The 111,697-nt window shown below is 71.2% G+C and carries 110 protein-coding genes, 1 tRNA gene and 2 riboswitches (2 of these 113 only partly in view); of the genes, 44 read left to right on the top strand and 67 right to left on the bottom strand.

The genetic code is table 11. The features are described from left to right. Nucleotides 1-1,456: the 5' portion of a sensor histidine kinase gene (locus tag Pta02_RS01670; RefSeq protein ID WP_203872803.1), read on the bottom strand. 623 nt of this gene lie to the left of the window's left edge; 1,456 of the gene's 2,079 nt are visible here — the first part of the coding sequence; it begins with the start codon at nt 1,454-1,456; the stop codon falls past the left edge of the window. 157 nt (nt 1,457-1,613) lie between these two features. On the opposite strand from Pta02_RS01670, the gene Pta02_RS01665 reads away from it, so the two are divergent. After that, on the top strand, nt 1,614-2,219 hold the full coding sequence (locus Pta02_RS01665) for a DUF6220 domain-containing protein (protein WP_203872802.1): 606 nt from the start codon (nt 1,614-1,616) through the stop codon (nt 2,217-2,219). Continuing rightward, nucleotides 2,216-4,534, top strand: coding sequence for a multicopper oxidase family protein (locus Pta02_RS01660; RefSeq protein ID WP_203872801.1), 2,319 nt, complete (start codon nt 2,216-2,218; stop codon nt 4,532-4,534). Before Pta02_RS01665 ends, Pta02_RS01660 begins: the two co-directional genes overlap by 4 nt. A gap of 64 nt (nt 4,535-4,598) precedes the next feature. Here Pta02_RS01660 and Pta02_RS01655 read toward each other — a convergent pair whose 3' ends face one another. From Pta02_RS01655 to Pta02_RS01640, 4 genes are all read right to left on the bottom strand, one after another. Continuing rightward, nucleotides 4,599-5,438, bottom strand: coding sequence for an SDR family oxidoreductase (locus Pta02_RS01655; protein ID WP_239129249.1), 840 nt, complete (start codon nt 5,436-5,438; stop codon nt 4,599-4,601). Then, nucleotides 5,435-6,670, bottom strand: a complete 1,236-nt coding sequence (locus Pta02_RS01650) for an acyl-CoA dehydrogenase family protein (RefSeq protein ID WP_203872800.1) — start codon at nt 6,668-6,670, stop codon at nt 5,435-5,437. The genes Pta02_RS01655 and Pta02_RS01650 overlap by 4 nt, the downstream gene beginning before the upstream one ends. 122 nt (nt 6,671-6,792) lie before the next feature. Further along, entirely contained in the window at nt 6,793-7,494 is a 702-nt protein-coding gene (locus Pta02_RS01645) for an SIR2 family NAD-dependent protein deacylase (RefSeq protein ID WP_203872799.1), read from the bottom strand. 131 nt (nt 7,495-7,625) lie between these two features. Further along, nucleotides 7,626-8,708, bottom strand: a complete 1,083-nt coding sequence (locus Pta02_RS01640) for a phosphotransferase family protein (protein WP_203872798.1) — start codon at nt 8,706-8,708, stop codon at nt 7,626-7,628. 158 nt (nt 8,709-8,866) lie between these two features. Here Pta02_RS01640 and Pta02_RS01635 point away from each other — a divergent pair, with 158 nt between their 5' ends. The 6 genes from Pta02_RS01635 to Pta02_RS01610 all read left to right on the top strand — a co-directional run bounded on the left by Pta02_RS01635 (nt 8,867) and on the right by Pta02_RS01610 (nt 14,345). After that, entirely contained in the window at nt 8,867-9,859 is a 993-nt protein-coding gene (locus Pta02_RS01635) for a phosphotriesterase family protein (RefSeq protein ID WP_203872797.1), read from the top strand. A gap of 299 nt (nt 9,860-10,158) precedes the next feature. Then, nucleotides 10,159-10,644: an isoamylase early set domain-containing protein gene (locus Pta02_RS01630; RefSeq protein ID WP_203872796.1), complete on the top strand. Its 486-nt coding sequence runs from the start codon at nt 10,159-10,161 to the stop codon at nt 10,642-10,644. A gap of 125 nt (nt 10,645-10,769) precedes the next feature. Continuing rightward, nucleotides 10,770-11,834 carry a polysaccharide deacetylase family protein gene (locus Pta02_RS01625; protein ID WP_203872795.1) on the top strand — a complete coding sequence of 355 codons (1,065 nt, stop codon included), beginning with the start codon at nt 10,770-10,772 and terminating at the stop codon, nt 11,832-11,834. A 76-nt stretch (nt 11,835-11,910) separates the two neighbouring features. Then, nucleotides 11,911-12,810, top strand: a complete 900-nt coding sequence (locus Pta02_RS01620; RefSeq protein WP_203872794.1) for a 1,4-dihydroxy-2-naphthoyl-CoA synthase — start codon at nt 11,911-11,913, stop codon at nt 12,808-12,810. Between the two features lie 68 nt (nt 12,811-12,878). Beyond that, nucleotides 12,879-13,916, top strand: coding sequence for a DUF2293 domain-containing protein (locus Pta02_RS01615; RefSeq protein ID WP_203872793.1), 1,038 nt, complete (start codon nt 12,879-12,881; stop codon nt 13,914-13,916). A gap of 51 nt (nt 13,917-13,967) precedes the next feature. Further along, nucleotides 13,968-14,345 carry an MmcQ/YjbR family DNA-binding protein gene (locus tag Pta02_RS01610; RefSeq protein ID WP_203872792.1) on the top strand — a complete coding sequence of 126 codons (378 nt, stop codon included), beginning with the start codon at nt 13,968-13,970 and terminating at the stop codon, nt 14,343-14,345. A gap of 6 nt (nt 14,346-14,351) precedes the next feature. Here Pta02_RS01610 and Pta02_RS01605 read toward each other — a convergent pair whose 3' ends face one another. Further along, complete coding sequence (locus tag Pta02_RS01605; RefSeq protein ID WP_203872791.1) at nt 14,352-14,801, bottom strand: MarR family winged helix-turn-helix transcriptional regulator; 450 nt, start codon at nt 14,799-14,801, stop codon at nt 14,352-14,354. Between the two features lie 349 nt (nt 14,802-15,150). On the opposite strand from Pta02_RS01605, the gene Pta02_RS01600 reads away from it, so the two are divergent. The 3 genes from Pta02_RS01600 to Pta02_RS01590 all read left to right on the top strand — a co-directional run bounded on the left by Pta02_RS01600 (nt 15,151) and on the right by Pta02_RS01590 (nt 18,522). Then, nucleotides 15,151-16,320 (top strand): flavin-dependent oxidoreductase, encoded by a 1,170-nt coding sequence (locus Pta02_RS01600; protein ID WP_203872790.1) that lies wholly within the window; start codon nt 15,151-15,153, stop codon nt 16,318-16,320. Continuing rightward, a complete protein-coding gene (locus Pta02_RS01595; RefSeq protein ID WP_203872789.1) occupies nt 16,317-16,811 on the top strand; it encodes a DUF3237 domain-containing protein in 495 nt (164 codons plus the stop codon). The genes Pta02_RS01600 and Pta02_RS01595 overlap by 4 nt, the downstream gene beginning before the upstream one ends. Nucleotides 16,812-16,926: 115 nt before the next feature. Then, nucleotides 16,927-18,522: a CocE/NonD family hydrolase gene (locus Pta02_RS01590; RefSeq protein ID WP_203872788.1), complete on the top strand. Its 1,596-nt coding sequence runs from the start codon at nt 16,927-16,929 to the stop codon at nt 18,520-18,522. A 21-nt stretch (nt 18,523-18,543) separates the two neighbouring features. On the opposite strand, the gene Pta02_RS01585 is transcribed toward Pta02_RS01590, so the two are convergent. Then, nucleotides 18,544-19,167, bottom strand: a complete 624-nt coding sequence (locus Pta02_RS01585; RefSeq protein WP_203872787.1) for a LysE family translocator — start codon at nt 19,165-19,167, stop codon at nt 18,544-18,546. Between the two features lie 197 nt (nt 19,168-19,364). Between Pta02_RS01585 and Pta02_RS01580 the strand changes: the two genes are divergently transcribed. Then, nucleotides 19,365-20,090, top strand: coding sequence for a helix-turn-helix transcriptional regulator (locus tag Pta02_RS01580; RefSeq protein WP_239129245.1), 726 nt, complete (start codon nt 19,365-19,367; stop codon nt 20,088-20,090). Between the two features lie 124 nt (nt 20,091-20,214). Then, nucleotides 20,215-20,817, top strand: a complete 603-nt coding sequence (locus Pta02_RS01575) for a hypothetical protein (RefSeq protein ID WP_203872786.1) — start codon at nt 20,215-20,217, stop codon at nt 20,815-20,817. A gap of 46 nt (nt 20,818-20,863) precedes the next feature. On the opposite strand, the gene kynU is transcribed toward Pta02_RS01575, so the two are convergent. The 6 genes from kynU to Pta02_RS01545 form a co-directional block, all read right to left on the bottom strand. Further along, entirely contained in the window at nt 20,864-22,144 is a 1,281-nt protein-coding gene (gene kynU / locus Pta02_RS01570) for a kynureninase (protein WP_203872785.1), read from the bottom strand. 97 nt (nt 22,145-22,241) lie between these two features. Then, nucleotides 22,242-23,213: an amidohydrolase family protein gene (locus Pta02_RS01565; RefSeq protein ID WP_203872784.1), complete on the bottom strand. Its 972-nt coding sequence runs from the start codon at nt 23,211-23,213 to the stop codon at nt 22,242-22,244. A gap of 3 nt (nt 23,214-23,216) precedes the next feature. After that, nucleotides 23,217-23,732, bottom strand: coding sequence for a 3-hydroxyanthranilate 3,4-dioxygenase (locus Pta02_RS01560; protein WP_203872783.1), 516 nt, complete (start codon nt 23,730-23,732; stop codon nt 23,217-23,219). Further along, nucleotides 23,729-24,157 (bottom strand): RidA family protein, encoded by a 429-nt coding sequence (locus Pta02_RS01555; RefSeq protein ID WP_203872782.1) that lies wholly within the window; start codon nt 24,155-24,157, stop codon nt 23,729-23,731. Before Pta02_RS01555 ends, Pta02_RS01560 begins: the two co-directional genes overlap by 4 nt. Nucleotides 24,158-24,170: 13 nt before the next feature. Beyond that, nucleotides 24,171-24,968: a 2-keto-4-pentenoate hydratase gene (locus Pta02_RS01550; protein ID WP_203872781.1), complete on the bottom strand. Its 798-nt coding sequence runs from the start codon at nt 24,966-24,968 to the stop codon at nt 24,171-24,173. Further along, a complete protein-coding gene (locus Pta02_RS01545; protein WP_203872780.1) occupies nt 24,961-26,415 on the bottom strand; it encodes a 2-hydroxymuconic semialdehyde dehydrogenase in 1,455 nt (484 codons plus the stop codon). The genes Pta02_RS01550 and Pta02_RS01545 overlap by 8 nt, the downstream gene beginning before the upstream one ends. 351 nt (nt 26,416-26,766) lie before the next feature. Between Pta02_RS01545 and Pta02_RS01540 the strand changes: the two genes are divergently transcribed. The 3 genes from Pta02_RS01540 to Pta02_RS01530 all read left to right on the top strand — a co-directional run bounded on the left by Pta02_RS01540 (nt 26,767) and on the right by Pta02_RS01530 (nt 28,557). Then, complete coding sequence (locus Pta02_RS01540; protein WP_203872779.1) at nt 26,767-27,285, top strand: VanZ family protein; 519 nt, start codon at nt 26,767-26,769, stop codon at nt 27,283-27,285. A gap of 174 nt (nt 27,286-27,459) precedes the next feature. Continuing rightward, nucleotides 27,460-28,212: a GntR family transcriptional regulator gene (locus Pta02_RS01535; protein ID WP_203872778.1), complete on the top strand. Its 753-nt coding sequence runs from the start codon at nt 27,460-27,462 to the stop codon at nt 28,210-28,212. 126 nt (nt 28,213-28,338) lie between these two features. After that, the gene (locus Pta02_RS01530) at nt 28,339-28,557 is read left to right on the top strand and encodes a hypothetical protein (RefSeq protein WP_203872777.1); all 219 of its coding nucleotides are present in this window, start codon (nt 28,339-28,341) and stop codon (nt 28,555-28,557) included. Between the two features lie 202 nt (nt 28,558-28,759). Here the strand turns inward: Pta02_RS01530 and Pta02_RS01525 are convergent, their stop codons facing one another. Next, nucleotides 28,760-29,875: a DivIVA domain-containing protein gene (locus tag Pta02_RS01525; protein WP_239129241.1), complete on the bottom strand. Its 1,116-nt coding sequence runs from the start codon at nt 29,873-29,875 to the stop codon at nt 28,760-28,762. A gap of 173 nt (nt 29,876-30,048) precedes the next feature. On the opposite strand from Pta02_RS01525, the gene Pta02_RS01520 reads away from it, so the two are divergent. The 3 genes from Pta02_RS01520 (at nt 30,049) to Pta02_RS01510 (ending at nt 32,413) form a co-directional block, all read left to right on the top strand. Then, the gene (locus Pta02_RS01520; protein WP_203872775.1) at nt 30,049-30,588 is read left to right on the top strand and encodes a gamma carbonic anhydrase family protein; all 540 of its coding nucleotides are present in this window, start codon (nt 30,049-30,051) and stop codon (nt 30,586-30,588) included. Nucleotides 30,589-30,657: 69 nt separating this feature from the next. After that, on the top strand, nt 30,658-32,016 hold the full coding sequence (locus Pta02_RS01515) for a hypothetical protein (protein WP_203872774.1): 1,359 nt from the start codon (nt 30,658-30,660) through the stop codon (nt 32,014-32,016). Between the two features lie 235 nt (nt 32,017-32,251). After that, nucleotides 32,252-32,413, top strand: a complete 162-nt coding sequence (locus Pta02_RS01510) for a hypothetical protein (protein ID WP_203872773.1) — start codon at nt 32,252-32,254, stop codon at nt 32,411-32,413. 90 nt (nt 32,414-32,503) lie between these two features. On the opposite strand, the gene Pta02_RS01505 is transcribed toward Pta02_RS01510, so the two are convergent. The 6 genes from Pta02_RS01505 to Pta02_RS01480 form a co-directional block, all read right to left on the bottom strand. Next, nucleotides 32,504-32,785, bottom strand: coding sequence for a metal-sensitive transcriptional regulator (locus tag Pta02_RS01505; protein ID WP_089210077.1), 282 nt, complete (start codon nt 32,783-32,785; stop codon nt 32,504-32,506). Between the two features lie 19 nt (nt 32,786-32,804). Continuing rightward, on the bottom strand, nt 32,805-33,881 hold the full coding sequence (locus Pta02_RS01500; protein ID WP_203872772.1) for a glycosyltransferase: 1,077 nt from the start codon (nt 33,879-33,881) through the stop codon (nt 32,805-32,807). Further along, nucleotides 33,878-34,636, bottom strand: coding sequence for a hypothetical protein (locus Pta02_RS01495; protein ID WP_239129234.1), 759 nt, complete (start codon nt 34,634-34,636; stop codon nt 33,878-33,880). The genes Pta02_RS01500 and Pta02_RS01495 overlap by 4 nt, the downstream gene beginning before the upstream one ends. A 192-nt stretch (nt 34,637-34,828) precedes the next feature. Next, a complete protein-coding gene (locus Pta02_RS01490) occupies nt 34,829-36,946 on the bottom strand; it encodes a (Fe-S)-binding protein (RefSeq protein WP_203872770.1) in 2,118 nt (705 codons plus the stop codon). Nucleotides 36,947-37,204: 258 nt separating this feature from the next. Further along, nucleotides 37,205-37,795 (bottom strand): TetR/AcrR family transcriptional regulator, encoded by a 591-nt coding sequence (locus Pta02_RS01485; protein WP_203872769.1) that lies wholly within the window; start codon nt 37,793-37,795, stop codon nt 37,205-37,207. Further along, complete coding sequence (locus tag Pta02_RS01480; RefSeq protein ID WP_203872768.1) at nt 37,792-38,604, bottom strand: sugar phosphate isomerase/epimerase family protein; 813 nt, start codon at nt 38,602-38,604, stop codon at nt 37,792-37,794. The genes Pta02_RS01485 and Pta02_RS01480 overlap by 4 nt, the downstream gene beginning before the upstream one ends. A 170-nt stretch (nt 38,605-38,774) precedes the next feature. Between Pta02_RS01480 and Pta02_RS01475 the strand changes: the two genes are divergently transcribed. Beyond that, nucleotides 38,775-39,473 carry a class I SAM-dependent methyltransferase gene (locus Pta02_RS01475; RefSeq protein WP_203872767.1) on the top strand — a complete coding sequence of 233 codons (699 nt, stop codon included), beginning with the start codon at nt 38,775-38,777 and terminating at the stop codon, nt 39,471-39,473. Nucleotides 39,474-39,505: 32 nt separating this feature from the next. On the opposite strand, the gene Pta02_RS01470 is transcribed toward Pta02_RS01475, so the two are convergent. Beyond that, nucleotides 39,506-40,051 (bottom strand): phosphatase PAP2 family protein, encoded by a 546-nt coding sequence (locus tag Pta02_RS01470; RefSeq protein WP_203872766.1) that lies wholly within the window; start codon nt 40,049-40,051, stop codon nt 39,506-39,508. A gap of 201 nt (nt 40,052-40,252) precedes the next feature. On the opposite strand from Pta02_RS01470, the gene Pta02_RS01465 reads away from it, so the two are divergent. Both Pta02_RS01465 and trxA read left to right on the top strand, forming a co-directional pair. Next, complete coding sequence (locus tag Pta02_RS01465) at nt 40,253-40,672, top strand: MerR family transcriptional regulator (protein WP_203872765.1); 420 nt, start codon at nt 40,253-40,255, stop codon at nt 40,670-40,672. Continuing rightward, on the top strand, nt 40,669-40,983 hold the full coding sequence (gene trxA / locus Pta02_RS01460; protein WP_203872764.1) for a thioredoxin: 315 nt from the start codon (nt 40,669-40,671) through the stop codon (nt 40,981-40,983). Before Pta02_RS01465 ends, trxA begins: the two co-directional genes overlap by 4 nt. Here trxA and Pta02_RS01455 read toward each other — a convergent pair. Further along, nucleotides 40,928-41,464, bottom strand: a complete 537-nt coding sequence (locus tag Pta02_RS01455) for a tetratricopeptide repeat protein (RefSeq protein WP_203872763.1) — start codon at nt 41,462-41,464, stop codon at nt 40,928-40,930. The two genes, trxA and Pta02_RS01455, sit on opposite strands and share 56 nt — an antisense overlap. A 45-nt stretch (nt 41,465-41,509) precedes the next feature. Between Pta02_RS01455 and Pta02_RS01450 the strand changes: the two genes are divergently transcribed. The 3 genes from Pta02_RS01450 to disA all read left to right on the top strand — a co-directional run bounded on the left by Pta02_RS01450 (nt 41,510) and on the right by disA (nt 44,914). Further along, a complete protein-coding gene (locus Pta02_RS01450) occupies nt 41,510-42,205 on the top strand; it encodes a hypothetical protein (protein WP_203872762.1) in 696 nt (231 codons plus the stop codon). Nucleotides 42,206-42,281: 76 nt separating this feature from the next. Further along, nucleotides 42,282-43,691, top strand: a complete 1,410-nt coding sequence (gene radA, locus Pta02_RS01445; RefSeq protein WP_203872761.1) for a DNA repair protein RadA — start codon at nt 42,282-42,284, stop codon at nt 43,689-43,691. Nucleotides 43,692-43,828: 137 nt separating this feature from the next. Beyond that, on the top strand, nt 43,829-44,914 hold the full coding sequence (gene disA / locus Pta02_RS01440) for a DNA integrity scanning diadenylate cyclase DisA (RefSeq protein WP_203872760.1): 1,086 nt from the start codon (nt 43,829-43,831) through the stop codon (nt 44,912-44,914). 309 nt (nt 44,915-45,223) lie between these two features. Here disA and argG read toward each other — a convergent pair whose 3' ends face one another. Together argG and Pta02_RS01430 are read right to left on the bottom strand one after the other, a co-directional pair. Continuing rightward, nucleotides 45,224-46,672 carry an argininosuccinate synthase gene (gene argG, locus Pta02_RS01435; protein WP_203872759.1) on the bottom strand — a complete coding sequence of 483 codons (1,449 nt, stop codon included), beginning with the start codon at nt 46,670-46,672 and terminating at the stop codon, nt 45,224-45,226. A gap of 73 nt (nt 46,673-46,745) precedes the next feature. Further along, nucleotides 46,746-47,459 (bottom strand): hypothetical protein, encoded by a 714-nt coding sequence (locus tag Pta02_RS01430; RefSeq protein WP_203872758.1) that lies wholly within the window; start codon nt 47,457-47,459, stop codon nt 46,746-46,748. Nucleotides 47,460-47,561: 102 nt separating this feature from the next. Here Pta02_RS01430 and Pta02_RS01425 point away from each other — a divergent pair, with 102 nt between their 5' ends. Next, nucleotides 47,562-48,437, top strand: coding sequence for an iron-sulfur binding domain-containing protein (locus Pta02_RS01425; protein WP_239129231.1), 876 nt, complete (start codon nt 47,562-47,564; stop codon nt 48,435-48,437). A 31-nt stretch (nt 48,438-48,468) separates the two neighbouring features. On the opposite strand, the gene Pta02_RS01420 is transcribed toward Pta02_RS01425, so the two are convergent. From Pta02_RS01420 to Pta02_RS01395, 6 genes are all read right to left on the bottom strand, one after another. After that, nucleotides 48,469-49,419, bottom strand: coding sequence for a TIM barrel protein (locus Pta02_RS01420; RefSeq protein ID WP_203872756.1), 951 nt, complete (start codon nt 49,417-49,419; stop codon nt 48,469-48,471). A 386-nt stretch (nt 49,420-49,805) separates the two neighbouring features. Beyond that, complete coding sequence (locus tag Pta02_RS01415; protein ID WP_203872755.1) at nt 49,806-52,310, bottom strand: ATP-dependent Clp protease ATP-binding subunit; 2,505 nt, start codon at nt 52,308-52,310, stop codon at nt 49,806-49,808. A 289-nt stretch (nt 52,311-52,599) separates the two neighbouring features. Further along, entirely contained in the window at nt 52,600-52,935 is a 336-nt protein-coding gene (locus Pta02_RS01410; RefSeq protein ID WP_203872754.1) for a histone-like nucleoid-structuring protein Lsr2, read from the bottom strand. Between the two features lie 564 nt (nt 52,936-53,499). Further along, entirely contained in the window at nt 53,500-53,973 is a 474-nt protein-coding gene (locus Pta02_RS01405) for an RDD family protein (protein ID WP_203872753.1), read from the bottom strand. A gap of 321 nt (nt 53,974-54,294) precedes the next feature. Further along, the gene (locus tag Pta02_RS01400) at nt 54,295-55,434 is read right to left on the bottom strand and encodes an RDD family protein (protein WP_203872752.1); all 1,140 of its coding nucleotides are present in this window, start codon (nt 55,432-55,434) and stop codon (nt 54,295-54,297) included. A gap of 205 nt (nt 55,435-55,639) precedes the next feature. Beyond that, nucleotides 55,640-56,212, bottom strand: a complete 573-nt coding sequence (locus Pta02_RS01395; RefSeq protein WP_203872751.1) for an amino-acid N-acetyltransferase — start codon at nt 56,210-56,212, stop codon at nt 55,640-55,642. 336 nt (nt 56,213-56,548) lie between these two features. Beyond that, nucleotides 56,549-56,693: riboswitch (cyclic di-AMP (ydaO/yuaA leader) on the top strand. Nucleotides 56,694-56,698: 5 nt separating this feature from the next. Here Pta02_RS01395 and Pta02_RS01390 point away from each other — a divergent pair. Continuing rightward, a complete protein-coding gene (locus tag Pta02_RS01390; RefSeq protein ID WP_239129229.1) occupies nt 56,699-57,742 on the top strand; it encodes an NlpC/P60 family protein in 1,044 nt (347 codons plus the stop codon). Between the two features lie 122 nt (nt 57,743-57,864). Here Pta02_RS01390 and Pta02_RS01385 read toward each other — a convergent pair whose 3' ends face one another. The 7 genes from Pta02_RS01385 to Pta02_RS01355 all read right to left on the bottom strand — a co-directional run bounded on the left by Pta02_RS01385 (nt 57,865) and on the right by Pta02_RS01355 (nt 66,327). Then, nucleotides 57,865-58,098, bottom strand: coding sequence for a helix-turn-helix domain-containing protein (locus tag Pta02_RS01385; protein WP_203872750.1), 234 nt, complete (start codon nt 58,096-58,098; stop codon nt 57,865-57,867). 617 nt (nt 58,099-58,715) lie between these two features. Beyond that, a complete protein-coding gene (lysX, locus tag Pta02_RS01380; protein ID WP_203872749.1) occupies nt 58,716-60,221 on the bottom strand; it encodes a bifunctional lysylphosphatidylglycerol synthetase/lysine--tRNA ligase LysX in 1,506 nt (501 codons plus the stop codon). 135 nt (nt 60,222-60,356) lie between these two features. After that, nucleotides 60,357-61,139 carry a type III pantothenate kinase gene (locus Pta02_RS01375; protein ID WP_203872748.1) on the bottom strand — a complete coding sequence of 261 codons (783 nt, stop codon included), beginning with the start codon at nt 61,137-61,139 and terminating at the stop codon, nt 60,357-60,359. After that, nucleotides 61,139-63,676 carry an L-aspartate oxidase gene (locus Pta02_RS01370; RefSeq protein WP_203872747.1) on the bottom strand — a complete coding sequence of 846 codons (2,538 nt, stop codon included), beginning with the start codon at nt 63,674-63,676 and terminating at the stop codon, nt 61,139-61,141. Before Pta02_RS01370 ends, Pta02_RS01375 begins: the two co-directional genes overlap by 1 nt. Nucleotides 63,677-64,061: 385 nt before the next feature. Continuing rightward, the gene (gene panD / locus Pta02_RS01365) at nt 64,062-64,478 is read right to left on the bottom strand and encodes an aspartate 1-decarboxylase (protein ID WP_203872746.1); all 417 of its coding nucleotides are present in this window, start codon (nt 64,476-64,478) and stop codon (nt 64,062-64,064) included. A gap of 104 nt (nt 64,479-64,582) precedes the next feature. Next, nucleotides 64,583-65,446 carry a pantoate--beta-alanine ligase gene (gene panC / locus Pta02_RS01360; RefSeq protein WP_203872745.1) on the bottom strand — a complete coding sequence of 288 codons (864 nt, stop codon included), beginning with the start codon at nt 65,444-65,446 and terminating at the stop codon, nt 64,583-64,585. Then, the gene (locus Pta02_RS01355) at nt 65,437-66,327 is read right to left on the bottom strand and encodes a Rossmann-like and DUF2520 domain-containing protein (protein WP_203872744.1); all 891 of its coding nucleotides are present in this window, start codon (nt 66,325-66,327) and stop codon (nt 65,437-65,439) included. The genes panC and Pta02_RS01355 overlap by 10 nt, the downstream gene beginning before the upstream one ends. Nucleotides 66,328-66,658: 331 nt before the next feature. Here Pta02_RS01355 and Pta02_RS01350 point away from each other — a divergent pair, with 331 nt between their 5' ends. Then, complete coding sequence (locus Pta02_RS01350; protein ID WP_203872743.1) at nt 66,659-67,627, top strand: SAM-dependent methyltransferase; 969 nt, start codon at nt 66,659-66,661, stop codon at nt 67,625-67,627. 148 nt (nt 67,628-67,775) lie between these two features. On the opposite strand, the gene Pta02_RS01345 is transcribed toward Pta02_RS01350, so the two are convergent. Continuing rightward, complete coding sequence (locus Pta02_RS01345) at nt 67,776-68,975, bottom strand: cytochrome P450 (protein WP_203872742.1); 1,200 nt, start codon at nt 68,973-68,975, stop codon at nt 67,776-67,778. Between the two features lie 48 nt (nt 68,976-69,023). Further along, a complete protein-coding gene (locus Pta02_RS01340; RefSeq protein WP_203872741.1) occupies nt 69,024-69,788 on the bottom strand; it encodes a TerC family protein in 765 nt (254 codons plus the stop codon). A 172-nt stretch (nt 69,789-69,960) separates the two neighbouring features. Continuing rightward, a riboswitch (SAM riboswitch) is annotated at nt 69,961-70,076 on the top strand. 51 nt (nt 70,077-70,127) lie between these two features. On the opposite strand from Pta02_RS01340, the gene Pta02_RS01335 reads away from it, so the two are divergent. Both Pta02_RS01335 and Pta02_RS01330 read left to right on the top strand, forming a co-directional pair. Then, the gene (locus Pta02_RS01335) at nt 70,128-71,489 is read left to right on the top strand and encodes an aminotransferase class V-fold PLP-dependent enzyme (RefSeq protein WP_373872329.1); all 1,362 of its coding nucleotides are present in this window, start codon (nt 70,128-70,130) and stop codon (nt 71,487-71,489) included. A 55-nt stretch (nt 71,490-71,544) separates the two neighbouring features. Further along, a complete protein-coding gene (locus Pta02_RS01330; protein WP_239129226.1) occupies nt 71,545-72,705 on the top strand; it encodes an NADH-quinone oxidoreductase subunit D in 1,161 nt (386 codons plus the stop codon). Between the two features lie 13 nt (nt 72,706-72,718). Here Pta02_RS01330 and Pta02_RS01325 read toward each other — a convergent pair whose 3' ends face one another. The 11 genes from Pta02_RS01325 to dacB form a co-directional block, all read right to left on the bottom strand. Further along, nucleotides 72,719-73,174 (bottom strand): DUF3180 domain-containing protein, encoded by a 456-nt coding sequence (locus Pta02_RS01325; protein ID WP_203872739.1) that lies wholly within the window; start codon nt 73,172-73,174, stop codon nt 72,719-72,721. Beyond that, the gene (gene folK, locus Pta02_RS01320; protein ID WP_203872738.1) at nt 73,171-73,668 is read right to left on the bottom strand and encodes a 2-amino-4-hydroxy-6-hydroxymethyldihydropteridine diphosphokinase; all 498 of its coding nucleotides are present in this window, start codon (nt 73,666-73,668) and stop codon (nt 73,171-73,173) included. Before folK ends, Pta02_RS01325 begins: the two co-directional genes overlap by 4 nt. Further along, nucleotides 73,665-74,030, bottom strand: coding sequence for a dihydroneopterin aldolase (gene folB / locus Pta02_RS01315; protein ID WP_203872737.1), 366 nt, complete (start codon nt 74,028-74,030; stop codon nt 73,665-73,667). The genes folK and folB overlap by 4 nt, the downstream gene beginning before the upstream one ends. Beyond that, nucleotides 74,027-74,464, bottom strand: a complete 438-nt coding sequence (locus tag Pta02_RS01310) for a nuclear transport factor 2 family protein (protein ID WP_203872736.1) — start codon at nt 74,462-74,464, stop codon at nt 74,027-74,029. The genes folB and Pta02_RS01310 overlap by 4 nt, the downstream gene beginning before the upstream one ends. Next, a complete protein-coding gene (gene folP / locus Pta02_RS01305) occupies nt 74,461-75,312 on the bottom strand; it encodes a dihydropteroate synthase (protein ID WP_239129223.1) in 852 nt (283 codons plus the stop codon). Before folP ends, Pta02_RS01310 begins: the two co-directional genes overlap by 4 nt. Before the next feature lie 82 nt (nt 75,313-75,394). Then, nucleotides 75,395-76,003 carry a GTP cyclohydrolase I FolE gene (gene folE, locus Pta02_RS01300; RefSeq protein ID WP_239129221.1) on the bottom strand — a complete coding sequence of 203 codons (609 nt, stop codon included), beginning with the start codon at nt 76,001-76,003 and terminating at the stop codon, nt 75,395-75,397. A 1-nt stretch (nt 76,004) separates the two neighbouring features. Continuing rightward, entirely contained in the window at nt 76,005-77,975 is a 1,971-nt protein-coding gene (gene ftsH / locus Pta02_RS01295) for an ATP-dependent zinc metalloprotease FtsH (protein ID WP_203872735.1), read from the bottom strand. 288 nt (nt 77,976-78,263) lie between these two features. Further along, a complete protein-coding gene (gene hpt, locus Pta02_RS01290; protein WP_239129219.1) occupies nt 78,264-78,821 on the bottom strand; it encodes a hypoxanthine phosphoribosyltransferase in 558 nt (185 codons plus the stop codon). Nucleotides 78,822-78,900: 79 nt separating this feature from the next. Beyond that, nucleotides 78,901-79,893 (bottom strand): tRNA lysidine(34) synthetase TilS, encoded by a 993-nt coding sequence (gene tilS, locus Pta02_RS01285; RefSeq protein ID WP_203872734.1) that lies wholly within the window; start codon nt 79,891-79,893, stop codon nt 78,901-78,903. Between the two features lie 40 nt (nt 79,894-79,933). Continuing rightward, nucleotides 79,934-81,028: an Rv3626c family coenzyme F420 biosynthesis-associated protein gene (locus Pta02_RS01280; protein ID WP_203872834.1), complete on the bottom strand. Its 1,095-nt coding sequence runs from the start codon at nt 81,026-81,028 to the stop codon at nt 79,934-79,936. 157 nt (nt 81,029-81,185) lie between these two features. Further along, nucleotides 81,186-82,568, bottom strand: coding sequence for a D-alanyl-D-alanine carboxypeptidase/D-alanyl-D-alanine endopeptidase (dacB, locus tag Pta02_RS01275; protein WP_239129217.1), 1,383 nt, complete (start codon nt 82,566-82,568; stop codon nt 81,186-81,188). A gap of 92 nt (nt 82,569-82,660) precedes the next feature. Between dacB and Pta02_RS01270 the strand changes: the two genes are divergently transcribed. Further along, the gene (locus tag Pta02_RS01270) at nt 82,661-83,158 is read left to right on the top strand and encodes an inorganic diphosphatase (RefSeq protein WP_203872733.1); all 498 of its coding nucleotides are present in this window, start codon (nt 82,661-82,663) and stop codon (nt 83,156-83,158) included. 3 nt (nt 83,159-83,161) lie between these two features. On the opposite strand, the gene Pta02_RS40925 is transcribed toward Pta02_RS01270, so the two are convergent. The 4 genes from Pta02_RS40925 to Pta02_RS01250 form a co-directional block, all read right to left on the bottom strand. After that, nucleotides 83,162-84,433, bottom strand: coding sequence for a C40 family peptidase (locus tag Pta02_RS40925; RefSeq protein ID WP_239129204.1), 1,272 nt, complete (start codon nt 84,431-84,433; stop codon nt 83,162-83,164). 228 nt (nt 84,434-84,661) lie between these two features. Further along, a complete protein-coding gene (locus Pta02_RS01260; RefSeq protein ID WP_203872732.1) occupies nt 84,662-86,140 on the bottom strand; it encodes an RNA polymerase sigma factor in 1,479 nt (492 codons plus the stop codon). Between the two features lie 201 nt (nt 86,141-86,341). Beyond that, nucleotides 86,342-87,154 carry a hypothetical protein gene (locus Pta02_RS01255; protein ID WP_203872731.1) on the bottom strand — a complete coding sequence of 271 codons (813 nt, stop codon included), beginning with the start codon at nt 87,152-87,154 and terminating at the stop codon, nt 86,342-86,344. 113 nt (nt 87,155-87,267) lie between these two features. Continuing rightward, complete coding sequence (locus Pta02_RS01250) at nt 87,268-88,878, bottom strand: ABC-F family ATP-binding cassette domain-containing protein (RefSeq protein ID WP_203872730.1); 1,611 nt, start codon at nt 88,876-88,878, stop codon at nt 87,268-87,270. A gap of 195 nt (nt 88,879-89,073) precedes the next feature. On the opposite strand from Pta02_RS01250, the gene Pta02_RS01245 reads away from it, so the two are divergent. Next, the gene (locus Pta02_RS01245; RefSeq protein WP_203872729.1) at nt 89,074-89,346 is read left to right on the top strand and encodes a hypothetical protein; all 273 of its coding nucleotides are present in this window, start codon (nt 89,074-89,076) and stop codon (nt 89,344-89,346) included. A gap of 51 nt (nt 89,347-89,397) precedes the next feature. On the opposite strand, the gene Pta02_RS40920 is transcribed toward Pta02_RS01245, so the two are convergent. Continuing rightward, nucleotides 89,398-89,949 carry a CGNR zinc finger domain-containing protein gene (locus Pta02_RS40920; protein WP_239129201.1) on the bottom strand — a complete coding sequence of 184 codons (552 nt, stop codon included), beginning with the start codon at nt 89,947-89,949 and terminating at the stop codon, nt 89,398-89,400. Nucleotides 89,950-90,044: 95 nt separating this feature from the next. Between Pta02_RS40920 and Pta02_RS01235 the strand changes: the two genes are divergently transcribed. After that, complete coding sequence (locus Pta02_RS01235) at nt 90,045-91,292, top strand: MFS transporter (RefSeq protein ID WP_203872728.1); 1,248 nt, start codon at nt 90,045-90,047, stop codon at nt 91,290-91,292. 59 nt (nt 91,293-91,351) lie between these two features. Here Pta02_RS01235 and Pta02_RS01230 read toward each other — a convergent pair whose 3' ends face one another. From Pta02_RS01230 to Pta02_RS01220, 3 genes are all read right to left on the bottom strand, one after another. Then, complete coding sequence (locus tag Pta02_RS01230; protein WP_203872727.1) at nt 91,352-92,185, bottom strand: hypothetical protein; 834 nt, start codon at nt 92,183-92,185, stop codon at nt 91,352-91,354. A 45-nt stretch (nt 92,186-92,230) separates the two neighbouring features. Next, the gene (locus tag Pta02_RS01225; RefSeq protein WP_203872726.1) at nt 92,231-92,947 is read right to left on the bottom strand and encodes a DUF998 domain-containing protein; all 717 of its coding nucleotides are present in this window, start codon (nt 92,945-92,947) and stop codon (nt 92,231-92,233) included. Between the two features lie 281 nt (nt 92,948-93,228). Next, the gene (locus Pta02_RS01220; protein ID WP_203872725.1) at nt 93,229-93,624 is read right to left on the bottom strand and encodes a nuclear transport factor 2 family protein; all 396 of its coding nucleotides are present in this window, start codon (nt 93,622-93,624) and stop codon (nt 93,229-93,231) included. Between the two features lie 261 nt (nt 93,625-93,885). Here Pta02_RS01220 and Pta02_RS01215 point away from each other — a divergent pair, with 261 nt between their 5' ends. Then, entirely contained in the window at nt 93,886-94,866 is a 981-nt protein-coding gene (locus Pta02_RS01215; RefSeq protein ID WP_203872724.1) for a hypothetical protein, read from the top strand. A gap of 22 nt (nt 94,867-94,888) precedes the next feature. On the opposite strand, the gene Pta02_RS01210 is transcribed toward Pta02_RS01215, so the two are convergent. Beyond that, entirely contained in the window at nt 94,889-95,275 is a 387-nt protein-coding gene (locus Pta02_RS01210; RefSeq protein WP_203872723.1) for a VOC family protein, read from the bottom strand. A 99-nt stretch (nt 95,276-95,374) separates the two neighbouring features. On the opposite strand from Pta02_RS01210, the gene Pta02_RS01205 reads away from it, so the two are divergent. Together Pta02_RS01205 and Pta02_RS01200 are read left to right on the top strand one after the other, a co-directional pair. Continuing rightward, nucleotides 95,375-95,872, top strand: a complete 498-nt coding sequence (locus tag Pta02_RS01205; RefSeq protein ID WP_203872722.1) for a hypothetical protein — start codon at nt 95,375-95,377, stop codon at nt 95,870-95,872. A 144-nt stretch (nt 95,873-96,016) separates the two neighbouring features. Continuing rightward, nucleotides 96,017-96,472, top strand: coding sequence for a DoxX family protein (locus tag Pta02_RS01200; RefSeq protein WP_203872721.1), 456 nt, complete (start codon nt 96,017-96,019; stop codon nt 96,470-96,472). 87 nt (nt 96,473-96,559) lie between these two features. On the opposite strand, the gene Pta02_RS01195 is transcribed toward Pta02_RS01200, so the two are convergent. Further along, on the bottom strand, nt 96,560-96,709 hold the full coding sequence (locus Pta02_RS01195; protein ID WP_203872720.1) for a hypothetical protein: 150 nt from the start codon (nt 96,707-96,709) through the stop codon (nt 96,560-96,562). Nucleotides 96,710-96,788: 79 nt separating this feature from the next. Here Pta02_RS01195 and Pta02_RS41770 point away from each other — a divergent pair, with 79 nt between their 5' ends. From Pta02_RS41770 to Pta02_RS01185, 3 genes are all read left to right on the top strand, one after another. Continuing rightward, nucleotides 96,789-96,911: a hypothetical protein gene (locus Pta02_RS41770; protein WP_275423545.1), complete on the top strand. Its 123-nt coding sequence runs from the start codon at nt 96,789-96,791 to the stop codon at nt 96,909-96,911. A 52-nt stretch (nt 96,912-96,963) separates the two neighbouring features. Beyond that, nucleotides 96,964-97,332 carry a hypothetical protein gene (locus Pta02_RS01190; protein WP_203872719.1) on the top strand — a complete coding sequence of 123 codons (369 nt, stop codon included), beginning with the start codon at nt 96,964-96,966 and terminating at the stop codon, nt 97,330-97,332. Nucleotides 97,333-97,592: 260 nt separating this feature from the next. Then, on the top strand, nt 97,593-98,474 hold the full coding sequence (locus Pta02_RS01185) for a class I SAM-dependent methyltransferase (protein WP_203872718.1): 882 nt from the start codon (nt 97,593-97,595) through the stop codon (nt 98,472-98,474). Here Pta02_RS01185 and Pta02_RS01180 read toward each other — a convergent pair. Beyond that, on the bottom strand, nt 98,437-100,092 hold the full coding sequence (locus tag Pta02_RS01180) for a sensor domain-containing diguanylate cyclase (protein WP_203872717.1): 1,656 nt from the start codon (nt 100,090-100,092) through the stop codon (nt 98,437-98,439). The two genes, Pta02_RS01185 and Pta02_RS01180, sit on opposite strands and share 38 nt — an antisense overlap. Nucleotides 100,093-100,264: 172 nt before the next feature. Here Pta02_RS01180 and ppk2 point away from each other — a divergent pair, with 172 nt between their 5' ends. The 4 genes from ppk2 to Pta02_RS01160 all read left to right on the top strand — a co-directional run bounded on the left by ppk2 (nt 100,265) and on the right by Pta02_RS01160 (nt 105,839). Continuing rightward, nucleotides 100,265-101,101, top strand: a complete 837-nt coding sequence (gene ppk2 / locus Pta02_RS01175; RefSeq protein WP_239129198.1) for a polyphosphate kinase 2 — start codon at nt 100,265-100,267, stop codon at nt 101,099-101,101. A gap of 98 nt (nt 101,102-101,199) precedes the next feature. Next, nucleotides 101,200-103,965 carry a cation-translocating P-type ATPase gene (locus Pta02_RS01170; RefSeq protein ID WP_203872716.1) on the top strand — a complete coding sequence of 922 codons (2,766 nt, stop codon included), beginning with the start codon at nt 101,200-101,202 and terminating at the stop codon, nt 103,963-103,965. Nucleotides 103,966-104,102: 137 nt separating this feature from the next. Beyond that, nucleotides 104,103-104,510 (top strand): DUF4189 domain-containing protein, encoded by a 408-nt coding sequence (locus tag Pta02_RS01165; protein WP_203872715.1) that lies wholly within the window; start codon nt 104,103-104,105, stop codon nt 104,508-104,510. 321 nt (nt 104,511-104,831) lie between these two features. Beyond that, nucleotides 104,832-105,839, top strand: coding sequence for an RNA polymerase subunit sigma-70 (locus tag Pta02_RS01160; RefSeq protein WP_203872714.1), 1,008 nt, complete (start codon nt 104,832-104,834; stop codon nt 105,837-105,839). Nucleotides 105,840-106,015: 176 nt separating this feature from the next. Here the strand turns inward: Pta02_RS01160 and Pta02_RS01155 are convergent, their stop codons facing one another. After that, nucleotides 106,016-106,600, bottom strand: coding sequence for a dihydrofolate reductase family protein (locus Pta02_RS01155; RefSeq protein ID WP_203872713.1), 585 nt, complete (start codon nt 106,598-106,600; stop codon nt 106,016-106,018). A gap of 289 nt (nt 106,601-106,889) precedes the next feature. Further along, nucleotides 106,890-106,966: transfer RNA gene (locus Pta02_RS01150), tRNA-Thr, on the bottom strand. 209 nt (nt 106,967-107,175) lie between these two features. Between Pta02_RS01150 and lepB the strand changes: the two genes are divergently transcribed. After that, nucleotides 107,176-107,715, top strand: a complete 540-nt coding sequence (gene lepB, locus Pta02_RS01145; protein WP_203872712.1) for a signal peptidase I — start codon at nt 107,176-107,178, stop codon at nt 107,713-107,715. Between the two features lie 8 nt (nt 107,716-107,723). Here lepB and Pta02_RS01140 read toward each other — a convergent pair whose 3' ends face one another. From Pta02_RS01140 to Pta02_RS01125, 4 genes are all read right to left on the bottom strand, one after another. Then, on the bottom strand, nt 107,724-108,581 hold the full coding sequence (locus Pta02_RS01140) for a PSP1 domain-containing protein (protein WP_373872326.1): 858 nt from the start codon (nt 108,579-108,581) through the stop codon (nt 107,724-107,726). A gap of 251 nt (nt 108,582-108,832) precedes the next feature. Beyond that, entirely contained in the window at nt 108,833-109,987 is a 1,155-nt protein-coding gene (locus Pta02_RS01135; RefSeq protein ID WP_203872711.1) for a glycosyltransferase family 4 protein, read from the bottom strand. After that, the gene (locus Pta02_RS01130; RefSeq protein ID WP_203872710.1) at nt 109,984-110,733 is read right to left on the bottom strand and encodes a hypothetical protein; all 750 of its coding nucleotides are present in this window, start codon (nt 110,731-110,733) and stop codon (nt 109,984-109,986) included. The genes Pta02_RS01135 and Pta02_RS01130 overlap by 4 nt, the downstream gene beginning before the upstream one ends. Before the next feature lie 265 nt (nt 110,734-110,998). Beyond that, on the bottom strand, nt 110,999-111,697 hold the 3' portion of the coding sequence (locus tag Pta02_RS01125; RefSeq protein ID WP_203872709.1) for a DNA polymerase III subunit delta'. 477 nt of this gene lie beyond the right edge of the window; the window shows 699 of its 1,176 coding nt (coding positions 478-1,176); its start codon lies beyond the right edge, outside the window; its stop codon occupies nt 110,999-111,001.

The following is a 111,697-nucleotide window of genomic DNA, read 5'->3' as shown; positions in this document are numbered from 1 at the left end:
AGACCCGCTCACGGGAGGCGGCCAGCTCGGCCGCCTGCCGCCGGATCAGCCGCAGCTGCGCGGACAGCTCGGCGGTGAGGTGGATGGTGTGCAGGGCGGAGGCCGCCTGACCGGCGAGATAGCCCAGCAGGCGGCGGTCCTCCTCCAGCAGCGGGCCGTCCCGCCGGGGGCCGCACTCGATGCCGCCCAGCACCGTCTCGCCATGGGTGATGGGGACCACCAGCACCGGGTCCGCCCGCTCCCCGGCGCCGGGCTCCTGCGCGTCCCCGGCCTCGGCGACGTCCGGGTCGAGGCGTACCCGGGCCCAGGTCAGGTTCAGCCCCCGGCGCACGGTCTCGGCCAGTTCCCGCAGCAGCTCGGCCGGGCCCGGCGCCCTCTCCAGCGCCGTGCCGAACCGGCTGAGCAGCCGGTAGCCGTCGAGCCTGGCTCCGAAGACCCACCGGTCGGCCAGCCGTTCCAGCCGCCCGCGCACCGGCTGGAGCAGGAGGGTCACGCCGATCGCCAGCAGCACGGCGGCGCCGACCGGCAGATACAGGCCGACCAGGATGCCCATGCCGGCGGCGGCGCCGACGTAGCCCACGGTGATCAGCGACCACAGCAGGCGGTAGACGAGCGAGCGCCGGGCCGGCCGGTCGATGCCGAAGACCCCCTCGTGGAACAGCGCCACGAGCATCACACCGAGCATGATGATCATCGTCATCGGCCAGCTGACGGCGTCGACCACCGCGTACACGAACGAGTCCTCCCCGGTGAGCCAGACGATGAGGAGCTCAGGGATCCAGAAGACGGCCGCGGCGACGCTGCCGAACAGCAGCCATCTGATCTTGCGGCGCTGGTCGAACGGCGCCCGCCGATAGCGCATGGCCAGCAGCAGGAAGCTGAGCATGGTCCACAGAGGGAAGCCCTGGTACAGCACGACGATGGAGGGCCCCAGCGGGGCCAGCGACTCGACGAAGACGGGACTGCGGAAAACCGGCTGCGCACCGGGGTACATCCCCCGCACCAGGGTGAGGTCGGACAGCGCGTTGAGCAACGGGATCAGCACGACCAGGGCCGTCATGGTCCACATGACGAACCGCTCGAACGGGCGCTCCGCGCGGCCCACCGGGAAGAGCCCGATGAACCCGATCGCGGCCAGCACGCTGACCAGGCCCACCCACTGCCGGACCAGCGCCACGGCCCACGCGGCCGGCCAGTCGGCGATGAGGACCAGCACCAGGTCGCCCAGGAACACCTCGACGGCGAACGCGGCCCCGCTGACGAGCAGCCAGCGCACCACCAGGTTGTCGGGCCGGCGCAGGAAGGCCGCCAGGCTCACGGCGTACATGGGCAACGGCCCCACCAGGATCCAGCCGACCAGGGACCGCTGACTCTGGCCCGTGGCCAGGGCGAGTGCGACGGCCAGCACGATCGCGCACCCGCCGACTGCCGCGAGCACCGTGCAGAGAGCGCGCATGCGCCCATTGTGCGCGTGGCGGCCCGGCCCCGCCAGGAGGCCCGCCTGGGGTCCGCCCGGAGGAAAACCCCACCCCACTCGGAGGGTTCACCAGGTTAAACACCCGCCTCCCGCTTCCTAGCGTCGGTCGTAGGAAAGCGAGAAACCGGAGGCACTCATGACCGGCACTCCAACGGCACGGCCGGCCCGGCCCTCGTTCGCGCGCCAGGCGTACGTCGTCCTGTGCGTGCTCCTGCTGGGCGCGGTCGTGATCCAGTTCTATTTCGCCGCGTTCGGCGTCTTCACCACGCCGGAGAACGACTCGCAGTTCATCATGCACCGGATCAACGGCTCGGGCGCCATCCCCATCCTGGTCATCCTGGCGACGATCACGGCCGCGATCGCGAAGGCGCCCGGCCGCCTGATCGGGTTCACCCTCCTGCCCTTCGGCCTCATCGTCCTGCAGATCGTCTGGTTCCTCCTGGCGGCCGTCACCGGGTCCTCCGAGGAGCAGACGAACGTCGTCGGCCAGGCCATCCTCGGCCTGCACGCGGTCAACGGGCTCGTGATCCTGTGGGTCTGCATCCTGCTGGTACGGCGGGCGCGGGCCCACGCGGAGGCCGGCCTGGCCCCGGCGCCCGCCGAGGCCCCCGGGGTCTCCGGGGTCTCCGGGGTCCCCTTGGAGCCCTCCCCTGACGGATCCGGAGCCTCCCGGGCCGTCCCGCTCCCGGAGCGCGTCCAGGCAGCCGGTGACTCCCCGCAGACCTTCCCGGACCAGCGATGATCCGCACCCTTCTCGCCCTGGACCTGGCCCTGACCGTCCTGGTCGCGGGGCTCTGGCTGGGCGCGGGCATCACCGTGGCCGTCCGGCGGGAGGGGGCCGGACGGCGCGGTGCGCTCATCGGGGCGGCCCTGACCGGCCTCGCCGTCCTCGCGACCGCGGGGCGGATCGCGGTCGTGGCGGCCCTGGCCGCCGAGGGCTGGTGGTTCGCCCAGGAGAAGGCGGTGCTGGCGCTGCCGCTGGTGGTCCTCCCCGCCCTGGTGGCGGTGCCGCTCACTGTCCCCTTCCTGGTCGCGGCGGTACGGGGACACGCCGCGCAACCCGCGGGGGCGGTACGGGAGCACGCCGCGCAACCGGCGAGGGCGGCGCGGCCTGTCCCGGCATCGCCGTCGCCGGCCGTACGGACCGCGCTGCTCACCACCGGGTACGGCGCGGCGGCGGGCCTCGTCGTCTCCCTGGTCGTGGGCTACCCGGCGACCCCGGTCTCCGGGATCGTCCTGGTGACCCTCGTGGCGGCGGCCGCGGGGATCACCCGGCTGACGGCCGGCGGGCGCGGCCGGCCCGTCGCGGTGGGGGCGCTCGGGCTGGTCTGCGTACTCGCGGTGGCGGCCCCCGTGGGCGCCGCCTGGTCGCGCACCTCCGACCTCGAAAGCGGCCACGCGCACGGCGCCCACCCGGACAACGCACAACCGGGCAGCACCCACGGAGACGGCGCCCACCCGGACAGCGCACAGTCGGGCAGCGCCCACCCGGGCGACGGCACGCACCCGGGCGGCGTGTCCGTGGCCGGGCTGCGCACGCCCTCCGACGCGGCGGGACCGGTGCGGCGCTTCGCCCTCACCGCCCGCCAGGAGCGGGTCACGCTCCCCTCGGGACGGACCCTGGACGCCTGGACCTTCGGTTCCCTGCCCGGTCCGGCCCTGACCGCCGCGGAGGGCGACCTGGTGGAGGTCCGGCTGCGCAACGCCGACATCGCCGCCGGGGTGAGCCTGCACTGGCACGGATACGACGTGCCCAACGGCGAGGACGGGGTGGCCGGTGTGACGCAGGACGCCGTCATGCCGGGCGGCGCCTTCACCTACCGCTTCCGCGCCGACGTCCCGGGGACCTACTGGTACCACAGCCACCAGAATCCGGCCGAGGCCGTCCCCCGGGGGCTGTTCGGCACGCTCGTCGTCCTCCCCCGCCCGCCCGCGGCGAACGGTGGGACCCCCGAACCCGGCGGCACCGCGGCCGGCATCTCCGGCCCGGGCCGCGCCACGAGCGATCCCTCCGGTCCGGGCCGCGCCACGAGCGATCCCTCCGGTCCGGGCCGCGCCACGAGCGCCCCCTCCGATTCAGGCCGCACCACGAGCGACGCCTCCGGATCCGGCGCCGCCGGCCTCGACCTCACCCTGCCCGTGCACACCTTCGCCGGCGCCACGACGCTCGGCGCCACCGACCTGATCGACACGCGCGAGACCCCCGCGGGGACTCCGGTCCGCCTCCGGCTGGTGAACACCGACTCGGTCCCGCACCGGCTCCGGCTGGACGGCTCCCCGTTCCGGGTGGTGGCGATCGACGGCCGGGACCTGGCCGGGCCGTCCGAGGTGTCCGGCGTGGTGCTCAGGGTGCCCGCCGGGTCCCGCTACGACCTCGCCTTCACCATGCCCGCCCGGCCGGTGCGGCTCTCCGTCGAAGGAGCCCCGCGGACGGGCCTGGCCCTGCTGCCCCCGGGCACGGCCCCGCCCGCGACCGCCTCACCGGGCGGCGGCCCCTCCGCACCCGGTACGGCCCCGCCCGGCGACGCCCCGGTGTTCGATCCGCTCGCCTACGGCACCCCCGCCCCGCCGCCGGAGGAGTTCGGCCCGCTCGCCTACGGCGCGCCCGTCCCGCCCGAGGCGTTCGACCGCGACTACACGATGGTGCTCGACCGCCAGTTCAGGTTCGTCGGCGGCGTGCCGCAGTACGCCCACACCGTCGACGGCGAGGTCTTCCCGCATGTGCCGCCGCTGCGGGTCCGCGAGGGCGAGCTGGTCCGCCTCACCGTGGTCAACCGGGGGGCCGACACCCACCCCATGCATCCGCACGGCCATCACGTGCTCGTCCTGTCCCGTGACGGGAAGCCGCCGGATGGCGGCCCGCTGTGGCTGGACACCTTCGACGTCCAGCCCGGCGAGGTGTGGCAGGTCGCGCTGCGCGCCGACAACCCCGGCCTCTGGCTCGCCCACTGCCACGACCTCACCCACGCCGTCGCGGGCATGGTGCTGCACTTCGCCTACGACGGCGTCGGCACCTCCTTCGGCGTCGGCGGCACGGCCGCCAACCATCCCGAGTGACGGCCGCCCGACCCTCCGCCGGCGCCCCGCCCGGGTCTCGCGTCCCCGGCGGGGTTCCGGCGGGTCAGGCGCGCGGGCCCGGGGCCCGGCGGAAGGCGAAGGGCTGGCTCTCCCGTCCCGGGATGACGAACCAGCACTCGCCGGTGCCCTCGCTGTCGAGCAGCCGGAAGAACGTGTCGACGACCTCGGAGACCTCCAGGATCGGGAACCCGATCTGCTCCAGCAGCGCCTTGCCCTCGCCCAGGATCGCCGTGTCGGCGAACGACGGGCACAGGCCCTGGACCTTGACCCCCAGCGGTGCGAGGTCCTGGGCCAGCGAGCGCACGAGCCCGACCACGGCGTGCTTGTTGGCCGCGTAGACGGGGTCGGACGGGATGCCGACGATGCCCGCCATGCTCGCGGTCGCCACGATCGTCCCGCCCCCCGCGGCCCGCAGCGCCGGGATCGCGGCGTGCGCGCCGAACACGACGCCGTCGAGGTTGACGCCCATCGCCAGGCGGTAGCGCTCGATGTCGAAGTCCTCCAGCAGGCCGCAGCCCGAGGAGATGCCGGCGTTGAGGAAGGCCAGGTCGAGCCGGCCGTACCGCTCGACGGCGGTGGCGACCGCGGCCTTGTTGTCCTCCAGCCGCGACACGTCGCAGTGCACGAAGACCGCGCCGATCTCGTCGGCGACCTCCTTGCCCGCCGCGTCGTCGACGTCGGCGAGGACGACCTCGGCCCCGCCCGCGGCCAGCCGCCGGGCCACCGCGGCGCCGATGCCGTTGCCGCCCCCGGTGACCAGCGCGACCCGGCCCTCCAGCCGATCGCTCCGTACGGTGGAGAACTCCTGCGCGGGCGCGCCCGTCCCCACTCCGCTGAGCAGTCCCGCGCCCTCTCCGGCGAACCTGTCTCCGATCCGGCTCACAGCGGCAGCCCTCCCGTGGCGGCGTTGGTCGAACCCGTGGCCTGGTAGGCCGCGATCGTGCGCTCGGCGATGCGCATCTGGTGGATCTCGTCGGCCCCGTCCGCGAAGCGGGCCCAGCGGGCGTGCTGGAACATGTGGGCCAGCGGGGTGTCGGTGGAGTAGCCCAGGGCGCCGTGCACCTGGATCGCCCGGTCCACGATCCGGTTGAGGCTGTTGGCCACGAAGTGCTTGGCCATCGAGACCTCGGTACGGAAGTCCTCACCCTTGTCGATCTTCGAGGCGGCGTGCAGCACCATGAGCTTGCACTGGTACAGCTCCATGGCCGAGTCGGCGATCAGCCACTGGATGCCCTGTTTGTCGGCCAGCAGCGAGCCGTGGCTGTAGCGGTTGAGCGCCCGCTCCACCATCATGTCGAGCGCCGTCTCGGCCTGGGAGATCCAGCGCATGCAGTGCGCCAGCCGGGCCGGGCCCAGCCGGTACTGGCCCAGGCGGTGGCCGTTGCCGCGCCCGCCGAGGATCTGGCTGTCGGGCACCCGCAGGTCGGTGATGACGATCTCGCTGTGCCCGGTCGAGCCGTGCATCGTCTCGACCTCGCGGACGTCGTTCCAGCCCTCCTGCGGCAGGTCGATGAGGAAGGCGGTGTTGGCGCCGCGGGAGCCCTCCGGCACGTCGAGCTCGGTCTTGGCGATCAGGATGGCGAAGCTCGCGCGGCGGGCGTTGGAGATGAACCACTTGTGGCCGTTGATGACCCACTCGTCGCCGTCCTTGACGGCGTTCGTGCGGATGAGCGTGGGGTCGGAGCCGGCGACCTCGGGCTCGGTCATGGCGAAGCACGACATCTTCACGCCCTGGAGCAGCGGCCTGAGGTACTTCTCCTTCTGCTCGTCGGTCCCCCAGTGCAGCAGCGTGTGCATGTTGCCCTCGTCGGGGGCGGCGCAGTTGAGGATCCACGGTCCCAGCCGGGTCTTGGCGGCCTCGGACTGGACCATGGCCAGCTCGACGTGGCCCAGTCCCATGCCGCCCCACTCCTCGGGCATGTGCGGCAGCCACAGCCCCTCGGCCTGCGCCTTGCCGCGCAGCTCCAGGATGGCATGGATGTACTCCTCCCGGCTGGTGACCTTCCCCTCGTCGTCGAAGTCCTTGACGGCCGGGATGACGGTCTCCTGGATGAAGGCCCGGACGCGGCGGCGGATCTCTTCGTGCTCGGGGGCGAGGGTGAAGTCGATGGCCATGGGAACCCCTTCAGGACGGCCCGCGGGCGAACGGTCACTGCATTCCTACCGTACCGACCGGTCGGTTCGCCAGGGAGCCGGGAGGGGAGCCGGAAACTCCGTGCTCCCGGGGTGGGCGCCTCTCAGGAGAGGGAGGCGCACAGACGGGGTACGGCGACGCCGATCGGCTCGTTGATCACTTCGTCCGCCATGTGGTCGTACGGCGTCGGCTCACCGTTGACGATCACCAGCCGGGCGCCCGCCTCGGCCGCGACCCGCGCCAGCGACGCGGCGGGCTGCACCTGCAGGGAGGTGCCGACGGCCAGGAACACCTCGCACTCCCCGGCCAGCCTGATCGCCTCCAGCAGGACGTGCCGGTCGAGGGACTGGCCGAACATCACCGTGGTGGTCTTCAGGATGCCGCCGCACTCCTGGCAGGCCGGGTCGTCCTCTCCCGCCAGGATCCGGTCGATCGCCTCGCGGGTCGTCGAGCGGGCCCCGCACGCCGTGCACACCGCGCCGAACATGTTGCCGTGCAGCTCCAGCACCCGCTCCGGCGGCGAGCCCGCCCGCTGGTGCAGGCCGTCGACGTTCTGGGTGACGATCCAGGCGTCCGGCAGGGCGGCCAGGGCCCGGTGCGCGGCGTTCGGCTCGGCCTCCCAGGCGGGGCTGTCGCGGCGGAACAGCCACGACCGGCGCCGGATGTCCGGGTCGGCCATGTAGTAGTCGTAGGTGACGAGCTTCTCGTAGCCGGGATCCGTGGTCCACAGCCCCTTCGGGCCGCGATAGTCCGGGATCCCGGATTCGGTGGAGATCCCCGCCCCCGTCAACACCGTCACCGTCATGCCGGGGATCGTATCCGGCGCTCCCCGCGGCGCGCGGGGAACTGAAGGACGAACCCGGTCATATCGGCGTGTCGAGCCGTACGCCCCGGTGACGGGCCGGCCGGGCCGCGTCAGGGCCGGCCAGGATCGCGTCAGGGCCCGGCGGGACCGCCGACTCCGGCCAGGGACGAGGCCCTGGCGACCAGGATCCGCACCGCGTCCCCGAACCCGGCGAACGCCGGGTTGGTGGTCTGACCCGCCCGGTAACGGAACCAGATCTGCTGGGCGATCACCGCCAGCCGGAACAGCCCGAACACCTCGTAGAACTCCCACCGGCCCATGGGCAGGCCGGTCCGCGACAGATAGCGCGCCACGAACCGCTCCCGCGTCGGCATCCCGGGCAGGTGCGTGGGCTGGCGGCGCAGCAGGCCGTACAGCTCGTCGTCGTCCGCGGTGATCCAGTAGGCCATGGCCGAGCCCAGCTCCATCAGCGGGTCGCCGACGGTGGCCATCTCCCAGTCCAGGACGCCCACCACCCGCGGGGTCCCGTCCAGGTCCAGGACCAGGTTGTCGAGCTTCCAGTCGTTGTGGATCAGCCGGGTCGCGACGTCGTCCGGCCGGTGCTCCTCCAGCCACGCCATCACGGCCTCGCCGTCCGGCACGTCGTCGGTCAGCGCGCCCCGGTAGCGGCGCGACCAGCCCTCGACCTGCCGCCGCACGTATCCCGGCCCCTTGCCCAGGTCGCCGAGGCCCGCCGTCTCCGGGTCCACGGCGTGCAGGTCGGCCAGGGTGTCGACCACGGTGTGGCCCAGGTCCCGGGCCTGGTCCGGGCCGAGCGTGACCCCCGCCGGGAGCTCGCGGCGCAGGATCGTCCCCTCGACGCGCTCCATCACGTAGAACTCGCCGCCCAGCACCGCCGGATCGTCGCAGAAGGCGAGCATCTCCGGGACCGCGCCGAAGTGCGGCTTGAGCTGCCGCTGCACCGTGAACTCGCGCCGCATGTCGTGGGCGGAGGCGGCCTTGTGGCCGCGCGGCGGGCGGCGCATGATCAGGTCGCGCGAGCCGTACCGGAGCAGGTAGGTCAGGTTCGACACCCCGCCGCCGAACTGCCGCACCTGCGGCGGCCCGTCCAGGTCCGGCATCCTGGCCGACAGCCAGGCGTGCAGCGCGGCCACGTCGAACGCGTCCTCCCGGCGGACCTCGCCGGCCTCCTCACGGACGGGGGAGGCGCTCATGCGATCTCCTGCGGGACACCGGGGGCGATGGGCACGGGAAACTCCTTCTTCGAGGGCGGTGACAACATACCAAACGGTCGGTACGCTCACGGAACAGCTCCTCGTCACGTGAGACGCCGGTGAAGCGGCCGGCCGCCGCCCGGCGGGAGGGACGTCACATGCCCCAGGTCAACACCGTCCGCGGTCCCGTCGACACCGCCGACCTCGGCCGCACGTACATGCACGAGCACGTGTTCGTGCTCACGCCCGACGTGCAGCAGAACCACCCGGAGGAGTGGGGCGACGAGGACAAGCGCGTCGCCGACGCGGTCGGCAAACTGCAGGCGCTGGCGGCCCAGGGCGTGCGCACGATCGTCGACCCGACCGTCATCGGCCTGGGCAGGTACATCCCGCGCATCAAGCGCATCGCCGAGCAGGTCCCCGAGCTCAACATCGTCGTGGCGACCGGCTGCTACACCTACGGCGACGTCCCGTTCTTCTTCCACTACCGGGGCCCGGCGCTCAACGCCGCGCTCGGCACGGAGCTGCCCGACCCGATGGTCGACATGTTCGTCGGCGACATCGTCGACGGCATCGCCGGCACCGGCGTGCGGGCGAGCTTCCTCAAGTGCGCCATCGACCACGCCGGCATGACCGGCGGCGTGGAGCGGGTGATGCGGGCGGTGGCCAAGGCGCACCGCCGGACCGGGGCGCCCGTCACGGTGCACACGCACCCGGGCAGCCGTACCGGGCTGGAGGTCAAGCGGGTGCTCTGCGACGAGGAGGGCGTCGACCCGCGCCGCGTCGTGCTCGGGCACAGCGGCGACACCACCGACGCCGACCACCTCACCGAGCTGGCCGAGGCCGGTTTCATCCTCGGCATGGACCGCTTCGGCATCAACCTCGACACCACCTTCGAGGCCCGCGCCGACATCGTCGTCGAGATGTGCCGGCGCGGCTTCGCCGGGCAGATGGTGCTCTCGCAGGACGCCTCCTGCTACATCGACTGGATCGACCCGAACATCCTGGCCTTCCTGCCCCAGTGGCACTATCTGCACATCGGCCAGGAGGTGCTGCCCTACCTGCGCGAGCACGGGGTCACCGAGGAGCAGATCACCACGATGCTCGTCGACGTCCCCCGCCGCTACTTCAGCGTCACCGACCCCTACTGATCATCCGCCCGCCGTGCCCGCCGTCGTAAGCAAGTCGCGATAGCGGCACGGCGGCGTAAATCCTCTCCAACGACCTGCGTGTCCCGGGCGCTCCCCGGGGAGCAGAGATGAGGATTCTCATGGTCCGCATCGGCCCGCACGCCGTGGATCCCACCTCTCCGTGATCGGCACGGGGTCCTCTCCGGTGTGACGCGCACAGCAGCGCGCGCGTATCCGGGCGAGGACACCCGTGCGTCCTCCCGTCGCCGAGGTGACGGCCGTGAGAACAGTCAAGCAGTGAGTTGTTCAGGAGGACTTCAATGATCAAGCGCGGCAAGCCGACCAAGAACGGGCAGGTCAAGCTCACCTTCACCGTTCCGGCCGACCGGGCCCCCGGCGGGATCTCCCTTGTCGGCGACTTCAACGGCTGGAATCCCTACGCTCACCCGATGCAGCGCAAAAACGACGGCACCTACCAGGTGACCGTCACCGTCCCCGCCGGCGAGGGCATCTGCTTCCGCTATCTCGCCGACGGCGGTGTGTGGTTCGACGACGCCGACGCCGACCGCCACGACCACCACGGCGGCCACCTCGACGCGATCGAGATCCGGATCCCGCAGCCGGAGGCCGTCGGCAAGCCCGCCGCCGCCCGGATGGAGGAGCCGGTGAGAGAGCCGGCGAAGGAATCCGTGAAGGTCCCGGCCAAGACTCCCGCCAAGGCCCCCGCGAAGACTTCCGTCGCGCGGGTCCCGGCCAAGAAGCCGCTGGCCCCCTCCGCTCCCGCCCCGGCACCCGTCCCCGCGTAACCCGGAGTCCGCCGTCCCCCGGCCGGATGCGCGATCACTCATGAAGTCTTTACCGGACACGGAGATGAATCCGCAGACCAGCCGGGGACAAGCTGCGCGTATCGTCAGTTAGCTGGGGAGACGCGATGAGCCGTCTTAGCGTGGGCAGGGCCGGTATGGCCGTCGTGGCGGCAGGCACCCTCATCACCGGGTGCATGCCGTGGGACGACGAGCCCGAGGACAAAGGCGTCACGGCCGCGGCCAAGGCGTCGGCCGCCGCGGTCCAGAAGGCGGCCGTCGCCAAGGCCAGAACGGACAAGGCCGCCAAGGCCAAGGCCAACGAGCTGGGTCAGATCCCCGTCCTCATGTACCACCGGGTGGTCGCCAAGCCCACCAACATGGACGACCGCACCCCCCGGCAGTTCCGCACGGAGCTGGAGCGCCTGGCGAAGGAGGGCTACGTCCCGGTCACCGCGGCCGAGTACGTCACCGGGCGCATCGACATCCCGGAGGGGCGTCACGCGGTCGTCCTCACCTTCGACGACGCCTCGCCGTCGCAGCTGACCCTGGACGGGACGGGCACGCCCGCGCCGGACACCGCCGTCGCCATCCTGGCCGACGTCGCCAAGGACAACCCGGGGTTCCGGCCGGTGGCCACCTTCTACGTGACGCGCGACATGTTCGGCAAGAGCACGCCGGAGGAGCAGACGCAGATGCTGTCGTGGCTCCACGACAACGGCTACGACATCGGCAACCACACCAAGAACCACGAGAACCTGCTGGGCAAGCCGAAGAAGGAGGTGACCGCGGAGATCTCCGCGGGGCACCGGCTCATCACGGATCTGATCGAGGCCGCCCCGGTGACGCTGGCCCTGCCGTACGGCAACCAGCCCAGCACCGAGGAATGGGGTCTGAAGGGCCGCTCCGGGGACTTCTCCTACAAGTACGGCGGGGTCTTCCGCGCCGGGTACACCCCCGCGCCGTCGCCGTTCAACAAGGACTTCGACCCGGTGGGCATCCCGCGCATCCGCGCCATGGACAAGAAGGGCAGCGAGTGCTCCCGGTTCTGCTCCACCGCCTGGCTCGACTGGCTGCAGAAGAACGCCGACGAACGCTACACCTCCGACGGCGACGTCGAGACGGTCGCCTTCCCGAAGTTCAAGAAGCCCTTCCTGACCAAGGGTTTCACCTCCCAGGCCGTCGCCTACTAGCCCGATGGACTCTCGCCCACCGGCTGCGCGGGCCGTCGCCCGCCGGCGCGGAAAGAGCCCGGGATAGGGTGACCGCATGATCTCTGAGCTGTTCGATCCCGCGGCGTGGCGCGAGGTCGAGGGATTCGACTTCAAGGACATCACCTACCACCGCGCGGTGGACCAGGGGACGGTCCGGATCGCCTTCGACCGGCCCGAGGTGCGCAACGCGTTCCGGCCCTCGACCGTGGACGAGCTCTACCGCGCCCTCGACCACGCCCGGATGAGCAGCGACGTGGGCTGCGTGCTGCTCACCGGCAACGGCCCCTCGCCCAGGGACGGCGGATGGGCGTTCTGCTCGGGCGGCGACCAGCGCATCAGGGGTCGCGAGGGCTACCGGTACGCCGAGGGCGAGACCGCCGAGACGATCGACCCGGCCAAGACCGGACGGCTGCACATCCTGGAGGTGCAGCGGCTGATCCGCTTCATGCCGAAGATCGTGATCTGCGTGGTCCCCGGCTGGGCCGCGGGCGGCGGGCACAGCCTGCACGTGGTGGCCGACCTGACGCTCGCCAGCCGCGAGCACGCCCGCTTCAAGCAGACCGACGCCGACGTGGGCAGCTTCGACGGCGGGTACGGCTCGGCCTACCTGGCCCGCCAGGTGGGCCAGAAGTTCGCCCGCGAGATCTTCTTCCTCGGCGACACCTACACCGCCGAGGACGCCCACCGGATGGGCATGGTCAACGCGGTGGTCCCGCACGCGGAGCTGGAGAAGACCGCGCTGGAGTGGGCCAAGAAGATCAACGGCAAGAGCCCGACGGCCCAGCGCATGCTCAAGTACTCCTTCAACCTGATCGACGACGGGCTCGTCGGCCAGCAGCTCTTCGCGGGCGAGACCACCCGCCTGGCCTACATGACCGACGAGGCCGTCGAGGGCCGTGACGCGTTCCTGGAGAAGCGGGAGCCCGACTGGAGCCCCTTCCCCTGGTACTTCTGAGCCCGCCTGCCCGGGTCCGGGCGGGGAACCCGCGTGCGGCCCGGGTCCGGCTCCGGCAAGCTGGGGCGATGGCGAAGCTTGACCGGCGGGTGGCGGAGGCGGCGGAGGCCGCGCTCGCGCAGCGGAAGTTCGTGACCGCGATCGACGTGCTCACCGGGGTGCGCTGGCTGCACACCCGGCACGTGGACACCTGGCGGCAGGGCCGGGTGGGCGCGCTGGAGCAGCTCGCGGCCGTGGACGGCGCGAAGATGACCGACGCGGTGGCGATCCTGCGGCGCTGGGCCGAGGAGCGGGGGCTCGTGCCCAGCGAGACCCCCTACGTGTCGGCCGCCCGGGACCGGGGCGCGCTCCGGTTCCTCGCCGAGGGGGACGACGCCGCCTTCCGGGTCCACTGGGTCTCCCCGGAGATGAGCGAGGCCCGGCGCAGGAGGCTGGCCGAACGGCAGAGCAAGGCGCCCGACCTGACGGTGGTCGAGCCGCCGGAGGCGTGGACGTGCGCCGACTGCCGCGGCACCGGCCCCTACCTGATCATGGAGGAGGGTGCTCCGCACTGCCTGACCTGCGCGGACCTGGACCATCTGGTCTTCCTCCCCGCAGGCGATGCGGCGCTCAGCCGCCGGGCGAAGAAGGAGAGCGGGCTGGCCGCCGTGGTGGTCCGCTTCAACCCCCGGCGCAAACGGTACGAACGCCTGGGCATCCTGGTGGAGGAGGCCGCGCTGGCGCTGGCCGAGGAGCGGTGCCTGGCCGACGAGGAGGTACGGCTGCGCCGCCGCGAGCGCGACCGGGAGCGGCGGGCGGAGGAGGACGTGCGCTTCCAGGCCGGGATGGCCGAGGAGATCGGCCGCCTGTTCCCCGGCTGCCCGCCGGAGCGGGCCGGGGAGATCGCCCGGCACGCCGGTCAGCGCGGCAGCGGCCGGGTGGGCCGTACCGCCGCCGCCCGCGTCCTCGACGAGAACGCCGTCACGCTCGCCGTGGTCGCCTCGGTGCGCCACCTCGACACCGAGTACGACCGGCTGCTGATGTCCGGGGTGCCCCGGACCGAGGCCCGCGACCGGATCCGGGCGGACATCGACCGGGTGCTCGGCTCCTGGCGCCGCCCCGCCTGACCCCCGGCCGGCGCCGTGGAATTGTCGGACCCCGCCGCCACAATGGGCCGCATGGAGAAGTGGCGTGAGGTTCGCGAGACGCTGCGCGAGTTCGCGCTGCGATTCCCCGAGGCGTACGAGGACCACCCCTGGGGCGAGACCGTCGTCAAGGTCAACAAGAAGATCTTCGTCTTCCTCGGCATCGAGGAACCGACCGAGAAGTGGAACCCCACCGTCGGGGTCAAGCTTCCCGAGTCCCACGGCCACGCCCTGGCCCTCGACGGCGTCGAACCCTCCGGATACGGCCTCGGCAAGGCCGGGTGGGTGACGATCCCCCTGATGGGCACCCTGCCCGAGACCGAGGTGCTCCTGGACTGGATCGAAGAGAGCTACCGCGCCGTGGCCCCCAAGAAACTCGTCGCCAGACTCGACCTCTCCCAGGAGCCCTGACCCCGGTCAGGGGGCGTCGGACGGGCGGGTGGCGAGGACGCGGGCGAGCAGGGCGGTGAGGGTGGCGCGTTCGCCCGGCTCCAGTGGGGCGAACCACTGCTGCTCCCGGCGGGTCTGCTCGGCGAAGGCCTCCTGGACCGCGGTCTCCCCCCTGGCCGTCAGCGCGACCGTCACCGCGCGGCGGTCGTCGGGCACGGGGCGCCGCTCGACCAGGCCGTCGCGTTGCAGGGTGTTGACCGCGTTGGTCATCGCCGAGCGGGACATCGCGGAGATCTCGGCGAGCCGGGCGGGCTGGGTCGGGCCCAGCAGCCAGAGCTTGAACATCAGCCGGAAGCCGGGCAGCGTCCAGCCGCGCGGGCGGTGGATGCGGATCTCCAGGTCCGTCACGAGCAGATAGGCCAGCTGGAGCAGGTTGTAGGCCAGCTCGAACGCCTCGGGGTCGGCCGGGGGCGGCATCGCGGCCAGGCGGTCCCGCGCGTACGCGGCATATCGCAGATCGGCCCTCTCCCCCGGCGCCCCGCCTCCCTCCAGAACACCGCCCGCCGGTTCCCCATCCGCCGTCTCCGCGCTCCCCGTCCTCGCGCCCTCCGTCTCCGCGCTCCCCGTCCTCGCGCCCTCCGGATCCTCTCCGCCGGCCTGCGGCTCCGCGCCGCCCGGAGTGCCGCCACCGTGCCGCGTGCCCGGTCCCGTACCTGCTGATCGCGCCGTTTCCACCGGACAAGTCTTGCGCAGGGCTCCGCCCCCCGGGAATATTGTTTCGGCCATAACAAAGTTCTCTCACGGCCGTGAACCCCAGGGAGGTCCCGTGCGCATCGTCATCGCCGGTGGCGGGATCGGCGGCCTGAGCGCCGCGCTGAGCCTGCACGCCGCCGGGTTCGAGGACGTCACCGTCCACGAGGCCGCCCAGGAGCTCCGCCCCCTGGGCGTGGGCATCAACCTCCTCCCCCACGCGGTCCGGGAGCTGACCGAACTGGGCCTCGCCGACCGGCTGGCGGAGATCGGGGTGGCCACCGCCGAGCTGGCCTACTTCAACCGGTACGGCACCGCCATCTGGTCCGAGCCCCGGGGCCTGGACGCGGGATACGCCTGGCCGCAGTACTCCGTGCACCGGGGGCGGCTGCAGATGCTGCTGCTGGAGGCCGTGGTCGAGCGGCTCGGCCCGCGGGCCGTACGGACCGGGAGCAGGATCACCGGCCCCGGCGACGAGGACCTGCTGATCGGGGCGGACGGCATCAACTCGGCGGTCCGCGCGCACCTGTTCCCCGGCGAGGGACCGCCCCCGTGGAACGGGCTGGTCCTGTGGCGCGGCATGACGTACGGCGAGCCGTTCCTGACCGGGCGATCCATGATCATGGCCGGGGACGGGACGCAGAAGTTCGTCGCCTACCCGATCGAGACGGGCGGGCGCACCCTGATCAACTGGATCGCCGAGCGGCCCCTGGACGGCGAGGCCCCCGGCCGGGGCGACTGGAACCGCCCGGCGGACCTGAAGGAGATCCTGCGGCACTTCGCGGACTGGCGCTTCGACTGGCTCGACGTGCCCGGGATCATCGCCGGGGCCGACGCCGCCTACGAGTACCCGATGGTGGACCGCGAGCCGCTGCCGTACTGGACCTCGGGGAACGTCACCCTGCTGGGCGACGCGGCCCACGCGATGTACCCGATCGGCTCCAACGGCGCCTCCCAGGCGATCATCGACGCCCGCGTGCTCGCGCACTCGCTGGCCCACGGCGACCCGGCGGCCTACGAGGCGGCCCGGCGCCCCGCCACGACCGCCCTGCAGCTGTCCAACCGGCGGATGGGGCCGGAGGTCGTGATGAAGCTCGCCCACGAGCGCGCGCCGGACGGCTTCGACGACATCGAGGAGGTCGTCCCCCACGCGGAGCGGGCCGCGATCGCCGCCTCCTACAAGCGCACGGCCGGGTTCGACCCCGCATCCCTCAACGGGCGGCCCTCCTGGAGCGTGACGCGATGACGCCCGAGACGTCCCTGGGGTCGCGCCCGGGCGCGGCCACGGTGAACCTCGAACCGCTCGCCACGTTCCACGTGGAACTCGACCCGATCCTCGACCTCGGCGACTCGCAGTGGGGCCGCCGCCGGGTGATCAACATCATCGGCGGGTCCTTCGAGGGGCCCAGGCTGTCGGGCACCGTGCTGCCCGGCGGGGCCGACTGGCAGGTCCTGCACGCCGACGGGATGGCCAGCATCGACACCCGCTACACGCTGCGCACCCACGACGGCGCCCACCTCTACATCTCCACCTCCGGAGTGCGGCACGGCCCCCGCGAGGTCCTCGACCGCCTGGCCCGGGGAGAGGCGGTGGACCCGTCGGAGTACTACTTCCGGCTGTTCTGCCGCTTCGAGACCGGCGACGACCGTTACCTGTGGCTCAACCGGACCCTGGCGGTGGCCTCGGGGGCCCGCACCGCCGACGCCGTCCGCTACGACGCCTACGCCCTGACCTGAGACGCCGTCCGTTACGACCCCTGTGACCTGACCTGAGACGCCATCCGTTACGACCCCTGTGACCTGACCTGACCGGCCCGTCCCCCGAGCCCCGACCCCCCGGGAGGGAACCGCCATGCCGAAGCTGAACCGCCCCCCGCTCCCCCTGACCGCCGAGCACGACAGCCCCATCCCGATGCGGGACGGCACGATCCTGCGCGCCGACCTCCACCGCCCGGCCGAGGGCGGGCCGTTCCCCACCCTGCTGGTGCGCACGCCGTACGGCGAGGGCACCTTCCGGATGGTCCCGGTCGTCCCCGCGCTGGAGGCCGGGTTCGCGGTGGTGCTCCAGCACTGCCGGGGGCGCGGCGGCAGCGACGGGGAGTTCCGGCCGTGGCTGGACGAGGGCCCCGACGGCCACGACACCATCGCCTGGATCACCGCCCAGCCCTGGTCGAACGGCGAGGTGGTCATGAGCGGCACGTCCTACCTGGCCGGGTGCGCGCTGCAGGCGGCGGCCACCCGCCCGCCGGGCCTGAAGGCGGTGGTCGCCACGATGACGCCGCACGACTTCCACGACGGGCTGAAGTACCACGGCGGGGCGTTCGCGCTGGGCTCGGCGCTGCACTGGGGGACGTTGCAGGCCATGCTCGGCCTGCTGCACGCCGGGGAGGCCGGACAGGACGTCGGGGCCGGTTTCGGCGCGATCCTGCCCATGCTGGGCGACCCGGCCGCCGCGGCCCGCACCCTCCCGCTGAGCGACATCGGCGGGATCCCGTGGTGGCAGGACTGGATCTCGCACCCGGAGCGCGACGCCTACTGGCAGGAGCTGGCCGAGACCCTCCGCCACGACCGGATCGAGGTGCCGGTCATGCACGTGGCGGGCTGGTTCGACGTGTTCCTGTCCGGGACCCTGGAGAACCACCGCCGGCTGGGCGGCCCGCTGGTCATCGGCCCCTGGTCGCACACCTCGCAGGGGACCGGCACCGGACGGCTGGGCTTCGGGTTCTTCTCCTCGGCGCAGGCGATCAGGCTGGAACAGCGCCAGCTGGCCTTCCTCAAGGGCGAGGACACCGGCCCGGCGGTGAAGATCTTCGTGATGGGCGACGACGTCTGGCGCGACGAGGAGGCCTGGCCGCCGGCCCGCGCGGTGCCCACCCGCTACCACCTGCACTCCGACGGCCTGCTGTCGCCCGAGGCTCCCGCCGCCGCGGACCCGGTCACGTTCACCTTCGATCCCCGCGACCCGGTCCCCACGGTCGGCGGCCCGCTGCTGCTGCCCGACCCGACCAACGTCGGCCCCCAGGACCAGCGCGAGGTGGAGCTCCGCCCGGACGTGCTGTGCTACACCACCGAGGTCCTGACCGGGGACCTGGAGGTCACCGGCCCGGTGTCGGTGACGCTGCACGCCTCCACCTCGGCGGCGGGCACCGACTGGACGGCCAAGCTGGTCGACGTGCACCCCGACGGCCGGGCGATGAGCGTGATCGACGGGATCGTGCGGACCTCGGTGCCGTCCGGGAGGCACGAGATCGACCTCGTGGCCACCAGCCAGGTCTTCAAGGCCGGTCACCGCATCCGGGTGGAGGTCTCCAGCTCCAACTTCCCGCGCTTCGACCGCAATCCCGGCACCGGTCGCACCTCCGCCGAGACCGCCGGGCACGAGCTGGTCCCGCAGCACCAGTCCGTCTTCCCCGACTCCTTCATCACGCTGCCGATCATCCCCCGCTGAGGGCACCGCGAGCGCCCCGGGTCAGGGCTGCTGCCAGGCCAGGCGGATGGCGAAGCCCACCAGGAGCACCCCGGTGACCTGCTCGATCCTGGCCCGCACCCGGGGTGTGCGCAGCAGCGCGCCGACGCGGGCCACGACGACGTTGTAGAAACTGAACCAGAGGAGATACAGCCCCGCGAAGATCGCCGAGAGCAGCAGGGCCCGGCCCAGGGTGTTGCCGTGGGTGGGCAGGAACTGCGGCAGGAACGTCACGAAGAACAGCGCGACCTTGGGGTTGAGCACGTTCGACAGCAGGCCGTTGCGGATGTGCCGGAGCGGGGGGCACCGCTCCGGAACGGCCTCGGAGGCCACCACGGCGGCGGCTGCCGTACGACGGCCGGCGCGCAGCGACTGCACGCCCAGCCAGAGGAGATAGACCACGCCCACGACCTTCAGCGCGGTGAAGGCGGTCGCGGAGGTCAGCAGCAGGGCGGAGAGCCCGACGGCGGCGGCGGTGGCGTGGACGGTCAGGCCGACCAGGCCGCCGAACATGGTCAGCAGGCCGGCGGTACGGCCGAAGGCGAGGGCGCTGCGGGTGATCAGGGCCTGGTCGGGCCCGGGAATCATGATCATTACAAACGCCGTGACCGCGAAGGTCGTCAGCATGGAACGGGGGTCTCCCTGAACGCGTGGTGAAACAAATGCCTTGTGGGCGCGTTCATCCTATTCATCCGAATACCCCGAGATTCACCCGGCCTGGGAAGATCAATGATGAATGTTCCCCGGCGTGGACCACACCGGCCGGAATCCGCCGGGGGCACCCGCATCGGGTACGAAGACGGCACCGTCGGCGAAGGAGGCGTGTGGACGAGAACGTGTCACTGGCCCGGCTCACCCACCGGCTGGAGGAGGTGGTGAGCGAGCTGCGCGGCGTCCCCGTCGACGTCGAGCGGCTGACGGACGGCGAGCTCATCCTGCGACAGGTCGCCCACGCCCTCGGCACCTCCGACGAGCTGCGCGCCATGTACCCGACGGGCACGCCGGAGGTGGGCCGCCGGGGGAGCAAGAACATGCCCGACCTCCTCGACGCCCTGCGACGCGGCATGCGGGTGAGGCTGATCACCCACGCGAGCATGCTGGACGACCCGGTCAAGGCGGGCCGGCTCAGGGAGATGCACGCCGCCGGCGCCCTGTGCCGGGTCACCGACGAGCCGATCCAGCAGCTGCTCGTCTTCGACCGCTCGGTGGCGTTCCTCCGGATGACCCCCGTCGACCACGCACCGGGCGCCCTCCTCATCAGGCAGCAGAGTCTGATCGCCGCCTTCGTCGACCTGTTCGAGCTGACCTGGGCCGGGAGCCGGGAGGCCACCGAACCGGCCTACCGGCTGACCCCTCGCGAGCACGAGGTCCTCGCCCTGATCGCCGAGGGACGCTCCAACAGCGCCGTCGCCCGTGCCCTGTCCATCACGGAGGCGGCCGTCGGCAAACACGTCGCCGGCGTGTTCGCCAAACTCGGGCTCCCCACCACCGAGGACGACAACCGGCGGGTGCTCGCGGTGCTGGCCTATCTGCGCGGCTCGGTGCAGTAGCGGCTCGGTGCGGTGGCGGCTCGGTGCGGTGGCGGCAGAGGGTAGGGATAGCTCCACCACGTCCTCGCCCCAGCCTCCATGCGGGCGTGATCGATTACGGACTTCAATGGACAGCATGCAACGCATGACTGGATTACTGGTCGGCGCGGTCTTCGGCGCGGTCTTCGTCGTCGTCAACGCGCAGAGCCCACTGAACACCCTGACCGCCGGCCTCCTGCGGGTGACCGCCTGCCTGGCGGCCGTGAGCGTCCTCACCATGTGGTTCCTCGCCGTCCGGAGCGAACGGTCCGCCGGCAAGCCCGCCGAGACCACCGGGACCACCGGGACCGCTCAGCCCGCCGGGACCGCCCGGCCCGGCAAGCCGGGCATGTACGGCCGCGGCTACCTGGTCATCCTCGTCGCCGAGGTGATCCTGCTCTACGGCGGGCTCCAGGTGCTGGCCGCCTGGGAACGTCCCGTGCAGACCAACGTCGCCTGGATCGCCCTGGTGGTCGGCGTGCACTTCATCGCGCTGGCGCCCGTGTGGAAGGACTGGGCCATCGCCGTACCCGGCACGATCCTGTCCCTGCTCGGCGTCGCCGGCCTCGTCATGGTGTCCACCGGCGCCCTGGACTGGGTGCCGTTCGTCAGCGGAGTGCTCTCCGGGGTGGTGCTCCTGACCGGGTGCGTCGCCTTCGGCTGGCGCATCATGACGGCCACCCGGGCTCAGGCCGCCCAGACGGCCTGAGCCGGGGACCCCGGTCTCAAATCCCTGAGAGCGCCCGCAGCCGCTCTCAGGTGACGGTGAGGCGCTGCCGGTACCTCTCCTCGCGCCAGTGCTCCTTCTCCAGCACCTCCGCCAGCGTGACGGCCGCGTCGTAGGCGTCCGTGAAGCGGATGTAGAGCGGGGCGAAGCCGAAGCGCAGGACGTCCGGGGCGCGGAAGTCCCCGTGCACGCCCCGGTCGATCAGGGCGCGCATGACCGGATAGCCGTCGGGGTGGGCGAAGCTGACCTGGCTGCCGCGCCGCTCGGGGTCGCGGGAGGTGACGAGCGTGAGGCCGTACGGCGCGCAGAGCTCCTCGACCAGGTCGATGAACAGCGAGGTCAGCGCCGTGCTCTTGGCCCGCAGCTGAGCGAGGTCCACCCGCTCCCAGACGTCCAGCGAGGCGTTGAGCGCGGCGAAGGACAGCACGTGCGGGGTGCTCACCGTGAAACGCCGGATGCCCTCGGCCGGGCGGTAGTCGGGCTCGAAGGCGAACGGGGCCGCGTGGCCGTGCCAGCCGGACAGCAGGTGCTCGGTCGCGTTCTGGTGGCGGGGGTGGACGTAGACGAACGCCGGGGCGCCGGGGCCGCCGTTGAGGTACTTGTAGGTGCAGCCGACCGCGAAGTCCGCCGGGGTCACGTCCACCTGGAAGGCGCCCGCGCTGTGGCACAGGTCCCAGATCATCAGCGCGCCGGCCGCCTGCACCCGCGCGGTCACCTCGGCGGTGTCGTGGCGGTCGCCGGTGCGGTAGTCGACCTCGGACAGCAGCACGCACGCGACGTCGTCGTCCAGGGCCCCGGCCAGGCCCTCGGAGCCGCGCACGTCGCGGATCTCGTAGTCGCCCAGCCCCTTGACCAGGCCCTGGACCATGTAGCGGTCGGTCGGGAAGTTCTCCAGGTCGGAGACGATCACGCGACGCCCCGGGCGGAGCCGCAGGGCCGCCGAGACGGCCTTGACGACCGCGATCGAGGTGGTGTCGCCCACCACGACCTGACCGGGGCCCGCGCCGATCAGCGGGGCGATCCGGTCACCGGTGGTCTCCGGCAGGTCGAACCACCCGGCGGCGTTCCAGCCGCCGACCAGCCGGCCCGCCCACTCCTCCTGCACGACCCGCGTGAGCGCGGCCGAGGCGGCCTTCGGCGGGGCGCCGAGCGAGTTGCCGACGAGATAGATCGTCCCCTCGGGGAGGACGAACTCGTCCCTGAGGTGCCTGAGGGGGTCGTCGGCGTCGAGTGCGACGCAGTCCGCACGGGTGATGGTCACGAGCCTTCTCCGGGATGGGTCCTTACCAACCCCTCCATCATCGGTCATCGCCCGAGACCGGCGCACCGGGGGGCCGTGCTGAGGGCCGCATCAAGGGCCGCACCGGGGACGCGGTCACCGGCGTGGTCACCGGCCGGGACCGCGGTCACCGGCCGAGGAACCGTACGGCGTTGCCGCCGAGCAGCTTGGCGCGCGCCGTACCGGACAGGAACCCCGCCCCCCGCACCAGCGACCCCACGGGCGACTCGCCGAGCGGGTAGGGGAAGTCGGAGCCGAGCATGACCCGGTCCTCGCCCATCGTGTCCACCAGCAGCCGCAGCGCCCGCTCGTCGAAGACCACCGAGTCGACGCTGAAGCGCTCCACATAGCGGGACGGCGGCAGCTCCGAGACGCCGACCAGGTCGCCGCGGCGGTGCCAGGCGTTCTCGAAGCGGCCGAGCCAGAAGGCGAACGAGCCGCCGCCGTGCGCGAAGCAGATCCGCAGCGACTCCGGCACCCGGTCGAAGACCCCGCCCAGGATCATCGCCAGCACCGACAGGTGGGTCTCGGCGGGCATGCCGACCAGCCACTGCGCCATCCAGCGCTCCAGCCGGGGGCCGCCCGGCATGTCCCACGGATGCACGAAGACGGGCGCTCCCACGGCGGCGCAGTGCTGGAGGAACTGCACGACGCCCGCGTCGTCGAGGTCGCGGTCGCCGACGTGGTTGCCGATCTCGACGCCCGCGTGCCCGGCGGCCAGGCACCGGTCCAGCTCGGCGCAGGCCAGGTCGGGGTCCTGGAGCGGCACCTGGCAGAACGGCACCAGCCGCTCGTCCGCGCAGATCTCCAGGGCCAGGTCGTTGAAGATCTTCGCGACCCGCACGGCCTGCGCCGCCGGGCGCTCGTAGGAGAAGAACACCGGGGTCGGCGAGACGACCTGCACGTCCACCTCGTCGGCGTCCATCGCCTCCAGGCGCCGGGCGGGGTTCCAGCAGTCGTCCCGGATCCGCCGGAACTCCCGGTCGCCGAGGAGGATCACGGCCTCCCGCTCGGAGTCCACCCGGAGCCGGGGCGCGTCCGCCCAGCCCAGGTCCGGCCAGCCTCGCGGGACGTGATGGGTGTGGACGTCGACGATCACGCCCTATCCCTTACCGGGGTGGAGCGCGCCGCAGTTGCCGCAGGTGCGGGCCTTCTCGTCCTCGTAGAACGCCTGGAACACCGGCGGCAGGTCGGCCACGATGTCGCGCACCTGGAGCTCCACCTCGTGGACCATGGTGTCGCATCGCCGGCAGTACCACAGGAACTTCTCCAGCACGCCCTCCGGCCGGATCCGCTCGACCACCAGGCCGATCGAGCCCGCCTCCGGGCGTTGCGGCGAGTGCGGCGTGTTCGCCGGCAGCAGCCACATCTGGCCCTCGCGGATGTGCACGGTGCTCGGCCCGTCCGGGGTCATGACGTCGACGTGCATGTTCCCCCGGATCTGGTAGAAGAGCTCCTCGTAGGGGTCGATGTGGAAGTCGGTGCGCGCGTTCGGCCCGCCCACCACCATCACGATGAAGTCGTCCGCCTCCTCGAACAGGACCTTGTTGGCCACCGGCGGCTTGAGCAGGTGGGCGTGCTCATCGATCCAGGCGGTGAGGTCGATGGGGGGGATCATGGGTGTTCCTCTCGCGGGGGCCGGTAGGCGACGGCCTGCATCTCGATGAGCAGGTGCGGGTGGGGGAGCTGGTGCACGGCCACGGTGGTCCTGGCGGGACCGGCCTCGTCGAAGTACTCGCCGTAGACGCGGTTGTAGCCGCCGAAGTCGTTCATGTTCACGAGATAGGAGGTGATCTGGACGAGGTCGCTCAGATCGGCGCCGGCGGCCTTGAGGAGGTCGCCGATGTTCTCGATCACGGCCCGGGTCTGGGCGGCGATGTCGAGTGTGACGGTGCCGGAGGCGTCGATCACGGCGCCGTCGATCGAGTCGTCCGGCCGGCGGGAGCTGGTCCCGGACACGTAGATGAAATCCCCCGCCCGCTTGACGTGCGGGAACCTCCCCCGCGGTACGGCCTTGCCCCGTACGACGATCCCGTCGGTCATGAGGCCGCCCGGCTCACTCGAACACCGCCCGCACCGAGCCGACGCCGTCGATGCAGGCCTCGAAGACGTCACCGGGCTCGACCTCCACGATCGGGCCGAGCGCCCCGGTGAGCACGATGTCCCCGGCCGTCAGCGGGAAGTCCGTGGCGGCCAGCGCGTTCGCCAGCCAGACGACGGCGTTCAGGGGGTTGCCCATGCAGGAGGCGCCCGCGCCGGTGGAGACCTCCTGGCCGCGCCGCTTCATGGTCATCCCGGCCAGCCCGAGGTCGAGGCCGGTCAGGGACATGGGCGTGTCGCCCAGGACGAACGCGCCGCCGGCGGCGTTGTCCGCGATGGTGTCCACGATCGTGATGTCCCAGCCCTCGATCCGGCTGTCGGCGATCTCGATGGCGGGCAGCACGAAGTCCGTCGCCCGGATGACGTCGGCCACCGTGAACGGGCCGCCCTCCAGTCCCTCCTTGAGCACCAGCGCGACCTCCGCCTCGGCCCTGGGCTGCAGGAAGATCCCGGCCGGGATGGGCAGCCCGTCGAGGTGGGCCATGTCCGCGAAGAGCATGCCGAAGTCGGGCCGGTCCACGCCGAGCTGCCGCTGGACCGCCTGCGAGGTCAGGCCGATCTTCCGGCCGACGAGGCGCCGCCCCTCGGCCAGCGCCCGGCGCGTGTTGACCTCCTGCACGGCGTAGCCGGTCTCCGCGGTCAGGTCCGGGAGCATCCCGCGCACCGGCGGGCACGGCTTGCCGCTGCGCGCCGCCTCCCACAGCCGGTCGGCCGCCTCGCCGATGACGTCGACGGCTTCACTCCACTCATCCATGTCCGGCCTCCAGCTTGATCGTTATCGTGGTCGGCTCCGAGTAGAAGTCCAGCGAGTGGGTGCCGCCCTCGCGGCCGATGCCCGACAGCCGCACCCCGCCGAACGGCGTGCGCAGGTCCCGCAGGTACCAGGTGTTCACCCAGACCAGCCCGGCCTCCAGCGACCGGGCGACCCGGTGGGCGCGGTTCAGCGAGGAGGTCCACACCGTCGCGGCCAGGCCGTACTCGCTGTCGTTGGCCAGCCCGACGGCCTCGGTCTCGGAGTCGAACGGCGCCACGTGGCAGACGGGGCCGAAGATCTCCTCCCGGTTCACCCGGCTGTCGTTCGGCAGGCCGGTGAGCACGGTCGGTTCGACGTAGTAGCCGCCGTCGCGCTCGTCGCCGAAGCGCGGCGTCCCGCCGCCCGTGTGGATCGTCGCGCCCTCGTCCTTGGCGAGGGCGTAGTACGTCAGGACCTTGTCCCGGTGCTCCGCCGAGATCATCGGCATCATCACGGTGCTCTCGTCCCGCGGGCGGCCGAACGCCAGCCCGCGCGCGCCCTCGGCCAGCCGCTCGACGAACTCCCCGAACACCGGCCGCTCCACGTAGAGCCGCTCGGTGCACAGGCAGACCTGCCCGCCGTTGGTGAACACCGACCTGACGCTCCCTTCCACCGCGGCCTCCAGGTCCGCGTCGGCGAAGACCAGCCCGGCGTTCTTGCCGCCCAGCTCGAAGGAGACCGGCTTGACCCGGTCCGCCACGGCCTTCATGATCGCAGATCCGGTACGGCTCTCGCCGGTGAAGGTGACGGCGTCCACCCCCGGATGCTCGACCAGGAACTGACCGGTCGAGCCGGTGCCGAAGCCGTTGACGACGTTGAGGACGCCCGGCGGGAGCCCGATCGAGGCGGCGATCTCCGCCAGCACGGCCAGTGAGCCCGGCGTGTGCTCCGACGGCTTTGCCACCACGGTGTTGCCCGCCACCAGGCAGGGGCCGAGCTTCCAGGTCGCCAGCAGGAAGGGCAGGTTCCACGGCACGATGACCGCGACCACGCCGAGCGGCCGGCGGACGGTGTAGCTCAGCGCGTCCTTGAGGTGGAAGGCGCTCTCCGGGCGCTGCGCCGCGATCTCGGCGAAGGCCCGGAAGTTGGCCGCGCCGCGCGGGATGTCCAGCGTTCGGGTCTGCGTGATCGACTTGCCGGTGTCGGCGATCTCGGCGGCGACCAGGTCCTCGAACCGCTCCTCGATCGCGTCGCCGAGCCGGCGCGTCCAGGCGGCCCGCTCGGCCACCGGCAGCGCCGCCCAGCCGGGCAGGGCCGCACGGGCGGCGGCGACGGCGCGGTCGACGACGGACCTGTCCGCCTCGTGGACCCTGCGGACCTCACGGCCGGTCACCGGGTCGCACGCGGCGAACGTCGGGCCGAGCGCGACCGGCGCCCCGCCGATGAAGTGGGTCACCGGGTCGGGCACGGCGCCTCCTCGGGCAGGACATTCCGGACTGCTATATACGGGTATAGATCCGCGGGCACCGGGTGGGCAACAACCCCGGGGTGACGTACGGCCGATGTCCCCCCGGGGTGATCGCGGGGAACCCGCACACGACGGCGGGGAACCGCGGGCCGGAGCGTGATCACGCAGAGCCACGGGCGGGACGGCCTCGCGCGCCGGTGGAACGCTCCCCCTCCGGCGCCGGGGCGGTCCGGGCCGCGTTCCGGTGGTCTTCCCCGCCCTCGCGGGACCTTTCCTGAAGGTCACCTTCCCGTACCTCCGTACGACCGGCGCACCGCCCGATCCGGTCATCCCGGGAGGCATCATGGGGCTGTGCAGCAGGCGTGGCAGACATGGGGACCGGTCGTCGTCGCGGCGCTGCTGGCCGTCCCACCGGCCCTGTCGGCCGCCTTCCTCCTCGCCCGCCACCGGGCCCGCGGCGGTCACCCCTCCCCCCGCCGCACCGCCGTCGCCGACGTGGCCATCGTGACCGGGACCGCCCCCTGGATCTGGATGATCCTCACCCCCGCGAACGCGCCCGGAGTGAACCTCGTCCCGCTGGCCGATCTGGTCCGGCAGGTCGTCCTGATGCCGCCGGGAGCGGCGTTCGTGCAGGTCGGAGGCAATCTCCTGGTCTTCGCGGCACTCGGGGCGATGCTCCCGGTCCGCTCACCGCGCTTCGCCTCGCTCACCGCGGTCGCGGGCGTGGCGGCGGCGGCCTCCCTCGCCGTCGAGCTCCTGCAGTACGGCCTCGACCTCGGCAGGGTCAGCTCGGTCGACGACGTCATCCTCAACACCGCGGGGGCCGTGTTCGCGGCGGTCGTCACGCGCCGGTGGTGGGCCTCCCAATAGCGGCTCGGATCGTTCCACGGTAACGGTCTGAGAAAACTCCCGGAGATCACCACAAGGGCACGATCCGCTCAAAAGAAGCACGGGACCAACCTCTGTTATCTGTGCGATCGTGGACAAGGCGGGGCAAGTTCTCTGGAGACGCCAAACCCGGTTGGTGACAGAGGGTGATCAAACGTGCAGCAATCCCCGGTACCTCCCGAGACCCCGATCTACCGGCGCATCGCCGACGGGCTCCGCGAAGCGATCCTGTCCGGCGAGCTCCGTGACGGGGATCGGCTCCCGGGCGAGAACGCCCTCATGGCGCAGTACGGCGTGGCCCGTGCGACCGCCAGACAGGCACTCTCGGTACTCATCAACGAAGGGCTGGCCGTACCCAAGCGCGGTTCGGGGGTCTACGTGCGGCAGTTCCGCCCCCTGCGACGGCACGGCTCACGCCGCCTTTCGCACGGGCACTGGGGACAGGGACAGGCCATCTGGGACGCCGACACCAGGGGCCGGTCGTACACCGTGGACGAGGTTCACATCGACAGGGAGCCCGCCGAGAACGACATCGCCCGCGTGCTGGGCACCGCCGAGGTCTGGGTGCGGCGGCGCCGGTACTCGGTGGACGGGCGGCCGGTGCAGCTGTCGGCCTCCCATTTCCCCGCGGCGCTGGTCGAGGGCACCCCGATCCTGCGCGAGGACACCGGCCCCGGCGGCGTCTACGCGCGCCTGGGCGACCTCGGCCACGGCCCGGTCAGGTTCACCGAGGAACTGCGCGCCCGCATGCCCCACCCGCTCGAGACCGACCTGCTCGACCTCCCGGCCGGCACCCCGGTCATTGTGATCATGAGGACCGCCTACAGCGCGGCCGGGGTGCCCGTGGAGGTCAACGAGATGATCCTTGACGCCGCGTCATATGTACTCCAATACGATTTCGACGCATAGATCAAGGTCATCCGTCAACCGATAGGTTGACCTGACCCTTGCGATCATTGATTTCTCTAGAGAGGTGCCTCACCGTCGGAGATGGAACGTCACAGCGGCGATCCTGGGCGCGGGGAAGGTGCATGGATGTCTTTCGACCGGCATCTGGCGGACATAGCCCGGGAGTTTCCCGACTGGACGATCTGGCGGAGCGACGCGGGGCGGTGGTGGGCCACCCGCCACCACCCGCTGAGTCCTGCCCAGCGTGAGGCCGGCTGCGCGATGACCATCGACGCGGACGACCCCGATGGACTGCGCGAGCAGCTCCGGGACCAGGGAGAACGCTTCGACGGAGTGATCTCCTGAAGAACCGCCCGGCGCCTGGGCCAGCGGGTCGAGCGCGGCCCAGGCGCCGGGCCTCCAGTCGCGGAAGCCTCCGACCCAATCGGGGGCGGAGGCTTCCGCCGGCTTCCCGGCACCCGCCGGTCATCGGCTGACCAGTCCCGCCGGCCATCGGCCGACCGCGGACCGGCCGCCGATCACGTGCCGGTGCGCGGACGGCCGCGGGTCACTTGCGTGCGGTGAGCTCCTCGCCGGCCTCGCGGGCCGGTCCGAGGTTCACCTCGGTGTTGTCGTCGGAGGCCACCGTGTGCCGGCCGAGGGCGGGCCGCGTGACGGTCGTCGCGTCGTCCTCCTCCGCGACGTCCCCGGCGTCCCCGGTGCCTCCGGCGTCGGCGTTCTCGACGTCCTCGACACTCTCGGTCTCGTCGTCCTCGACTATCACCCGGACGGCCTCCACGTCGGGGCCGGGCTGCGGGGCGGCGGCGATGGCGGGGGCGGAGGCCGGGGGCGGCAGGACCGCCTTCTCGTCGATCAGGGACCCGGCGGAGTTCTCCCGGTGGATCAGGTCGCCCAGGACCGTGCTCATCTCGTTGAGACGGCGCATGACCTCGCGGTGGGTGTCGGTGAGGTAGGCGACGCGCCGTCCGGTGCCCTCGTCCAGCACCGAGACGCGCTGCTGGGCGGCGGTCAGCGTGGCGTGCGCCTCGGCGTTGGCCGACGAGACGGTCGACTCGGCCTCGTTCCTGGCGGCGGCCAGCGTGGCCTCGGCCTCGGCGCGGGCGCCCTCGATCGTCCGCTCGGCCTCCTGCCGGGCGGAGGTGATCATCCGCTCGGCGTCCGCGCGGGCGCTGCGCAGGGTCTCCTCGGCCTCGCTGCGGGCGGCGTTGAGCGTCTCCTCGGCGTCGTTGCCCGCCTGGGCGAGCATCTGCTCGGCGGTGGCGGTCGCCTCGCCGACCCGGCGCTCGGCCTCCTGCTGGGCGGCGCTCAGAATGCCCTCCGCCCGCTCGCGGGCGGAGCCGACCAGCCTCTCGGTCTCCAGCGCCGCCTCGTCGCGGAGCCTGCGCGCCTCGGTGTCGGCGACCTCGCGCTTGGCGGTCGCCTCCTCCTCGGCGAGCTTGAGGATCTGACTGAGCCGCTGCCCGAGCTCGTCATAGTCCTGAGGCGCCTCGGAGAGCCTGCGCCGGGCCTCGGCGAGTTCCAGCCTGCCCTGCTCCGCCTGGTCGATCGCCCGCGCGAGCCGCTCCTCCAGATCGCGGATCTGGTTGCGCGTCCGGATCATGTAGTCGTGGACTTGGCGGCGACTGTAGCCACGCATGACGACCTCGAACGAGTCCTCATGCATCAGCTCAGGAAAGCTCTCGTGCTGGTTTGTCATAGCGTCACCCGTGGAAGTCGTGGGGTGGGAAAGGAGACGTCGGCAGACGACTTTGCTGCCACCCACCCTAGCCCTCAACCGGAACGCGCGACCCACTCGCGCGAATAACCGCCGACCCCGCTACCCGTACCATCGGGCGCATGACCACCGCGCCCTACGTCGCCTCTCTCGACGACGCATCCCCTCAAATCCATCCAGAAGCATACGTAGCGCCCGGTGCGGTGATCGTGGGCCGGGTACGGCTCGGCCGCGCGGCCAGCGTCTGGTACGGCTCGGTCCTGCGCGGCGACGACGAGGCCATCGAGGTCGCCGAGGAGTGCAACGTCCAGGACCTGTGCTGCCTGCACGCCGACCCGGGCCAGCCCGCCGTGCTGGAGCCGCGGGTCAGCCTCGGCCACAAGGCCATGGTGCACGGGGCGTACGTGGAGACCGGGGCGCTGATCGGCATCGGCGCGATCGTGCTCGGCGGGGCCCGGATCGGCGCCGGATCCCTGGTCGCCGCGGGCGCGCTGGTCGGCCCGGGCAAGCAGATCCCGGCCGGCGTCCTCGTGGCTGGCGTCCCCGGGAAGATCGTCAGGGAGCTGACCGACGACGACCGCGACTCCTTCGCCAGGACGCCGGCCAACTACACGGCCAAGGCCGCACGCCACCGCGCCGCCGTACCCCTGACCCGGTCCTGAGCCGCACCGTCCCCCGCGTCACGGATCCGGCCGGAGTGACGCCTGCCCGCCGGACGGACCCTGAGTAACATGACCGCCGTGCGGCAGTGGGACGGCTTCGACGCCATCGAGCGGGATGTGCGCGCCATGGTCACCGACCATCGGTGGCCGTCCCTGCCGCCGCACGCCCGCGCCCAGGCCGTCGCCCTGCGCGTGCTGGCCACCCCCGACGGCGGGCGGTGGCTGTTCGGCGCCTACGGGCGGTGGTACCGGCAGGACGCCGCCGACGGCCGCTGGCACCTCTCCGCTCCCCCCGCGGATCCGGGGGTGCGCGGCGCGGCCCACGTGGTCCAGGTCACCTCCGCGATCGTGCCTCACCTGGTCCCCGCCGGCCCCGACTTCGCCGCGGACCGGGGGTCGGTCCAGGGCTTCGTCGGCCCGGACGTGCCGTACGAGACGACCGAGCGGGTGCGGGCGCTGGTCGTCGCCCAGCGCGGCAGGCGCAGGGAGGACTTCCCGCTGCACGGGCCGTTCACCGAGCTGTTCGCCGGAGAGGTCGCCAGCCCGGTCGCCGCGATCTGGGGCACGCTCATGTGGTGCGCCTACGCCCCGGCCTTCGACGGCAACGAGGTGCTGCTGTCGATGTTCGGGGAGTTCCTCGGCCGCCCGCTGCCCGGCGACGAGTGGGTCCGCTGGCTCGCCCCGGTCGCGCTGGAGGACCTGGTGGCCCTGTACGGCGAGCGCGTCAGGGCGGGCCATCCCGAGGCGGGGCTGCGGCTGGCCGCGCTGATGGCCGACACCGCCGCCGCGCTCAGAGGCGACCCCCGGTTCCGGCCCAGGGCCGAGGCGCTGTCGGCGATGGTCGCGCCGATCCTCCATCGGACCGGTGAGGACGTCGTGGCCGCCCATCACGGCGACGACGCGGTGCGGCACCTGTGGCTGGCACGCTGCGCGCCCCACGTGACGCTGGCCGAGACCTCGCCCGGCGACCACTTCCAGCACACCCTCTACGACCTCGTCGAGGCGCTGTCGTTCCTCGCGCCGAAGGGCGCCGACCCCCGGGCGGTGGCGGCCTCCCTGCTCGCCGCCGACGTCGCGGCCCACGCGCCCCGGGCGGCCGACCGGCTCTATCCGTGGCTGGACCCCGAGCTGCGCCACATCCTGCACGTCGTGCTCATCGACCCGACGCACCCGCTGCGGGGCTGCTGGCCGCGTACCGCCGAGGCCTCCCCGGCCGCGCTGCCCTCGGCCCTGCGCCCGCCCGGCCGGGCCGCGGCGGCCGCGCTGCTGGGCGCCGCCTACGCCACCGGGCTCGCCTGGTGCCGCCTGAGCGGGACGGCGGTGCCGGAGCGGGGGTTCGCCACGGCCTGCGCTCTGGTGCACTGGCTGATCCACGAGCGGGACGATCCCGTCCCGGGCGTCTCGGGGACCTACCCGCGTCACTTCTGACAGGAAGAAGCGGAACTAAACCACAAATCCAGTTATTTCATCCTTACTCCTCCTATATCGTTCTAATCCCTTCTCCGGCGGATAATTAGCTGAATCGTGATCTCGTATTCGGGGAAATGACCCTTGGGGGTGCGCGGTGGGGACGCACCGAATGGTCCCGATGGGCCATGTGCACCAAAGACCCTCCCGCCGTAACCTCGAAGTGGGTGTGGGCTGCGGAAGGAAGGACGACGCGGTGGGGCACGACGATCTGGATCTGCGGATCCACGACCGTGACGCGTTGGACGAGATCGCGCTCTATGCCGAGGTACTTACCGCCGTCGCTGGCAGCGAACGGCCTCTCACCTTGGCGGAGCTCGACAACGCGCTCGGATTGAGCGCTTCGGCGACGTGCTGAAGCGGTTGAGGGAAACCGTCTGAACGACCTAGTCCCGGACTCCCTTCCAGGGGTCCGGGACGTGGTTCGAAAAGGCCGTCCGGTGACTAGTCACGAACGAACGAGGCGGGCGATCGCCGCCGAGGCCTCCTTGACCTTCTCCTCCGCCTCCGGCCCGCCCGTGTTGATCGCGTCGGCGACGCAGTGGCCGATGTGGTCCTCCAGCAGGCCGAGGGCCACCGCCTGCAGGGCCCTGGTGGCCGCGGACACCTGCGTCAGCACGTCGATGCAGTAGGCGTCCTCCTCGACCATCCGCTGCAGGCCTCTGATCTGCCCCTCGATCCGCCTGAGCCTGGTGAGATAGGCCTGCTTGTCGCCGCTGTACCCATGCATGACCCAAAGGTACCCGTGCTCAGACGCAGCGGGAGGCGGTGGCGATCAGTTTCTCCCACCGTTCGGCCACCGAGGACACGTCGTGGACCCCCGCGGCGTCCAGCGCCCCGGCCGCCAGTTGCCGCCGCCTGTGCTCGTCGTCGATGAGCGAGAGCAGCGCCGAGGCGTAGGCCTCGATCTCCTCGCCGCCCTCGGGCACGAGCACCCCGCTGCGGCCGTCCACGACGAACTCGCCCGGCCCCCGCGAGCTGTCGAAGCCGACCACCGGCACCCCGCTGGCCATCGCCTCGATCACGGTCATCCCGAGCACCTCGGACCGCGACGTCACCGCCACGATCGAGGCCTTGGCGAACTCGCCGGTCAGATCCGGGGTCGTGCCCATGAAGTAGACGTGGTTGTGCAGGTTCAGATCGGCCACCAGGGCGCGCAGCCGCTTGTCCTCCGGGCCCGCGCCGTACAGCCGCAGCCGCCAGTCCGGGCGTTTGTCGGCGATGACGGCGAACGCGCGGATCAGCCGGTCGTAGGCCTTCACCGGCACCCAGCGCCCCCCGGCGGCGACGATGCGGTTGTCCATGCGCGAGCGCGGCCAGGGACCCGGCGGCAGCGCGTCAGGGATCAGCCGGACCGCCGGGCCCTCGCCCAGCAGGCGCTCCCACTCCTGGCGGCCGGTCTCGGTGGCGACGGCGACCGCGTCCAGGCGCGGGTAGAACTTCTTGATCGGCCCGGGCACCGGCGGGCGCCCCCACTCCCGGGCGATGCGCACCATGCCGCGCGAGGCGTGCCTGGCGGCCTGCACGCTCAGGCCGGGCCTGGTGGTGATCAGCGCGTCGGCCCGCACCGCCCGCAGCCGCCGCCACAGCGCGACGTCGGTGCGTATCTGCCCGGCGGGCAGCAGGTGGCGCACACCGGGCCGGGCGTCGACCACCCAGGACATCCGCACGTTCGAGGCCACCGGGAAGAACGGCCTCTCCTTGTGGCGGCGGACGCTGAGGATCTCGACCTCGTGACGCCGTGCCAGCTCGCCCGCGAGGTTGACGACGGAGCGGACATCTCCGCGCATTCCGTACGCCGAGGGGACGAGCAGGCAGATCCTCACCCGCCCACCTCGATCATGAGCTCGTCGTCGGCGGTGTAGCAGGGCCTGATCGGGACGCCGTCGACGCGGGCGGCCGGATAGTGGACCCGCCGGCGTTTGCCGTCCACGTCGTCCAGCCGCGAGGCCAGGCGCAGCGGCGTGGTCAGGCCGTCCACCTCCAGGGTGGGCTCCCAGACGCCCGGCTGCTCGGGCCCGGCCTCGACCATGTCGCACAGCGAGAGCGCGGCGTGGAAGCGCACCCCCTGGACCGTCGCGACCGCGCTCAGCTCCGCCGTGCCGTTGCGGCGCAGCGCCAGGCGGGCCTCGTGCCGGGACTCGTCGTCGTCGAGGCCGGTGAAGGCCAGCAGCCCCGTCACCTCGAAGCGGCCCTCCCTGAACCAGACCGCGCGGACCTCCGCCGCCGGCTCCACCTCGTCGACCTTCAGCGCCAGGAAGCCGTTGCGCGTGCGGTAGGCCCGGTGGGCCCGGGTGCGGCGGCTCAGCGCGTAGGCGTCCAGGCGGTCGAGGGAGAATCCGGGGTCGACGCTGCGCAGCCGTACCCGCGAGCCGTCCTGTTCGAGGTAGACGTCCCAGCGGCCGGGGCCGAGATCGAGCGGGACGAGGGAGACCGCGAGCGTCGCACCGCGCGCCTCGGCGCCGCAGGCGCCCAGTGTCACGGTGCGCTCCTCGGAGGTGGCCCGGTGGCGCAGCACCAGTTCGGTGCCCTCGGTGACGGGGTCGTCGACCGCCAGACGGAGTGACAGAACGTCGGCCAAAGTGACTTCGGCATCCGTGACGACGACACGCACCGCCAGCCCCTCCCCGTCGAATGAGCTATGCGACGTTGAGGTTACCGTGATTTTTCCGTAATCAGAAGGAAGAGTTTCGGACCTGGTGTCCTTTTCGATAAGACTTGACTGAAGTCAGGTACGGCCCGCAGAACGGCGGGCCGTACCCGGCGGATCGGATCAGGAGGTGGGGGCGGGCTCGCCCTTGACGGACTTGATCAGCAGCTGGGAGACGTCCACGACCTCCAGCGTCTCCTTGGCCTCGCCCGAGTTCTTCTTCTCGTTGATCGAGTCGCCCAGCATGACCAGGCAGAACGGGCAGGCGGTGGAGATGGTGTCGGGGTCGGTGGTCAGCGCCTCGTCCACGCGCTCGGTGTTGATGCGCTTGCCGATCCGCTCCTCCATCCACATCCGCGCGCCGCCGGCGCCGCAGCAGAAGCCGCGGTCCTTGTGGCGGTGCATCTCCTGGGTCTGCACGCCCGGCACCTTGGACATGATGTCGCGGGGCTGGGAGTAGACCTTGTTGTGACGGCCCAGGAAGCACGGGTCGTGGTAGGTGATCTTCTCCTCGATCGGGGCGACCGGGACCAGCTTGCCCTCGTCGACCAGCTTTGCCAGCAGCTGGGTGTGGTGGACGACCTCGTAGGTCCCGCCGAGCTGCGGGTACTCGTTGGCGAGGGTGTTGAAGCAGTGCGGGCAGGTCGCGACGATCTTCTTGACCCCGGCCTCGTTCAGCGTCTCGATGTTCTGCTGGGCCAGCATGTTGAACAGGAACTCCATGCCCAGGCGGCGGGCCGGGTCACCGGTGCAGGCCTCCATCGGGCCGAGCACCGCGAACTTCACGCCCGCGATGTGCAGCAGCTCGGCGACGGCCTTGGTGGTCTTCTTGGCCCGGTCTTCGAGGGCGCCGGCGCAGCCGACCCAGAAGAGGTACTCGGTGTCCTCGGGCATCTTCTCGTCGATGAGCTGGACCTCGAAGTCGAGCTCCTCGATCCAGTCGGCCCGCTTCATTTCGGACATCCCCCACGGGTTGCCCTTGTTCTCCAGGTTCTTGACCATGACGCCGGCCTCGGTGGGGAAGTTGGACTCCACCATCACCTGGTAGCGGCGCATGTCGAGGATGTGGTCGATGTGCTCGATGTCCACCGGGCACTGCTCGACGCAGGCGCCGCAGTTGGTGCAGGACCACAGCACGTCGGGGTGGATGACGCCGTCCTCGCCGACCAGCGGCTTCTCCAGCAGGGCCAGCACGTCCTGGCCGGCGTGCGCGCGCTGCTCCTCGGTCGCCATGAGGTACGGCGCCACCGCGAAGGCGTGGTCGCGCTGGTCGAGGATGAGCATCTTCGGCGAGAGCGGCTTGTCGGTGTTCCACGCCGGGCACTGCGACTGGCAGCGGCCGCACTCGGTGCAGGTGTAGAAGTCGAGGAAGCCCTTCCAGGTGGTGTCCGCGATCTTGCCGCGCCCGAGCCGCTCGGGGTCGAGGTCCTCGTCCTCGAAGTCGACCGGCTTGCCGTCGACGCGCATCTCCGGCGCCGGGCCCAGGCCGTCGGGGCGGCGGGAGAAGAGCACGTTCAGCGGCGCGGTGAAGATGTGCAGGTGCTTGGAGTTCACCACGATGACCAGGAACACCAGCATGAAGCCGATGTGCAGCAGGAGGGCGATCTCCTCCAGCAGCTCGCTGGCCGGCAGGATGCTCGCGACCGCCTCGGAGGCGAACGCCCCGGACTCGTAGGGGAAGTTGCCGGTGTTGACGGCGGCGCCGCGGGCCAGGAACAGCGTCCAGATGATGTTGAAGATCATGAACAGGACGAGCCAGGCGCCGCCCAGGTGCGAGCCCGAGAACCGGGAGCCGCGGCCCAGCTTCTTCGGGGAGTTCTTGATCCGGATGACCGCGAAGGCGATCAGGCCCAGGAGACAGGCGACGGCGATGAAGTCCTGCAGGAAGCCGAGGACCGGCCAGGTGCCGATGAGCGGGATGTGGAAGTCCGCCTCACCCGTGACGGCACCCTGGATGATCGCGCCGTACGCCTCGATGTAGACGGTCAGCAGGATGAAGAACGCCCACATGACGAAGAAATGCGCGACGCCGGAGGGCGTCCACTTCAGCAGTTTCCTCTGCCCGAAGACCTCGACCAGCTGGGCCTTGACCTCGGCGCCCACGTTGTTCTTGGCGTACTCGATCCGCTCGGGGGCGGGCGGGCCGATGGTGGCGAGCTTGTACAGGAACAGGACGCGGCGCGCGGTGAGCGCGACCGCGGCCACTGTCATGACGAGCCCGATGATGGCTACCCAGAGCACGGGTCCTCCCACAGACGGCGTTGGCTGCCAGCGTACGACCGCCGGTCATCCACGGTGACAAAGGGTCGCCCCGGATCCTACCGGTCGGTAACTTATATCCGGGAGGGGACCCGTGGTAACCGTGGTCACCTTATGGTCAATTCATACTCCGGAACAATGCTCTAGACACGTAGAACCGCCGCGCGCCCGCCGTACGATTTCCCCTTGGATTCTCCCGCGATCTCCCCCCGAGCCGGGCGGCGGCCGGGAACGCGCAGCTCAGGACCCGTCGATGTAGCGCTGGATCGTGGGCGCGAGCAACTCGATCAGTTCCTCGGCGTCGGCCGAGGCCAGCGGTTCGAGCTGTATGACATACCTCACCAGGACCACGCCGAACATCTGGGCGAACGCCGCCTCCATCCGGATGGGCGGGATCTTCAGCGACTCGGCCACCCGCAGCAGCAGCGCCTGGATCATGAACTCCCGGATCATTCCGACGACCTGCTCGTTGGTCATCGCGGTGCGCATGAGCGCCAGCACGGGCTGGCGGGCCTGCGCGTCCGAGACGATCGTCAGGATGAAGCGGACCAGGCGCTCGCCCATCTCCTCGCGCGGCCCGCTCAGCAGCAGCCGGACGACCTCCTCCGGGTTGACCGGCAGCTCCATCGCCGCGACGAAGGTGCCCTCCTTGCTGGTGAAGTAGTGGTGCACCAGCGCCGGATCCACCCCCGCCTCCCGGGCGATGCCCCGGATGGTGGCCTTGTCGTACCCCTTCTCCGCGAAGATCTTCCGGGCCGCAGCGAGGATCTCGCCCCGGGTGTCCGCCGACCCCGGCCGGCGCCCAGGACGCCGCCTGCCCGTCGTGGTCACGCGTTGGCCGAGGCCGCGAGGTGCAGGCGGGCGAAGGCCAGCGCCTCGGCCAGGTCGTCGATGCGCTCGGTGCGGCTGGCCGCCTTGCGCGTGTTGATCTCCAGCACGACCAGGCCGTCGAAGCCGTTGCCCGCCAGGCGCTCCAGGATCGGCGCGCAGGGCTGGTTGCCCCGCCCGGGGACCAGGTGCTCGTCCCGGTTGGGGATCCCGACGCCGTCGGCCAGGTGCAGGTGGGCCAGCCGGTCGCCGAGCTTGTTGAACATCTCCCACGCGTCGGAGCCCGACACCGCCGTGTGCGACAGGTCCAGGGTGACCTGCGGGAAGTCGTACTCGATCGGGTTCCAGTCCGGGGAGTACGGCACGACGTTGTTGCCCCTGGCCTTCAGCGGGAACATGTTCTCCACCGCGAAGATCACGTCGGTCTCGTCGCGCATCCGGGCCAGGCCGGTCTCGAAGTCACGCGCGTAGTCGCGCTGCCAGCGGAACGGCGGGTGCACCACGACCGTCTTGGCCCCGAGCCGCTCGGCGGCGCTCTGCGCGCGCCGCAGCTTGGCCCAGGGGTCCTTGCCCCACACCCGCTGGGTGACCAGCAGACAGGGGGCGTGGATGGCCAGGACCGGCAGCTGGTAGTGGTCCGACAGCCGCTCGATCACGTCGATGTCCTGGCTGATCGGGTCGGCGCCCACCATGATCTCCACGCCGTCGTATCCCAGGCGCGCCGCCAGCTCGAAGGCGTCCGGGGTCCGTTCCGGGTAGACCGACGCCGTGGACAGCGCGATCTTCGCACTGGGCACCCGGATGACACTCATCGGAGTTCCTCGCAATCACGTCGGAGTTCACCATCGCGGACGTCTGTGTGCCTGCCGGTTCCCCCGCTTCGCTCCCTCACAATGTCAGACTAAGCGCGCCCGGGGGGCAATGGCCTCCGGGCACCCCCGTGCGAGCAGGATCACACGCTCCCCCTGGCTACGGTGAAGGGATGCCGCGGTTCATGAAGGGGGCCATTCCCAGCCCCAACATCTGGAACACCCCTCACATCTACGAGCTGGAGAACCGGGCGGTCGACCCCGAGGGCCGCGCCGACGCCGCGATGGCCGCCATCCGCCCCTGGAGCGGCGCGACCGTCCTCGACATCGGCTGCGGCACCGGCTATCACCTGCCCGCCATGTCCGCGACGGCCGCGCGGGTGATCGGCGTCGAGCCGCACGCCGACCTCGTGGAGCTGGCCGCGCGCCGTTGCCGGGCCCTGCCCAACGTCGAGGTGCGCACCGGCACCGCGCAGGCCGTACCGGTGCCCGACGCCTCGGTGGACGTCGCCGTGGCCCGCTGGGCCTACTTCTTCGGGCCCGGCTGCGAGCCGGGGCTGGCCGAGCTCTCCCGGGTGGTACGGCACGGCGGCGCGGCCTTCGTCATCGACATCGACCCGGCCCGCGGCGCCTTCGGCCGGTGGTTCAGCCAGTCCGTTCCCGCCTACTCGGCCAAGTCCGTGGAGGCCTTCTGGGCCCGCCAGGGATGGGCCGTCCAGCGCCTCGACCTGCGCATGTCCTTCGAACGCCGGGCCGACCTCGAAGCCGTGCTGCGCATCGAGTTCACCCCCGCGGTCGCCGAGCGGGCCATCGCCGAGACCCCGGGCCTGGAGCTCCCGTACCCCAACCTCCTGCGCTGGAAGCTGTTCTGAGCCGCCCGGCCCCGGATCGGGCCGGTCCGTTCTCAGGACGCGCGGACCAGGCCCAGCCGGCGCACCACCGGCGTCATCGCCCCCGTCAGGAGCAGGACGAGCAGCGGCGCCGCGACCACCCCCAGCAGGAACCCCGCGATGACGTCGTGCGGATAGTGGACGCCCACGAACACCCGGGAGAAGGCCATCAGCGCGGCCAGCGGCAGCACGAACACGGCCAGCGCGCGCCAGGCCAGGACGAGGGTGCCGGCCGCGGCCGCCGCGATCACCGCGTGGTTGCTGGGGAAGGACCAGTCCCCCACCGGCGGGCAGGCCGCGATGGTGGTCGTCAGCCCGCGGCACGGCCGCTCCTCCCTGACGAGGATCTTGATGAGCTCGCTGGTCAGATAGACGGCGACCACGGCGATGGGGCCGAGCAGGACCAGGGCCATGGCACGCGGCGCCCCCTTGCGCGCCCGCCACCAGGCCAGCGCGAACAGCGCCGCGAAGACGAACAGGCCCGCGTCGGTGCCCGTCTCGGCGAGGGCGTGCAGCCACGCCGGGGCCCCCTGGGCGAACTCGACGATGTCGCGGTACACGTCCGGCCTCCTGAGCGACGATGAACGGCGGGTGAACGAACGATCTTACGTCCCCCTCCCTCCTCCCGTCCTTGCGATGAGGCCATCCGCCCCTTGCGGGAACACCGCGGGGACGCCGCGGGGACGCCGCGGGAACACGGGGGCCGGGCTTGACCTTGACGTAGGCGTCAAGGCTTACGGTGACGGCGTGAGGAGGACCGGATGCGGATCGGGGAGCTCGCGCGGCGGGCGGGAGTCAGCACCAGAGCGTTGCGCTACTACGAGCAGCAGGGACTGATCACCGCCCGGCGCTCGGCCAACGGCTACCGGGAGTACGACGAGGAGGACCTCCGGCTCGTCGCCGAGATCCGGTCGCTGCTCACCGTGGGGTTCACGCTGGAGGACGCCAAGCCCTTCGTGGCGTGCCTGCGGTCCGGGCACGAGTCCGGCGCCTCCTGCCCGGAGTCCGTGGAGGTCTACCGGCGCAAGCTGGCGCAGATCGACGACGAGCTCCGCACGCTGCTGGCCCGCCGGGCCGAGGTGGCCGCGCAGCTGGCCTCGGCGTGCCCAGGATGCGCGCTGAGGGTGCCCGCGGCGGGTTCCCCGGCCATCGAGTCACCTAGAGAGCAGGAAGACCAATGATCACTTTGACCGCCGAGAACTTCGACGAGCAGGTGCTGCGCAGCGACAAGCCCGTCCTGGTGGACTTCTGGGCGGAGTGGTGCGGCCCGTGCCGGATGATCGCTCCGATCCTGGAGGAGATCGAGGCCGAGTACGGCGACCGCGTCACGATCGCCAAGCTCAACGCCGACGACCACCCGGAGATCTCCAACCGGTACGGCGTCCTCGGCCTGCCGACGCTGAACCTCTACAAGGACGGCGAGGTCGTCCGGCAGATCAAGGGCGCCAAGCCCAAGCGCATGCTCCTGGCCGACCTCGAAGGCCACATCTGAGGGGCGCCCGCCGGGGTGGGCGGGCGCTCGCCCATATTTCCGCGCGCGCCTGTCCCACCCAGCGCACGACACCCCAGGCGCCGCCGTTCCTGGCGATCTCGTCCGCCTCGTCGAGCAGCGCCAGCGCCTCGTCCCGGCGCTCCCACCCGGCGGAGATGTACGCCAGCCCGACCAGGTTCGCGGCCACGCCGGGCAGGAAACCGATCTCCCGGCGGAGCCGTACCGACTCCTCCAGCCGCTCCCGCGCCGCGTCGGGGCGGCCCGCCGTGTGCTCCGCGAAACCCAGGTGCCTGAGCGCGTAGGACATCGTCAGCTTGTCCCCGGCCTCCGTCGCGAGCTCGTACGACCGGTCGAAGAGGGGGACCGCGACGTCGCCGTCGCCCCGGACCACCTGATGGAAGATGCCGGCCCAGAACAGCGACTCGGCCTCGCCCCGCGTGTCCCCCAGCGTCCGGTAGAGCTCCACCGCGCGCTGGAACAACGCCAGTTCGTCCGGGTCCTCTTCTCCGTCCTCGAGGAATCGCGCATGGACGATCCGGCCGCGGGCCAGGGCCAGATCCGCCTCGACCGCGTCCAGCTCCCGCCCGGCGGTCTCCAGCGCCCCGGCGTCGCCGCCGAAGACGGCGCGCTCGAGAGGATCAGCCTCGCCTGGTTCTCCCGCCACCTGAAGGGCGAGCGCCGGACCGACACCGGGCCCGCCTTCGAGTACGTGGACAACACCGGCGTGTGGCGCGGCGCCTCCCGCTATCCGCTGTCCCCCTCGGGCCTGCTGCACGGGTCCGGCAAGGGCGGGCTCCAGGTGCGGCCGGGCGACACCTCCGGCCTGCCGACCGCCGCCAAGGCGGCGAACATCCGGATCAAGGCCCCGCGCACCGAGGGCCAGCTGGCCGGGGCGCCCCGGGTCGTCCTCGCCTACAGGGGCGAGACCGCGGCCGGGAGCCCCGCCACCACGTTCGTGTACGCCCAGATCGTGGACGAGGGCACCGGCGTGGTCGTCGGCAACCAGGCGACCCCGATCCCGGTCCGGCTGGACGGGCGGCCCCACGTCGTCTCCCGCGAACTGGAGACGATCGCCTGGAAGGTCGCGAAGGACAGCCGCCTGACCCTGCAGATCACCTCCGGGACCGCGCTCTACACCCCGCAGCGCGCCACCGCCGACCTGGTCCTGAGCGCCACGGTCACCCTCCCGCTGACCCGCCCGGACGCCCCCGTCACCCTCTGATCCGTGCGGGCCTCCACCCGATGCGGCCCCGCCGTACCGGGTGAAAGTTGTCGGTGTGGGCAGGTAGCGTGCGGCCATGGCAAAGAAGGTCGGCTATCGCTGTGGCGAGTGCGGTTGGCAGACGGCCAAGTGGGTGGGGCGCTGCGGTGAGTGCCAGGCCTGGGGCACGGTCGAGGAGGACGGCGCACGCGTCGGCGTGAGCGTGGCCACCGGCGGGGCCGTGTCGGCCCCGGCCGTGCCGATCGGCCAGGTCAAGGCCGAGGTCGCGCACGCGCGCGCCACCGGGGTGCCCGAGCTCGACCGGGTGCTCGGCGGAGGCCTGGTGCCCGGCGCGGTGGTGCTGCTGGCCGGGGAGCCGGGCATCGGCAAGTCCACGCTCCTGCTGGAGGCCGCCTCCAAGATCGCTCGCGGGCAGACCGTCCTCTACGTGACCGGCGAGGAGTCGGCGGCCCAGGTGCGCCTGCGGGCCGACCGGATCGGCGCCATCCACGACTCCCTCTACCTCGCGGCGGAGACCGACCTGAGCGCGCTGGTCACCCACGTGGAGAAGGTCCAGCCCGGCATGCTCGTCGTCGACTCGGTGCAGACCATCGGGTCCACCCAGGCGACCGGCGTCCCCGGCGGCGTCACCCAGGTCAGGGAGGTCGCCGGCAACCTGGTCCGGATGGCCAAGGAGCGCGGCATGTCCACGGTCCTGGTCGGCCACGTCACCAAGGAGGGCTCGATCGCCGGCCCCCGCACCCTCGAACACCTCGTCGACGTGGTGCTCCACTTCGAGGGCGACCGCCACTCCCGGCTCCGCATGGTCCGCGCCATCAAGAACCGCTACGGCCCCGTCGACGAGGTCGGCTGCTTCGACCTGCACGAGGACGGCATCGAGGGCATCGCCGACGCCAGCGGCCTGTTCGTCTCCCACCGCACCGAGCCGGTCCCCGGCACGTGCGTCACCGTCACCATGGAGGGCACCCGCCCGCTGCCCGCCGAGGTCCAGGCGCTGGTCGCCAGGACCGAGGCCCAGCAGCCCCGCCGCTCCTCCTCCGGGCTCGACCCCTACCGGGTGACGATGGTGCTGGCCGTGCTGGAGCGGCGGCTCAACGCCAAGCTCGGCGGCTGCGACGTGTTCACCGCGACCGTGGGCGGCATCAAGCTCAGCGACCCGGCGATCGACCTGTCGGTGATGCTCGCGGTGGCCAGCGCGGCCGGCGACCGCGCCCTGCCGCCCGGCATGGTGGTCCTGGGCGAGGTGGGCCTGGCCGGCGAGCTGCGCCCGGTGCGCGACGTGCGCCGCCGCCTGTCCGAGGCGGCGCGCCTGGGCTTCACCCGCGCCCTGGTCCCGACCGGCTCCCTGGAGATCGGCAAGAACGACCGCAAGCAGCGCGCCGAGGGCTCCCTGGTCCCCGTCAACGGCCGCTCCGGGGGCTTCGGTCCCGGTTTCGACGTCGTCGAGGCGGAGAACGTCTGGGACGCCCTGACCCACGTCACCTGACCGTTCCCGCCCGGGCCGGCCCGTGACGAGTCCGGTCGTTCCGACACCTCCGAGACCGTCGCCGCTAAGCTGAGTGTCAGAACCCGATCGTGCGCCCCTGATCGCGAGCGGGCTTCAACGCAGACCACGGGGGTCATGTGGCAGCAACGTACAAGGGGCTTGACGAGCGCCGTAGAGCCGTCCTGGCCTCGGTCGCGCCGGGCACCGCACTCCGCGACGGCCTGGAGCGCATCCTTCGCGGGCACACGGGCGGCCTGATCGTGCTGGGCTACGACAGCACGGTCGAGCAGATATGCAGCGGCGGCTTCGAGCTCGACGTCGAGTTCTCCGCGACGCGACTGCGCGAGCTGGCGAAGATGGACGGCGCCATCGTGCTCGACTCCGACGATCACCGGATCGTCCGCGCGGCGGTGCACCTGATGCCCGACCCGTCCATCCCCACCGACGAGTCCGGCACCCGGCACCGCACCGCCCAGCGGGTCGCGGTCCAGACGTCCTTCCCCGTCATCTCCCTCAGCAAGTCCATGCGGATCATCGCTCTGTACCTCGACGGCATCCGCTACGTGCTGGAGGAGTCCGCGGCGATCCTGTCCAAGGCCAACCAGGCGCTGGCCACGCTCGAGCGTTACAAGCTCCGCCTCGACGAGGTCTGCGGCGCGCTGTCGGCCCTGGAGATCGAGGACCTGGTGACGGTCCGCGACGTCGCGGTGGTCGTCCAGCGCCTGGAGATGGTCCGCCGGATCTCCGACGAGATCGCGGGCTACGTGGTCGAGCTGGGCACCGACGGCCGCCTGCTGTCCCTGCAGCTGGACGAGCTGGTCGCCGGCACCGACAGCGACCGCGAGCTCGTCGTGCGCGACTACCTGCCCGCGACGGGCCGCCGCGCCCGCAAGGTCTCCGAGTCCCTGCACGATCTCGACCAGCTCTCCCCCTCCGGCCTGCTGGACCTGTCCCAGGTCGCCCAGGTTCTGGGCCACTCCGGCGCCGAGGCCCTGGAGACCTCGGTGAGCCCCCGCGGCTACCGCCTGCTGGCCAAGGTCCCCCGCCTGCCGGCCACCATCGTCGAACGCCTGGTCGAGCAGTTCTCCGGCCTCCAGAAACTCCTGGCCGCCAGCACCAACGACCTCCAGGAGGTCGGCGGCGTCGGCGAAACCCGGGCCCGCCACATCCGCGAGGGCCTGTCCCGCCTGGCCGAGTCGTCGATCCTGGAACGCTACGTCTGAGGCCTGCGCCGGGTACGGCGAGGTCGGCGCCGGGTACGGCGCGGATTCAAAGCAAGGCTCGGCGCCGGTACGGCGAGACGGTGAGCGGCGGTAATCGGCGCCGCTTGTACGGCGGGCGGGCCGAGGTGGCGGGGACGGGCGTTTCACCACCGGAGCCGCCCGCCGTACAAAACGGCGCCGAACACCGCCGTCCAGCACCTCGCCGTACCGGCGCCGGTGCTCTGCTTTGAGTCCGCGCCGTACCGGCGCAAGCGGCGTACCGGCGCCGGGGCCGTGCTTCCCCGGAGGGCGAAGCACGGCCGGTGGGGTTCAGTCGGTGCCGGACTCCATCGCGGCGTGGTCGAGCAGTTCCTCGTCGCCGGGAGCCTCGCCGCGGGAGGCGATCGCCTCGGCGCCGCCCTCGGACATGGCGCCGATGAGGCCGGTCGAGGCGGCCTGGGCGGCGCCGACCAGGGCGGAGGGGCGGCTGCCGACCATGCCGAGCCTGGCGTACTGCTCAAGCCTGGAACGGGAGTCGGCGATGTCGAGGTTGCGCATGGTCAGCTGGCCGATGCGGTCGACCGGGCCGAAGGCGGAGTCCTCGGTCCGCTCCATGGAGAGCTTGTCGGGGTGGTAGCTGAGCGACGGGCCGGAGGTGTCCAGGACGGAGTAGTCCTCACCGCGCCGCAGGCGCAGGGTCACCTCGCCGGTGATCGCCATGCCGACCCAGCGCTGCAGCGACTCGCGCAGCATCAGCGCCTGCGGGTCCAGCCAGCGGCCCTCGTACAGCAGCCTGCCCAGCTGACGGCCCTGGTTGTGGTAGATGGCGAGGGTGTCCTCGTTGTGGATCGCGTTGACCAGCCGCTCGTAGGCCACGTACAGCAGCGCCATGCCCGGGGCCTCGTAGATGCCCCGGCTCTTGGCCTCGATGATCCGGTTCTCGATCTGGTCGGACATGCCCAGGCCGTGCCGGCCGCCGATGGCGTTGGCCTCCAGCACCAGGTCCACGGCGGAGGCGAACTCCTTGCCGTTGATCGTCACCGGACGCCCCTGCTCGAAGCCGACCGTGACGTCCTCGGCGGCGACCTCGACGGCCGGGTCCCAGAACCGCACGCCCATGATCGGCTCGACGATCTCGATGCCCGTGTCGAGGTGCTCGAGCCGCTTGGCCTCGTGGGTCGCGCCCCAGATGTTGGCGTCGGTCGAGTAGGCCTTCTCCACACTGTCGCGATAGGGCAGGTCGCGGGTGAGCAGCCACTCCGACATCTCCTTGCGGCCGCCGAGCTCGCTGACGAAGTCGGCGTCCAGCCACGGCTTGTAGATCCGCAGGGAGGGGTTGGCGAGCAGGCCGTACCGGTAGAACCGCTCGATGTCGTTGCCCTTGAAGGTCGAGCCGTCCCCCCAGATCTGCACGTCGTCCTCGAGCATCGCGCGCACCAGCAGGGTGCCCGTGACGGACCGGCCGAGCGGGGTGGTGTTGAAGTAGGTACGGCCGCCGGAGCGGATGTGGAAGGCACCGCAGGCCAGCGCGGCCAGTCCCTCTTCCACCAGGGCCGCCCGGCAGTCGACCAGCCGGGCGACCTCCGCGCCGTAGGCCGTGGCCCGGCCGGGCACCGAGGCGATGTCGGGCTCGTCGTACTGGCCGATGTCGGCGGTATAGGTGCAGGGAACCGCACCCTTCTCGCGCATCCACGCGACCGCTACTGAGGTGTCGAGGCCGCCGGAGAAGGCGATGCCGACGCGTTCGCCGACGGGCAGGGAGGTGAGCACTTTGGACACAGGTAGAAGTGTATGCACAACACCGTATGACTATGCAACCACCCCCCCTGCCGCCTCTCCCGTTCCGGGCCGGTCAGCGGAGGTGGAAGACCACCTTGTGGCTCTTCATGCCGGCGGCGCGGACCGTGGCCACGTAGGTGCCGGGACGGGCCGTGACGCGCTTGGCCCGGCAGTCGGAGCCGGAGCGCTGGCGATCCCACTCGACCACCCGGACGAACGGGATGCCGCGCTCGAACCTGCGCAGGTCCTCGGTCTCACCGCTCACGCAGTCGGCCGACGACCAGACGCGGTCGTCGCCGGAGGTGATGCGGATCTCCAGCGCACGCGGGCCCGTGTCGGTCACGCACATCACCTTGCCGGTGTTGACCAGCGTGAGGATGAACCTGGGCCGTTGGGCCGCGGCGTAGACCTGCCCTCCGCCCTCTCCGGGCCCGCCCCCTTGCAGGTTCAGCACGAGATCGGCGACGTCGCAGGCGTCGCCCGGCCGCTTGGGCCGGACCGTGGGCTTGACCGGCCGGGGCGTCGGCGTGGCCGAGGGCTGCGGCGAGGGCGAGAGGGTGGACTGCGGGGTCACCGTGATCGTGGGCAACGCGGCCAGCAGCGGATCCGGGGCGGGCGACCGGCCCGAGGGCGCCGTCTGCGCGCTCGACTCGCTCTGCGGGCCGCCCGACGAGGAGCAGGCCCACGCCACGACGGCGACCACGACGAGAACGGCGATCAGCGCGGCCAGCCGGCGTCGCCAGTAAACGTCCACCCCTATGTCGTTTCGGAACGTGTCCGGGTCCATGCGGACAGTATGGGGAGACCTCTTCCGGGGGCGGACACGACCCGCCGCGCCTATACCGTTTCAACGGCCGAAGCTGCGGGTGTCCCGCACTATCGTCAAGAGGTGGCCAAGTCCAATCCCCTCCTGGATCCCGTTCTCGACTGGTACGCCGCCAACGCCCGCGATCTGCCGTGGCGCGCTCCCGGCGCCGGCGCCTGGTCGATCCTGGTGAGCGAGATCATGCTGCAGCAGACACCGGTGGTCCGGGTGCTGCCCGTCTGGACCGAGTGGATGGAACGCTGGCCCACCCCCGCGGCGCTGGCGGCCGAGCCGCCCGGTGAGGCCGTACGGCACTGGGGCCGGCTCGGCTATCCGCGTCGCGCACTCAACCTGCACGCCTGTGCCCGGGCCATCGTCGAGCGGCACGACGGCGAGGTCCCCACCGACCACGCGGCGCTGCTGGCGCTGCCCGGCGTCGGGGAGTACACCGCGGCCGCGGTGGCCAGCTTCGCCTTCCGGGGCCGCCACGCCGTACTCGACACCAACGTGCGCCGGGTGCTGGCCCGCGCCGTCTCCGGCGAGCAGTACCCGCCCAAGGCCACCACCGCCGCCGAGCGCGCGCTGGCCGTCTCGCTCCTGCCCGGCCCCGAGGAGGCACCGGTGTGGGCGGTGGCAGTGATGGAGCTGGGCGCCCTGGTCTGCACGGCCCGCGCCCCGCGCTGCGCCGAGTGCCCGATCAGCGCCGTGTGCGCCTGGCGGCTGGCGGGCAAGCCCGCCTACGACGGGCCGGCGCGCCGGGGCCAGACCTACGACGGCACCGACCGGCAGTGCCGGGGACGCCTGCTGGCCGTCCTGCGCCAGGCCCACGGCCCGGTCCCCAAGGCCGCCCTCGACGCCGTCTGGGAGGACGCCCTCCAGCGCGAGCGCGCCCTCGACGGCCTCGTCTCCGACGGTCTGGCCGAGGTCCTGGACGACGGCACCTACCGCCTGCCCGCCTGAGGCGGGCGCGGCCGCCCGCAGCGGGCGCGGCTCAGGCGGCCAGGCGCAGGCCGAGGGCGGTGAGGTTGGTGCGGGCCCAGTCGAGCTCCTCGGCCAGCGCGCTGACCAGCGCGCCCGGCCCCTTGGCGCGCTGCGGCACGGCCAGGTTGTGGGTCTCGACCTCGATGTGGGCGGTGCCGTTCACCGCGCCGGAGAGCATCGCGGTCAGGGTGTCCTCCAGGACCGATCGGGTGCTCGGCAGCTCGTGGCGGACCTCGCCCACGTGGTTGTGGACGTGGCCGAGCTTGACCACCGGCGCCCCCGCGGCGGCCAGGCCGCGCAGGGCCGCTCCGGGCTCCTCGGCGCCTCCGGCGAGATGGCAGGCGTCCAGGCAGACCCCCAGGTGCTCGGAGTCGATGTCGCAGACCCGCGCCAAGGCCTGCTCGGTGGTCTCCAGGACGCAGCCGGGCCAGGGCTCGAAGCCCACCCTGATCGTCTTTCCGGTCACGCTGTACAGGCCGCGCAGCTCACGCGAGAGTCTCTCCAGCCGGCGCGAGGCGATGGCGTGCAGATCGGCGGGCCAGTCGCGGCGCCAGCCGATGGGGATGGTGGAGATGCTGCCGAAGCGCACGTCCTCCGGCAGGAGGAAGGCGAGGATCTTGGCCAGCGCCATCGTGTAGCGGTAGCGCTCGGGCTTGGCCCAGTCGGGGCCGGGCGCCTCCTGGTTGCGCCCGCCGGTGCCGTTGAGGCTGACGACCTCCAGGCCGCGCTCCTCCAGGGAGCGGCGCAGGCGTACCAGCTCGATCCGGTCGGCGGTGAGATGGTCGGCGACGGCCGGGGACAGCCACAGGCCGATCCCCATCCGCTCCACGCCCAGGCGCTTGCGCACCGGGACCGCGTAGCGGGTCAGGTGCGCGATCAGGTTCTCCAGGTCCTCGGCGGGATGCACGCCCGCGTTGTAGGCGAGGTGAACGAGCGTCCCGTCCTCGTGCCGCAAGCGCATCCGATGCCTCCAGGGTGCTCTCTGTGTAAGAGACTCGGCGTGGGAGGCTCGATCGCCCCACACCTGCGGTCCCGGCCTCATGGGCAGGGAGTCCCTCTTCTTCCGGGAGCTCGACCCGGCCTGCCGAGAGCGTCCCGTACGGGCACCGTGCTCCGCGTCACTCCCGGAGCTGATTTCTCAGTACGCCGCTGGGCTGATCTCGGGGCCGGTCCCGTCGCGCGCGCTCGGCCGGTGGGCCGTCGGCGGGACATGGTCCAGCTCGCTCTACAGAGTGTAGTACTACCTTTGGTGGCGAAGATGCCTCGTTGGATAACAAATAGGCAGACCCCGCGGTGAGCGAGCTCACCGCGGGGTCTGCCTTTGCCCTGTGCCGGGTTTACCGGATGTCAGTTCTGGATCGGCTCCACGATGGAGGCCGCCGAGTCCGGAACCTTGCCGGGAGTGGTCTCGCCGTTGAAGAGGAACTTGGCGTTGTCGCCCTCGCCCTCGATCGTGACCTTGACCGTCTGGCCGGGACGGAGCTCGCCGTACAGGATCTTCTCCGACAGCGTGTCCTCCAGCTCTCGCTGGATCGTACGGCGGAGCGGACGGGCGCCCATCACCGGGTCGTAACCGCGGTCGGCCAGCAGCTGCTTGGCCTCCGGAGAGACGTCCAGGCCCATGTCGCGGTCCTTCAGACGCTCGGCGACCTGCGAGAGCATCAGGTCGACGATCTTGATGATCTCCTTCGGCGTCAGCTGGTGGAAGACCACGATGTCGTCGACGCGGTTGAGGAACTCGGGCCGGAAGTGCTGCTTGAGCTCCTCCTGGACCTTCGACTTCATCCGGTCGTAGTTCGACTCGGTGTCGTTGGACTTCGCGAAGCCCACCCCGATGCCCTTGGAGATGTCCCGGGTGCCGAGGTTGGTCGTCATGATGATGACGGTGTTCTTGAAGTCCACCACGCGACCCTGGGCGTCGGTCAGGCGACCGTCCTCCAGGATCTGCAGCAGCGAGTTGAAGATGTCCGGGTGGGCCTTCTCGATCTCGTCGAACAGGACCACGGAGAACGGCTTGCGCCGCACCTTCTCGGTGAGCTGGCCGCCCTCCTCGTACCCGACGTAGCCGGGCGGGGAGCCGAACAGCCTGGAGACGGTGTGCTTCTCCATGAACTCGGACATGTCCAGCATGATCAGCGCGTCCTCGTCCCCGAACAGGAACTCGGCCAGCGACTTGGACAGCTCGGTCTTACCGACGCCGGACGGGCCGGCGAAGATGAACGAGCCACCCGGGCGGCGCGGGTCCTTCAGACCGGCGCGGGTGCGGCGGATCGAGCGGGACAGACCCTTGACGGCGTCCTCCTGGCCGATGATCCGCTTGTGCAGCTCGTCCTCCATGCGGAGCAGCCGCTGGGACTCCTCCTCGGTGAGCTTGAAGACCGGGATGCCGGTGGCGGTGGCGAGGACCTCGGCGATGAGCTCCTCGGTGACCTCGGCCACGACGTCCATGTCGCCGGCCTTCCACTCCTTCTCCCGGCGCTCGCGCTTGAGCTGGAGCTGCTTCTCCTGGTCGCGCAGGGCGGCGGCCTTCTCGAAGTCCTGCGCGTCGATCGCGGACTCCTTCTCGCGCCGCACGTTGGCGATCTTCTCGTCGTATTCGCGCAAGTCCGGCGGGGCGGTCATGCGGCGGATGCGCATGCGCGAGCCGGCCTCGTCGATGAGGTCGATCGCCTTGTCCGGCAGGAACCGGTCGCTGATGTAGCGGTCGGCCAGCTGCGCCGCGGCCACCAGGGCGCCGTCGGTGATGGACACCCGGTGGTGCGCCTCGTAGCGGTCGCGCAGACCCTTGAGGATCTCGATCGTGTGGCTGAGGCTGGGCTCGGCCACCTGGATCGGCTGGAAGCGCCGCTCCAGCGCCGCGTCCTTCTCGAGGTGCTTGCGGTACTCGTCGAGCGTGGTGGCGCCGATGGTCTGCAGCTCGCCGCGGGCCAGCATCGGCTTGAGGATGCTGGCGGCGTCGATCGCGCCCTCCGCGGCGCCCGCGCCGACGAGCGTGTGCAGCTCGTCGATGAACAGGATGATGTCGCCGCGGGTGCGGATCTCCTTGAGGACCTTCTTCAGGCGCTCCTCGAAGTCACCGCGGTAGCGCGAGCCCGCCACCAGGGCGCCCAGGTCCAGGGTGTAGAGCTGCTTGTCCTTGAGCGTCTCGGGAACCTCACCCTTGACGATCTTCTGGGACAGGCCCTCGACGACGGCGGTCTTGCCGACGCCGGGCTCGCCCACCAGGACCGGGTTGTTCTTGGTCCTCCGGGAGAGGACCTGCATGACCCGCTCGATCTCCTTGTCGCGGCCGATGACCGGGTCCAGCTTGCCCTCGCGGGCGGCCTGGGTCAGGTTGCGGCCGAACTGGTCGAGAACGAGGGAGGTCGACGGAGCGGCCTCCTGGGGCCCGCCCGAGGCCGCCGGTTCCTTGCCCTGGTAACCGTGGAGCAGCTGGATGACCTGCTGCCGCACCCGGTTGAGATCAGCTCCCAGCTTCACCAGCACCTGGGCCGCCACACCCTCGCCCTCACGGATGAGGCCGAGCAGGATGTGCTCCGTGCCGATGTAGTTGTGACCCAGCTGCAGGGCCTCACGGAGCGACAGCTCAAGGACCTTCTTGGCGCGCGGGGTGAAGGGAATGTGCCCCGACGGCGCCGATTGGCCTTGGCCGATGATCTCCTCGACCTGCTGCCGCACACCCTCAAGACTGATGCCGAGGCTCTCCAGAGCCTTGGCGGCAACGCCTTCACCCTCATGGATCAGACCAAGAAGAATGTGCTCCGTACCGATGTAGTTGTGGTTGAGCATCCTTGCCTCTTCTTGGGCAAGGACGACAACCCGCCGTGCGCGGTCGGTGAACCTCTCGAACATCTCGTCGCTCCTCACAGAGCGGTCAGACAGATCCGGGATATCCGGGCCCTGTCATCCCGCATGGTAGCCCTGACCCGGCGACCGCTCTATGCAGAAGACGTTCCCCGAGAGCAGGGCGTTCACGCTCCATCCAACTACTTGTCGGGGGTGCGATGTTCCCGATACGCCGCAAGCGAACGACGTTTATCGACCACTGAAACGCATCATGCGGCCATGGCGGCCACCGGACCCCACCGTGGTCGCCATAACCGCACGATTACGATCAGCGGATCGCCTCGCCGGACACGGCTCAGTGATTCCGCTCGTACTCCTCGACGATCTTGGAGGCGATTCGACCGCGCTCGCTCACGTTGAGGCCGTGGGACTTCGCCCAGGCGCGAATGTCGGCACTCTTCTCACGGGTCAGCGCCCTCGTGCCGCCGCCACGGCGGCGACGGGGGGCGGCGAGCGCCCCGGCCCGGCGGGCACTGCCGACGAAAGGCGCCAGAGAGTCGCGGAGCTTCTTCGCGTTTACGTCACTCAGATCAATCTCATAGCTGGTGCCGTCAAGCGCGAAGGCGACGGTCTCATTGGCCTCGCCCCCATCGAGGTCGTCGATGAGAATCTCCTGGATCTGCTTGGCCATGTATGCAACCCTTTCACGGAGCATTGTTCCATTGCTAGCTAAACATATACCTGCGCCGACTGAGCAGCAATTCCAGGATCTCGGCGATTCTCACAGGGAAGCCGAGGGAAGCCGAGGGAAGCCGGAGTGAAGGGCAAGCAGAGAGAAGGGCGAGTCAACCCTTCCGGGACTCGGCCCGATCGATTCGTTTCGCCTGGCGGCGACCTGCCGCCTCACTGCGGAAGAGCTTGAAAACTCCATACACAAAAGCTCCGCCCACGACGACGGGCGGAGTCAACGCGGCTATTACCTCGTACATGTCCTCACTCCGCACGGGCCGACATTCCGGAACAGTGAATTACGGTGGGCGCGGCGACCGGTCCGGGGGCGCACCCACCCGATCGTATCCGCTCACACACGACGATAGCGGCATCCAGGCGCGATGCGCGTCACAGGGTCGTCATACCGGCCCACAACCACCTTAATGCTTCTCTCCAGGCGCCTTACCCGTTGCACCCCGTAAAGTGGCTGGGAAAAGGCTGACATAGTGATCACGCGATGATCATTATCATCCCGGGATCAATGTCATCGCAGGTCCTTGACCACGACACTGCCCGCCGCCTTGTCGTGCAACCCCCGCTGAAGAGGCTTGTCGAGCAGGATGGACAGGCCCACGACGAAGCCGAAGACGGCCATCGCCACGTTCAGCACGGGAATGCCCTCGACCAGGAGAACACCGGGGAAGACAACGGATCTCTTCGCCAGGCCGACGAGCCACGGCACGCCGCCGCCGTACGGAACCAGGCGGATCCCCATCGCTTTCTTACCGAGAGTACGGCCGCTCCCGGCGTGCAGCGCATAGTCATAGAGCGTATAAGCGCCAAAGGCCACCAGGCCGGCGAACAACCCCGGCAGCAGCCGGGGATCGGCCGGGCGCACTTCACCCGCGGGAGCGAAGACGGGGTAGAACGCGAACGACAGAATCCAGTAGAGCGCGACGAAGAGGGCGCCGTCGATGAGGCGGGCGACCAAACGCTCCCACCATTCGGCCCGGGGCACGGGAACTCCCGGCGGCACAGAGACGTCTATTGGGACCGGATAGGAGCCGACGGGCGCGAGGGGCGCGGATGCGGGATGATTCTTCTCACCGGGGCGCCGGGGAAGGTCCATGGCGCTCCTCTCGCCGGAGCGAATGGGTTTGCCCTTCCCCGGCGTCTACCCGCGAGACGTTACTCCACACCGTTTTTCCGGGCTTGTGAACACGGGCGCGCGGGACTTCGCACGGATCCCCGAACGCGCCTTCCACGGATCGGCCCGCGCATGAAAGCGGGGCCGGCGGTTCATCCCGCCGGCCCCGACAATCAGGGAACTGTCAGAGAACTACTTGATCTTGACGACCACGGTCGAGGCGGCCTTGTCGTGCAGGGCCTGCTGGTAGGGCTTGTCCCACAGCAGCCAGAGAACGTTGATCAGGCTGAAGAGGCTGAAGATCCACCCGACGAACGGGATGCCGCGCAGGATCTGCGGGCCGTACATCACGCCCGCCCGCTTCAGGGACGAGTCGCTCGGAAGACCGCCGGCGGTCGAGGAGCTCCCGAGCTGGATCACCTTGATGCCCATGACCATCTTGCCGACGGTCTGGCCATTCTGCTTGAGCATGAAGAACTCGTAGGCGAACCAGACCAGACCGGCGATCGCGGCGATGAGGATCGAGGCGAGGGTGAGCCCGCTGCCCTCGTTGATGACGCCGGTGTCGAAGTTGTAGCTGGGGGCCGACACGAGCATGGCCGTCAGCGCGAAGGTCAGGATGATCAGCGGGATCGCCAGGATGATTCCGTCGATGAGCCGCGCCAGCAGGCGCTGCCACCACTCCGCGAGCGGAGCCGGGACGCCCGAGGGCATGGCGCCCTGCGGGGCGTAGCCCTGGCCGTAGGACGGGGCCTGCTGCCCGTAGGCGGACGGCTGACCGTAGCCCTGCTGCTGACCGTAACCCTGCTGCCCGTAGTCCTGCTGCTGGCCGTAACCGGGCTGAGCGGACTGCTGGCCGTAGCCGGGCTGCTGCCCGTAGCCGGGCTGAGCGGACTGCTGGCCGTAACCCTGCTGACCGTAGCTCTGCTGCTGGCCGTAACCGGGCTGGGAAGCCTGCTGGCCATAGCCCTGCTGGCCGTAGTCCTGCTGCTGGCCGTAGCCCGGCTGCGAGGACTGCTGCCCGTAGCTCTGCTGCTGGCCGTAACCGGGCTGGGAAGCCTGCTGGCCATAGCCGGGCTGCTGGCCGTAGGAGCCCGTGCTGCCCTGCTGACCGTAGTCCTGCTGCTGACCGTAGTCCTGCTGCTGGCCGTAGCCCGGCTGCGAGGACTGCTGGCCGTAACCCTGCTGCTGACCGTAACCGGGCTGGGAGGCCTGCTGACCGTAACCCTGCTGCCCGTAGTCCTGCTGCTGGCCGTAACCCTGCTGCTGGCCGTAACCGGGCTGGGCCTGCCCGGGGCCGGTGTTCTCCGACCGGTATCCGACGATCGTCACGTCGGGGTCGAGTCCGCTCTGCCCCCGACCTGTGTTCTGCTGTCCGTATTCCGGCTGCCCCGACGGTGTGCGATCGCGGTCGGGATCATCCTGCGGATACGGCGGCTGTCCGGTGCTCACCGCGTCACCTCACTTCGACTGGGCATGTGGCATATGTCAGACACATGCTTGCTGCAGCACAAGGTATCGATATAGGTAACAACAGTCACCTTTCCCGGGGATCTACGCCCGGGTCATTGTCTCCGAGATGGAGCAGCATGCGGGTGTTTCCCAAGGTATTCGGCTTCACGTGCTCCAGGTCGAGGAACTCGGCGACACCTTCATCGTAGGAGGCGAGAAGCTCCGCGTAGACCTCGGGGGAGACGGGCGTGCCCCGGATCTCGCGGAATCCGTGGGAGGCGAAGAAGGCGACTTCGAAGGTCAGGCAGAAAACACGGCGCAGGCCCAGCTCGCGGGCCGTACCGATGAGCGCGGAGACGATTCTGTGGCCGATGCCCATGCGCCGGATGGAGGGGTCGACGGCGACCGTGCGGATCTCGGCGAGATCCTCCCAGAGCACGTGCAGCGCCCCGCAGCCGACGACCCTGCCGTCGTATTCGGCGACCCAGAACTCCTGGACGTCCTCGTACAACGTGACGGTGGCCTTCTCCAGCAGGCGCGGGCCCGCCCCGGCGTAGGTGTCGACGAGACGCCGGATCGCGCGCACGTCCGGGGTCCGGGCGCGCCGGACCGTGACCGCGCCCGCCGGCGGGGGGGTGTATTCGGCTACCTGCTCCATAACCGCCCAGCGTACGTCCTCCACGCCAGTCCATTACGGCTCATCCTTAACCCGGGACCCGGGGACATCGGGTGACTGACCGTACGCGCCCGATCACGGCATGTCCGTGACGTCCAGAAAGAAGGGATGTGACGCCACTGCGGCCCGGGACCTGCGGCGACCTTCCCGGCAGGTCACAAAAATTCATATAGAAGCAGGACAATGCACATGTTGATCATCGCTTCGTGAGATCTGTCCGTGATCTTCCGGTTGTGAAACCTCTACCGAGTTGGCAGTTCTGGTTGAGCACGAACCTCCTATTGCACTAATGTCCAGCCTCGGTGTCGGCCTGTAACGAGGGCCGGCTCGCCGAATCTCCGAACCTGGGGAACCGGGGACCCAACCTCCGGGGTGAATCCGTGATGCGCGGCGCATCCGCGGTAGGGCTGTCTCCCGGCCCGAACCCGTCAGCTAACCCGGTAGGCGGCAGAGGAGAGGAGCTCGTTGGTGAAGCGCACGCGCGGTCGCAGGGGAAAGCACGCGGGCAAGCGCGCCCGCGGCCGAGAACGCGTCCCGGGCGGGATCTCCCGCCGGATCCTGGTCATCGGAGCCGTCTTCGCATCCCTGACCGTCCTCACTCCTCTGGGCGCCGCCACCGCCGATCCCGAGCCCAGCCTCCAGCAGCTCGCCAAGCAGGCCGAGAAGCTCCACACGGAGATCGCCCAGCTCACCGAGCAGTACAACGGCGAGCGGGTCAAGCTCAAGCAGGCCGAGCGCGCCTCCGAGGCCGCCAGGAAGACCCTGTCCTCCAGTGAGGCCGAGCTGGCCGAGCGGCGGCACAAGGCCAGCCTGCTGGCGCAGAGCAACTACATGTCCGGCGGTCTGGGGACCGGCCTGGCCTTCGCCACCTCCAGCGATCCCGACTCCTTCCTCGACCAGGCCACCACCGCCTACGCCCTCCAGCAGCGGCAGAGCGAGGAGGTCGCCCTGGTCAGCCGGGCGATCAAGGCCGCCGAGCGGGCCAAGGACAGCGCCAAGGCCCGCACCGCCGAGGTCAAGGAGCTGCTGAAGGAGATCGGCGACAAGCGCGTCAAGATCGAGCGGCTGGTCTCCAGGGTCGAGAGCAGCCTGTTCCGCGAGGTGCGCGAGAAGGCCTCCGGCGGCCGGCGCGTGAAGATCGACGTGCCGATCATCGGCAGCGGCAAGGCCGCCCAGGCGGCCCGCTGGGCGCTCACCCAGCAGCTCAAGCCGTACGTCTGGGGCGCCGAGGGGCCCAACGGCTTCGACTGCTCCGGCCTGGTCATGTGGGCCTACCAGAAGGTCGGCATCAGCCTGCCCCACTACACCGGCGACCAGTGGACCGCGGGCACCCACATCTCCAAGAGCGAGCTGCGCCCCGGTGACCTGGTGTTCTTCTACAGCGACCTGCACCACGTCGGGATCTACATCGGCGCGGGCATGATGGTCCACGCGCCCCGGACCGGCGACGTCATCCACATCGCCTCGATCGAGAGGCGGCCGTTCGCCGGAGGCGTGCGGATCGCGAACTGAGAGCGGCGCGGGCGTCCTTGAGCCGCGCGGGCCGTACCGCGTCGCCGCGCGCCCGGATCCGGGCATGGCGGAATGACGGGTGGAACCGGCGGGCGGGGTCTGGGCCCAGAAGTCGGTAGTGATCAGATCAGTCGGCGGCGTGCCGCCCAGGCCACGGCCTCGATCGCCGTAGCCACTCCAATGCGGTCGCAGATGCCACGGAGCCTGCGCCGGACGGTGCGCCCGCTGATGTCCAGACGGCGCCCCACCCTGTCGACGGTGACCCCCTTGGCGAGCTCCGCCAGGAGGACCAGATCGTCGTTGCTCAGGCCGACCTCCCGCGCGCCTGGAAGACTGTCGTCGCGACGGGAATCCACTACAACTTCTGGATATGCCATCTAGAGATCCTCCCCCCGCTCCGTAACCCAGCCGTGGGTTTGATCGGAACCAATGTCGCCCGTCAGGAACGGTAAACGTCTTCTTCAAAGGTCGTCAAGTTCCGAGTTCCATAGTCTGAGAGCCGTTCATTGACATAGTGCTTGCTACGTGAACTACTCACGATATGTCAGCGCCTTTACGGTTAACCCGAGCTGCCGCGACCCACCGCCGCGAACACCGGGCGCCATCGCCCGCCGGGGGGCCTTCGGCAGGCGCGGTTTCGCCGGGCGCCCCGATCGATGAGATCGGCTTTCCGCAGGTCACGCGGCCGGCCCGTGCTCCGCGCATTTCCCGGGAAAGGGAGCGGCCTTCGACGGGGAGAGTCGCCCCCGCCCGGACGGCGTGGAGGAAATCGCCGCCCACCGGGCAGAGGATGAGCGCATTTCTCCGGCATTCGGTGTACGGCTCCGCAGGATGACGGATCAACACACACTATGGCGTGCACGTGCAAATGGAGTTTCGCGCCGCACTCACCACGGAACGGAACGAAAACGAGAGGGGCGCGGCCGCGGCCGCGCCCCTCTCGTCCGGCCGCATACGGCCGGCTGTGCTCCGATCAGGACCCGCCGGTCGGCTTGACCAGCGGGAACAGGATCGTCTCGCGGATATTCCTGCCGGTGAACGCCATGATCATGCGATCGATGCCGGCGCCCATGCCGCCGGTGGGCGGCATCGCGTATTCCAGAGCGGCCAGGAAGTCCTCGTCAAGTTGCATGGCCTCCAGGTCGCCGCCGGCGGCGAGCAGGGACTGCTCGACCAGGCGGCGGCGCTGCTCGACCGGATCGACCAGCTCCGAGTAGGCGGTGCCCAGCTCGGTGCCGAAGCCGATCAGGTCCCACTTCTCCGTCAGCAGCGGGTTGTCGCGGTGCTGGCGGGTCAGCGGGGAGGTCTCCAGCGGGTAGTCCATGACGAAGGTGGGCTGGACGAGCGTGTGCTCGACCAGCGCCTCGAAGATCTCCTGGACGAGCTTGCCCTGTCCCCACTTGGGGTCCCAGTGGATCTCCCGGGCGTCGGCCAGCTTCCTGACCTTCTCCAGCGGGGTCTCGGTGGTGATCTCCTCGCCGATCGCCTCCGAGACCGAGCCGTACAGCGTGATCCGCGGCCACCGGGTCAGGCCGAGGTCGACCTCCCGGCCCTCGTGCACCACGACCGTGGTGCCCAGCGCGGCCACCACGGCCTTCTGGTACATCCGCTGGGTGAGGTCGGCCATGTCGTTGTAGTCGAGATACGTCCCGTACGCCTCGAGCATGGTGAACTCGGGGTTGTGGGTGGCGTCCGCGCCCTCGTTGCGGAAGTTGCGGTTGATCTCGAAGACCTTCTCGATGCCGCCCACCACGAGCCGCTTGAGATAGAGCTCGATCGCGATGCGGAGGTAGAGCTCCATGTCGTAGGCGTTGATGTGGGTCTTGAAGGGCCGGGCCGCCGCTCCGCCGTGGATCGGCTGGAGCATCGGCGTCTCGACCTCCAGATAGCCCTCCTCGTGCCAGAAGTCGCGCACCGCCCGGACCGTGTCGCTGCGCAGGTGCGCCATCTTGCGGGCCTCGTCGTTGACGATGAGGTCCACGTAGCGCAGCCGTACGCGCGCCTCGGGGTCGGTGAGCCCGGCGTGCTTCTCCGGCAGCGGGCGCAGGCACTTGGACGTGATCGCCCACCGGTCGGCCAGGATGGACAGCTCGCCGCGGCGGGAGGTGATGACCTCGCCCTCGATCCCGATGTGGTCGCCGAGGTCGACGTCGCGCTTCCAGGCGGCCAGGGACTCCTCGCCCACCTTGTCCAGCGAGATCATCACCTGCAGGTCGCCGGAGCCGTCGCGGATCGTGGCGAAGCAGAGCTTGCCGCCGGTCCTGGACAGCATCACGCGGCCCGTGACGCCCACTTTGTCGCCGGTCGCGGTGTCAGCGGCGAGATCGGCGTATTTCTCGCGGATCTCGGCGTTGGTCGCGGTGCGCGGGAAGTTCACCGGGTAGGGGTCGACGCCCTCGGAACGCAGGCGGTCGAGCTTCTCCCGGCGCACGCGCATCTGCTCGGGCAGATCCTCGGCTGGGGTCAGATGGTCGCTCACGGAGCCAAGGGTACCGACACTGCGGAACCGGCGGTGCTGGCGGTGGCCGCGCCCGGCCGCGCTGTGTCCCGGCGGCGGACCCGCGCCCGGCCACGCGCCCCCGCGCTGTGTCCCGGCGGCGGGCCCGCGCCCGGGTCACGCCGTGTTGCGGTGGTAGATGAGCCGGAGCCCGATCAGCGTCAGCCACGGTTCGTGCACGTCGACCGAGGCCGCCTCGCCCACCACCAGCGGCGCCGCCCCGCCCGTCGCGACCACGGTCACGTCGTCGGGGTCGTCGGCCAGCTCGGCGGCCATCCGCTCCACGATCCCGTCCACCTGTCCGGCGAACCCGTAGATGATGCCCGACTGGAGCGCCTCGACCGTGTTCTTGGCGATCACCGACCGGGGCCGGACCAGCTCCACCTTGTGCAGCTGCGCCCCGGCGGCGGCCAGCGCGTCCACCGAGATCTCGATGCCGGGCGCGGTGACGGCCCCGACGTACTCCCCCTTGGGGGAGACGGCGTCGAAGGAGGTGGCGGTGCCGAAGTCGACGATGATGCACGGCCCGCCGTACAGCTGGATGGCCGCCAGCGCGTTGACGATCCGGTCGCTGCCGACCTCCTTGGGATTGTCCATCCGGACCGGCACTCCGGTGCGGATGCCGGGCTCCACGATCACTGCGGTGACGTCGCCGTAGTAACGGCGGCACATCTCGCGCATCTCGTTGAGCACCGACGGCACCGTGGAGCAGATCGCGATGCCGTCGACGTCGGCTCCCTTGAGCAGCGGCGACTGGGCGAGCAGCCCCTGCAGCACGACCGCGATCTCGTCGGCGGTGCGCCGGGCGTCGGTGGCGATCCGCCAGTGCTCGATCACCTCTTCACCCTCGAACAGGCCGAGAACGGTGTGCGTGTTGCCGACGTCGATGGCGAGCAGCATCAATTCCCCCGAAGGTCCAAGGCGATGTCCAGGGCCGGCGCCGAGTGCGTGAGTGCGCCCACGGCAAGGTAGTCGACGCCAGTTTCGGCTACATCACGGGCCGATTCCAAGGTCAATCCCCCACTGGACTCCAGGCGCGCCCTGCCGTTGACGAGCCGTACGGCCTCCGCCAGCTCGGGGACGGTGAAGTTGTCCAGCAGGATCTCCTGCGCCCCCTCCGCCAGCACCGGCTCGATCTGGTCGATCCGGTCGACCTCCACCTCGATCGGCAGGCCGGGATAGGCCGCCCGTACCGCCCTGAACGCCTCCGCCACACCGCCGGCCGCCACCACGTGATTGTCCTTGATCAGTGCGGCGTCCGACAACGACATGCGGTGATTGACCCCGCCGCCCGCGCGCACGGCGTACTTCTCCAGCGCGCGCAGGCCCGGCAGGGTCTTACGGCTGTCGCGGATGCGGGCCCCCGTCCCCTCGACCGCCAGGACCCACCTGCCGGTGAGGGTGGCGATGCCGGACAGGTGGGTGAGCAGGTTCAGCGCCGTCCGCTCGGCCGTCAGCAGGTCCCCGGTGGTGCCGGTGACGGTCATCAGCACGTCCCCCCGGCTCACCCGCTCGCCGTCCTTGACGTGCCGCTCGGCGCGGCCCGCGCCGAACCGGGCGAAGACCGCCTCCGCGACCGCCAGTCCCGCGACCACGCCGTCGGCCCGCGCCACCACGTCGGCGACCGCGACCTGCCCCGCGGGGATCGTGGCGATGCTCGTCACGTCCCCCGCCTCCTGCAGGTCCTCGCGGAGCGCCGTCTCGATCAGGGCGCCCACCTCGGCGGGGTCGAGCCCCGCCGCGGCCAGGTCGTCGGCCACGTGCGCGGGCATCGCGGCCTCGGCGTGCGGACGGTAGCTCATGGTCAGTCCCTCTCCTGTCAGGGTCACGTCGAGATGGCTCAGCCACCGGGCGTCGTCGCGCTCGGGGAAGTCCTCCCGCCAGTGTGACCCGCGGGTCTCCTCACGGGCGCGGGCGGCCTGCACCAGCGCGGTGGCCACCGTCAGCAGGTTGGTGGTCTCCCAGGCCTCCGTGCACGGTTCGACGGCCACCGGCGTCCAGCGGGCGTTCAGCAGGGCGCGGCTCACCTCGTCGAGGCTCTCACCGCTGCGCAGCACGCTCGCGCCCCGGCTCATGTTCCCCTGGATCCTGGTCCGGGCCCGGGGGTCCACCAGGCCGGTGGGGCGCCCGTCGGTCACCGGCTCGCCGGGCGCCGGGCGCGCCGCCCCCGGCGCGCGCCTCGCGTGGATGTCGGCGGCGATCCGCTCGGCGAAGACCAGGCCCTCCAGCAGCGAGTTGGAGGCCAGCCGGTTGGCGCCGTGCACGCCGGTGCAGGCCACCTCCCCGCAGGCGTACAGGCCCGGCACGCTGGTACGGCCGTGCAGGTCGACGCGGACGCCGCCGCTGGCGTAGTGGGCGGCCGGGGCGACCGGGATGGGCCGGGTCACCGGGTCGATGCCGTGCTCCAGGCAGACCGCGTGGATGGTCGGGAAGCGGGTGCGCCACTTCTCCTCGCCGAAGTGGCGGGCGTCGAGATACATGTGGTCGGCACCCGTCTCGCGCATCCGCCGCATGATCGCCTTGGCCACGACGTCGCGGGGCGCGAGGTCGGCCAGCTCGTGCACGTCCTGCATGAAGCGGACCCCGTCGGCGTCGACGAGCACCGCGCCCTCGCCGCGCACCGCCTCGGAGATCAGCGGCTGCTGGCCGGTGGAGCCCTCGCCGAGCCACAGCACGGTCGGGTGGAACTGGACGAACTCCAGGTCCCTGACGACGGCCCCGGCCCGCAGCGCGAGCGCCACACCGTCGCCGGTGGAGACCAGCGGGTTGGTCGTGGCGGCGTAGACCTGGCCCATGCCGCCGGTGGCGAGCACCACGGCCGGCGAGCGCACCGCGCCCACGCCGTCGCGCGTGCCCTCGCCCATGACATGCAGCGTCAGCCCCGCCGTCCGGCCCCCGGCGTCCTTGAGCAGGTCGAGGACGAGAGCGTGCTCGATCACCTCGACCCCGGCCCCGCGGACCGCGGCGATGAGCGCCCGCTGCACCTCCGCGCCGGTGGCGTCGCCGCCCGCGTGCACGATGCGGTTGCGCCGGTGGCCGCCCTCCCGGGTGAGCTGGAGCTCGCCGGAGGCGTCGGTGTCGAAGCGGGCGCCCGCCGCCATCAGGCGGCGCAGCGCGTCCGGCCCCTCGGTCACCAGCGCCCGGACCGCCTCCTCGTCGCAGAGGCCGACCCCGGCGATGAGCGTGTCGGACAGGTGCTCGGCCGGGGTGTCCTCGGGGTCGAGCACGGCGGCGATGCCGCCCTGGGCCCAGCGCGTGGAACCCGCCGACAGCACGTCCTTGGTGACGACCAGGACCTTGGCCCCCGGGTCGAGCGCGGTGTGCCGCAGAGCCAGGGTCAGACCGGCGATCCCCGATCCCACCACCACCACGTCCGCCTCGACCGTCCACCCGGCCTCCGGCGCCGTCAGCCGCTGGGGAATGGCAGGGATACTCATTGCCGCCTCCTGTGTTGATGGCGACGCTGCGCGTCGCGGCTCGGGGCTGTGTCGATGGCGACGCTGCGCGTCACGGCTCGGGGGCGGCCTGGTCCGGCTCCCGCCCTCGTCACGTCCTCGCTCGTTCCTCGCTCCGGGCGTTCCTCGGCTGGTTCACCGGCGCCCCCTCGCGGGGGACCGTGAATTTCGTCAACATGACGATAACGCCCGGCACGACGCGGCTCTTCCCCGGGGCGCTCGATTGCTCGTTCCCCCCGGTCAGCCCCGTACGGCTCCCGCCGCCCGGCCGAACTGACCGGCCCTTCCCGACGGCGCCGGTACGGCGGGGAGCCGTACCGGCCTTGTCGGCGCCGCCGTACGGCGGGCATCACGGGAGGGGCGGAGGTCAGCCGGCGACGAGGTCGCCTCGGAGGTCCTCGGCGCCGGGGACGGGCTCGGCGAGGTCGTCGCCGAGGTTCACGATCCGGTTGTCGCGGTCGACGTGGACCACGCGGGGGCGGAAGGCCCTGGCCTCGGCGTCCTCCATCTGACCGTAGGCGATGATGATGATCAGGTCGCCCTGGTGGACGAGCCGGGCGGCGGCCCCGTTGACGCCGATGACCCCGGATCCGCGGGGTCCGGCGATGGTGTAGGTGACCAGGCGGGCGCCGTTGTCGATGTCGACCACGTGGACCTGCTCCCCGGGCAGCAGCCCGGCGGCGTCCAGCAGGTCCTCGTCGATGGTGATCGATCCCACGTAGTGCAGGTCGGCCTGGGTGACGGTGGCACGATGGATCTTGGAGGTCAGCATGGTTCGGAGCATGCGACGTTCGCCTTTCTCAAGGTCGCGCCGCCCGAGGGCGTGCACGCCGGACAGGGAGATGAACCAGGGTATAGATCGGCTCCGTGCCGGGACAACGCCGCCGATCAGCCCAGCGTGAGGACAACGTTGTCGATCAGGCGGGTAGTCCCGACCCGGGCCGCGACGGCCAGGACCGCCTCCCCGGTGTGGTCGTCCCCCACCTCGGCGAAGGTCGCCGGGTCCGCCAGGATCAGATAGTCGACCTCCACCGCGGGCTCGGCGTCGAGTACGGCGCGCGCCGCCCGCAGGATCTGCGCCGGCCCACCCTCCCGCTCACCGGCGAACAGCGCCCGCGACAGTGCGAGGGCCGCGATCCGGTCCTGCGGCGACAGATAGCGGTTGCGGCTCGACAGCGCCAGGCCGTCGGGCTCGCGGACCGTCGGCGCGCCCACGACGGAGACCGGCACGTCGAGGTCGGCGACCATCCGGCGGATCAGCGCCAGCTGCTGGGCGTCCTTGCGCCCGAACACCGCCACGTCCGGCCGGACCAGGTTGAACAGCTTGAGCACCACGGTCAGCACGCCGTCGAAGTGCCCCGGCCGGAACGCGCCCTCGGCGACCGCGCCCATCGCCCCCGCCGACACGCTCACCTGCCGGTCCGGCAGGTACATGTCCTCCGCGGAGGGGGCGAAGACGACGCTCACGCCCTCGGCCGCGCAGATCTCCAGGTCCGTCTCGAACGTCCGCGGATAGCGGGAGTAGTCCTCACCGGGCCCGAACTGCAGCGGGTTGACGAAGATGCTGACCGCGACGTGCTCGGCCAGCTCGCGGGCCTGCCGCATGAGCGAGCGGTGGCCCTCGTGCAGGGCTCCCATCGTCGGCACCAGCGCGAGCGCCGGGGGCCCGTCGAGGCGGCCGGGGCCGCCGATCCCGAGGGTCCGCCGGGCCTCGGCCAGCTCGGCGCGGTCCCCGGCAACGATCACGTCCATATGTTTCCTCCCAGGGCGTCCAGGAGGCGCTCGGCCGCCTCGGGCTTGAGCAGCCCCGCCGCGAGCGCCCGGTCCGCCGTGAGCCTAGCGAGGGCCACATAGGCGTCGGCCGCCTCGGGGGCGGCCAGGATCAGCGCGTCCACGTGCCTGCGCACCGTTCCGGCGTCGCCGCGGACCACCGGGCCGGTCAGCCCGGCGATGCCGAGCCGGAGCACGTTGTCCAGCGCGGCCCCCAGGAGCGGCCCGAGCATCCGGCCCGGATCGTCGACGCCGATCTTCTGCAGCAGGTCGGAGGACTCGGCGACGAGCGTGACCATGTGGTTGGCCGCACCGGCCAGGGCCGCGTGGTAGAGCGCCCGGTCCTTCTCCTCGATCCAGACCGGCTCGCCCTCCATCTCGATGACCAGCGCCTCGGCCACCATGCGGAGCTGGTCGGGCGCGGTCACCCCGAACGAGATGCCGGTCATGCGGTTGAGGTCGTCGTCGCTCCCGGTGAAGGTCATCACCGGGTGCAGGGCCAGCGGCAGCGCGCCCGCCTTGGTCGCGGGGTTCAGCACGGCCAGGCCGTAGGCGCCGCTGGTGTGCACCAGCAGCTTGCCGCGCAGCTCGACGCCGGTCTCGGCCAGGCCCACGACCAGATCGGGCAGCACGTCGTCGGGAACCGTCAGCAGGACGAGGTCGGCCTTGGCCACCACGTCCTCGGGGTTGCTGGGGATCAGGCCGAGCCTGTCGGCCACCCGGTTCCGCGAGGCGTCGGAGACGCCGCTGGCGGCCACCACCCGATGACCCGCGCGCGCGAGCGCCGCGCCGAGCACCGAGCCGACCCGTCCGGCTCCGAGCACTCCGACTGCCAGCCGTGCCGGGCGATCGTCTATGTGCATGACGTCCCGTCCTTCGACCACCTGGGGCTTCTGCACCCAGTTGACCAGCGTAACGGGCCAACGGCTCGTAACCGTGTCGCGGCGTGGCGTAAGACGGCGGCGGGCGCCGGGCCGGGCACGTGGCCCGGCGCCCGCCGGGAACCCGGCCGACCGAGAGGCGACACGGACCGCGCCCGCTGGGGGAGCGGGCCGGGACGTCGATCGCCGCCGGTAATGCCACGGTAACGCAAAGTCATGACAGCGTGTAGTCATCCCCTCGCCCCGCGTGTCACGACGAGCCCATCACCAAGACCATCACCGTCCCGGCCCGCTCCCGGTAACGTCTGCTGTCATGTGGCTCCCCTGGCGTGTCGCGATGGAGCGTGCCCTCTACGGTGAGAACGGCTTCTATCTGCGCGAACGCCCCTCCGGGCACTTCCGGACGTCGGTGGTCGCCTCCCCGGTCTTCGCCGAGGCCCTGCTGCGCGAGCTGCTCGCGGTGGACGACGCGCTCGGCCGGCCGCCGGCCGTCGACCTGGTCGACATCGGCGCCGGCGACGGCGCGCTCGCGGCCGGGATCGCGGCCGCGGCTCCCCCGCACCTGCGGGCCAGGCTCCGGGTGACCGCGGTGGACCTGGCCCCGCGGCCGGCCCGGTTGCCGGAGGAGATCGCCTGGGCGGCGACGCCCCCGGAGAGCATCCACGGGCTGGTGATCGCCAACGAGTGGCTGGACAACGTCCCGGTGGACGTCGCCGAGCAGACCCCGCACGGCCCCCGGCTCGTGACGGTCGATCCCTCGACCGGCGAGGAGCGGCTGGGAGAGGCTCCGGAAGCGGCCGATCTGGCCTGGCTGGAGCGCTGGTGGCCGATGCGGGCGGCCGGGGGGCGCGCGGAGATCGGCAGGCCTCGCGACGAGGCCTGGGCCTCGGTGATCGTACGGCTGGCGCGCGGGCGGGCGATCGCCGTCGACTACGCCCACCGGCTGGACGGGCGCCCGCCGTACGGCACCCTGACCGGCTACCGCGACGGCGCGACCGTCGCGCCCGTCCCCGACGGGTCGTGCGACATCACCGCGCACGTCGCCCTGGACGCCTGCGCGGCGGCGGGAGAGCGGACCGGCGCCGTCACCACGGCCCTGACCACGCAGCGCGAGGCCCTGCGGGCCCTGGGCGTCACCGGGGCCCGGCCGCCGGCCGACCACGCGCGCACCGACCCACGTGGCTACCTCCACGCCCTGGCGCGGGCCTCGCAGGAGGGCGAGCTGATCGACCCGCACGGCTTGGGCGGTTTCGGATGGCTAGTCCAGACACGCCCAAGATAACCCCATTCGCCCGGAATGCAGGGGTAGCGGGAAACCGAAGCAGGCGGGGACGCGGACCGCGGACAGTGACGCGGACCGCGGACCGCGGACGGGAACCCGGGCCGCGGACGCGGACTACCGGAGCGGACGCGGACTGCCGACGGACGGCTCAGATGCGGACCTGGAGCGACTCCAGGCCGCGGATGATGTAGCCCGGCCCCCACACCGGCTCGGCGGCGAGCTCCATCTTCGGGGCCGCGCGCAGCAGGGCGCCGAACGACTCGGCGAGCTCGATGCGGGCCAGCGGCGCGCCGAGGCAGAAGTGGATGCCCGCGCCGAAGGAGATGTGCGGGTTGTCCCCGCGGCCCACGTCGAAGCGCCCGGGCTCGTCGAACACCTCGGGGTCGCGGTTGGCCGAGCCGAACAGCAGCGCCACCTCGGTCCCGCGCGGGATGTCCACCCCGCCGACCGAGATGTCCTCCAGCACCCAGCGCTCGAACATCTGCAGCGGGGTGTCCCACCGCATCATCTCCTCGACCGCGGTCGGCAGCAGGCCGTGGTCGGCGCGCAGGCGCTCCAGCTCGGCGGGGTTGCGGAACAGCGACCACCAGCCGTTGCCGGTGACGTTGACGGTGGCCTCGTGCCCGGCGTTGAGCAGCAGCACGCAGGTGCCGACCAGCTCCTCCTCGGTCAGCGTGTCGCCCTCGTCGGTCACCTGCGCGAGCGCGCTGATGAGGTCGTCGCCCGGATCGGCCCTGCGCGCGCGGGCCAGCTCCACGAGATAGGCGGAGAACTCCGAGGCGGCGCGCACGGCCGTGCGCTGGGCCTCGATCGAGGGGTTGAGCTCGTACATCCCGCAGATGTCGGCCGACCAGGGCCGCAGAAGGTGACGGTCGGCCTCCGGCACGCCGAGCATCTCGGCGATCACGGTCACCGGGAGCGGCTCGGCCACCTCGGCGATCAGGTCTCCCCCGCCGCGCTCGACGAGGCGGTCCACCAGCTCCCCGGCGATCTTTGCGATCTTGGGGCGCAGCGCCTCGACCATGCGGGGGGTGAAGGCCTTGGACACCAGCCGCCGCAGCCGCGTGTGGACCGGCGGCTCGACGTCGAGCATGCCGGCCCGGATCACCCGCCAGAAGGGGTCCTGGAACTCGGGGTCGTCGGGCCGGCCGAACTCCGCGTGGGTCGCCACATGCAGGTAGGAGCGGCCGAGCCTGCGGTCGCGCAGCAGCGCGTTGACGTCGGCGTGCCGGGCGATCAGCCACTGGCCGGTCGGCTCGAAGAAGCTGACCGGCCGCTCCCGCCTGAGCTCGTCGTAGACGTCGTAGGGGTGGGCGACGAATTCCGGATTCCAGGGATCAAAGCGCACGAAGTCATCGTAATCCGGGCCCCTGGCTCCGGTAGCCCCCGATCCCGGTCAGGGCGCCGCGGGCCTGTCCTCCTCGTACCGGTGGTGCAGGTCGACCGGCTCCTCCCCGCCCGCCTTGGTGCGCGCCCGGATGTTGAGCAGCTCCACCACGAGCGAGAAGGCCATCGCGAAGTAGATGTAGCCCTTGGGGATGTGCTGGTCGAAGCCCTCGGCGAGCAGTACGACGCCGATCAGGACCAGGAAGGACAGGGCGAGCATCTTGATGCTCGGGTGCTTCTCCACGAAGCGGCTGATCGGCCCGGAGGCGACCAGCATCACGATGACCGAGACGATGACGGCCGCGATCATGACGCCGATCTCGTCCACCATGCCGACCGCGGTGATCACCGAGTCGAGCGAGAACACGATGTCCAGGATCATGATCTGGATGATCACCGCGGTGAAGGAGGCGGCGACCTTGCCGCCGGCGTGGCCTGACTTGCCCTCCAGGCTGTCGTGCATCTCGAAGACGCTCTTGCCCAGCAGGAACAGGCCGCCCAGGATCAGGATCAGGTCGCGGCCCGAGATCTCCTGTCCCAGGACCTCGAAGAGCGGGTCGGTGAGCCGTACCACCCAGGACAGCGCCAGCAGCAGCGCCAGGCGGCTGATCAGCGCCGCCGCCAGTCCCAGCCGTCGCGCGTTCTCCCGCTGCTCGGGTGGGAGCTTGCCCGCCAGGATCGAGATGAAGATGACGTTGTCGATCCCCAGAACGATCTCCAGGCCGACAAGGGTGAGGAACCCTATCCAGATCTGCGGGTCGGTCACCCAGTCCATGACTCTCTCCTCTGCGAAACCGCGTCGCGGGTCGATGACGCCACGTCGCCCGTCGGTGGCATCACGTCCCAAGACGATCGGGAGGTACCAGGAGTTCCTTGCCCGGGACGATCGGAAAATCTCATCGCGGACTTGCAAAACCAGACCGGTTGATGGTTATAGTTCGGCCGTAGGTCATGAGTGCCAGTGACAAGCCCCGGCTCGCTGGCCGGCAACCCTCGCGCTCGCGGCGGGGTGCCCCGGGTGAGGACCTGGTCCGGCACGAGGTGTGCCGGGCAAGCGCGGGCTCCACGCACCAACGCCATGGCTTGGGGTCCGATGACCTCGAAGGAGTCCGGCGTGTCCGCACTCAGCATCTTCACCGCCCCCACCGCCTCCGCCGTCACCGGCGCCCCCGCCGAGGCGCCCGTCCCCGCCGCGCGGCCCTGCGGGGAGCGGGAGATCCCCGCGGTGCTCGGCGCCGACCTGGAGGTCCCGGTCAGGGGCGGCCGGCTCGTCCCCTACGCCAACCTCGACTACGCCGCCAGCGCGCCGTGTCTGGAGCCGGTGAGCGCCGCCGTCGCCGCCGCGCTCCCGGCCTACTCCAGCGTCCACCGCGGCGCCGGCTACGCCTCCCAGCTCACCACGGCCCGCTACGAGCAGGCCCGGCACACCGTGCGCGCCTTCACCGGGGCCCGCCCCGGCGACGCGGTGGTCTTCACCCGCAACACCACCGACGCCACGAACCTGCTGGCCAGGTCCCTGCCCGAGGGGACCACCGTGGTGGTCTTCGACACCGAGCACCACGCCTCCCTGCTGCCCTGGACGGACCCGGTACGGCTGGCGCCCCCGGCCTTCCCCGGCGAGGCCGTCCGCGCGGCCGACGCGGCCCTGGAGGGGGTCCGGGGCCCGGCGCTGCTGGTGGTGACCGCCGCCTCCAACGTCACCGGGGAGCTCTGGCCGATCGCCGCCCTGGCCCACATCGCCCACCGCCACGGCGCCCGCATCCTGGTCGACGCCGCCCAGCTCGCCCCGCACCGTCCCCTCAACCTGACCGCGCTCGACCTGGACTACGTGGTCTTCTCCGGTCACAAGCTCTACGCCCCGTTCGGCACGGGCGTGCTCGTCGGCCGGCCCGACTGGCTGGCCGGGGCGGAGCCGTACCTCAAGGGCGGCGGGGCGGTGCGGGCCGTGAACGGCGGCGCGACGGCCCAGGACCCGGACGCGCCGGAGGTCGAGTGGCACGACGACCCCGAGGCCCGGCACGAGGCCGGCACCCCGAACGTCCTGGGCGCCGTCGCCCTGGCCGCCGCCTGCGACGCGCTGACCGCCACCGGCTGGAACGCGCTGGTCCGCGAGGAGGGGCGGCTGCTCGGCCGGCTGCGCGCCGGGCTCGCCGCCGTCGAGGGCGTGCACGAGCTTTCCCTGTGGGGCCCCGACCACCCCCGCGTCGGCATCGTCTCCTTCGTGGTGGACGGCTTCACCGCCCGCGAGGTCGCCGAGACGCTCTCGAACGAGTACGGCATCGGCGTCCGCGACGGCAAGTTCTGCGCCCACCCCTTCGTCCGCCACCTGCTGGACGCCGTAGACACCAGTGGCTGCGACCCTGACAACGCTGTCACCGCCTCCGCCGTGCGCGCCTCCATCGGCATCGGCACCACCGAGGAGCACGTCGACCGTCTGCTCGCCGCCCTCGCCGACCTGACCTCCCGCCGGGGGTGATCCGGCCCGGGCCGGTGTATGGGCGGCGCGGCGGGGTCGTGGCAGCATGGCCCCTATGACGGAACGGATCGTGGGCATCGGTGCGGGCGCGAGCGCGGTCGGCGGCAAGGAGCTCGCCACCGAGGACATGATCCTCAACATCGGGCCGCAGCATCCCTCCACACACGGCGTCCTGCGGCTCCGGCTCGTCCTGGACGGCGAGCGGATCAGCGCGGCCGAGCCGATCGTGGGCTACATGCACCGCGGCGCGGAGAAGCTGTTCGAGGTCCGCGACTACCGGCAGATCATCGTGCTGGCCAACCGGCACGACTGGCTGTCGGCCTTCGCCAACGAGCTGGGCGTGGTCCTGGCCGTGGAACGCATGCTCGGCATGGAGGTCCCGGTCAGGGCCGTGTGGACCAGGACCCTGATGGCCGAGCTCAACCGGGTGCTCAGCCACCTGATGTTCCTCGGCTCCTACCCGCTGGAGCTGGGCGCGATCACCCCGCTCTTCTACGCCTTCCGGGAACGCGAGACCCTCCAGGCCGTCATGGAGGAGATCTCCGGCGGTCGCATGCACTACATGTTCAACAGGGTCGGCGGCCTGAAGGAGGAGATCCCCGAGGGCTGGACGGACCGGGCCGCCCGGGCGGTGGCGGAGGTACGGCGGCGCCTGCCCGACATCGAGGACCTGATCTCCGGCAACGAGATCTTCCTGGCCCGCACGGTCGGCGTGGGCGTGCTCACCCGCGAGCAGATCATGCAGTACGGCGTGAGCGGCCCGATCGCCCGCGCCTCGGGGGTGGACCTCGACCTGCGGCGCGACGACCCCTACCTGGCCTACGGCGAGCTGCCGGTGAAGGTCGTCACCCGCTCCGCCGGGGACTGCCACGCCCGGTTCGAGGTGCTGCTGGAGCAGGCGAAGGTCTCCCTGGACCTGGCGGACGCCTGCCTGGAACGGCTCCGAGAGCTGCCTGCCGGCCCGGTCAACCAGCGCCTGCCCAAGGTGCTGAAGGTCCCCGAGGGCCACACCTACGCCTGGACGGAGAACCCGCTGGGCATCAACGGCTACTATCTCGTCTCGCGCGGCGAGAAGACCCCGTGGCGGATGAAGCTCCGCTCGGCCTCCTTCAACAACGTCCAGGTGCTGCGCGAGATGCTCCCCGGCAACCTGGTCGCCGACATGGTCGCCATCCTCGGCTCGATGTTCTTCGTCGTCGGCGACATCGACAAGTGACCCGCCCGCGGCGTCACCGGCGGGCGTCGGCGTCGGGGTCCTTGGGCACCTTGCAGCAGTGCTCCAGATACAGGGCGGCGCAGACCAGCACCACGCAGGCGGCGAACGAGCCGCCGGTGACGAAGAAGTCGCGGCGCGGGGACTCCTCGCTGAGCAACTCGGCCGTGTAGAGGGCGAACCCGCCGAAGATCCCGGCGAAGACCGCCCCGCTGTAGGCCGAGGCCTTGGCCAGGGCGGCCAGCCGGGCCACGGCCAGCGGCTCCACCGGCTTGGTGTCCGGCCTGCGCTGGATCCTGGCCCTGGTCATCCACCCGGTGTAGGCCTCGCCGATCGCCAGCAGCAGGACGGTCGGGATCGCCGTCCAGGGCACCTTGGGCAGGGAGATGTACAGCGGCTTCAGCGCCGCCCAGGTGAGGATGGCCACGACGACGGCGAGCCCGGCGAGCACACCGGGGCGGCTCGGCCTCATCCGGGCGCCCGCAGGGTCAGGTCGGAGCGGAGCCGGACGTATCCCTTGTCGAGCCCGGCCAGCAGCCCGGCCACCGACCGGCCGCCCAGGACCGCCTCGGGGTCGGCCTGGAGCCAGGGGACGAGCACGAAGGCGCGCTCGTGGGCCCGGGGGTGGGGAAGGGTCAGGAGCGGGTCGCCGGAGACGACGTCGCCCACCGTGATCAGATCGACGTCCAGGGTGCGCGCCCCCCAGCGCTCCGCCCGGACCCGGCCGAAGGCGTTCTCCACACCCTGTGCACGATCGAGCAGCGCCCGGGGTTCCAGGGAGGTCTCGGCGGTCACGACGGCGTTGAGGTAGGGGCCCTGCTCGGGGCCGCCGACCGGATCGGTCTCGTAGACGGGCGACACGGCGGTGAAGCGCAGCCCCGGGGCGTCGAACAGCGCGTCGAGCGCCCCCTGGAGCGTCCCGAAGCGGTCGCCCAGGTTGCTGCCGAGCGCCAGCACGGCCTTCACGCCCGGCTCCTGGTGATCGTCACGACCACGTCGTCGAAGGGCAGCGGGATCGGGGCGGCGGGCTTGTGCACGCTCACCTCGGCCGCCTCGACGAGCTCGCGGGCCAGGCAGACCTCGGCCAGCCGCTGGGCCAGGGTCTCGATGAGGTCGACCGGCTCCCCCTCCACGACCTTCACCAGGTCCTCGGCCAGTTCGCCGTAGTGCACCGTCTTGGTGAGGTCGTCCCCGGCCGCCGCGGGCGCCGTGTCGAGGAAGAGCGTGACGTCCACGATGAACTCCTGGCCGAGCTCGCGCTCCGCCGCCAGCACGCCGTGCCGTCCCCTGGCCCGCAGCCCTCTGAGGCTGATCCGATCGCGCGTCACGAGGTCTCCTCTTCCTCCTCGTCGTCACCCTGCAGCACCGGCGAGCCGTGGTGCAGCCAGAGCCGCCAGCCCTCCGGGGTCCTGACGAAGGTGTTGCTCGCCACGACCTTCCCCGCCGCGAAGCTGGACTCGCCCTCGTCGCCCGCGGTGAGGATGTTCTCCTCGCAGGTCAGGACGGCGACGTCGCCGAAGACCATGACCCGCACGTCGGTCAGCACGAACTGGATGTAGGGCGTGTTGGCCATGATGAGCGCCCACGAGCGCAGCACCTCGGGCCGGCCGGTCACGATCGGCCAGCCCGGGTGCACGCAGCCCACCTGCCGTCCGTCGGCCTCCTCGGCCCAGATCTCGGTCATCCGATCGAGGTCGGCGTTCTCGATGGCGGTGTAGAAGGCCTGGTTGACCGTCTCCACGGCCGCGATGTCGACGCTCATGCTCTCGCTTTCCGGACTGCGGCGGCCACTCGGACGGCGTCCGCGTTCGGGCCCACGTCATGCACGCGCACGCACCACGCACCCGCGTGCGCGGCCAGGGCGGTCACCGCCAGCGTGGCGTCGTCGCTGCGGTCGAACGGGCGCGGGGCGCCGTCCGGCCCGGCCAGCAGGCGGCCGAGGAAACGCTTGCGGGACGCGCCGACGAGCAGCGGGTAGCCCAGCTCGGTGAGCCGGTCGATCCCCGCCAGCAGCGCCCAGTTGTGCTCGGGGTTCTTGGAGAAGCCCAGGCCGGGGTCCAGCACGATCTGGCTCTCCGCGACCCCCTCGGCCAGTACGGAGGCCACCCGCTTGGCGAGCTCCTCGCGCACCTCGGCCACGACGTCGCCGTAGACCGCCCGGCTGTCCATGCTGTGGCTGTGCCCCCGCCAGTGCATCACGACGTACGGCACGCCGGAGGCGGCCACCACCCGCGGCATGTCGGGGTCGGCCAGGCCGCCGCTGACGTCGTTGACCAGCCGGGCCCCGGCCTCCACCGCGACCTGGGCGACCTCGGCCCGCATGGTGTCCACGCTGACCGCGACGCCCTCCCGGGCCAGCGCCCGGATGACCGGCTCGACCCGGGCCAGCTCCTCCTCCAGCGACACCCGCGCCGCTCCCGGCCGGGTGGACTCACCGCCGACGTCGACGATGTCGGCCCCCTGCTCGACCAGCTCAAGGCCGTGCCGTACGGCGGCCTCCGGGTCGAACCAGAGCCCGCCGTCGGAGAAGGAGTCGGGAGTCACGTTGACCACGCCCATCACCAGACAGCGGGACGGGTCGTCCCCTCCGGGCAACGCGTGCGACGTCATGCGGCCAAGCCTAGGCGGTCGCACGGAACGAACCGGCGTGCGGGCCCGGCTTGCGGATAACGAATCGGCAGCCCCAAAGCGATCAGCGGAGGATCAGGGCCATCGCCTCGGCGCGGGTCTTGTCGCTGTCGCGGAACATCCCGCGGACGGCCGAGGTGGTGGTCTTGGCGCCGGGCTTGCGGACACCGCGCATGGTCATGCACAGGTGCTCGCACTCGATCACCACGATCACCCCGCGCGGCTCCAGCACCCGCATGAGCGCGTCGGCGATCTGCGAGGTCATCCGCTCCTGGACCTGGGGCCGCCGGGCGTAGACGTCGACCAGGCGGGCGAGCTTGGACAGCCCGGTCACCTGGCCCCTCTCGTTCGGGATGTAGCCGACGTGGGCCAGCCCGTGGAAGGGGACCAGGTGGTGCTCGCAGGTCGAGTAGACCTCGATGTCGCGCACCAGGATCATCTCGTCGTGGTCGACGTCGAAGACCTTGGTCAGCACGTCCTCCGGGACCTGCCCCAGCCCGGCGAACTGCTCGCTGTAGGCGCGGGCGACGCGGGCCGGGGTGTCCTGGAGGCCGTCACGGTCGGGGTCCTCGCCGATCGCGATCAGGATCTCGCGGACGGCCTTCTCGATCCGGGCGTGATCCACCTGAAGCGGCTCACGCCCGATCTCGTCGGCCTGGAAGGACTCTTCCACGTCAGTTACCGTCCAGCGGGGCGGCGTCCGGGTGACCGGCGCCCGCGGGGAGCGCGCCGTTGCCGGCCTGCTCCTTCGGCGTCAGGATCGGCGGGCGGTTGGAGGGCAGCCGCTTGCCGTACCCGGAGTAGGAGGGGCGGTGCTCCTTGACGACCACCGGCGCGAAGATCTGCAGCACCTGGTCGCGGGAGAGGGTCTCCTTCTCCATGAGCTCCAGCACCAGGTTGTCGAGCACGTCGCGGTACTCGACGAGGATCTCCCACGCCTGGTCGTGCGCCGTCTCGATGAGGCGGCGCACCTCCTCGTCGATCGTGGAGGCGATCTTCTCGGAGTAGTCGCGCTCGTGGCCCATCTCGCGGCCGAGGAAGACCTCGGCCTGGCCGGTGCCGAACTTGCGGGCGCCGAGCTGCTCGCTCATGCCGTACTCGGTGACCATCCGGCGGGCGATGGAGGTCGCCTTCTCGATGTCGTTGGAGGCGCCCGTGGTGGGCTCGTGGAACACGAGCTCCTCGGCGGTGCGGCCGCCCAGCAGCATCGCGAGCTGGTCCATCATCTCCGAGCGGGTCGCCAGGAACTTGTCCTCCATCGGCAGCGTCATCGTGTAACCGAGGGCGCGGCCGCGGGACAGGATCGTGATCTTGTGAACCGGGTCGGAGTTGGGCAGCGCGTGCGCGACCAGGGCGTGACCGCCCTCGTGGTACGCGATGATCTTCTTCTCCTGGTCGGACATGACCCGGGTCTTGCGCTCGGGGCCGGCCATGACGCGGTCGATGGCCTCTTCGAGGATCTCCATCGTGATCAGCTTCTGGTCGGCGCGCGCGGTGAGCAGCGCGGCCTCGTTGATCACGTTGGCCAGGTCGGCGCCGGTGAAGCCGGGCGTCCGGCGGGCGATGACGTCGAGGTCGACGCCCTCGGCGAAGGGCTTGCCGCGGCCGTGGACGCGCAGGATGCCCTTGCGGCCCTCCAGGTCGGGGCGGTCGACGGTGACCTGGCGGTCGAAGCGGCCCGGACGCAGCAGCGCCGGGTCGAGGATGTCGGGCCGGTTGGTCGCGGCGATGAGGATCACGCCGCCCTTGACGTCGAAGCCGTCCATCTCGACGAGCAGCTGGTTCAGCGTCTGCTCGCGCTCGTCGTGACCGCCGCCGAGACCGGCGCCGCGGTGACGGCCCACCGCGTCGATCTCGTCGATGAAGATGATCGCCGGGGCGTTCGCCTTGGCCTGCTCGAACAGGTCGCGGACACGCGAGGCGCCGACACCGACGAACATCTCGACGAAGTCGGAACCGGAGATCGAGTAGAACGGCACGCCGGCCTCACCGGCGACGGCCCTGGCGAGCAGGGTCTTGCCGGTTCCGGGCGGGCCGTACAGCAGGACGCCCTTGGGGATCTTGGCGCCGATCGCCTGGAACTTGGCCGGGGCCTGCAGGAACTCCTTGATCTCCTGGAGCTCCTCGATGGCCTCGTCGGCGCCCGCGACGTCGGCGAAGGTGGTGCGGGGCGTGTCCTTGCTGATGAGCTTGGCCTTGGACTTGCCGAAGCTCATCACCCGGGAGCCGCCGCCCTGCATCTGGTTCATGATGAACAGGAAGATCAGCACGATGATGACGATCGGCAGGAAGCTCACCAGGAGGCCGAGGAGGAAGTTCTCCTTCGGCACGTCGACGGTGTAGCCCTTGGCCAGCTTGCCGGCCTTCTGAGCCGCCTGGAGCTGGTCGGTGAGCTGCACGCCCTGGCCGGTCACCCAGGAGGAGTAGTAGCGCTTGCCGTCGGTCAGCGTGACCTCGATGCGCTGCTCCTTGTCGGTGACCTTCGCGTTCGAGACCTTGCCCTCGTCGATCCAGCTGACGATCTTCGAGGTGTCGGTCTTCTCGAAGTTGCCGTCACTGCTCCACATCGTGGTGACGAGCAGAAGCAGCACGACGATGCCCAGGATCCACAGCAGTGGCCCACGTGTAAATCGCTTGAGATCCATCCGATGCGGAACCCCGGCGGGCCCGTCCCTTCCTGACCAAAGCCTCAACCCCGGGCGGACCCGGGGCTCGCGGTATCCCTAACCGCTCCAACTGACTACCCAAAGATGGCCCGAAGCCACCTCGTGGTCGTCCGAAGGTACACCGGTGTGACGCGCAGGGTAACCGCCCGGGCGACACCGGCTCTGCCTTACCCAACGTACGTCAGGCAGGCCCGTGTTCCCCGTCGCTATGGCTAATGTCGCGTTTCGAGTTATATGCGACGTGGCACGCTTCGCGCAGGGCGTATTTCAGCCTGCCCCATACACATGCGGAGCGAGCGTCCCAATAAAGGGAAGGTTGCGGTAACGCTCCGCGTAGTCGAGGCCGTACCCGATGACGAACTCGTTCGGGATGTCGAACCCGACGTAGCGCACGTCGATCGGGACCTTGATGGCCTCCGGCTTGCGCAGCACGGTGCAGATCTCGACGGAGGCCGGGTTGCGCGACTTCAGGTTCTGCATCAGCCAGGACAGGGTCAGGCCGGAGTCGATGATGTCCTCGACGACCAGCACGTGACGTCCGGCGATGTCGGTGTCCAGGTCCTTCAGGACGCGGACGACGCCGGAGGACTTGGTGCCCGCGCCGTAGGACGACACGGCCATCCAGTCCATCTGGACCGGCAGGTGCAGCGCCCTGGCCAGGTCGGCCATGGCCATGACCGCGCCCTTGAGCACGCCCACGATCAGGAGGTCCTTGCCCGCGTAGTCCTCGTCGATCTGGCCGGCGAGCTCCTTGATCTTGGCCTGGAGCTCTTCCTCCGGAATGAGGACCTTCGCGAGGTCCTTGCCCATGTCGGCTGCGTCCACCTGGGATTTCCTTACAAGACGAGGCGTGGGGTGATCGGTCGCGGGACTCGCGGTGGCGGCCCGGCGGCCGGTACTGACGCTAGCGCGTCACGGCGAATATCAGGGTGCCATATCGGCGGACCGCACCGATCCCGCCGGGTAGCTCGATGCGCTGTTGTCCCTTCCAACCCGTGACGAGACAGTCCACCCGCATGATGTGCGCCGCCGAGAGCGTGCCCGGCGGCGCTCCCGCCGCGACGGCCGCCCGGCGCAGCACCCGCCGCCGGACCGCCGCGGGCAGGCCCTCCAGCTCCGGTACGGCCAGCACCACCTCCGGAATATCGCTTAAAGCGGAATCCGACAGGTCCGCCCGGACGTAGGCCTCCCCGGCCCAGGCGTCCAGGGCGTCGGCGTCGTCCCGGCACAGGGTGGCGGTACGGGCGAGCGCCTCGGCGATCCCGGGCCCCAGCTCCTCCTCCAGCGCCGGGAGCAGCCGCTGCCTGACCCGGACCCGGGTGTAGCGGCCGTCGAGGTTGTGCGGGTCCTCCCACGGCGTCAGCCCCAGCGCCGCGCAGGCGGCGACGGTCGTGGCGCGGCCCAGCTCCAGCAGCGGCCTGCGGTAGATCCCCGAGGCCGCGGGCATGCCCGCCAGCGAGCGCGTCCCGCTCCCCCGCGACAGCCGCATCAGCACGGTCTCGGCCTGGTCGTCCCTGGTGTGCCCGAGCAGCACCGCCGCGGCCCCCAGCCGGCCGGCCGCCTCCGACAGCGCGGCGTAGCGCGCCTGCCGGGCGGCGTTCTCCGGTCCCCCGCGCGTCCCCACCGAGACCGTCAGCACCTCGACCGGGTCGAGGCCGAGCGGAAGCCCCGCCACCGCGGCGGCCTGCCGCGCCGACCCCTCCTGGAGCCCGTGGTCGACCGTCAGCAGCCCCGCCCGCAGTCCGGCCCTCGGCGCGGCGAACGCCACCCCGGCGGCCAGCGCCAGAGAGTCGGCCCCGCCGCTGCAGGCGACCAGCACGAGGTCACCGGCCGTCAGATCCGCCAGCGAGAGCCGTACGGCACGCCGGACGTCGGCGACGGCAGGATGAGGCCCCATGAGGTGATTATCGCGACGCCGAAGCGTCGCGGTTCAGGAGTCAGCCGGTGGTGCCGTTGGCCTCGGGGAGGGCGGGGAGGTCGACGACGCGGGCGATCCAGCGGTCGGGATGGGCGATCTCCTCCTGGGTGGGGAGCGTCTCGGGGGAGGTCCAGATCTTGTTGAAGCCGTCCATGCCCGCGCGGGCCACGACCGTGCGGACGAAGGCGGAGCCCTCGGCGTACTGCTTCATCTTGAGGTCGATGCCCAGCAGTTTGCGGATCGTGCGGTCGACCCGGGAGCCGCCCCCGCGGCGGTGCTGGAACTTCGCGCGGATGTCGGAGACCGAGGGGACCACGGCCGGGCCGACGGCGTCCATCACGTAGTCGCCGTGCCCCTCGACCAGGGTCATCACCGCGGTGAGGCGGTCGAGGATCTTCTTCTGCTCGGGGGTCTGGATCGCGTCGATGAGGTTGCCCTCACCGCCCCTGACGACGTCGGCGACCACGTCGGCCGCCGAACGGAACCGGTCGAGGAGGTCGGGCAGGTCCAGGTCCGAGGCGAGCAGGAACTCGGTCATCTGCGCGCGGATGTATTCGCGCAGCCAGGGGACGCCGGTGAACTGCACCCGGTGCGTCTCCTCGTGCAGGCAGACCCACAGCCGGAAGTCGTGCGGGTCGACGCCGAGCTCGCGCTCGGCGTGGACGATGTTGGGCGCCACCAGGGTGAGGCGGCCGACGGCGGCCTGGCCGGAGGGGTCGGGCGGCAGGAACAGCTCGTACTGTCCCAGCACGCGGGAGGCGAGGAAGGCCAGCACCGCACCGACCTCGACGCCGGTGATGCGCGAGCCCACCGCGGTCACGATCGCCGGGGTCTGGCTCCTGCGCGAGGCCATCCGCTCGGTCAGCGGCTCCAGCACCACGCGGAAGCCCTCGACGTTGGCCTTGATCCAGCCGGGCCGGTCGACGATCGTGGCGGGTTGCGGAGCGGTCTCGGTGTCGATTCGGGTGAACTCGCGAACATGCCCCTCGGCCTCACGGGACAGTCGTCGCAGTTCGGCGACGGCCTGCCGGGCCTCCTCTCGGCTCACCTGCGGCCCGGGGCGCACCAGGCGCGTTCCGGTCGCTACGGCCAGGTCCCAGTCGATCACCTGCATACCGTCCACCGTACGTGCTCTCCCTTCGTGCCGCGCGGTCTCCCTGCGCGGCCTTCGCCGCGGCGGTCCCGGCCGGGCGCCCGCCGTCCGCTCTCAGCTCGCCGCCGACTCAGCTCGCCGCCGACTCAGCTCGCCGCCGACTCAGCTCACCACCGACTCAGCTCACCACCGACGCCGCCAGCCGATCGAGCGCCGCTTCTGCCTTACCCCATCCGGCCGGGACGTCATCGGCCATGAAGGCGAACGTCACCAGCCGGCCATCCTTGGTGGTGGTGAGCCCGGCCAGCGTGCTGACGCCGTCGAGGGTGCCCGTCTTCGCGCGGACCAGCCCGTAGGCGGAGTCGCTCTTGCCGAACCGGTGTCCCAGCGTGCCGGAGAACCCGGCCACGGGCATGCCGCTGATGACCGGGTGCAGGTGCGGGTTGGCCGGGGAGGCGGCCACCGCCACCAGCCGGGCCAGTGCCGCGGGGGTGATGCGGTTCTTGGGCGACAGGCCGCTGCCGTCGAAGACCCGTACGCCGTCGGCCGCCTTCAGGCGGGTCAGGACCGCGAGCACGGCCGCGGCGCCGCCGTCGAAGGAGGCGGGCTGCCCCTCCTTGAGGGCCACCTGCCGGGCCAGCGCCTCCGACAGGTCGTTGTCGCTGAGCGTCAGCGCCCGCTCCACCAGGGTGTAGACGGGTGCGGACTCGACCCGGGCGATCTCCTCGGCGCTCACGATGGCCCTGGTCCGCCTGGCCGCCTTGTTGGCGACCGTGATCCCGTTCTTGCGCAGGAGCGAGGCGAAGGCCGCGTACGCGGTCGTGGAGGGGTCGGCGACCCGCTGGCGGTCGCCGGGGGCGACCTTGCCCGAGTCGACCATCAGCGCCGTGACCGGGGCGACGCTGCCCTCGGGCACGTAGCCGGGCTTCCAGCTCGCGGCGGTGCGCGGCCCGGTGTAGAGGCCGTCGTCGTAGCCCACGCTCACCTTGGTGGTCCCGGCCGCCTTGAGGGCCTTGGCCGTACGCGAGGCGAGGGTGGCCAGCGAGGCCGGCCGGGGGTACAGCGAGGAGTCCGGCGTGGCGCGCGTCAGCGTGGGGTCCCCGCCGCCGACCAGGATGATCGAACTCGGCGAGGAGCCGCGGACCACGCGGGTGGCCAGCCGGCTGTCCGCCCCCAGAGAGGCCAGCGCGGCCACGGAGGTGACGAGCTTGGTGGTGGAGGCGGGGGTGATGCCCGTGTCCTGGCCGCTGCCGAACAGCAGGGTCCCGCTCTCGGCGTCGACGACCGCGGCGCCCACGCTCTCACCCAGGGCGGGGTCACCCAGCGCCTCGGTGAGGCGACGGGTCAAAGTACCCTTGGGAGGGAGAGGTCCGTTCCCACCCGCGGCCAGCACCGGACCCGCGGTGACGACCGGGACGGGAGGCGGCTCCGGCGAAGCGACCGGTTCCGGCGCCTTCTCGGTCAGCGTGCCGCTGACGAGCAGGTGGGCGCCGGCCGCGACGACGAACAGTTGCAGCATGACGAGAGTGACCACGGCCACCCACCGATCACGCCGCATCATGTCGCCGACCTCTCACCGATCCGGGTAGTTAACGCCTACGAGACACTAACGCCCCACCGGGAGTACCCGGGGGCTTGAGCGGAGGAACCGCGGTGGAGTTCGACGTCCTCGTTGAGATTCCCAAGGGACAGAGGAACAAGTACGAGGTGGATCACAAGACGGGGCGCATGCGGCTCGACCGGATGCTGTTCACGTCCACCCAGTACCCCGCCGACTACGGCTTCATCGAGGGCACCCTGGGTGAGGACGGCGACCCCCTCGACGCCCTGGTCCTGCTGCAGGAGCCGACCTTCCCGGGCTGCCTGATCCAGTGCCGCGCCGTCGGCATGTTCCGCATGACCGACGAGAAGGGCGGCGACGACAAGGTCCTGTGCGTGCCGGCCACCGACCCCCGGATGGAGCACATCCGCGACATCCACCACGTGCCGGAGTTCGACCGCCTGGAGATCCAGCACTTCTTCGAGGTCTACAAGGACCTGGAGCCCGGCAAGTCCGTCGAGGGCGCCAACTGGGTCGGCCGGGTCGAGGCCGAGGAGGAGATCTCGCGCTCGATCAAGCGGGCCGAGGAGCAGGAGCACGAGGGTCACTGACCCTCAGACGGGACGGGTCGCGCCGACGAGGTCTCCTCGCCAGATCGGCGCGATCCTGACCACGTCCCCGGTCTGCGGGGCATGGATCATCAGCCCCCTGCCGATGTACATCCCCACGTGGTGGATGTCGCCGGGATTGTCGGTGACCTGACCGAAGAACAGCAGGTCTCCCCGGCGGAGCTGGCCGAGCGGCACGCGCGGGCCCGAGGTCCACTGGGTGCCGGTCCAGTGGTCGAGCCTGACGCCGGCCCGCTCCCAGGCCCGCATGGTCAGGCCCGAGCAGTCGAAGCTGTCCGGTCCGTCCGCCGCCCAGACGTACGGCTTGCCGAGCTGGGCGAGCGCCCAGTCCGCGGCGACGTCGCCCCGGTCCGAGGACAGGCCATGGCCGAGCGCCCAGCGCGGGACCGGCCTTCCGGCCGCCGCCGAGGCCCGCGCCCGGTCCCTTCCGGCCGCCGCGGCCCGCTCCTGTTCCTGGCGGGCGCGCTCGCGGGCGAGCCTGGCCCGCTCCAGCGCCGCCTGCCGCGCCCCGGCCAGCCTCTCGGCGGTGCTGCGCGCCTGGTCCGCCCGCTTCTCCAGCACCGCCTGGACCGCCTTCAGCCGGCGGGTCTCGGCGACCTGCTCGGTGACGGCCTGCTCGGCCGCGGTCTTGGCGGCGGCCGCGCGCTCGGCCGACCGCCGCTGCTCGGTGTAGGCGTCGGCCGCCTGGGCCTGCAGGATGCCCAGGACCTCCCGCGCGTCGCGCAGCTGCCTCAGCGTCTCGGCCTGCCCGCCGCTCATGTGGGCGAGGATGCTGGCCCGCTGCAGATAGCCGTGCTCGGTCGCGCTGCCGAGGTCGGCCATCATCGCCATCATCGGGTCCATCTCGCCGTAGCCCTGCGCGGCGATCGCGACGACCGTCCGGCGGACCTGCTCGACCTGCGCCCCGGCGGCGAGCACCCGCTCACCGGCCTTGCGGTGGGCCTCCTGGGCACGCGCCGTCTTGACCAGCTCTCCGTTGTAGAGCTCGACGAGCTTCTCGGCCCGGACGGTCAGCTCCTGAAGGCGGGCCTGGGCCGCGGCCAGCTGTACGGTCGCCGCCCCGAACCGCGCGTCACGCGCCCGTGCCTCGGCCCTGGCGGCCGCCACCTCGTCGGATGACGGGCCGGGCGATCCCGGTGCCGTACGGCCGGCCGCGCCCGGCAGGGCGCCGACCGGGGCGCCCGTCCCGACGACCAGGACGCAGGCGAGGCCGGCCACCACCGCGGCGCGGTGACGCCTTCTTCCGACGGAGTGCATGAATCCCCCTCCTGAATCGCGCGTGTCCCGTGCAGCGGACGGCCGCGTTCAAGATTCCCTGGAGTGACTCTACGCACACATGCTGGATACGAGCGGTAATCGGTCGAGGTGGAAGGTGTGTCTTGTCCGTCGGAAAAGATTTCGTTCACCCGGTCCGGCCATTCGGACGGGGTATTCCGCACCCCGGGGTCCCGCCCCTGCAACCGGGACCCCGGGGCGCGGACGCCGTCAGGCGGCCGGCCCCTGGCTGGAAGCCGGAGCGGTCGGACTCGGGGTGACCTGGCCGGTCGGCGTCGGCGTGGGGGTGGAGGTGACCGTCGGTGCGGGCGTCGCGCGCGTCGGCGTGGGGGTGGCCGTCGTGCGCGTCGGCGTGGGCGTCGGCTTCGGGGCGGGAGCCGTACGGGACGGGACGGGGCAGGGCCGGGGCCTCGGGCGTCCGTCCTGGTGGTCGCGCGGCGGCGTGGTGGGCGCGATCGTGGGCTCGATCCCGCCGGTCGGAGCCGGTTGCCCGCCCGACGGGGCCGGTTCGGCGGGATCGGGGTCGGCGGGGCCGGGGTCCGCGGGATCGGGCCGGTCCGGCCGCGCGGGGCCGCCGCCGCCGGACGGGGGCCCGCCGGGGTCGGCGGTGACCGGCTCGACCGGCACCGCACCGGGCTGGGCGGCCGGTCGGCGGGGGATGAACTCCAGGGCCATGGGGCCGCTGTCGGCCTTCGGATCCCAGGGCAGGCCGACGCCCGGCGGCTCGCCGGTCACGGGCAGCCTGCCGGAGGCGATGTCGGCGACCGTCTCGCCGGCCCGCCCGCCGAGGTGAGCGAAGATCACCGCGATGGCGGCCGCCGCCACGACCGCAGCCGCCACACCGGCCACCGCGTGAACCCAGCCAGGGCGCCCGCCCATCCCCTCGACGGGAAATCCGGCGGCGTCGAGAAGGCCGGCCCTGCGGGCGACGTAGCGCCGGTAGGGGATGAGCTCGGGGTCGGCGAAGCAGCTCATCAGCCGCACCTTGAGCGTCTCCGGCAGGGGCGCGGGCGGCAGCAGGTCGAAGACCTTGTTCGCGGAGACCTGCCGGGAGCGGTGCGGTGCGCAGGTCTCGCAGTCGGCGATGTGCCCGACCAGCCGCTCGCGCATCCCGGCGGTGAGCTCCCCGGAGAACCCGGTCAGGATCCGGGCCCGCTCTGCGCAGTCGTAGGGACCCTTGCGGGCCAGGACCTCGGCGGTCACCGCGTCGCGCAGCCCCTCCTTGGCCCTTTCGAGCATCCCCTCGGCGCTCTTGACCGGCACCCCGAGCAACGAGGCGACCTCCGCCATGGACAGGCCGTGCACGGTGAGGAGCGCGAGGAGCTCGCGGTCGTCCTCCGGCAGGCTCCGGGTGGCGTTCCAGGCCATCACCCGCAGGTCGGCCTGGTCCTCGCCGACGTCCGGCGGCTCGGCGGAGGCGGCTCCGGCGCCCACGGCCGGGCGCCGCCGCAGGCACTCCCGCCGGGCGAGGGCGAACAGCCACGGCTTCAGCCGATCGGCGTCGGCGAGCGCGTGAATGTGGGCCTCGGCCACGATCAGCGTGTCCCGGAGCGCCGCCTGGGCGTTTTCCGCTCCCTCCAGCATGGACAGGCAGTATCGGTAGAGGCTTTCGGCGTACGAGTCGTAGAGCGCGGCGAGCGCGCCCGCGTCGCGCTCGCGCAGGGCTTCGACCAGGACACTGTCATTCATGTGACCGACGGTAATGGTTTGATAACTACAAGTTCCACCGGTTTGCCGACAACGACACGGACCGTATTCAGAATGTTAGGAACCGGAGTAAAGAGCGTCGGTCGACCTAATTGGATAAATATTGATGAGCGCCTGTTTGTCCGTGTTCATGGTTATCGACGATGCCGGATCCGGGGATTTCCCGGACTCCGCAATCCCCGGTCACGGCCGGGCGTCGCCGCCGGGCGGCTCCTGGCGTCCCCGGTCCCTCTCGAAAGGCGAGGTCGTCGGTTCGACGGTGTGCACCGGCAGGGCCCCGCCCAGCGCCAGGTCCTCGTAGGGGCGGCTGCTCGACCCCCACGTCCGCGCGACCAGCTCGGTCTCGGCGACCTTGCCGGTGTCGGTGACGCTCTCGATGTCGAGGACGAACCGGCGCCTGACCCCGTCGCGCACGTCGTCCACGAACGTGCTCCCGCCGCCGAGCAGCCTGCCGTCCTCATCGCGCAGGAGCGCCGTGACCGCCAGCGTGCCCGCCGGGCGCCGGTACGGCGTGCCGACGTAGCCGGTGACCAGGTACCTGCCGTCGTCCTTGCGGTCGGTCTGCACCCCGGAGATCGGGAACGGCCTGAGCTCGGAGACGATCCGGCTCGCCGGACGCCACTCGGCCGGCCGGTACTCGATGGTCACCTTGGCCGGCCTGCGCTCCGCGAGCGCCTGGCCGGTGAAGGAGAGCGACCCCGCCGGGGGCACGGCGTCCAGCGGCTGCTCGGCCCGGACGACCTCCTCGCCCTTGGCGTCCCTGGCGACCACGGTGGCCACCACGTGCTCGGCGAAGTGCCACGGGTTGGGGTTGTCCAGCACCCCGGCCCAGTTCACGACGTAGCCGTCGTACCGCTCCCCGCCCTTGACCACGGAGGAGACCTGTTCCTTCACGGCCAGCGGCCGCAGCTCCGGAGTGACGTCCTTCTTCTCACCGGAGCATCCGGCGACGAGGAGCAGGAGGAGCGCGCTGACGACTCGAGTACTGTGGGTCACCCAGTCGTCATAACCCCTGCCCGGACGGCCTCTGCCCGGACACGCGGGGACGCGGGGAAGTCTTTAACGCCCCCTCCTCGGCGCGCCCGGACGCACCCGCCCGGCGGCGGTTCTCAGCGCCGGCGCACCACCCGGGTCTCGTCCCAGACCGGCTCCTGCGACTCGTAGACCCGCCCGTCGGAGCCGAAGACCAGATAGCGGTCGAAGTCGTCGGCGAACCAGCGGTCGTGGGTGACCGCGACCACGGTCCCGTCGAAGGCGTTCAGCCCCTCCTGCAGCGCCTCTGCGCTGGCCAGGTCGAGGTTGTCGGTCGGCTCGTCCAGCAGCAGCAGCGTGGTCCCCGACAGCTCCAGCAGCAGGATCTGCAGCCGCGCCTGCTGGCCGCCCGAGAGCGTCTCGAACCGCTGCTCGGCGATCGACCCGGCCAGCTCGTAGCGGGCCAGCACCTTCATCGCCTCGTTCTTCAGCTTCGCGTGCTCGGTCATGACGATCTCGCACGGCGTGCGGCCGATCAGCTCGGGACGGGCGTGGGTCTGCGCGAAGTGCCCGGGGACGACCCGCGCGCCGAGCCTGGCGACGCCGCTGTGCCGTACCTCCTCGCCGGCGAGCAACCGCAGGAAGTGTGACTTGCCCGAGCCGTTGGAGCCCAGCACCGCGACCCGCTCGCCGTACCAGATCTCCAGGTCGAACGGCTTCATCAGGCCGGTGAGTTCGAGGTTCTCGCAGATCACCGCCCGCTTGGCGGTCCGGCCGCCCTTGAGCCGCATGCTGATGAGCTGGTCCCTGGCGGCGGCCTCGGGCGGGCCCGCCTCCTCGAACCTGCGCAGCCGGGTCTGGGCCGAGTGGTAGGCGGCGGCCATGGTGTCCATGTACTTCGCCTTCTGCTTGAGCATGTTCACCAGGCGCTTGAGCTTGGCGTGCTCCTCGTCCCAGCGCTTCTTCAGCTCGTCGAGGCGCTCGTTGCGCTCCCTGCGGGCCTGCGCGTAGGTGCGGAACCCGCCGCCGTGCACCCAGACGTTGCCCGACTCGACGGTGATGATCCGGTCGGCCGCGTTGGCCAGCAGTTCCCGGTCGTGGCTGACCAGCAGCACCGTCTTGGGCGTCTCGCGCAGCGCCTGCTCCAGCCAGAGCTTGCCCGGCACGTCCAGGTAGTTGTCCGGCTCGTCCAGCAGCAGCGTCTGGTCCGGCCCGCGCAACAGCGCCTCCAGCACCAGGCGCTTCTGCTCACCCCCGGACAGCGTGTTGACCTCGCGGTACTTGCACCGGTCGTACGGAATGCCGAGGGCGGCCATGGTGCAGGTGTCCCAGAGCACCTCGATGTCGTAGCCGCCCGCGTCGGTGTAGTCCGTGATGGCCTGCGCGTAGCGCATCTGGGCCTTCTCGTCGTCGCGCTCCATCATCACGAGCTCGGCGGCGTCCAGCGCCTCGGCGGCCCGCCGTACCCGCTCGGGAGCCACACTGACCAGCAGGTCGTGCACGTTCCGCCCGTCCCTGATGCTCCCGATGAACTGCCGCATGATCCCCAGCCCGCCGGAGCTCGCGACGGTGCCGTCGACCGCCTGGACGTCCCCGGCGACCAGCCGCATCAGCGTCGTCTTCCCCGCCCCGTTGGGCCCGACGAGCGCCGCCTTCACGCCCTCCCCGACCCGGAAGGACACATCGTCCAGCAACGGCCTGCCATCCGGCAGCACATATGTCAGATGCCCGACCTCGACGTGTCCCACGACAATTCCCCTCCTGCGGTCCCCGCGCAGGGTACATGCCGGTTTCGAGCACTGGCATCCGGTTTTCCGTAGTCGCGGACACAACGAAATCTCACCCGCGTCGTGGGCTGCAGACCAGAGTGATCCGTTCGTGGCGTCCCTGCGGAGCAAGCCCCTCCATCCCCTGATTCAGAGCCGGAGCACACCGTGAGATGGATGCAAGGACGCGTTCGGATCGACGCGATGCTGGACGCAGGCCAGTTGGAACGGGTGCCGCCGAACCGGGAGCACGCCGACACCATGCTCGCCCAGGCCGAGCGGCACATCGCGCTCGCCCGCAGCGGTGTCGGGACAGACCCGACAGGGGCCTGCCAACTCGTCTACGACGCCTCCGGGAAAGCCCTGGCGTCGATCCTGGAGAACCAGGGACTGCGTGCCACAAGCCGGGGCGGGCACCTCGCGGTGCCGGACCAGATGAACCCGTACTGAGACACCCCTGCGACCGGCCGCGCGGGCGTGTCCCGGCCGGCCGACGCCTTTTCAGAGGGAGCGCCCCGCGTAGTAGCGCCGCGACTTGTCGCGGCTGCCGCAGGTGGCCATGCTGCACCACCGGCGGCGGCGGTTCTTGCTGACGTCCAGGAACAACCAGTGGCACGAGGGGCACTCACCGAGCCGATCCAGCGGCCCGTGTGTGAGCAGCTCGACCGCCGAGGCCGCGACCTCCCGGAGCAGGATCCGCATCGTACGCGGCGTCCCCCACGAGAACCCGAAGTGCCCGCCGGCCGCCTCCAACCGGCCGTGGGCGACGCCGTCACCGTGCAGTGCGACGACGGCGTCGAGATCCGGCTGCGGCGCCCGCTCCCCCTGCGCTAGCGGCTGGAACACCCGGAACACCGCCTCACGCAGCTCGCGGGCGTCCGGCAGGGCCGCCGCGAGCCCGTCCGGCTCCCCGATCGGATGCCCCGCCGCCGCGGCCCAGGTCACAGCCTCCTCCGGGGTACTCAGCCAGTCTCGCCGAGCCACCGGTCGAGCGTTGACCGTGTTGGCGAAGTCCAGGCACAGCGCGTTCCCGACCAGCTCGATGGCAGTCACGGCATCGAGTATCTCACCGATCAAAGCCCATTGACAGGTTGAACGGCGCGAGCCACGCTATGACCGATCAAATTGATTTTAAGGGTGAGAAACGAATGCGCCTGCTCCCCCTGCCGCTGGGCCGGTCGTTCAACGCGCTGTGGTTCGGCACCGGTGCCGCCAACCTCGGCGACGGCATGGCGCTGTTCGTCCTGCCGCTGCTCGCCATCGCCGCAGGCGCCTCGCCCGGCGGGGTGGCGGCCGTGACGGCGGCGCTCACCCTGGCATGGCCGGTCTTCGGCCTGCACGCCGGCTGGGTCGTCGACCGGGTCGACCGCCGGACACTGCTGATCGGCGTCAACCTGGCCCGCGCGCTGGCGCTGTCCGGCCTCACCGCCGGTCACCTCACCGGCACCCTGTCGCTGCCGCCGCTCCTCGCCGTGGCGGTGCTGCTCGGCGTGGCCGAGACGCTGGCCGACACCGCGCTGACCTCGACCATCCCCGTGGTCGTCGAGCCCGCCGGTCGCAACAGGGCCAACGCGCGCATCGAGGCGACCGTCAACGTCACCAACCAGCTCGCCGGCCCGCCGCTCGCGGGCCTGCTGGCGAGCCTCACCCTCGCCGTGGCCACCGGTGCGAGCGCGGCCCTCTACGTCCTGGCCGTCGCGGGCATCGCCATGATGGCCCTGCGCCGGCCGCCCGCCGAGGCCCGGACCTCGGGGGGCGGCGGGGTGGTCGCCGGATTCCGGCACATGTGGCGGCAGCCGGTGGTGCGGACGCTGACCCTCTTCACCGCCGCGATGAACATCCCCTGGGCGGTCGCGACGGCCCTGCTCGTCGTGTACGCCGTCAGTCCCGGTCCGCTCGGTCTCACCGCGGCCCAGTACGGCCTGGTGCTGACGGCGATGGCCGTGGGCGGGCTGCTCGCGGCGGCGGCGGTGGAGCCGTTGCGGCGCCGGTTCGGGGTGACCAGGCTGCTGATCGCCGATGCCGCCGGGACCGTTCTGCTGGTGGCGCCCGTGGCGCTGGGCGGGCCGGTGTGGACCGTGGCCGCGGGAGCGGTGATCGCCGGTGCCGGATCGAGCATCTGGCGCATCCTGGTGGCCACGATCCGGCAGAACCTGTCGCCGCCGGAGTTGCTGGGACGCATCTACGCCGCGTCCCGGGTGCTCAGCTGGGGCGTGATCCCCGCCGGCGCGGCGCTGGCCGGGGTCGCGGCGGAGCTGTGGGGCCTGCGAGCGGTGTTCGTCCTGGCCACGGGGCTCGCCGTCCTCGTGCTGGGCGTCTTCGTGCCGTACGCGCTCCGCACCGATCTGTCCACGGCCGTCGACCCGGAAGCGGACCCCCGCCCCGCCCGCACCTGATCTCCCGCGGGACGCGGCCGACATGATCGCCTTCGTCGGATCCCCGCTCGGAACGCGGGTCAGGACCCGCACAACCGGTCGGGGATGCGCGACAGGTCCACCACCGCGTAGCGCCTTCCGCCGGGTTCCAGCCAGAACAGGATCGGGTCGTCCGTTCCGCTCGCTCCCGGGGTGACCACAGTGGCCGTTCTGTCACCCTCCAGCGCTCCGAGCAGCGCCGATCTGCCGGTGCACCGGTCGTACAGGAGACCGGTCGCTCCCGGCCACGAGATGTGGAGCGGCCCTTCGTCATAGACGTACGGCGGGCCGAAGAGTCCGAACCTGTCCCCGATCAGGGGCTTTCCCCCCGACGCGGCGACGGTGGTGCGGCCCGAGCCGTCCTTGCGTTCCACCGCCACCGCCGTCAGCTCGTGGGGCTCGGGAGGAAGCTGCTGCACGCACCACTCGGCTCCGCAGTGCCGAGCCTCCGGATCGAGCGGTTCGACGGACCCCGGCAGCCTCTCCGCCTCTCCTCCCGCGAGCGGGACACGGTACCCGTCGCCGCCGCCCTTCCAGACGGCGTGGTCGCCCTCGATCACCAGCGAGTCCTCGAAGGGAACGTCGCCGTGGCCGGTCAGCCAGGTCACCATCGTCATCGGCCCGCCCGAGCGCGGCATGGTCCACAGTTCCATGTGCCGCTTGCCCGCGTTCCAGGGTTCGGAGCGGTAGACCTCGGCCGTCCAGGCGATCCGTGTCCGGCCCACGGCCACGCTCCCGATCTCGTAGCAGGCGCTGCATTGGCCCCATTCCGGGGCCGTCGCCAGGATGCGGTGCTTTTCCGTCCGGCGGTCGTACGCCACGAACCCGGGGCGCCCGGACCGGGTCAGCATGAGCACCTCATCTGCAAGACGCATGATCCACTGTTCCGGTTCCCGGAGGATCCGTGGACGGCGGGACGGTCAGGGGCGGTCTGAGTGTCGCATCGCGTGGACGGCCAGGCAGGCGATCCAGATCCAGGCGGTGGCGGCCATGGTGCGCTGGAGGAGGCCGGCGATGCCGGCCAGGGGGTCGACCTGGTGGAAGCCGACGGCGGACAGGACGAGGGCGGCGGTGAAGACGAGGCCGGTGGCGATCGAGAAGACGGACCATCCGCGCTGGTGCCGTACGGCGAAGCGGACGGCGAACACCGCGCAGGCGGCGATCAGGGCGGCGAAGCCGAGCAGGGCGAACGCGTCGTGGAGGGCTGCCGGGGCGCCGGTGTAGTCCCCCTGCACGGCGGGGGTTCCCAGGGGATAGCCGCCCACCGGGTCGGTGGTGAAGATCCCCGCGCCGATCAGGCCGATCGCCCAGACGCCGATCAGCAGCGGACCCCAGAGCGAGCCGCGGGCCGGGCCCGTGGCGGCGCGGAGGACGCGGCGCAGGCCGACGCCGAAGGCGAGCGTCAGCAGGCCCGCGAGGATGAAGTCGGCGGTCTGGACCCATCCGGCCCCGCCCAGCGCGAGCGAGCTGACCGGGTGACGCAGCGGGTCGTAGTGGGCGCGGGTCGCGCCCGCGATGAGGAAGGTGGCGACGAACAGCGGACCGGCGATCACGCCGCAGGCCAGCAGCCGTTCGGTGCGCGCATCGGTACGCGGGTGTCCGGCGGGCGGAGGAGCGGCCAGAAGTGTGGTTACCATGCTGTCAATGTAAGTTGACATCGATCAGACGTCAACCGCAGTTGACATACGAATGCGCTTCCGCCACCGTCCCGCCCGCCGCGCGAGCCGTACCGTGGGCACGGTGAGGATCACCGTTCTGGGAGCCCGCGGCGCCTGGCCCGAGGCCGGACAGGCGTGCTGGACGGCGCCTGCGCCGTCCAGCACGCCGGGGCGTCCGATGCCGTCTCAGGCCCGGAAACCCGGCGCCGTCTCAAATCCGGAAGCCCGGAGCCGCCTCAGATCCGAAGCCCGGTGCCGCCTCAGGCCCAGAACTCGTCGACGGTGTACTGGTCGCCCGAGTAGACCCACACCTCGACCGTCTTACCGCCCACCTGGCGGAAGACGTTGACACCCGTCGCGTCGAGAGACCTGCCGTTGCGCTCTCCCCGCAGGCGGACCAGCGCGGTGGCGTAGTCGTCACTCGCCATGATCTCGTACGGCTCCGCGGAGAAGGTGCCGTCCGTCTCCTCGAACAGGCGGTGGAAGAGCCGGATGACCTGATCCTTTCCCTGGTAGTCGCCGGAGAGGGGATTCCGGCCGGGGAAGTGCCAGACGATGCCGTCGGCGAACAGTACGTCGCGGATGTGGTCGAGGTCCCCCTTGGCGAAAGCGGTGAACCCGTCACGGAGCATGGCGACGTTGGGATGTTCCTGCATGGTCGCCTCCTTCTGTCGACGTCCGGAACGCTACGCCGAGCGGGCGCGGGGGACTGTCACGGTACGGGGAGATGTTTGGAGCACCGCACCGGCGCGGGTCCGCACTCGTCCGGCCCTTCCGGTCCCCGCTCGGGACGCGGGTCCGGGCGGCCCGGTGTCCCGGTCGGACCCCTCCGCTACTCTCGCCGCGTCGATCTTTTCTCCGCGGCGGAACTCTGTGACAGAACTCCGCGAAGGAACTCTGCAGGAAGAGGGAGTGCCATGGCCCAGGTGCCGCAGGCGGGAGCGCGGTCGTGGCCGGCGGCGGCGCTCCGTTTCGGCTCGGTCCTCGCGGTCGCCACCCCGGCGATCCTGTACTCCTTCGGAGTCGGCCTGGAGAGCGTCACGTATTTCTGCTACGGGACCGGCTCCTCCCCCACCGTCGCGGAGACCGTGTCGTGGGAGGCGTTGTGGTGGGCGGAGTTCCTGCTGCCCGCCGTACTGGCCGGGATCCTGCTGCGCGGGCCGCGCCGGGCGACGGTCGCGGCCCTCTCCGCGATCGGCGTCGTGCTCGCACTCGCACTCGCCACGGCCCTCCTGCTGCCCCGCACCGATCCGTGCGGACGGGAACTTCCCGCCGCGCCGCCCTGGGACGTCGTCGTCTGTTACGTCCTGGCCATGGCCGCCCTGGTCGCGGCGGCCGGATCACCGCCGGCCCCGGCGAGGCGGCCGGTCCCGCTGTGGGCGGTCTCCGCCGTGGCGGCCGGGTGGACGACGGTGAGCTCCCGTTTCCCGACGATCGCCGACGACTTCCCCTCTGCCGGGCTCATCTCGATCGAGAACTACACCGAGACGTTCTGGGACACCTTGCAGGTACGGGCCTGGGACGCCGAGGCGGCCGGTCTGCCGGTCGTGATCGTCGCGCTGGCGGCGGCCGTACGGGCGGCGGGCTCCGACAGGGCGGCGCGCCGGGCCGGAATCGTGGCCGCGGTGCCCCTCCTCGGCCTCGCCGCGGTGGATCTCCTCGCCTGTCTCGGCCGCCCCTACGCCGGCGAGTCCTCCGTCGACTACGCCGGTCTGGTCGAGTGGCCCCTGCTCCTGTCGGCGGTCCTCGTCCTGTGGGCGGTCCTGCGGCCTTCGGCCCCCGGCGCCTCCGGCCTCCGGTGGACGACGAGCCCCGAACGGCTGCGGAACCTCATGCTCGTGGCCGGCATCGCGGTCGCCGCCCTCTGGCTCGTCGTCTCCTCGTTCACGTCGCCGTGACCACGGACGCCCGGGCGCCGGGTCAGGGACCCTGGAGGCAGAACTCGTTGCCCTCGGGATCGGCCAGCACGACCCAGTCCTCGTAGGTCTCCACCACTCGTGCCCCGAGGCCGGTCAGCCGCTTCACCTCGGCGTCGAGGTCGTCGCTCAGCAGGTCCAGGTGCACCCGGTTCTTGACCGTCTTGCCCTCCGGGACCAGCTGGAAGAACAGGCGCGGCGAGACCCCCGGACGCCCCTGCAGCAGGACGGCCGGGTCGTCCTCCGGGTCGTCGATCCCCTCCTCGCGCAACCGCTCCAGTTCGGCCTCGTCATAGGGGGCGACCTCGTGGTCGTCCAGGACCGCCGCCCAGAAGCGCGCAAGCGAGGCGGGGTGCCGACAGTCGAACACGACGTCCTTGATCCGAGCCATGGAGCCATGGTGCCGCAGGCGCAAGCCGTACCACATCGGCATTTCCGGGGAGCGCGGGCGGACTCGTCCGATGGGCGCGGTGGTGCGACGATTCCCCCCATGGACGTGTCCTCCATGGACGTGGTCGTGCAGTGGGTCCGCACGTCGTGGACCAAGCAGTCGCGCGGCGGACCCCCCGCCGCGCTCCGCAACGCGCTGCCCGTCGCCTTCGAGCTGCCGGACGCCCCGCGCCCGTTCGTCCACGAGATCTCCATGCGTGAGATCGACGGGTTCCGGCCGCACTGGTCCGTGGGGCCTCTGCCCGGTGGCGGGAGCCGGAGCGTACGGCTGCGCGAGGCCGACGGGCGCCTGCTCGTCCATCCGCTGATACCGGCGATGTTCACCCTGCCGCCGCGGCGCCGCCGCCCTCCCGGCGTCCGCCTGGATCCGGGGCAGTGGGTGCGCTGGCAGCTCAACTACCGCTTCAGCAGCGCGGCCGGGATGGCCGGCTGGAGCTATCACCTGCACACGCTCAACCTCGCGTACGGCCCGGCGGAACCGGAGGTGTTCCTGGGGACCCCCACGCGGTACGTCGACGAACGGGGCCCGCTGCGCTGACGCCTCGGAAACCCCCGCTGAGCAGGGGATACGGGGATCTCCAAAAAATCTTGAAAAAGAGTCCGGGATCGTGTCGATCCGGGCCGGGGCCGTACGACGCGTGAGTGAAGAGCGAAGACGACCGGTTCCCGGAAGGACACCCTCATGACCGCCACGCACACCGCCCGCCCCGCCACCGCCCGTACCGTCCGCGCCCCCGGCACCGGCGGCGCCCGCACCTCCACCTCCCGGCGCGTCCTGTGGGTCCTGCAGGTCCTGATCGCGGTGTTCCTGATCGCGGCCTCGGCGCTGCCCAAGTTCGTCGGCGAGCAGAACGCGATCACCACCTTCGAGCTGATCGGCTGGGGTCAGTGGTTCCGCTACGTGACCGGCGTCGTGGAGCTGGCCGGCGGGATCGGCCTGCTCATCCCGCGGCTGGCCGGGGTCGCCTCGATCGGGCTGATCGGCCTGATGGCCGGGGCCGCGGCCACCCAGATCCTGGTGCTGGAGCCGGCCTGGGCGCTGCTGCCGGTGGGCTTCGCCGTGGTGTTCGCGCTGGTGGCCCGGGACCGCCGCGACCAGACCCGCGCCCTGGTGCGTTCCCTGGCCGGACGGCGCTGACCCGGTCGTATCCCGGCCACGGACGACGGACCGACGACCCGTGCCCCGCGAGGGCCACGGGTCGTCCGCGTTCGGGCCGGAGCAGGTTCAGTCGACGGCGGTGAGGTTTTCACCGATCTTCTTCAGCTCGCGGTCGACCGCCTCGGTGCCGCCGTCGTAGTTCCACGAGGTCGTGTACGCGTCACCGAAGTCCTGCGACCGGTGCGACCACTGCAGGCGGTCGGGCAGATAGCCCACCCTGAGACTCTTGAAGGCCCTCCCGTCGCCCAGGTCCCCCAGATCGCGGGTCGGGGAGGGGGCGGGAATGGTGTCGTCGATGGCGGGAGGCTCCGGCGCGGCCTCGTCGGTGGTCTCCGGCCGCGACGTCTCGGCGGACGGGGCCGGCCCGCTGACCGCGGGTTCCGGTACGACGACGGAGTCCGGGCCGAGGACCAGGTAGGCCGGTCGTACCCATCCGGTCCCTGATCGCGGCCGGGATCGGCCTGGCGGTGGTGGGCACCGTCACTCCGTCGAGCTCGCCGGATCCACAGAGCGCACCGGGCCTGCGGCTCGCGGCGGCCGTACGGCCCGCGACGACCGCATCGGAGAGCGCACGACCGGTGAAGACCGCGCCGGAGGGCGCCTACTGGCACGTGCGGACGCTGTCCACGATGACCCACCCCCGCCGGCTCGGCGGCGGTTCGAACCGCTACCGGGTGGAGGAGCGGGGGATCAGCGAGACGTGGACCTCGCGCGACGCCGAGAGCTGGTACGGACACCGCGAACTGGGTGTGCGCCCGAAGAGCGCGGCCGACGATGCCCGGACCATGCTCCACGTCGGCTGGACCGACGCCGGGCCGTCGGTTCCCGCCCTTCCCTGACCGCCGCGACCCGCGCCCTCCCGTCAAGGGGCATGCGCGATCCGCAGGCCCGCCGGGCCCGAGGACCGCGTTTCGGGACGGGCGCGGCGTACGGCGTCCGCAACCGCGGAGACAAAACGCCGGAGAATGGAAATACACGCCGTGATGAATCATTTATCGGCGGGAGATCGGTAATTTATTTCCGGCTGGTATGATACGGGAAACAATTCAATTATTCATTTAGCATCGTCGTTCCCGGCACCGGAAAGGAACGACGTCTCATGCACGAAGGACAGCCGAGCCAGACCGCGATCATGGCGGCGGCCGCCCGCGCGGCCCACCTGGTGGTGGACCGGGCGCCCTTCATCTTCTGCGACACCGCGGCCGCGTCGCTGCTCGGCGGACTCGCCGAGGAGATCATCGGCTATCACCGGATCCACGGCGACCACCTCATCCTGTCGGGCACCCGCGCCCAGGTGACGGCCCGCGGCCACTACACCGAACGCCGCCTGGCCGAGCTGGTCCGCGGCGGCCTGGATCAGTATGTGATCCTCGGCGCGGGCCTGGACACCTTCGCCCAGCGCTCCGGCCCGGCCGGCCGGGTCACGGTCTTCGAGGTGGACCATCCCGCCACCCAGCAGTGGAAGCGGGGCCTGATCGAGGCCGCGGACCTCACCCGCCCGGTCTTCGTCCCCGCGGACTTCGAGACCGCCGATCCGCTGACCGCCCTGACCGCCGCCGGATTCGACCCGTCCAGGCCGGCCCTGGTGAGCTGGCTCGGAGTGACCATGTACCTCACCCGGGAGGCGATCGACGCCACGCTGGCCGCCGTCGGCCGCCTCGCCCCCGGCACCGAGCTGGTCATGGAGTACGCCCTGCCCGCCCCCCTCCGCGACGAACGGGGCGCCGCCTACGCGGACTTCGCCCTCCCGGCCGCCGCCGACCGCGGCGAACCCTGGCTGAGCTTCTTCGCCCCCGACGACCTGTCGGACGCGCTGAAGCGGCACGGCCTGGAGACGGCCGAGCACGTACGGCAGGCCGACAGCGTCGCCCCCGCCCTGTGGGACCGCGCCGATCCCCTGCGCCCCGCCGACCTGTGCCGCCTGACCCGCGCGACCGTCCCCGTCACGGGGACTCCGGCCCCGGATCACGCCCGGAGCTGAGGTTCCCCACCGAACGCCGGGGCCTGTGGCGCTTGGATTCGTACATGGCCGCGTCCGCCCTCGCGATGAGGACGTCGCCCGTGGAGCCGTCCGTGGAGCAGGCCACGCCGATGGCGGCGCTGAGCCGCGCCGTACCGGCCGACAGCGTGACGTCGCCGTCCAGGGCCCCGCCGACCCGCTCGGCGATGCCGGCCAGTTCGGCGGGGTGTTCGAGCCGGGGGCAGATGAGCAGGAACTCGTCCCCGCCGATCCGGCCGACGACGTCGTCGCTGCGGAGCACGCCCTTGATCCGGCCGGCGGCGTTCACGAGCAGTTCGTCGCCCGCGGCGTGGCCGAGGGAGTCGTTGACGCTCTTGAACTCGTTGAGATCGACGAAGATCACTCCGGTGAGGCGGTGGCCCTCCGCGGAGAGCTCCCGGTCGAGGATCGCCAGGCTGGAGGCGCGGTTGTAGCACCCCGTGAGGTGGTCGAACGTGGCCTTGACCCGCAGTTCCTCCCGTGAGCGCACGCTCTCGGTGATGTCCCGCACGCAGGCGAGCGCTCCGGGCGTGCCGTCCTCGTCCGACAGCCCGATCAGGGTGACCGCGCAACGGCGCTGCTCCCCGGAGACCGGGGAGGGCTGAACGGTGACCTCCAGCTCCCGGTCGGGGCCTCCCCGCAGGACGTTCTGAAGCGCCGCGTCCAGCATCGCGCGGTCCCGGTCGGCGACGCTCGCGAGCCGCTCCCGGGCGGTGCCCGCCGTACCGGTCCCCAGCATCGTGGTGAGCAGGGAGTTGGCGTAGACGACGGAGCCGTCCTGCTCCAGCTGGAGCAGCCCGACGGGCAGCGAGTCGGCCAGTCTCCGGAACAGGTGCTCGCGCTGGCGCAGCGCCTCGTAGGCGGCCATCTCCTCGGAGATGTCGCTGATGTGGCTGATCATGACGGCGTCCTCGAGCTCCGGCGCCTCCTGGTAGATGTTCTCCACCTCGATCCACAGCCAGCTCCCGTCCGCGCAGCGGTGGCGGACCCGGACCCGCGAGCTGTGCTTGGTGCCGAGCATGTCGAGCCAGGCGGCGATGGAGCGCTGCACGTCCTCCTCGTGGAAGAAGTGCGTCGAGCGGGAGCCGACCATCTGCTCCCTGCTCCAGCCGAGCATCCCGCTCGCCCGCTCGTCGACGTCGACGATGACCCCGTCGAACCTCTTGAGCATCCGCGCCGAGCGGGGCCGCAGGGCCGCCAGCGGCTGTTCGCCCCCGTCGGTGCCGGCGGCCGCACCGGCGTCGAGATCCATGAACACGCAGACGAACACGCCGTGGCGGTGCCGCATGTCGACGGCGGTCAGCCTGTAGCGGCGGCCCGGCTCCTCGCGCAGCCGTACGCTGACCGCCCCCACCCCCGTCCTGCCGGTGTGGTCCCACGCCGCCACGGCCGCCACCACGTCCGCCGGGTCCAGCATCTCCAGGATGTTGGCGTTGTCCTGCGGTACGGGGACCAGCCGGTCTCCGTCGACCACCAGCGAGGCGGGCGCCGGTATCCGCCTCCCGTCGGGCGCCAGTACGGCGACGCGTGCGTGCGGAAGCTCCAGCAGTCCGGCGAAGGTCTTGTCCCGGGCCTCGAACGAATGGACGTACTCGGTCACGAAGTCCTCATCGGCCCGCGGCGGCGTTTCCTGAGAACGCCCGCGCGAATCACCCGCTGCGGGGGACGGCGACCCCGTGCCGGCGGCTCCATGCTGACACGGCCAGCCCACGCGGGACGGCGGTGCTGGATCTGTGGACATCAGTGGACCGCGAGCCCGGGAAGTGAGCGACGTGGCCAAGAAGAAGAACAAGAAGCACCGGGCGGAGACGCCGGAGACCTCCGCCGACCTGCCTCAGAAGCTCAAGCGCAAGGCTTACGAGGAGGAGATGCGGCGTCTGCACGGTGAGCTGGTCGCCATGCAGGAGTGGGTCAAGAAGACGGGGGCCAGGATCTGCGTCGTGTTCGAGGGGCGGGACACCGCCGGCAAGGGGGGCACGATCAAACGGATCACCGAGCGGGTCAGCCCCCGCGTGTTCCGGGTCGTCGCCCTGCCCGCCCCGACCGAGCGCGAGAAGTCACAGATGTACATGCAGCGGTATGTCCCCCACTTCCCGGCCGCCGGCGAGGTCGTGATCTTCGACCGCAGCTGGTACAACCGCGCCGGCGTCGAGCGGGTGATGGGCTTCTGCAGGCCGGAGGAGACCGAGCAGTTCCTGGCGCTGACGCCCTCGTTCGAGAAGGCCATGGTCGACTCGGGGATCCTGCTGATCAAGTACTGGCTGGAGGTCAGCCCCGCCGAGCAGACCCGGCGCCTGGAGAGCCGCATCCACGACCCGCGCAAGTTCTGGAAGCTCTCGGACATGGACCTGAAGTCCTACAGCCGCTGGTACGACTACTCCCGGGCCCGCGACAACATGTTCGCCGCCACCGACACCGCCTGGGCGCCCTGGTACGTCGCCCGCACCGACGACAAGAAGCGGGGCAGGCTCAACATCATCAGCCACCTGCTGAGCCAGGTCCCCTACAAGCCGCTCGCCCACAAAGACGTCACCCTGCCCAAGCGCCAGCGGGCCGACGGCTATGTGGAACCGGCCCTTCCGCTGCGGTACATCCCCACCCCGTTCTGAACGGATCGACTGTCGTGAGAACCGGCCGGAGCCACCAGGACGCGGAAGCCGCTCACCTGGCCGACTGAGCCGGCTCGATCCGGATGGGAGGCAGAAAGATGGCGGTGCACGCCGACACCCCGGGACAGCCGACGACCGGCCAGCAGTGGTACGGACACACGCCGGACGAGGTGACCAAGGCGCTGGATGTGGATCCGGCGATCGGGCTCTCGTCGCAACGGGCGGCCGAACTGCTCGAGGCGAACGGCCCGAACGCGCTGCCCGAGGAGAGGCCGAGGCCCGGCTGGCGGCGGTTCCTGGACGAGTACCGCAGCTACATGCAGCTCATCCTGGTCGGCGCCGCGATCGTGTCGCTGGTGATCCAGGAGTGGAGCACCGTCGTCCTGCTGCTGGCGTTGACGCTGCTGAACGCGGTCGTCGGCCTGCGCCAGGAGGGCAAGGCCGAGAGCGCCATGAACGCGCTCAAGTCGATGATGAAGGCCACCGCCAGGGTGCGGCGGGACGGTCAGGAGGCGGAGATCCCGGCCGAGCAGCTGGTGGTCGGAGACGTCGTGCTCATCACCGCCGGGGACCAGGTACCGGCGGACGGGCGCATCGTCGCGGCCAGCGCCCTGCAGATCGACGAGTCGGCCCTGACCGGGGAGAGCACGCCGGCGGCCAAGGACGCCGCCACGCTGCCCGCCGACGGGCTGGGCCCGGGCGACCAGACGAACATGGTGTTCATGAACACGCCGGTCACCCACGGCAGCGCCACCGTGATCGTCACCGGCACGGGCGCCGGCACCGAACTCGGGAAGATCTCCAGGATGCTGTCGGCCACGGCCAAGGAGCAGTCGCCGCTCACCAGGGAGCTCAACACCCTCACCCTGTGGATCGCGGCGGCGGCCGGGGTGACCATGATCGTGATGTTCGTGCTGGGCCGCAGCCGCGGCGAGGCCTGGGACACGTTGTTCATCAGCGCGGTCTCGCTGGCCATCGCGGCCATCCCCGAGGCCCTGCCCACGGTCAGCCAGGCGATCCTGTCGCTGGGCAGCCTCAATCTGGCCAAGCGCAACGCGATCGTGAAGGACCTCCCCTCGGTCCAGACGCTGGGGTTCACCTCGGCCGTCAACTCCGACAAGACCGGCACGCTGACGATGAACCAGATGACCGCGGTCGAAGTGGTGGATCTGACGGACCGCTACACGATCTCGGGGACCGGCTACGGGCTTGAGGGGAAGGTGCACCACGCCGCGGGCACCTCGGCCGGCATCGAGGACGCCATCCTGCCCTACGTGCTGGCGAGCGACGCCAAGCTGGTGGACGGCAAGGTGGTCGGCGACCCCACCGAGGGCGCCCTGCTCGTCCTGGGCCACAAGGCCGGCCTCGACATCGACGCCACCCGTGAGCGGCTGCCCCGGCTGGCCACGCTGCCGTTCGACCCGGCCTACAAGGTCATGGCCACCTTCCACTCGGCCGTCGACGCCTCGGGACGGCCGGTGGTGCGCTGCTTCGTCAAGGGCGCCGCGCCCGCGGTGATGGACCGTGCCGCCACCGCTCTGGCGGGGGGCGAGGTCGTCCCGTGGAGCGCCGACCTGAACCGGCGGGCCGAGACCGAGATGGAGCGCATGGAAGGCGAAGGCCGGCGGGTGATGGCCGCCGCCCTGCGCGATCTCGACCCGGCCGCCTTCGACCCGAACGGCGACCTGCTCGCCTACGTCACCGAGCTGCAGATGACCAGTCTGGTCGCGATGATCGACCCGCCGCGCGAGGAGTCCAGGGACGCGGTGGCCAGCGCGCAGGCCGCCCACATCCGGGTCCGCATGGTGACCGGCGACGACGTCACCACCGGGGCGGCGATCGCCAAGCAGCTCGGGATCCCCGGGGAGGCCATCCTGGGCGCCGACTTCGCCGCCCTGCCCGAGTCCGAGCGGCTGGCCCGCATCGACGGCATCGGCGTGGTCGGCCGGGTCGCCCCCGAGCACAAGGTGCTCCTGGCCGACACGCTCAAGAAGCAGGGCGAGGTCGTGGCCATGACCGGCGACGGCGTCAACGACGCCCCGGCGATCAAGGCCGCCGACATCGGGATCGCGATGGGCAGCGGCACCGACGTGGCCAAGAACGCCGGCCGGATGATCCTGTCCGACGACAACTTCGCCACAATCGTCTACGCGGTCGAGCAGGGGCGGAAGCTCTTCGACAACCTCCTCAAATACATCCGCTTCGTCCTGGTGCTGCTGGTCGCCTTCGTTCTGACGTTCCTCGGCGCCAGCATCTTCAACATCGCCTCCGGTGAGCCGTTCAACCCGGCCCAGGTCCTGTGGATCCACTTCATCGTCAACGCCCCGTTCGGATTCGCGCTCGGCTTCGACCGGGAAAGCCCGGGACTCATGGCGCGCCGGCCGCGTCCACGGGGCCGGTCCATCCTGACCGGGCCGACACTCGTCACGGCCGGGCTGGCCGGGCTGGCCATCACCGTCGGCCTGCTCACCATCATCGAGATCGGCGAGTCGCAGTTCGGCAGCATCCAGATCGGCACCTCGATCGCGTTCACCGCCTTCGCCCTGTGCCTGATCGTGGCGGCGTTCGAATGCCGCAGCGAGACCGAGTCGGTGCTGACCATCGACACCTTCAACAGCAGGCAGATGAACTGGGTCGCCCTGGGCGAGTTCGCTCTGGCGGTGCTGGTCACCCAGATGGACGGCTTCCAGCGCCTGCTGGGAACGACCGAGCTCGACATGGAACAGTTCGCCTGGGCACTCGTGCCCGCCGTCGCCCTGCTCGTCCTCTGGGAGCTCGGCAAGCTCCCGGCCCGGCGCAGCCGTACGAGCCCGTCCGGCACCTCGGGCCGGCAGAGGGTGACGACGATGGAAGATCGCCGTTAGGGTGCCATAACGATGGGCCCCGGCCGGGCCCCCTTTTGATCATTTATCGGTTTAAGTGGTCTGCAAGTGGTACACCACAGACTCTCCTCATCAGCACGACGCTGCCGTCCGCTCGGACGACACGAAGGGGAAACACCATGCAGTTAGGCAAGAAGCTCACCGCCATCGCCGCTTGCGCCTTCATGGCGAGCGGGGTGCTGGCCGCGGCGTCCCCCGCGGTGGCTACTGCCGCTACGACGGGGGAAAGTGCAGCACGTTACTACTACGGCGCCATCGCCGTGTCGCGGGACGGCGACATCGGCAGGTCCTGGGACTACAAAACAGAGGGTGCCGCCAAGCGGCGGGCACTGAGGGAATGCGGCCACTCCAGCTGCAAGGTCCTCACCACCTTCGTCAACGGTTGCGGTGCCGTCGCCTACAACTCCAGGAGGAACCTCTACTGGGGCGGCCGGGGGAGCACGCCCGCCAAGGCGAAGAGGAACGCTGTCGCCAACGCCGGCGGCGGACGCTGGATCGTCTATCAGTGCACCAAGCGCTACCGCTAGCTCTTTGAGCGCTACCGCGAGAAGGTCGGCGTTCCCCGCATCCGCGTCCACGTTGAACAGAGGGCATTGACCACCTCCGCAACGGCATCGAGGGACCTTCCGAACATGTCGGAGGGTCCCTCGCTCGTTACCGGAACACGACCGGTCAACGGGAGGAGGTGCGCCCGGCCCGAACACATTCCCCGGACCGACCCGACCCGACCCGATCCGACCCGTCCGGCCTGGCGAACTGCCCGGCGCGGACGGCTTCACCGCTCAGGAACACTCCGCCACGTCGTCAGTTCTGGTGGCCCCTCGCCACCTGCGGAAGGATTGACGACCATGACCGACGCCAGACTGCCGGGCGACGACAAGGCCGCGTTCGTCGCGGCGGCCCGCTCGAACGACGCAGCACGGTTCGCGCTCATCACGGAGCCCTACCGGCGTGAGCTGCAGGTGCACTGCTACCGGATGCTCGCGAACTACGAGGACGCCCAGGACATGACGCAGGAGACGTTCCTTCGGGTGTGGAACAGGCGGGAGTCGTTCAAGGGCCACGCCGCGCTGCGGACCTGGCTGTACCGGATCGCGACGAACGCCTGCCTCGACTTCCTGGAGAAGCGCAACGACCGCACACCCGTGCCTGCCGAGCTGCCGGGAACGGGCTCGGAAGTGCACTACCTGCAGCCCTACCCGGACCGGATGCTCCCGGAGGATCCGCAGGAGTCGGTGGTGGCCCGGGAGACGATCGAGCTGGCCTTCATCGTCGCCGTCCAGCACCTGCCGCCGCGGCAGCGGGCGGTGTTCATCCTGCGCGACGCCCTCGGCTGGCCGGCGCCGAAGGCCGCCGACGCCCTCGATCTGACCGTCGCATCGGTGACCAGCGCACTGCAGCGGGCGCGCGTGACGATGCGCGAGCAGCTGCCCGGCCGCCGCCTCGACTGGCGGCGCCCCGCCACGCACGAGCTGTCGGATGACGAGCGCGACGTGGTGAGGTCGTACATCGACGCCCATGAGCGCAACGACATCGAGGGGCTGACGGCCCTGCTGCGCGACGACCTGCGCTTCACGATGCTGCCCGATCCGGGCACCTTGGTCGTCACGGCCGAGGACGCGGTGGACGGCTGGGTCTCCAACGGGCTCTTCCGGCGCGGCTACGACGACTGGCGCTGCATCGCCACGACGGTCAACCGCATGCCTGCCGCCGCGCTGTACCTCCGCGCCCCCGACGACCCGGAATACCGTTTGTTCACCATCGCGGTCCTGCACATCGTCGACGGGGAGATCGCCGAGCTCACCGGATTCGACGCCACCGACAAACCATGGCTGGACCTGCCGGCGACGCTGTGATCGGACGAGTCCCCGCCGTCGACGAGGCCGGCGCGCGGACCGGTGTCACCGAGGTCACCGAAGTCACCGCGGAATGAGCACCCCGGCCGGCTGAGCGCCAACGCGGCGACGCGAGCACCACCGCCCCGCCGGCGTTGCCGGCGGGGCACCCCGAGGAAGGGCCGGGAAAGGTTCCCTCATCGCCTCGTCTCGTATCGGGTCAGCACCACACCGCCGGGAAATGTCCGCGTCTCGACCAACTTCAGGTTCACCCAGCCGTCCAGCGCGGTGAAGAACGGCGTGCCACCGCCCACCAGGACCGGATGGGTGACGATCACGTACTCGTCGATCAACCCGGCCCGCATGGCCGCCCCTGCGAGCGTCGCGCCGCCGATGTCCATCGGGCCGCCGTCCCCGGCCTTGAGCCTGGTGATCTCGGCGACCGCGTCGCCGGTGACCAGACGGGTGTTCCAGTCGACCTTGTCGATCGTCGACGAGAACACCGCCTTCGGCATGTCCCGCCAGCGGCGCGCGAACTCGATCTCCGCCGGTGTGGCACCCGGCTGTTTGTCGGCGGTCGGCCAGTGGGAGCTCATCGCCTCCCACAGCTTGCGCCCGTACAGCGCCAGGCCCGTCGCGTCCACCCGGTCGGACCACCACTGGAACAGCTCGGCGCCCGGCGAGGAGTCCGGTCCCTCTCCCCCGCTCCAGCCGAGGTCGTCGCCGGGCGCGGCGATGTAGCCGTCCAGGGTCGCGTTCATGCCGAAGATCAGTTTTCGCATCGTGTCAGCCTCCTGTGAGTCGATCTCACATGTACAGACGGGCACGGCGCGGAAACCTAATCGGTGCGCGATCCGCGTCCCGCTGAGGCGAGGAGAGGCTCAGAGAGATCCTCAGGGACATCGACGCCTCGCGCGGCGGACACCCGAGCGGACACCTGAATCACGGCTTTCACCGCCGGTAAGGCACCCACAGCCTCGTGCTGCCCCATATCGATCGGATACAGGGAGCTGCTGTTGGCGAGGGTGTCGGCAAAAGGCCCCCACCGGGAACCGGTGAGGGCCTCTGAGTTGGAGCCGCCTTGGGGAATCGAACCCCAGACCCCTTCATTACGAGTGAAGTGCTCTGGCCGACTGAGCTAAGGCGGCGTGTCACGCATGGTTCGCATGACTTGTGACAGTCTACATGGTCTCGCGAGCTGGTCGCGCCGACATATCGCCTGATCCCGGCGAGACGGCACCGCTCCCGGGTACGGCCCGGCCGCCGTCAGGCGGCGAGCGGTCACGATGACCTCACGATGACCTCGATCGGCCCACGACAGACCGCTTTATGAGCATGTGTGCCGAATAATCGCACCATGCGTTCCCGCTGGCTCCCCGCGCTGATCGTCGTGTCCTTCGTCTCGGCGCTCTCGGGTTGCGGCGCCGCCGTCGACCGCGTCGTCTCCGAGGTCATCGGTGAGGAGACCTACATCGTCGCCTCCGAGTCGATGGAGCCCACGCTCGCGAAGGGCAGCCGGGTGACCGTCTCGATGGTCGGCGAGGGGGAGTACGAGCCGAAGTACGGCGACGTCGTCCTGTTCAGGGCGCCCGAGTGGGAACGAGATTACTCCGCCATCAGCCGCGTCATCGGCGTCCCGGGGAGCACGGTGGGGTGCTGCGATCCGGCCGGCAAGTTGCTGTTGAACGGCAAGCCGCTGCAGGAGGACTACGTGCGTCCGGACGACGATCCGGTTTTCCCAGATTTCAGCGTCACGGTTCCGGTCGGACGACTATGGCTGATGGGCGACCACCGGGGCGTCGCCCTCGATTCACGGAGCTACCAGCTCAAGCCGGGCGGGGGGACCATTCCGGTGTCCGGCGTCCTCGGTGTCGTCGAGGACGCCGGCATCGGGTAGGAGGCCGGTTACTCCTCCGGGCCGCCCTCGGCGGGCGGGGCCGCCTCGCCGTACATCGCGTCGTGCTGCTTGCGCGGTGAGCAGACCGAGGCCGAGGGGCACGCGCACCGCCGGCCGCCGTTCTCCAGGCGGACCACCACGGAGTCCGAGGGGACGTTGCGGCCCACCACGGTGCCGGGCCCCTCGGGGGTGTCGACCTTCAGGCCCAGGCGGGGCATCCTCGTGTGCGCCTCCGCGTAGAGCGGGTGCTCGTACTTCAGGCAGCACATCAGGCGCCCGCAGGCGCCCGCGATGCGCATCGGATTGACCGGGAGGTCCTGGTCCTTGGCCATCCGGACGGAGACCGGCTCGAAGTCCTTCAGGAAGGTCGCGCAGCACAGGTCGCGGCCGCAGGGGCCGATGCCGCCCTGCAGGCGGGCCTCGTCGCGGGGACCGATCTGGCGCAGTTCGACCCGGGCGCGCAGATTGCGGGCCAGGTCGCGGACCAGGGCGCGGAAGTCGACGCGGTGCGGGGCGGAGAAGTAGACGGTGTAGACGTTGTCGGCGTCGAGATAGTCGACCCCGACGACCTTCATGGGCAGCGAGTGCCGTTTGATCAGCCGCTTGGAGACGCTCCTGACCTCCGCGCGGCGCCGTTTGTTGCTCTCGTCGCGGGCCAGGTGCTCCTCTTCGGCGATGCCCGCGCAGACCGGCAGCCCGCCGACCTCCTCGCTCGTCCACTGCGGCGCCCACACGCACTCGGCCACCTCCGGCCCGGCGTCGGTGGGCACGAGCACCTTGTCCCCGACCTTGGGACTGTGCTCACCGGGATCGAGGTAGTACAGCCGGCCGTAACGGGTGAAGCTCACGGCCATGATCATGCTCATGCGGCTCCCAGACCAAGCTAGTGGTACGGCTCACGCCCACATTACGCGTCGCGGCCGCCCTCACGGGAGAGCCGCGGGGAGGGCGGAGCCGTACCCCCGCCACGCGAGCGGAGCCGTACGCCGTAGCCCTCGCCTGTCACGCGGGCGGAGCCGCGCTCCCGCACCCGCCCGCCGGCCCCTCGCTCCGCCCGGATCGCGCAGACGGCGCCGCCCGGCGGATTCCCGGCCGCGCGCTTCCCCGCCGGCGGAGATCAGCTCACGAGTTCGCTGAAGGCGTCCTCCCAGCGGTCAGCGATCATGGAGATGTCGTACCCGCGGGCGGTCTGCAGGGCGTTGGCGGCCATCCGGTGGCGCTCCTCCTCGTTGTCGATCATCCTGAGGAGTCCCTCGGCGAGGGCGTCGACGTCGTCCGGCGGGACGAGCAGGCCGTCGTGGCCGGGGGTGATGATCTCCCTGGGTCCCCGGGGGCAGTCGAAGCTGACCACCGGCACCCCGCACGCGAACGCCTCGATGATGGTCATGCCGAAGCCCTCGAACCGGGAGCTGACCGCGTGGATCGAGGCCTTGGCGAGCTCGCCCTCGATGTCGCCCGTCGGGCCCATGAACGTGACGTTGTTGTGCAGGCGCAGCTTCACGGCGAGCTTGACCAGCTTGTCGCTGACCCGGCCCTCGCCGTAGATCCGCAGCCTCCAGTCCGGCCGGACCTCCGCCACGCGGGCGAAGGCCTTCAGCAGCCGGTCGTAGCCCTTGACCGGGACCAGCCGTCCGGCGGCCAGGATGATGCGGTTCTCCTGCTTGGAGCGCGGGCGCGGCCCGCCGGCCAGGCCGTTGCCGATGGTGAACACCTCGGTCCCGGCCCGCTCCAGCATCGTGCGGTAGTCCCGCTCGTCGGCCTCGGTGAGGGTGACGACCGCGTCGAGCTTCGGGTACCACTGCCGGATCTCCTCGAAGATCCCGGGCTTGTGGGCCTCGAAGTGCAGGTGCTCCTGACCGATCGTGATGACCTTCCTGCGCGCGAAGCGGGCGGCCATGACGTTGAGCCCGGCCCGGGTGGTCACCAGCACGTCGGTGCGCAGCCTGCCCAGCTCGCGCCGGAGCACGTCGTCGCTCCAGGCGGTGAAGGAGGTGTAGGCGCGCTCCTCCGGGTGGATCAGCGCGCTGGGCTCCCGGCTCAGCCTCTCGGCGCGCTTCCGGTACGGCCAGCGGACCTTCGCCTCCGGCCGCAGGTCCACCAGCGAGCGGAGCCGGACCCTCGGTCCCAGCGGCAGAAAGGGACGGTCGGCGTGCTGGAAGACGCTGATCACCTCGACCTCGTGCCGGTCGGACAACTCGGTGGCGAGGTCGAAGGTGGCCCGGATCGTGCCACCCATCCCGTAGGCGTTGAGGATCAGAAAGGAGATCTTCACGTGTTCTCCTCCTCGATCGTGCACGCGACGGCCAAGCTGTCGGTGTCGGTGAAGTACGGCCGCACCCTCACCTGCCCCGCACGCTGGGCGGGGAACCTCACGCGGGTCTTCTTTCCCTCGACGTCGTCCAGCCGGGCGGCCAGCTCCAGCCGTACCCCGCCGACCTCGGCGAACAGGTCCCAGAAGACCCGCTGACGCCTCTGACCCTCGGCCATCGGCGTGATCGGAACGGTCCCGGAGAAGTGCCGCCCCGACACCGCCCCCACGCCCGCCACCCGCGGGCCCCTCCTCGCCACGGCCGTGAAGCCGGCGGGCCGCTCGCCCGCGGCCGGCTCGTCGTACGCGATGATCCCCTCGACCGCGATCACGCCGTCCTCCGGGCCGACCCTGGTCACCTCGACGTACGGCTCGACCTCGCGGACCACCACGGTGAGGGTCCCCTGCGCGCTCCGGACCGCCCGCACCTCCCTGCTCCGGGGCCTGGCGGCGTAGGCGGCCAGCCCGTCCAGGGAGAACCCCGGATCGTCGGTGACGACGGGCGTGCCGTGCTTGCACACCGTCCAGGTTCCCACCGCGAGACCGGCCAGTTCCACCCCCGGGTGCTCCTCGCCGGTCTCCGCATGCCTCAGGACGATCCCGCCGTCATCCGGCTCCGGCCACTCGATCCTCAGGGTGTCGTCGTCCTCCACCCGGCTCGTGACGGCCCTCCTGACCCCCGTCGGGACCACCTCACGATGTGCTTCCATATTGATCAACAGACCCCCGGTCCTCTCCGCTTCATCCCCGTAGCGCAGGACTCTTCTGCCTTGTTTGTAACAAATCGGCCTATTTTTGCTGAGAATTCTAACGATCTACCCGTGAGCTTTGAGGGGAATTAACGCCGATTGGTTCCCTTGATCAAAAGATCACGGAAAGGAACCGTCCGGGTACGGCCGGCACGGCCGTGCGGAGGTCAGGACGGCCGTGTTCTCCCGGGACCGGAGATGAAGGAGATGAACGTGCGGAGAAAGGTCAGGGCTTTCGCAGGGAAAGCGTCATGGCCTCCACGGCCATCTGCGGATTGACGTTGGCGGCCAGCCGCCTGCGGCAGAGCATGATGGCGTCGATCCTGCGCAGCGTGTCCTCCGGCGTGGAGGAGCGGGCCACGGTCTCCAGGTCGGCCCGGCGGTCCTCGTTGGCCAGTTCCACCGCCGCGCCGAACTGCACCGACAGCACGTCGCGGTAGAACGCCACGAGATCGAGCAGGGCCGCGTCGATGACGTCGCGCTTGGTGCGGGTGGCCCGGGACTTCTGCCGGTCCTCCAACTCCTTCAGGGCCCCGGCCCCGCCGCGGATGAGACCGCGGCTGAGCCCCTTGCCGGTGGACCCCTCGCCGTAGACCTTGCGCAGCTCCGTGATCTCCGACTCGTTCAGCTCGGAGGTGACCGCGGCGGCCTCGTCCTCGGCGGTCTTCACCAGCCGCTCGGCGGCCGTCACGCACTCGCCCACCCCGGTGAGCGAGGCCGGGATGGACAGCACCGCCTCGCGCCGCCCGCGCGCCTCGGCGTCCATGGCCAGCCGGCGGGCCCGGTCGAGGTGCCCCTGCGCCGCCCTGGCGGCGAAGGCCGCCATGTCCGGCGGCACGTTCTCCCGGGTGGCCAGGACGTGGGCGACCGCGGCGGCGGTCGGGGTGACGAGCGTGACCACCCGGCAGCGGGACCTGATGGTGAT

The organism is Paraplanobispora takensis (genome assembly GCF_016863195.1).
GTDB classification, from domain to species: domain Bacteria; phylum Actinomycetota; class Actinomycetes; order Streptosporangiales; family Streptosporangiaceae; genus Planobispora; species Planobispora takensis.
The sequence above is the reverse complement of the archived record's forward strand: the minus strand, read 5'-3'. Positions and strand labels throughout refer to the sequence as shown.

What these genes read in the sequence shown, in the direction of transcription:
- Pta02_RS01340 (WP_203872741.1), bottom strand. Translation starts at nt 69,788, where the DNA reads ATGGACTGGGTGACCGACCCGCAGATCTGGATAGGGTTCCTCACCCTT.
- trxA (WP_203872764.1), top strand. Translation starts at nt 40,669, where the DNA reads ATGATCACTTTGACCGCCGAGAACTTCGACGAGCAGGTGCTGCGCAGC.
- panC (WP_203872745.1), bottom strand. Translation starts at nt 65,446, where the DNA reads ATGGACGTGATCGTTGCCGGGGACCGCGCCGAGCTGGCCGAGGCCCGG.
- Pta02_RS01155 (WP_203872713.1), bottom strand. Translation starts at nt 106,600, where the DNA reads ATGCGAAAACTGATCTTCGGCATGAACGCGACCCTGGACGGCTACATC.
- Pta02_RS01625 (WP_203872795.1), top strand. Translation starts at nt 10,770, where the DNA reads ATGAGCCGTCTTAGCGTGGGCAGGGCCGGTATGGCCGTCGTGGCGGCA.
- Pta02_RS01450 (WP_203872762.1), top strand. Translation starts at nt 41,510, where the DNA reads ATGGACGATCCGGCCGCGGGCCAGGGCCAGATCCGCCTCGACCGCGTC.
- Pta02_RS01645 (WP_203872799.1), bottom strand. Translation starts at nt 7,494, where the DNA reads ATGACGGTGACGGTGTTGACGGGGGCGGGGATCTCCACCGAATCCGGG.
- Pta02_RS01590 (WP_203872788.1), top strand. Translation starts at nt 16,927, where the DNA reads ATGCCGAAGCTGAACCGCCCCCCGCTCCCCCTGACCGCCGAGCACGAC.
- Pta02_RS41770 (WP_275423545.1), top strand. Translation starts at nt 96,789, where the DNA reads ATGGCGGGAGGCTCCGGCGCGGCCTCGTCGGTGGTCTCCGGCCGCGAC.
- Pta02_RS01200 (WP_203872721.1), top strand. Translation starts at nt 96,017, where the DNA reads ATGACCGCCACGCACACCGCCCGCCCCGCCACCGCCCGTACCGTCCGC.
- Pta02_RS01660 (WP_203872801.1), top strand. Translation starts at nt 2,216, where the DNA reads ATGATCCGCACCCTTCTCGCCCTGGACCTGGCCCTGACCGTCCTGGTC.
- Pta02_RS01630 (WP_203872796.1), top strand. Translation starts at nt 10,159, where the DNA reads ATGATCAAGCGCGGCAAGCCGACCAAGAACGGGCAGGTCAAGCTCACC.
- Pta02_RS01350 (WP_203872743.1), top strand. Translation starts at nt 66,659, where the DNA reads ATGTGGCTCCCCTGGCGTGTCGCGATGGAGCGTGCCCTCTACGGTGAG.
- Pta02_RS01210 (WP_203872723.1), bottom strand. Translation starts at nt 95,275, where the DNA reads ATGGCTCGGATCAAGGACGTCGTGTTCGACTGTCGGCACCCCGCCTCG.
- Pta02_RS01225 (WP_203872726.1), bottom strand. Translation starts at nt 92,947, where the DNA reads ATGGTAACCACACTTCTGGCCGCTCCTCCGCCCGCCGGACACCCGCGT.
- Pta02_RS01640 (WP_203872798.1), bottom strand. Translation starts at nt 8,708, where the DNA reads ATGAGCGCCTCCCCCGTCCGTGAGGAGGCCGGCGAGGTCCGCCGGGAG.
- Pta02_RS01310 (WP_203872736.1), bottom strand. Translation starts at nt 74,464, where the DNA reads ATGAGCGTCGACATCGCGGCCGTGGAGACGGTCAACCAGGCCTTCTAC.
- Pta02_RS01140 (WP_373872326.1), bottom strand. Translation starts at nt 108,581, where the DNA reads ATGAGCATGATCATGGCCGTGAGCTTCACCCGTTACGGCCGGCTGTAC.
- Pta02_RS40925 (WP_239129204.1), bottom strand. Translation starts at nt 84,433, where the DNA reads ATGCACTCCGTCGGAAGAAGGCGTCACCGCGCCGCGGTGGTGGCCGGC.
- Pta02_RS01475 (WP_203872767.1), top strand. Translation starts at nt 38,775, where the DNA reads ATGCCGCGGTTCATGAAGGGGGCCATTCCCAGCCCCAACATCTGGAAC.
- Pta02_RS01505 (WP_089210077.1), bottom strand. Translation starts at nt 32,785, where the DNA reads ATGCATGGGTACAGCGGCGACAAGCAGGCCTATCTCACCAGGCTCAGG.
- Pta02_RS01525 (WP_239129241.1), bottom strand. Translation starts at nt 29,875, where the DNA reads ATGCATGAGGACTCGTTCGAGGTCGTCATGCGTGGCTACAGTCGCCGC.
- Pta02_RS01410 (WP_203872754.1), bottom strand. Translation starts at nt 52,935, where the DNA reads ATGGCCAAGCAGATCCAGGAGATTCTCATCGACGACCTCGATGGGGGC.
- Pta02_RS01465 (WP_203872765.1), top strand. Translation starts at nt 40,253, where the DNA reads ATGCGGATCGGGGAGCTCGCGCGGCGGGCGGGAGTCAGCACCAGAGCG.
- Pta02_RS01280 (WP_203872834.1), bottom strand. Translation starts at nt 81,028, where the DNA reads ATGCAGGTGATCGACTGGGACCTGGCCGTAGCGACCGGAACGCGCCTG.
- Pta02_RS01220 (WP_203872725.1), bottom strand. Translation starts at nt 93,624, where the DNA reads ATGCAGGAACATCCCAACGTCGCCATGCTCCGTGACGGGTTCACCGCT.
- Pta02_RS01185 (WP_203872718.1), top strand. Translation starts at nt 97,593, where the DNA reads ATGCACGAAGGACAGCCGAGCCAGACCGCGATCATGGCGGCGGCCGCC.
- Pta02_RS01530 (WP_203872777.1), top strand. Translation starts at nt 28,339, where the DNA reads ATGTCTTTCGACCGGCATCTGGCGGACATAGCCCGGGAGTTTCCCGAC.
- folP (WP_239129223.1), bottom strand. Translation starts at nt 75,312, where the DNA reads ATGACGTCGCACGCGTTGCCCGGAGGGGACGACCCGTCCCGCTGTCTG.
- Pta02_RS01585 (WP_203872787.1), bottom strand. Translation starts at nt 19,167, where the DNA reads ATGCTGACGACCTTCGCGGTCACGGCGTTTGTAATGATCATGATTCCC.
- Pta02_RS01355 (WP_203872744.1), bottom strand. Translation starts at nt 66,327, where the DNA reads ATGCACATAGACGATCGCCCGGCACGGCTGGCAGTCGGAGTGCTCGGA.
- Pta02_RS01430 (WP_203872758.1), bottom strand. Translation starts at nt 47,459, where the DNA reads ATGGACCCGGACACGTTCCGAAACGACATAGGGGTGGACGTTTACTGG.
- dacB (WP_239129217.1), bottom strand. Translation starts at nt 82,568, where the DNA reads ATGATGCGGCGTGATCGGTGGGTGGCCGTGGTCACTCTCGTCATGCTG.
- Pta02_RS01650 (WP_203872800.1), bottom strand. Translation starts at nt 6,670, where the DNA reads ATGGCCATCGACTTCACCCTCGCCCCCGAGCACGAAGAGATCCGCCGC.
- Pta02_RS01595 (WP_203872789.1), top strand. Translation starts at nt 16,317, where the DNA reads ATGACGCCCGAGACGTCCCTGGGGTCGCGCCCGGGCGCGGCCACGGTG.
- Pta02_RS01325 (WP_203872739.1), bottom strand. Translation starts at nt 73,174, where the DNA reads ATGAGGCCGAGCCGCCCCGGTGTGCTCGCCGGGCTCGCCGTCGTCGTG.
- Pta02_RS01420 (WP_203872756.1), bottom strand. Translation starts at nt 49,419, where the DNA reads ATGCGCTTGCGGCACGAGGACGGGACGCTCGTTCACCTCGCCTACAAC.
- Pta02_RS01375 (WP_203872748.1), bottom strand. Translation starts at nt 61,139, where the DNA reads ATGCTGCTCGCCATCGACGTCGGCAACACGCACACCGTTCTCGGCCTG.
- Pta02_RS01330 (WP_239129226.1), top strand. Translation starts at nt 71,545, where the DNA reads ATGACGGAACGGATCGTGGGCATCGGTGCGGGCGCGAGCGCGGTCGGC.
- radA (WP_203872761.1), top strand. Translation starts at nt 42,282, where the DNA reads ATGGCAAAGAAGGTCGGCTATCGCTGTGGCGAGTGCGGTTGGCAGACG.
- Pta02_RS01215 (WP_203872724.1), top strand. Translation starts at nt 93,886, where the DNA reads ATGGCCCAGGTGCCGCAGGCGGGAGCGCGGTCGTGGCCGGCGGCGGCG.
- lepB (WP_203872712.1), top strand. Translation starts at nt 107,176, where the DNA reads ATGCGTTCCCGCTGGCTCCCCGCGCTGATCGTCGTGTCCTTCGTCTCG.
- Pta02_RS01205 (WP_203872722.1), top strand. Translation starts at nt 95,375, where the DNA reads ATGGACGTGTCCTCCATGGACGTGGTCGTGCAGTGGGTCCGCACGTCG.
- Pta02_RS01610 (WP_203872792.1), top strand. Translation starts at nt 13,968, where the DNA reads ATGGAGAAGTGGCGTGAGGTTCGCGAGACGCTGCGCGAGTTCGCGCTG.
- Pta02_RS01370 (WP_203872747.1), bottom strand. Translation starts at nt 63,676, where the DNA reads ATGAGTATCCCTGCCATTCCCCAGCGGCTGACGGCGCCGGAGGCCGGG.
- Pta02_RS01230 (WP_203872727.1), bottom strand. Translation starts at nt 92,185, where the DNA reads ATGCGTCTTGCAGATGAGGTGCTCATGCTGACCCGGTCCGGGCGCCCC.
- Pta02_RS01130 (WP_203872710.1), bottom strand. Translation starts at nt 110,733, where the DNA reads ATGGAAGCACATCGTGAGGTGGTCCCGACGGGGGTCAGGAGGGCCGTC.
- ftsH (WP_203872735.1), bottom strand. Translation starts at nt 77,975, where the DNA reads ATGGATCTCAAGCGATTTACACGTGGGCCACTGCTGTGGATCCTGGGC.
- Pta02_RS01170 (WP_203872716.1), top strand. Translation starts at nt 101,200, where the DNA reads ATGGCGGTGCACGCCGACACCCCGGGACAGCCGACGACCGGCCAGCAG.
- Pta02_RS01665 (WP_203872802.1), top strand. Translation starts at nt 1,614, where the DNA reads ATGACCGGCACTCCAACGGCACGGCCGGCCCGGCCCTCGTTCGCGCGC.
- Pta02_RS01620 (WP_203872794.1), top strand. Translation starts at nt 11,911, where the DNA reads ATGATCTCTGAGCTGTTCGATCCCGCGGCGTGGCGCGAGGTCGAGGGA.
- Pta02_RS01245 (WP_203872729.1), top strand. Translation starts at nt 89,074, where the DNA reads ATGCAAGGACGCGTTCGGATCGACGCGATGCTGGACGCAGGCCAGTTG.
- Pta02_RS01395 (WP_203872751.1), bottom strand. Translation starts at nt 56,212, where the DNA reads ATGGAGCAGGTAGCCGAATACACCCCCCCGCCGGCGGGCGCGGTCACG.
- Pta02_RS01160 (WP_203872714.1), top strand. Translation starts at nt 104,832, where the DNA reads ATGACCGACGCCAGACTGCCGGGCGACGACAAGGCCGCGTTCGTCGCG.
- Pta02_RS01575 (WP_203872786.1), top strand. Translation starts at nt 20,215, where the DNA reads ATGACTGGATTACTGGTCGGCGCGGTCTTCGGCGCGGTCTTCGTCGTC.
- Pta02_RS01480 (WP_203872768.1), bottom strand. Translation starts at nt 38,604, where the DNA reads ATGAGTGTCATCCGGGTGCCCAGTGCGAAGATCGCGCTGTCCACGGCG.
- Pta02_RS01415 (WP_203872755.1), bottom strand. Translation starts at nt 52,310, where the DNA reads ATGTTCGAGAGGTTCACCGACCGCGCACGGCGGGTTGTCGTCCTTGCC.
- Pta02_RS01555 (WP_203872782.1), bottom strand. Translation starts at nt 24,157, where the DNA reads ATGACCGACGGGATCGTCGTACGGGGCAAGGCCGTACCGCGGGGGAGG.
- tilS (WP_203872734.1), bottom strand. Translation starts at nt 79,893, where the DNA reads ATGGGGCCTCATCCTGCCGTCGCCGACGTCCGGCGTGCCGTACGGCTC.
- Pta02_RS01605 (WP_203872791.1), bottom strand. Translation starts at nt 14,801, where the DNA reads ATGCCGCCCCCGGCCGACCCCGAGGCGTTCGAGCTGGCCTACAACCTG.
- Pta02_RS01260 (WP_203872732.1), bottom strand. Translation starts at nt 86,140, where the DNA reads ATGAATGACAGTGTCCTGGTCGAAGCCCTGCGCGAGCGCGACGCGGGC.
- Pta02_RS01165 (WP_203872715.1), top strand. Translation starts at nt 104,103, where the DNA reads ATGCAGTTAGGCAAGAAGCTCACCGCCATCGCCGCTTGCGCCTTCATG.
- panD (WP_203872746.1), bottom strand. Translation starts at nt 64,478, where the DNA reads ATGCTCCGAACCATGCTGACCTCCAAGATCCATCGTGCCACCGTCACC.
- Pta02_RS01635 (WP_203872797.1), top strand. Translation starts at nt 8,867, where the DNA reads ATGCCCCAGGTCAACACCGTCCGCGGTCCCGTCGACACCGCCGACCTC.
- kynU (WP_203872785.1), bottom strand. Translation starts at nt 22,144, where the DNA reads ATGACCGATGATGGAGGGGTTGGTAAGGACCCATCCCGGAGAAGGCTC.
- Pta02_RS01235 (WP_203872728.1), top strand. Translation starts at nt 90,045, where the DNA reads ATGCGCCTGCTCCCCCTGCCGCTGGGCCGGTCGTTCAACGCGCTGTGG.
- Pta02_RS01560 (WP_203872783.1), bottom strand. Translation starts at nt 23,732, where the DNA reads ATGATCCCCCCCATCGACCTCACCGCCTGGATCGATGAGCACGCCCAC.
- Pta02_RS01550 (WP_203872781.1), bottom strand. Translation starts at nt 24,968, where the DNA reads ATGGATGAGTGGAGTGAAGCCGTCGACGTCATCGGCGAGGCGGCCGAC.
- Pta02_RS01615 (WP_203872793.1), top strand. Translation starts at nt 12,879, where the DNA reads ATGGCGAAGCTTGACCGGCGGGTGGCGGAGGCGGCGGAGGCCGCGCTC.
- Pta02_RS01515 (WP_203872774.1), top strand. Translation starts at nt 30,658, where the DNA reads ATGACCGCCGTGCGGCAGTGGGACGGCTTCGACGCCATCGAGCGGGAT.
- Pta02_RS01520 (WP_203872775.1), top strand. Translation starts at nt 30,049, where the DNA reads ATGACCACCGCGCCCTACGTCGCCTCTCTCGACGACGCATCCCCTCAA.